The organism is Amorphus suaedae (assembly GCF_053629675.1).
This window is the reverse complement of record NZ_JBRJIT010000001.1, coordinates 682,421-795,028: the sequence shown is the minus strand read 5'-3', so window position 1 is coordinate 795,028 and position 112,608 is coordinate 682,421. Positions and strand designations below refer to the sequence as shown.

General features: G+C 69.7%; 103 protein-coding genes, 1 tRNA gene and 1 pseudogene (2 of these 105 only partly in view). 56 read left to right on the top strand and 49 right to left on the bottom strand.

Annotated features, from left to right (window positions below; genetic code table 11):
- From AB7M35_RS03535 to AB7M35_RS03525, 3 genes are all read left to right on the top strand, one after another.
- Positions 1–211 carry the end of a GlxA family transcriptional regulator gene (locus AB7M35_RS03535; protein ID WP_453960595.1) on the top strand. 758 nt of this gene lie to the left of the window's left edge, so only the last 211 of its 969 coding nucleotides appear in the window; the start codon falls outside the window, past its left edge; the stop codon is at positions 209–211.
- A 392-nt stretch (positions 212–603) separates the two neighbouring features.
- Positions 604–990, top strand: a complete 387-nt coding sequence (locus tag AB7M35_RS03530) for a hypothetical protein (protein ID WP_453957322.1) — start codon at positions 604–606, stop codon at positions 988–990.
- Positions 991–1,001: 11 nt separating this feature from the next.
- Positions 1,002–3,062 (top strand): outer membrane protein assembly factor BamB family protein, encoded by a 2,061-nt coding sequence (locus AB7M35_RS03525; protein WP_453957320.1) that lies wholly within the window; start codon positions 1,002–1,004, stop codon positions 3,060–3,062.
- Positions 3,063–3,143: 81 nt separating this feature from the next.
- Here AB7M35_RS03525 and AB7M35_RS03520 read toward each other — a convergent pair whose 3' ends face one another.
- Positions 3,144–3,500 carry a nuclear transport factor 2 family protein gene (locus AB7M35_RS03520; protein ID WP_453957318.1) on the bottom strand — a complete coding sequence of 119 codons (357 nt, stop codon included), beginning with the start codon at positions 3,498–3,500 and terminating at the stop codon, positions 3,144–3,146.
- 120 nt (positions 3,501–3,620) lie between these two features.
- Here AB7M35_RS03520 and AB7M35_RS03515 point away from each other — a divergent pair, with 120 nt between their 5' ends.
- Together AB7M35_RS03515 and AB7M35_RS03510 are read left to right on the top strand one after the other, a co-directional pair.
- Positions 3,621–4,451, top strand: a complete 831-nt coding sequence (locus tag AB7M35_RS03515) for an MmyB family transcriptional regulator (RefSeq protein ID WP_453957316.1) — start codon at positions 3,621–3,623, stop codon at positions 4,449–4,451.
- Positions 4,448–4,762 carry a putative quinol monooxygenase gene (locus tag AB7M35_RS03510; RefSeq protein WP_453957314.1) on the top strand — a complete coding sequence of 105 codons (315 nt, stop codon included), beginning with the start codon at positions 4,448–4,450 and terminating at the stop codon, positions 4,760–4,762. The genes AB7M35_RS03515 and AB7M35_RS03510 overlap by 4 nt, the downstream gene beginning before the upstream one ends.
- 35 nt (positions 4,763–4,797) lie before the next feature.
- Here AB7M35_RS03510 and AB7M35_RS03505 read toward each other — a convergent pair whose 3' ends face one another.
- On the bottom strand, positions 4,798–5,481 hold the full coding sequence (locus AB7M35_RS03505; RefSeq protein WP_453957312.1) for a L,D-transpeptidase: 684 nt from the start codon (positions 5,479–5,481) through the stop codon (positions 4,798–4,800).
- A gap of 102 nt (positions 5,482–5,583) precedes the next feature.
- Here AB7M35_RS03505 and AB7M35_RS03500 point away from each other — a divergent pair, with 102 nt between their 5' ends.
- On the top strand, positions 5,584–6,483 hold the full coding sequence (locus tag AB7M35_RS03500) for a LysR family transcriptional regulator (RefSeq protein ID WP_453957310.1): 900 nt from the start codon (positions 5,584–5,586) through the stop codon (positions 6,481–6,483).
- A 48-nt stretch (positions 6,484–6,531) separates the two neighbouring features.
- Here the strand turns inward: AB7M35_RS03500 and AB7M35_RS03495 are convergent, their stop codons facing one another.
- From AB7M35_RS03495 to hemB, 7 genes are all read right to left on the bottom strand, one after another.
- Positions 6,532–6,885 carry a cupin domain-containing protein gene (locus AB7M35_RS03495; protein ID WP_453957308.1) on the bottom strand — a complete coding sequence of 118 codons (354 nt, stop codon included), beginning with the start codon at positions 6,883–6,885 and terminating at the stop codon, positions 6,532–6,534.
- Positions 6,886–6,992: 107 nt separating this feature from the next.
- Positions 6,993–7,247 (bottom strand): hypothetical protein, encoded by a 255-nt coding sequence (locus AB7M35_RS03490; RefSeq protein WP_453957306.1) that lies wholly within the window; start codon positions 7,245–7,247, stop codon positions 6,993–6,995.
- 178 nt (positions 7,248–7,425) lie between these two features.
- Entirely contained in the window at positions 7,426–8,166 is a 741-nt protein-coding gene (locus AB7M35_RS03485) for an arginyltransferase (RefSeq protein WP_453957304.1), read from the bottom strand.
- A 142-nt stretch (positions 8,167–8,308) separates the two neighbouring features.
- Positions 8,309–10,135, bottom strand: a complete 1,827-nt coding sequence (locus AB7M35_RS03480) for an SLC13 family permease (RefSeq protein WP_453957302.1) — start codon at positions 10,133–10,135, stop codon at positions 8,309–8,311.
- Between the two features lie 287 nt (positions 10,136–10,422).
- Positions 10,423–10,938, bottom strand: a complete 516-nt coding sequence (locus tag AB7M35_RS03475; protein WP_453957300.1) for an RDD family protein — start codon at positions 10,936–10,938, stop codon at positions 10,423–10,425.
- 77 nt (positions 10,939–11,015) lie between these two features.
- Positions 11,016–12,287: a threonine ammonia-lyase gene (locus tag AB7M35_RS03470; protein WP_453957298.1), complete on the bottom strand. Its 1,272-nt coding sequence runs from the start codon at positions 12,285–12,287 to the stop codon at positions 11,016–11,018.
- 58 nt (positions 12,288–12,345) lie between these two features.
- Positions 12,346–13,383 carry a porphobilinogen synthase gene (hemB, locus tag AB7M35_RS03465; RefSeq protein WP_453957296.1) on the bottom strand — a complete coding sequence of 346 codons (1,038 nt, stop codon included), beginning with the start codon at positions 13,381–13,383 and terminating at the stop codon, positions 12,346–12,348.
- 200 nt (positions 13,384–13,583) lie between these two features.
- Here hemB and AB7M35_RS03460 point away from each other — a divergent pair, with 200 nt between their 5' ends.
- The 3 genes from AB7M35_RS03460 (at position 13,584) to mmsB (ending at position 16,133) form a co-directional block, all read left to right on the top strand.
- On the top strand, positions 13,584–14,624 hold the full coding sequence (locus AB7M35_RS03460) for an enoyl-CoA hydratase/isomerase family protein (RefSeq protein WP_453957294.1): 1,041 nt from the start codon (positions 13,584–13,586) through the stop codon (positions 14,622–14,624).
- A 63-nt stretch (positions 14,625–14,687) separates the two neighbouring features.
- On the top strand, positions 14,688–15,101 hold the full coding sequence (locus tag AB7M35_RS03455; protein ID WP_453957292.1) for a DUF6163 family protein: 414 nt from the start codon (positions 14,688–14,690) through the stop codon (positions 15,099–15,101).
- A 129-nt stretch (positions 15,102–15,230) separates the two neighbouring features.
- Entirely contained in the window at positions 15,231–16,133 is a 903-nt protein-coding gene (gene mmsB, locus AB7M35_RS03450) for a 3-hydroxyisobutyrate dehydrogenase (protein ID WP_453957290.1), read from the top strand.
- A gap of 101 nt (positions 16,134–16,234) precedes the next feature.
- On the opposite strand, the gene AB7M35_RS03445 is transcribed toward mmsB, so the two are convergent.
- Together AB7M35_RS03445 and AB7M35_RS03440 are read right to left on the bottom strand one after the other, a co-directional pair.
- Positions 16,235–16,837, bottom strand: coding sequence for a CAP domain-containing protein (locus AB7M35_RS03445; protein WP_453957288.1), 603 nt, complete (start codon positions 16,835–16,837; stop codon positions 16,235–16,237).
- 16 nt (positions 16,838–16,853) lie between these two features.
- Positions 16,854–17,612 carry a LysM peptidoglycan-binding domain-containing protein gene (locus AB7M35_RS03440; RefSeq protein ID WP_453957286.1) on the bottom strand — a complete coding sequence of 253 codons (759 nt, stop codon included), beginning with the start codon at positions 17,610–17,612 and terminating at the stop codon, positions 16,854–16,856.
- Positions 17,613–17,837: 225 nt separating this feature from the next.
- Here AB7M35_RS03440 and AB7M35_RS03435 point away from each other — a divergent pair, with 225 nt between their 5' ends.
- Positions 17,838–18,347 (top strand): MarR family winged helix-turn-helix transcriptional regulator, encoded by a 510-nt coding sequence (locus AB7M35_RS03435; RefSeq protein ID WP_453957284.1) that lies wholly within the window; start codon positions 17,838–17,840, stop codon positions 18,345–18,347.
- 83 nt (positions 18,348–18,430) lie between these two features.
- On the opposite strand, the gene AB7M35_RS03430 is transcribed toward AB7M35_RS03435, so the two are convergent.
- Positions 18,431–19,231: a DUF1295 domain-containing protein gene (locus AB7M35_RS03430; protein WP_453957282.1), complete on the bottom strand. Its 801-nt coding sequence runs from the start codon at positions 19,229–19,231 to the stop codon at positions 18,431–18,433.
- 228 nt (positions 19,232–19,459) lie between these two features.
- Between AB7M35_RS03430 and AB7M35_RS03425 the strand changes: the two genes are divergently transcribed.
- The 10 genes from AB7M35_RS03425 to AB7M35_RS03380 all read left to right on the top strand — a co-directional run bounded on the left by AB7M35_RS03425 (position 19,460) and on the right by AB7M35_RS03380 (position 30,605).
- Positions 19,460–20,713, top strand: a complete 1,254-nt coding sequence (locus AB7M35_RS03425) for a L,D-transpeptidase family protein (protein ID WP_453960593.1) — start codon at positions 19,460–19,462, stop codon at positions 20,711–20,713.
- A 398-nt stretch (positions 20,714–21,111) separates the two neighbouring features.
- Positions 21,112–22,431 carry a serine hydroxymethyltransferase gene (gene glyA / locus AB7M35_RS03420; RefSeq protein WP_453957280.1) on the top strand — a complete coding sequence of 440 codons (1,320 nt, stop codon included), beginning with the start codon at positions 21,112–21,114 and terminating at the stop codon, positions 22,429–22,431.
- 6 nt (positions 22,432–22,437) lie between these two features.
- Complete coding sequence (nrdR, locus tag AB7M35_RS03415) at positions 22,438–22,917, top strand: transcriptional regulator NrdR (protein ID WP_453957278.1); 480 nt, start codon at positions 22,438–22,440, stop codon at positions 22,915–22,917.
- 56 nt (positions 22,918–22,973) lie between these two features.
- On the top strand, positions 22,974–24,065 hold the full coding sequence (gene ribD / locus AB7M35_RS03410; protein ID WP_453960591.1) for a bifunctional diaminohydroxyphosphoribosylaminopyrimidine deaminase/5-amino-6-(5-phosphoribosylamino)uracil reductase RibD: 1,092 nt from the start codon (positions 22,974–22,976) through the stop codon (positions 24,063–24,065).
- A gap of 44 nt (positions 24,066–24,109) precedes the next feature.
- Entirely contained in the window at positions 24,110–24,736 is a 627-nt protein-coding gene (locus tag AB7M35_RS03405; protein ID WP_453957276.1) for a riboflavin synthase, read from the top strand.
- Between the two features lie 181 nt (positions 24,737–24,917).
- A complete protein-coding gene (gene ribH, locus AB7M35_RS03400; RefSeq protein WP_453957274.1) occupies positions 24,918–25,370 on the top strand; it encodes a 6,7-dimethyl-8-ribityllumazine synthase in 453 nt (150 codons plus the stop codon).
- A gap of 8 nt (positions 25,371–25,378) precedes the next feature.
- A complete protein-coding gene (gene nusB, locus AB7M35_RS03395; protein WP_453957272.1) occupies positions 25,379–25,891 on the top strand; it encodes a transcription antitermination factor NusB in 513 nt (170 codons plus the stop codon).
- Positions 25,888–26,886 (top strand): thiamine-phosphate kinase, encoded by a 999-nt coding sequence (gene thiL, locus AB7M35_RS03390; protein WP_453957270.1) that lies wholly within the window; start codon positions 25,888–25,890, stop codon positions 26,884–26,886. The genes nusB and thiL overlap by 4 nt, the downstream gene beginning before the upstream one ends.
- A gap of 224 nt (positions 26,887–27,110) precedes the next feature.
- Positions 27,111–28,322 (top strand): MFS transporter, encoded by a 1,212-nt coding sequence (locus tag AB7M35_RS03385; RefSeq protein ID WP_453957268.1) that lies wholly within the window; start codon positions 27,111–27,113, stop codon positions 28,320–28,322.
- Between the two features lie 153 nt (positions 28,323–28,475).
- Positions 28,476–30,605 (top strand): sodium-translocating pyrophosphatase, encoded by a 2,130-nt coding sequence (locus AB7M35_RS03380; RefSeq protein WP_453957265.1) that lies wholly within the window; start codon positions 28,476–28,478, stop codon positions 30,603–30,605.
- A 174-nt stretch (positions 30,606–30,779) separates the two neighbouring features.
- Here the strand turns inward: AB7M35_RS03380 and AB7M35_RS03375 are convergent, their stop codons facing one another.
- Positions 30,780–31,280 (bottom strand): outer membrane protein assembly factor BamE, encoded by a 501-nt coding sequence (locus tag AB7M35_RS03375; protein WP_453960588.1) that lies wholly within the window; start codon positions 31,278–31,280, stop codon positions 30,780–30,782.
- Between the two features lie 43 nt (positions 31,281–31,323).
- Here AB7M35_RS03375 and AB7M35_RS03370 point away from each other — a divergent pair, with 43 nt between their 5' ends.
- From AB7M35_RS03370 to AB7M35_RS03345, 6 genes and pseudogenes are all read left to right on the top strand, one after another.
- The gene (locus tag AB7M35_RS03370; protein WP_453957263.1) at positions 31,324–31,875 is read left to right on the top strand and encodes a ubiquinol-cytochrome C chaperone family protein; all 552 of its coding nucleotides are present in this window, start codon (positions 31,324–31,326) and stop codon (positions 31,873–31,875) included.
- Positions 31,872–32,411: a YceD family protein gene (locus tag AB7M35_RS03365; RefSeq protein ID WP_453957261.1), complete on the top strand. Its 540-nt coding sequence runs from the start codon at positions 31,872–31,874 to the stop codon at positions 32,409–32,411. The genes AB7M35_RS03370 and AB7M35_RS03365 overlap by 4 nt, the downstream gene beginning before the upstream one ends.
- A gap of 385 nt (positions 32,412–32,796) precedes the next feature.
- Positions 32,797–33,864, top strand: a complete 1,068-nt coding sequence (gene plsX / locus AB7M35_RS03360; protein WP_453957259.1) for a phosphate acyltransferase PlsX — start codon at positions 32,797–32,799, stop codon at positions 33,862–33,864.
- Positions 33,861–34,838 carry a beta-ketoacyl-ACP synthase III gene (locus AB7M35_RS03355; protein WP_453957257.1) on the top strand — a complete coding sequence of 326 codons (978 nt, stop codon included), beginning with the start codon at positions 33,861–33,863 and terminating at the stop codon, positions 34,836–34,838. Before plsX ends, AB7M35_RS03355 begins: the two co-directional genes overlap by 4 nt.
- Positions 34,839–34,983: 145 nt before the next feature.
- Positions 34,984–35,301, top strand: a complete 318-nt coding sequence (locus AB7M35_RS03350) for an integration host factor subunit alpha (RefSeq protein ID WP_453957255.1) — start codon at positions 34,984–34,986, stop codon at positions 35,299–35,301.
- Positions 35,302–35,314: 13 nt separating this feature from the next.
- Positions 35,315–35,594 (top strand): annotated as a pseudogene (locus tag AB7M35_RS03345) (MerR family transcriptional regulator); the annotation flags it as partial.
- A gap of 999 nt (positions 35,595–36,593) precedes the next feature.
- On the opposite strand, the gene AB7M35_RS03340 reads toward AB7M35_RS03345, so the two are convergent.
- Positions 36,594–37,943 carry an O-antigen ligase family protein gene (locus AB7M35_RS03340; RefSeq protein WP_453957253.1) on the bottom strand — a complete coding sequence of 450 codons (1,350 nt, stop codon included), beginning with the start codon at positions 37,941–37,943 and terminating at the stop codon, positions 36,594–36,596.
- Positions 37,944–38,201: 258 nt separating this feature from the next.
- Positions 38,202–38,278: transfer RNA gene (locus AB7M35_RS03335), tRNA-Pro, on the bottom strand.
- 176 nt (positions 38,279–38,454) lie between these two features.
- Between AB7M35_RS03335 and AB7M35_RS03330 the strand changes: the two genes are divergently transcribed.
- Positions 38,455–39,822 (top strand): hypothetical protein, encoded by a 1,368-nt coding sequence (locus AB7M35_RS03330; protein WP_453957251.1) that lies wholly within the window; start codon positions 38,455–38,457, stop codon positions 39,820–39,822.
- Positions 39,823–39,866: 44 nt separating this feature from the next.
- Here AB7M35_RS03330 and AB7M35_RS03325 read toward each other — a convergent pair whose 3' ends face one another.
- The gene (locus AB7M35_RS03325) at positions 39,867–40,082 is read right to left on the bottom strand and encodes a DUF2842 domain-containing protein (protein ID WP_453957249.1); all 216 of its coding nucleotides are present in this window, start codon (positions 40,080–40,082) and stop codon (positions 39,867–39,869) included.
- A 216-nt stretch (positions 40,083–40,298) separates the two neighbouring features.
- Between AB7M35_RS03325 and AB7M35_RS03320 the strand changes: the two genes are divergently transcribed.
- Entirely contained in the window at positions 40,299–41,375 is a 1,077-nt protein-coding gene (locus tag AB7M35_RS03320; RefSeq protein ID WP_453957247.1) for a COX15/CtaA family protein, read from the top strand.
- A gap of 113 nt (positions 41,376–41,488) precedes the next feature.
- On the opposite strand, the gene AB7M35_RS03315 is transcribed toward AB7M35_RS03320, so the two are convergent.
- Positions 41,489–42,772: an O-acetylhomoserine aminocarboxypropyltransferase gene (locus tag AB7M35_RS03315; protein ID WP_453957245.1), complete on the bottom strand. Its 1,284-nt coding sequence runs from the start codon at positions 42,770–42,772 to the stop codon at positions 41,489–41,491.
- A 331-nt stretch (positions 42,773–43,103) separates the two neighbouring features.
- On the opposite strand from AB7M35_RS03315, the gene AB7M35_RS03310 reads away from it, so the two are divergent.
- On the top strand, positions 43,104–44,324 hold the full coding sequence (locus AB7M35_RS03310) for a glycerophosphodiester phosphodiesterase family protein (protein ID WP_453957242.1): 1,221 nt from the start codon (positions 43,104–43,106) through the stop codon (positions 44,322–44,324).
- Between the two features lie 153 nt (positions 44,325–44,477).
- Here the strand turns inward: AB7M35_RS03310 and AB7M35_RS03305 are convergent, their stop codons facing one another.
- Positions 44,478–45,002 carry a CoA-binding protein gene (locus AB7M35_RS03305; RefSeq protein WP_453960586.1) on the bottom strand — a complete coding sequence of 175 codons (525 nt, stop codon included), beginning with the start codon at positions 45,000–45,002 and terminating at the stop codon, positions 44,478–44,480.
- Positions 45,003–45,040: 38 nt separating this feature from the next.
- Positions 45,041–45,874, bottom strand: a complete 834-nt coding sequence (locus tag AB7M35_RS03300) for an enoyl-CoA hydratase (protein WP_453957240.1) — start codon at positions 45,872–45,874, stop codon at positions 45,041–45,043.
- Positions 45,875–46,100: 226 nt separating this feature from the next.
- Between AB7M35_RS03300 and AB7M35_RS03295 the strand changes: the two genes are divergently transcribed.
- The 3 genes from AB7M35_RS03295 (at position 46,101) to rpsI (ending at position 47,721) form a co-directional block, all read left to right on the top strand.
- Entirely contained in the window at positions 46,101–46,523 is a 423-nt protein-coding gene (locus tag AB7M35_RS03295; RefSeq protein ID WP_453957238.1) for a PaaI family thioesterase, read from the top strand.
- A 242-nt stretch (positions 46,524–46,765) separates the two neighbouring features.
- Positions 46,766–47,230 carry a 50S ribosomal protein L13 gene (gene rplM, locus AB7M35_RS03290; RefSeq protein ID WP_453957236.1) on the top strand — a complete coding sequence of 155 codons (465 nt, stop codon included), beginning with the start codon at positions 46,766–46,768 and terminating at the stop codon, positions 47,228–47,230.
- Positions 47,230–47,721: a 30S ribosomal protein S9 gene (rpsI, locus tag AB7M35_RS03285; RefSeq protein ID WP_453957234.1), complete on the top strand. Its 492-nt coding sequence runs from the start codon at positions 47,230–47,232 to the stop codon at positions 47,719–47,721. Before rplM ends, rpsI begins: the two co-directional genes overlap by 1 nt.
- Before the next feature lie 260 nt (positions 47,722–47,981).
- Here the strand turns inward: rpsI and AB7M35_RS03280 are convergent, their stop codons facing one another.
- Positions 47,982–49,595: an APC family permease gene (locus AB7M35_RS03280; RefSeq protein WP_453957232.1), complete on the bottom strand. Its 1,614-nt coding sequence runs from the start codon at positions 49,593–49,595 to the stop codon at positions 47,982–47,984.
- Between the two features lie 224 nt (positions 49,596–49,819).
- Between AB7M35_RS03280 and speB the strand changes: the two genes are divergently transcribed.
- Positions 49,820–50,797 (top strand): agmatinase, encoded by a 978-nt coding sequence (gene speB / locus AB7M35_RS03275; RefSeq protein WP_453957230.1) that lies wholly within the window; start codon positions 49,820–49,822, stop codon positions 50,795–50,797.
- 131 nt (positions 50,798–50,928) lie between these two features.
- Positions 50,929–51,981 (top strand): N-acetyl-gamma-glutamyl-phosphate reductase, encoded by a 1,053-nt coding sequence (gene argC, locus AB7M35_RS03270; RefSeq protein ID WP_453957228.1) that lies wholly within the window; start codon positions 50,929–50,931, stop codon positions 51,979–51,981.
- A gap of 56 nt (positions 51,982–52,037) precedes the next feature.
- Here the strand turns inward: argC and AB7M35_RS03265 are convergent, their stop codons facing one another.
- Both AB7M35_RS03265 and phaC read right to left on the bottom strand, forming a co-directional pair.
- Positions 52,038–52,547 carry a DUF2165 family protein gene (locus AB7M35_RS03265; protein WP_453957226.1) on the bottom strand — a complete coding sequence of 170 codons (510 nt, stop codon included), beginning with the start codon at positions 52,545–52,547 and terminating at the stop codon, positions 52,038–52,040.
- A 349-nt stretch (positions 52,548–52,896) separates the two neighbouring features.
- Positions 52,897–54,705: a class I poly(R)-hydroxyalkanoic acid synthase gene (phaC, locus tag AB7M35_RS03260; RefSeq protein WP_453957224.1), complete on the bottom strand. Its 1,809-nt coding sequence runs from the start codon at positions 54,703–54,705 to the stop codon at positions 52,897–52,899.
- 188 nt (positions 54,706–54,893) lie between these two features.
- On the opposite strand from phaC, the gene AB7M35_RS03255 reads away from it, so the two are divergent.
- The 9 genes from AB7M35_RS03255 to AB7M35_RS03215 all read left to right on the top strand — a co-directional run bounded on the left by AB7M35_RS03255 (position 54,894) and on the right by AB7M35_RS03215 (position 65,750).
- On the top strand, positions 54,894–55,193 hold the full coding sequence (locus AB7M35_RS03255) for a hypothetical protein (protein WP_453957222.1): 300 nt from the start codon (positions 54,894–54,896) through the stop codon (positions 55,191–55,193).
- 177 nt (positions 55,194–55,370) lie between these two features.
- On the top strand, positions 55,371–56,591 hold the full coding sequence (locus tag AB7M35_RS03250; RefSeq protein WP_453957220.1) for an LL-diaminopimelate aminotransferase: 1,221 nt from the start codon (positions 55,371–55,373) through the stop codon (positions 56,589–56,591).
- A 22-nt stretch (positions 56,592–56,613) separates the two neighbouring features.
- Entirely contained in the window at positions 56,614–57,981 is a 1,368-nt protein-coding gene (locus AB7M35_RS03245; RefSeq protein WP_453957219.1) for a homoserine dehydrogenase, read from the top strand.
- Positions 57,971–58,975 carry a class II fructose-bisphosphatase gene (gene glpX, locus AB7M35_RS03240; RefSeq protein WP_453957217.1) on the top strand — a complete coding sequence of 335 codons (1,005 nt, stop codon included), beginning with the start codon at positions 57,971–57,973 and terminating at the stop codon, positions 58,973–58,975. Before AB7M35_RS03245 ends, glpX begins: the two co-directional genes overlap by 11 nt.
- 31 nt (positions 58,976–59,006) lie before the next feature.
- The gene (recJ, locus tag AB7M35_RS03235; RefSeq protein WP_453957214.1) at positions 59,007–60,827 is read left to right on the top strand and encodes a single-stranded-DNA-specific exonuclease RecJ; all 1,821 of its coding nucleotides are present in this window, start codon (positions 59,007–59,009) and stop codon (positions 60,825–60,827) included.
- 224 nt (positions 60,828–61,051) lie between these two features.
- Complete coding sequence (locus AB7M35_RS03230; RefSeq protein ID WP_453957211.1) at positions 61,052–62,257, top strand: ABC transporter substrate-binding protein; 1,206 nt, start codon at positions 61,052–61,054, stop codon at positions 62,255–62,257.
- A gap of 99 nt (positions 62,258–62,356) precedes the next feature.
- Positions 62,357–64,246 (top strand): ABC transporter permease, encoded by a 1,890-nt coding sequence (locus tag AB7M35_RS03225; protein ID WP_453957209.1) that lies wholly within the window; start codon positions 62,357–62,359, stop codon positions 64,244–64,246.
- Positions 64,243–65,010 carry an ABC transporter ATP-binding protein gene (locus AB7M35_RS03220; protein WP_453957207.1) on the top strand — a complete coding sequence of 256 codons (768 nt, stop codon included), beginning with the start codon at positions 64,243–64,245 and terminating at the stop codon, positions 65,008–65,010. Before AB7M35_RS03225 ends, AB7M35_RS03220 begins: the two co-directional genes overlap by 4 nt.
- The gene (locus tag AB7M35_RS03215; RefSeq protein ID WP_453957205.1) at positions 65,007–65,750 is read left to right on the top strand and encodes an ABC transporter ATP-binding protein; all 744 of its coding nucleotides are present in this window, start codon (positions 65,007–65,009) and stop codon (positions 65,748–65,750) included. The genes AB7M35_RS03220 and AB7M35_RS03215 overlap by 4 nt, the downstream gene beginning before the upstream one ends.
- A gap of 15 nt (positions 65,751–65,765) precedes the next feature.
- On the opposite strand, the gene AB7M35_RS03210 is transcribed toward AB7M35_RS03215, so the two are convergent.
- The 8 genes from AB7M35_RS03210 to AB7M35_RS03175 form a co-directional block, all read right to left on the bottom strand.
- A complete protein-coding gene (locus AB7M35_RS03210; RefSeq protein ID WP_453957203.1) occupies positions 65,766–68,072 on the bottom strand; it encodes a xanthine dehydrogenase family protein molybdopterin-binding subunit in 2,307 nt (768 codons plus the stop codon).
- The gene (locus AB7M35_RS03205) at positions 68,072–68,554 is read right to left on the bottom strand and encodes a (2Fe-2S)-binding protein (protein WP_453957201.1); all 483 of its coding nucleotides are present in this window, start codon (positions 68,552–68,554) and stop codon (positions 68,072–68,074) included. The genes AB7M35_RS03210 and AB7M35_RS03205 overlap by 1 nt, the downstream gene beginning before the upstream one ends.
- Positions 68,551–69,408, bottom strand: a complete 858-nt coding sequence (locus tag AB7M35_RS03200; protein WP_453957200.1) for an FAD binding domain-containing protein — start codon at positions 69,406–69,408, stop codon at positions 68,551–68,553. The genes AB7M35_RS03205 and AB7M35_RS03200 overlap by 4 nt, the downstream gene beginning before the upstream one ends.
- Positions 69,409–69,593: 185 nt before the next feature.
- Positions 69,594–69,818 carry a formate dehydrogenase subunit delta gene (locus tag AB7M35_RS03195; protein WP_453957199.1) on the bottom strand — a complete coding sequence of 75 codons (225 nt, stop codon included), beginning with the start codon at positions 69,816–69,818 and terminating at the stop codon, positions 69,594–69,596.
- Between the two features lie 43 nt (positions 69,819–69,861).
- Positions 69,862–70,680, bottom strand: a complete 819-nt coding sequence (gene fdhD, locus AB7M35_RS03190) for a formate dehydrogenase accessory sulfurtransferase FdhD (protein ID WP_453957197.1) — start codon at positions 70,678–70,680, stop codon at positions 69,862–69,864.
- A 2-nt stretch (positions 70,681–70,682) separates the two neighbouring features.
- The gene (gene fdhF / locus AB7M35_RS03185) at positions 70,683–73,520 is read right to left on the bottom strand and encodes a formate dehydrogenase subunit alpha (RefSeq protein ID WP_453957194.1); all 2,838 of its coding nucleotides are present in this window, start codon (positions 73,518–73,520) and stop codon (positions 70,683–70,685) included.
- Between the two features lie 31 nt (positions 73,521–73,551).
- Positions 73,552–75,111 carry a formate dehydrogenase beta subunit gene (locus tag AB7M35_RS03180; protein WP_453957191.1) on the bottom strand — a complete coding sequence of 520 codons (1,560 nt, stop codon included), beginning with the start codon at positions 75,109–75,111 and terminating at the stop codon, positions 73,552–73,554.
- Positions 75,112–75,115: 4 nt separating this feature from the next.
- Positions 75,116–75,664, bottom strand: coding sequence for a formate dehydrogenase subunit gamma (locus AB7M35_RS03175; protein WP_453957190.1), 549 nt, complete (start codon positions 75,662–75,664; stop codon positions 75,116–75,118).
- A 292-nt stretch (positions 75,665–75,956) separates the two neighbouring features.
- On the opposite strand from AB7M35_RS03175, the gene AB7M35_RS03170 reads away from it, so the two are divergent.
- Both AB7M35_RS03170 and AB7M35_RS03165 read left to right on the top strand, forming a co-directional pair.
- A complete protein-coding gene (locus AB7M35_RS03170) occupies positions 75,957–77,192 on the top strand; it encodes a GGDEF domain-containing protein (RefSeq protein WP_453957189.1) in 1,236 nt (411 codons plus the stop codon).
- Between the two features lie 327 nt (positions 77,193–77,519).
- Positions 77,520–79,283 carry an OFA family MFS transporter gene (locus AB7M35_RS03165; RefSeq protein WP_453957187.1) on the top strand — a complete coding sequence of 588 codons (1,764 nt, stop codon included), beginning with the start codon at positions 77,520–77,522 and terminating at the stop codon, positions 79,281–79,283.
- A gap of 153 nt (positions 79,284–79,436) precedes the next feature.
- Here the strand turns inward: AB7M35_RS03165 and AB7M35_RS03160 are convergent, their stop codons facing one another.
- From AB7M35_RS03160 to ribA, 3 genes are all read right to left on the bottom strand, one after another.
- On the bottom strand, positions 79,437–80,378 hold the full coding sequence (locus tag AB7M35_RS03160; RefSeq protein ID WP_453957185.1) for a LysR family transcriptional regulator: 942 nt from the start codon (positions 80,376–80,378) through the stop codon (positions 79,437–79,439).
- A 188-nt stretch (positions 80,379–80,566) separates the two neighbouring features.
- The gene (locus tag AB7M35_RS03155) at positions 80,567–81,112 is read right to left on the bottom strand and encodes a cytochrome b (RefSeq protein ID WP_453957184.1); all 546 of its coding nucleotides are present in this window, start codon (positions 81,110–81,112) and stop codon (positions 80,567–80,569) included.
- Positions 81,113–81,219: 107 nt separating this feature from the next.
- Positions 81,220–82,326 (bottom strand): GTP cyclohydrolase II RibA, encoded by a 1,107-nt coding sequence (gene ribA, locus AB7M35_RS03150; RefSeq protein WP_453957182.1) that lies wholly within the window; start codon positions 82,324–82,326, stop codon positions 81,220–81,222.
- 137 nt (positions 82,327–82,463) lie between these two features.
- Here ribA and AB7M35_RS03145 point away from each other — a divergent pair, with 137 nt between their 5' ends.
- Positions 82,464–83,231, top strand: coding sequence for a RibD family protein (locus AB7M35_RS03145; protein ID WP_453957180.1), 768 nt, complete (start codon positions 82,464–82,466; stop codon positions 83,229–83,231).
- Positions 83,232–83,287: 56 nt separating this feature from the next.
- On the opposite strand, the gene AB7M35_RS03140 is transcribed toward AB7M35_RS03145, so the two are convergent.
- From AB7M35_RS03140 to AB7M35_RS03125, 4 genes are all read right to left on the bottom strand, one after another.
- A complete protein-coding gene (locus AB7M35_RS03140) occupies positions 83,288–84,076 on the bottom strand; it encodes a methyltransferase domain-containing protein (protein ID WP_453957177.1) in 789 nt (262 codons plus the stop codon).
- Positions 84,073–85,125, bottom strand: a complete 1,053-nt coding sequence (locus AB7M35_RS03135) for a glycosyltransferase family 4 protein (protein ID WP_453957175.1) — start codon at positions 85,123–85,125, stop codon at positions 84,073–84,075. Before AB7M35_RS03135 ends, AB7M35_RS03140 begins: the two co-directional genes overlap by 4 nt.
- The gene (locus tag AB7M35_RS03130) at positions 85,122–85,526 is read right to left on the bottom strand and encodes a 6-pyruvoyl trahydropterin synthase family protein (protein ID WP_453957173.1); all 405 of its coding nucleotides are present in this window, start codon (positions 85,524–85,526) and stop codon (positions 85,122–85,124) included. Before AB7M35_RS03130 ends, AB7M35_RS03135 begins: the two co-directional genes overlap by 4 nt.
- Positions 85,527–85,630: 104 nt before the next feature.
- Positions 85,631–86,638, bottom strand: a complete 1,008-nt coding sequence (locus tag AB7M35_RS03125) for a zinc-dependent alcohol dehydrogenase (protein WP_453957171.1) — start codon at positions 86,636–86,638, stop codon at positions 85,631–85,633.
- A 248-nt stretch (positions 86,639–86,886) separates the two neighbouring features.
- On the opposite strand from AB7M35_RS03125, the gene mdoH reads away from it, so the two are divergent.
- The 4 genes from mdoH to AB7M35_RS03105 all read left to right on the top strand — a co-directional run bounded on the left by mdoH (position 86,887) and on the right by AB7M35_RS03105 (position 92,726).
- Positions 86,887–88,728, top strand: a complete 1,842-nt coding sequence (gene mdoH / locus AB7M35_RS03120; RefSeq protein ID WP_453957170.1) for a glucans biosynthesis glucosyltransferase MdoH — start codon at positions 86,887–86,889, stop codon at positions 88,726–88,728.
- 165 nt (positions 88,729–88,893) lie between these two features.
- Positions 88,894–89,763 carry an alpha/beta hydrolase family esterase gene (locus AB7M35_RS03115; RefSeq protein ID WP_453957168.1) on the top strand — a complete coding sequence of 290 codons (870 nt, stop codon included), beginning with the start codon at positions 88,894–88,896 and terminating at the stop codon, positions 89,761–89,763.
- A gap of 72 nt (positions 89,764–89,835) precedes the next feature.
- Complete coding sequence (locus AB7M35_RS03110; RefSeq protein WP_453957167.1) at positions 89,836–91,119, top strand: CaiB/BaiF CoA transferase family protein; 1,284 nt, start codon at positions 89,836–89,838, stop codon at positions 91,117–91,119.
- Positions 91,116–92,726, top strand: coding sequence for a thiamine pyrophosphate-binding protein (locus AB7M35_RS03105; RefSeq protein ID WP_453957165.1), 1,611 nt, complete (start codon positions 91,116–91,118; stop codon positions 92,724–92,726). The genes AB7M35_RS03110 and AB7M35_RS03105 overlap by 4 nt, the downstream gene beginning before the upstream one ends.
- A gap of 27 nt (positions 92,727–92,753) precedes the next feature.
- On the opposite strand, the gene AB7M35_RS03100 is transcribed toward AB7M35_RS03105, so the two are convergent.
- From AB7M35_RS03100 to AB7M35_RS03075, 6 genes are all read right to left on the bottom strand, one after another.
- The gene (locus AB7M35_RS03100) at positions 92,754–93,938 is read right to left on the bottom strand and encodes an acetate/propionate family kinase (protein WP_453957163.1); all 1,185 of its coding nucleotides are present in this window, start codon (positions 93,936–93,938) and stop codon (positions 92,754–92,756) included.
- Positions 93,939–93,953: 15 nt separating this feature from the next.
- Positions 93,954–94,916, bottom strand: a complete 963-nt coding sequence (locus tag AB7M35_RS03095; protein ID WP_453957162.1) for a bifunctional enoyl-CoA hydratase/phosphate acetyltransferase — start codon at positions 94,914–94,916, stop codon at positions 93,954–93,956.
- Positions 94,917–95,180: 264 nt separating this feature from the next.
- Positions 95,181–95,963, bottom strand: a complete 783-nt coding sequence (locus AB7M35_RS03090; protein ID WP_453957161.1) for an HpcH/HpaI aldolase family protein — start codon at positions 95,961–95,963, stop codon at positions 95,181–95,183.
- Between the two features lie 137 nt (positions 95,964–96,100).
- A complete protein-coding gene (locus AB7M35_RS03085) occupies positions 96,101–97,264 on the bottom strand; it encodes an alpha-hydroxy acid oxidase (protein WP_453960584.1) in 1,164 nt (387 codons plus the stop codon).
- Between the two features lie 8 nt (positions 97,265–97,272).
- Positions 97,273–98,166, bottom strand: coding sequence for an NAD(P)-dependent oxidoreductase (locus tag AB7M35_RS03080; protein WP_453957160.1), 894 nt, complete (start codon positions 98,164–98,166; stop codon positions 97,273–97,275).
- 80 nt (positions 98,167–98,246) lie between these two features.
- Positions 98,247–99,356 carry a GGDEF domain-containing protein gene (locus tag AB7M35_RS03075; RefSeq protein ID WP_453957159.1) on the bottom strand — a complete coding sequence of 370 codons (1,110 nt, stop codon included), beginning with the start codon at positions 99,354–99,356 and terminating at the stop codon, positions 98,247–98,249.
- 513 nt (positions 99,357–99,869) lie between these two features.
- On the opposite strand from AB7M35_RS03075, the gene AB7M35_RS03070 reads away from it, so the two are divergent.
- Together AB7M35_RS03070 and AB7M35_RS03065 are read left to right on the top strand one after the other, a co-directional pair.
- On the top strand, positions 99,870–101,060 hold the full coding sequence (locus tag AB7M35_RS03070) for an acyltransferase family protein (RefSeq protein WP_453957158.1): 1,191 nt from the start codon (positions 99,870–99,872) through the stop codon (positions 101,058–101,060).
- 58 nt (positions 101,061–101,118) lie between these two features.
- Positions 101,119–101,433: a hypothetical protein gene (locus AB7M35_RS03065; RefSeq protein WP_453957156.1), complete on the top strand. Its 315-nt coding sequence runs from the start codon at positions 101,119–101,121 to the stop codon at positions 101,431–101,433.
- 73 nt (positions 101,434–101,506) lie between these two features.
- Here AB7M35_RS03065 and AB7M35_RS03060 read toward each other — a convergent pair whose 3' ends face one another.
- From AB7M35_RS03060 to AB7M35_RS03040, 5 genes are all read right to left on the bottom strand, one after another.
- On the bottom strand, positions 101,507–102,262 hold the full coding sequence (locus AB7M35_RS03060; protein ID WP_453957154.1) for an ABC transporter ATP-binding protein: 756 nt from the start codon (positions 102,260–102,262) through the stop codon (positions 101,507–101,509).
- Positions 102,259–103,032 (bottom strand): ABC transporter ATP-binding protein, encoded by a 774-nt coding sequence (locus tag AB7M35_RS03055; RefSeq protein ID WP_453957152.1) that lies wholly within the window; start codon positions 103,030–103,032, stop codon positions 102,259–102,261. The genes AB7M35_RS03060 and AB7M35_RS03055 overlap by 4 nt, the downstream gene beginning before the upstream one ends.
- On the bottom strand, positions 103,029–104,186 hold the full coding sequence (locus AB7M35_RS03050) for a branched-chain amino acid ABC transporter permease (protein ID WP_453957150.1): 1,158 nt from the start codon (positions 104,184–104,186) through the stop codon (positions 103,029–103,031). Before AB7M35_RS03050 ends, AB7M35_RS03055 begins: the two co-directional genes overlap by 4 nt.
- Position 104,187: 1 nt before the next feature.
- Positions 104,188–105,216, bottom strand: coding sequence for a branched-chain amino acid ABC transporter permease (locus AB7M35_RS03045; protein ID WP_453957149.1), 1,029 nt, complete (start codon positions 105,214–105,216; stop codon positions 104,188–104,190).
- 87 nt (positions 105,217–105,303) lie between these two features.
- On the bottom strand, positions 105,304–106,704 hold the full coding sequence (locus AB7M35_RS03040; RefSeq protein ID WP_453957148.1) for a substrate-binding protein: 1,401 nt from the start codon (positions 106,702–106,704) through the stop codon (positions 105,304–105,306).
- Between the two features lie 208 nt (positions 106,705–106,912).
- On the opposite strand from AB7M35_RS03040, the gene AB7M35_RS03035 reads away from it, so the two are divergent.
- The 4 genes from AB7M35_RS03035 to AB7M35_RS03020 are packed head-to-tail and all read left to right on the top strand — an operon-like array spanning position 106,913 to position 111,961.
- Entirely contained in the window at positions 106,913–108,541 is a 1,629-nt protein-coding gene (locus AB7M35_RS03035) for a helix-turn-helix domain-containing protein (RefSeq protein ID WP_453957146.1), read from the top strand.
- Positions 108,531–108,950 carry a response regulator transcription factor gene (locus AB7M35_RS03030; RefSeq protein WP_453957144.1) on the top strand — a complete coding sequence of 140 codons (420 nt, stop codon included), beginning with the start codon at positions 108,531–108,533 and terminating at the stop codon, positions 108,948–108,950. The genes AB7M35_RS03035 and AB7M35_RS03030 overlap by 11 nt, the downstream gene beginning before the upstream one ends.
- Positions 108,947–109,201, top strand: a complete 255-nt coding sequence (locus AB7M35_RS03025; protein WP_453957143.1) for a hypothetical protein — start codon at positions 108,947–108,949, stop codon at positions 109,199–109,201. The genes AB7M35_RS03030 and AB7M35_RS03025 overlap by 4 nt, the downstream gene beginning before the upstream one ends.
- 3 nt (positions 109,202–109,204) lie before the next feature.
- Positions 109,205–111,961, top strand: coding sequence for a sodium:solute symporter family transporter (locus tag AB7M35_RS03020; protein ID WP_453957141.1), 2,757 nt, complete (start codon positions 109,205–109,207; stop codon positions 111,959–111,961).
- Positions 111,962–111,964: 3 nt separating this feature from the next.
- Here AB7M35_RS03020 and gph read toward each other — a convergent pair whose 3' ends face one another.
- Positions 111,965–112,608 carry the 3' portion of a phosphoglycolate phosphatase gene (gene gph, locus AB7M35_RS03015; RefSeq protein WP_453957139.1) on the bottom strand. Its footprint extends 37 nt past the window's final position, so 644 of the gene's 681 nt are visible here — the last part of the coding sequence; the start codon falls outside the window, past its right edge; its stop codon occupies positions 111,965–111,967.

The following is a 112,608-nucleotide window of genomic DNA, read 5'->3' as shown; positions in this document are numbered from 1 at the left end:
GGCGACCGGGCGGACGCCGGCGCGGGCCATCGAGGAGCTGCGGCTGGAAAGCGCCCGCCAGCACCTGGAGCAGGGCGGCAACGTCGCCCGGGTGGCGGCGCGCTGCGGCTTCGGCGCCGAGGAGACCATGCGGCGGGCCTTTCAGCGCCGCCACGGCGTCAGCCCTCAGGCCTATCGCGAGCGCTTCCAGTCGACCGAGCTCGCAGGCTGAGGCAGCCCGGCTGGAACGTTCGGGCCAATTGCCGCGCTGGTCGGAAGAACGGCCGCGCGTGGTTGATGGGGACGGACGACGGGAGTTAGGTCTTGGAGGGCAGGGACGGATGCCTGCCCGGGACCGGACCCGATGCCGTGGATCGAAGCGCGCTCCCGCGCGTTGACGAAACGGGTCGGGGTTCCCCACTGCCGGGATGGCCGGTCCGATACTGCGAGAATGTATCGGGCGGTGCTGTTAGGCTGGCGCATGGCCGGCCGACACGACCGCCTGCCGCAGGCGCGTCCGTCGTGCCCCGCCTCCGGGGTGCGGGCCGGCTCGCGCGGCGTCCGTGACGACCGCCGGCCACGGGTCGGCCGAACGAATCAATCACCGTCGGGGAGACGAACTCCATGTCCATTTCGAGCGAAAAAGCCGGTGCCAACGGGGCCTGGCTGCTGTGTCTCGCAGCCCTCGTCGCGCTGACCGTCTCGGTGATCAACGCCTTCAACAAGGGCAACGGCATCGCCTTCACGGCGGGCTCCTACCTGGTGGTCATCACCAGCGCGCTGCTGGTGGTCGGCGCGGTCGCGCTGATCTGGAGCACCAGCCTGCCGCGCGCCGCGGCGGTGGTGTTCGCTATCCTCGTCCTTCTGGACATTCTCGGGACCGGCTTCGCGGCGTGGCTCCTGGAGGCCTACGTGCTCTTCGGGGCCATCGTGGTCGCGGGCATCGCCTGGCTGATCTACCTCGTGTTCGATCCCGCCCGCGAGCGGTACGTCTACCGCGCCGTCCGATAGGAGCCTGAGCCATGACCTCCAAGTTCGCGTCTCTGGCGCTCTCGACCGCACTCGCCCTGTCGCTGGCCGGGTTGCCCGCCCACGCCCAGCAGAGCGACCCCGCCGCCCAGCCGTCCGCCGCGCCCGATGCGGCCCCCTCCGACACCGGTACGACCACGATGCCGGCCGGGCAGGGGGCGACCGTCGAGACGGGTCCCGCGGCAGCCTCCGCGCCGAAGAAGTCCGGCCCCGACGCCTGGATGGAGACGCCTGACACCTGGGCGACCTTCAACGGCGACCTGAAGGCGCAGAAATATTCCCCCGCCAGCGAGATCACGCCGGACAACGTCGGCAAGCTGGAGAAGCTCTGGGAATACCACACCGGCGACGTGTCGGACGGCTCCGGCGACGTGCCGACGAGCGTCTGGTCGGCGACGCCGCTGTTCGTCAACGACACGCTTTACCTGGGTACCCCCTTCTACCGGATCGTGGCGCTGGAGCCCGATACCGGCCGGGAGAAGTGGACCTACGATTCCCATGCGGTTCTCGAGGCGCTGACCCAGCCGGCGATGAAGAACCGCGGCGTCGCCTACTGGCAGGAAGACGAGCCGAAGGACGGCGAGGCCTGCCAGAAGATCGTCTACATCGGCACGATGGACGCCAAGCTGCACGGCGTCGACGCCGACACGGGCGAGCCCTGCGCCGCCTTCGGCAAGGACGGCGTCGTCGACGTGAACCAGTGGAACACGGTCAACGCCAGCTGGCCGCTGTCGCTGCTGCAGCCGCCGACCGTCTATCACGACACGCTGTTCCTGGGCTGGGCCGGCAAGGACTGGAGCGACAGCGCGGCGCCTCCCGGCACCGTGTTCGCGCTCGACGCGCGCACCGGCGCGCTGAAGTGGATGTTCCACGCGCTGCCCAACGAGGTGATCTCCCGCACCGGCACGTCCAACGTGTGGGCGTCCATGTCCATCGATCCGGAGCGCGGGCTGCTGTACCTCCCGGTGTCGTCGCCGAGCCCCAACTACTACGGCGGCGACCGGCTGGAGGAGCTGCCGCTGGCCACCTCGGTGACGGCGCTCGACACCGAGACCGGCAAGGTGGTGTGGAGCCGCCAGCTCATCCATCACGACATCTGGGACTACGACACGGTCGCCCCGCCGACGCTGGTCGACATCGAGAAGGACGGCGCGACCATTCCGGCGCTGGTCCAGACCTCCAAGCAGGGCTTCATCTACGTCCTCAACCGGGAGACGGGCGAGCCGATCTATCCGATCGAGGAGCGGCCGGTCCCGGCGTCCGATATCGAGGGCGAGCAGGCCGCGCCCACCCAGCCGTTCGTCGACAAGCCGGCGCCGGTGGTGGACGAGGACTGGCCGGGCGTGTTCTGGCTCGCCGACGCGGTGAGCTTCGGCGAGTGCTCGGCGCGCGCCAAAAAATACCGCTGGGAGGGCCGCTTCACGCCGCCCAGCCTGGAAGGCACCATCGCCTATCCGCCGACGACGGGCGGCGCCCAGTGGGGCGGCGGCGCCGTCGATCCGCGCACCGGCATCTACATCGTCAACGCCAACAGCGTGGTGCAGATCTACACGCTGATCCCGCGCGACGATTTCAAGGAGAAGGAGCAGCAGGGCGAGGTTGCCGGCTTCTACAAGCAGGGCGAGGTGCCCTACGGCTTCAAGCTGGAGACCTTCGTCAACTGGGCCGGCATGCCGTGCTGGAACCCGCCCTACGGGACCATCCAGGCCTACGACCTGAAGACCGGCGAGCGCCTGTGGCGCCGGCCGTTCGGAAAGGTCCAGCGCTACGGCTTCTACATGCCGGACTCCTGGGGGTCGGTCACCATCGGCGGTCCGGTGATCACCGAGACGGGCGTGGTGTTCATCGGCGCCTCGATGGACTCGCGCGTCCGCGCCCTCGACCTGAAGACGGGCGACGAGCTGTGGAGCGCGCTCGTCGACGCGCCCGCCGTCTCGCTGCCGGCGGTCTACACCTACAAGGGCCGCCAGTACGTGACCTTCGCCGTCGGCGGCAACACGATCCTGTCGCCGAACGTCAGCGACCAGGTGGTGACGTTCGCCCTGCCGAAGTAGGCGGGCCGCGCGTCCCTTCCACCTGATCGGGAAGGCTCAAGGAGCCCCGCGTCCGGCCGCCGGACGCGGGGCTTCGCCGTTTCAGGCCGCGTCGAGGAAGCCGGTCACGGAGGCGATCCGGCCGTCGGCATCGAGGCGGACGATGTCGGTCCCACCGACGACCGGGCTGGCGTCCGGGCCGACCAGCGTCCACGAGAAGCGGACGACGTCGCCGTGACCGTCCGGCGTGCCCTGGAGGCGGAAGCTGTGGCCGGGGAAGCGCTCCCGCGCGCCGGTGATCATCGTGGCGATGCCGTCGTGGCCGCAGCCCTTCATCATCGGGTCGATGTAGTCGGCATCCTCCGCCCAGCGATCGCGGATGAGCGCGTGGCGGCGGCTTCCGTCGGCCTCGTTCCAGGTGGCGAGGTAGGCGTCGGCAATGGCGTTGGGATCGTGCATGGGGCTCTCCATCGGTTCGCCGGCAGGTCCGGCAGGGCGCACCGTGGCGCGACCGGCGCGCGGCTTCCATTACCTCGGAGGTCATGGCCACCCCGACCGGCGTCGGCCATGATCGGCGCCATGAGACCGGACACCGAAGCCCACACCGTCACCCCCAGCGAAGCCCCGACCACGGCCGGCGACATGCTGCGCGCCTGGCGCCGCCGCCGGCGCCTGAGCCAGCTCGACCTGGCGCTCGGGGCGGAGATCTCGACGCGGCACCTGTCCTTCGTGGAGACGGGGCGGGCGGCACCGAGCCGGCAGGTGCTGCTGCGGCTGGCGGAGGAGCTGGCGCTGCCGCTGCGCGGCCGCAACGCGCTGCTGGTGGCGGCCGGGTTCGCGCCCGTCCATCCGGAGCGGCCGCTCGACGCCCCCGACATGACGCCGGCCCGCGAGGCGGTGGAGCGCATCCTGCAGGCGCACGAGCCGTATCCGGCGCTGGCGATCGACCGGCGCTGGACGCTGGTCGCGGCGAACCGCGCGGTGACGCCGCTCCTCGTCGGCGTCGATCCGGACCTGCTCAGGGCGCCAGCCAACGTGCTGCGGCTGAGCCTGCACCCGGCCGGGCTGGCGCCGCGGATCGAAAACCTTGGGGAATGGCGGGCCCACCTGCTGCACCGGCTGGGCCGGCAGGTCGACGAGACGGCCGATCCGGTGCTGACGGACCTGCTCGCCGAGCTGTCGGCCTATCCGTCGCGGGCCGCCACGGGCCCGGTCGCCGCGTCGTCGGCCATCGCCGTGCCGCTGCGGCTGCGCGGACCCGACGGCGGCCTGCTGTCGTTCCTGTCGACGACGACGGTGTTCGGCACGCCGACGGACGTGACGCTGGAGGAGATCGCGCTGGAGTGTCTGTTCCCGGCCGACGAGGCGACGCGGCGGGCGCTGCAGCAGGGCGCGGAGGGGCGGCGATGAGCGTGACCTATGCGATCCGCTTCACCGTGCGGCCGGCAGAGCGCGAGCGGTTCGCGCACCTGCTCGGCGGCGTGCTCGACGCCATGCGCCACGAGGCGACGTTCGTCGACGCGATGCTGCACGACAATCCCGAGGACCCGTGCGACGTGCTTCTGGTGGAAACCTGGGAGGACCACGACGACGTGGTCAGCGTGCAGCTCGGCCGGGACTACCGGGAGGCGTGGCACGCGGCGCTGCCGGAGCTGCTGGAGCGTCCGCGCGAGGTGTCGGTCTGGACGCGCACCCGGTCGGACCGCCGGCCGGGGGCGTAGCGGCGGCCGGGATGCCGGCCGCCGGGTCGCTTCGATCAGACCGCGCTGGCGGCTTCCGGGGCCGACGGCAGCACGATGACCTTGGTGCCGACGGGCACGCGGCCGAACAGGTCGATGATGTCCTGGTTGAACAGGCGCACGCAGCCCGACGAGACCTTGGTGCCGATGGTGCTCGGCTGGGTGGTGCCGTGCAGGCGGTAGAGGGTGTCCTGGCCGTCCCGGTAGAGGTAGAGGGCGCGGGGGCCCAGCGGGTTGTCCGGGCCGCCGTCCATGCCCTCGGAAACGGGGCCGTAGCGCTCGGGCTCGCGGGCGATCATGTCCTTGGTGGGCGTCCAGCGCGGCCATTCGGCCTTGCGGCCGATATAGGCCTCGCCCTGGAAGTTGAACGCCTCGGTCTTGCCGACGCCGACGCCGTAACGCATCGCCTTGCCGCCCTCGCGGACGAGGTAGAGGAAGCGCATGCCCGGATCGACGACGATGGTGCCGGGGCGCTCGTAGGTCGGGTAGTCGACCTCCTGGCGCAGCAGGCGCGGGTCGACCTTGGAGATGTCGACCCCGGGGATCGGCCACGGCTCCGTCGTCACCGGCCCGTACATCGCGACGTAGTAGGGATCGGGCACATAGGCGTTTGTGGCCGTCATGGCCGGCTGGCGCTGCGTGACGCAGCCACCGACGGCGAGAGCGAGACCGACGAGAACAGATCGTCTGCTGAGCGACATCATTCATCCAATATTCGAGTGGGGCACGACGGGGATCATGCCCAGGTGAACGGAATTAGGCTATGGTTATGACCGCATGGAACTCATAACCGGATGGCATGGATGGATCTGAAGACCCTTCGCGCGTTCGTGCGCACGGTGGAGCGTGGTTCCCTGACGGCTGCCGCCAGTGATCTCGCCATATCGCAACCAGCGGTAACAAAACATGTACGGAAGCTCGAGACGTACGTGAACGCGCGCCTTCTCGAGCGCACCTCGCGTTCGGTCCGGCCGACAGCGTCCGGACTGGCGCTGTACGAGGCCGGCCGGGATGCGCTGGCGCAACTCGATGCGGCGCTGGAAGGCGTGCGCAGAGAAATGGGCGAAATCGAGGGCACATTGCGCCTCTTTGCGCCATCGTGTGTCGGGGCGCGGCAATTTCACCGGAGTGTGTTGGCATTTCAACACGATCACCCGAAGGTGAGCGTCGATCTCGTGCTCGACAACCGCGAGGTCGACCTGGTCTTCGAGAACTTCGACCTGGCCCTGCGCTATGGCCGCCCGGCGGGCCAGGACACCATCGTGCGGCGGATCGGGGTGGTGCGGCGCATCCTGGTCGCGGCGCCCGACTATCTCGCCCGGGAGGGCGCGATCCGGACCCTGGCCGACCTGGCGACCCGTCCGCTGGTGGCGACGACGTCGATCCTGAAATCCGGAGACGTGCTGCAGATCACCGGCGAGGGGACAAGCGTGGACCTTCCGGTCTGCCCGAGCCTCAGGACCAACAACGCCGACGTGCTGGTGAACAGCCTAGTGGCCGGGCGGGGCCCCGGGCCGGTCCAGTCCATCCTGGTCGAGGCCGAACTGAAGAGCGGTGCGCTGGTGCGGATCCTGCCGGACTACGAGGTGGAGCCGGCCGACCTGTTCCTCGCCTATCCGTCGTCACGCTACATGCGGCCGGTGGTGCGCGCCTTTATCGACCACCTGGTGCCGAACCTGCAGGCCGTCGAGGGAATCGCCTGACGCTCGGCCGCGGCAGCCGCGCCCGGCGGGGCCGCCGGAGCAAAGGGGTCAGATGCGGATCTTCTCGACTGCGGTCGCCGGGTCGCCGGTGTTGGGCGTGCCGGCCGGCTCGATGAGCATGAGCTCGACCTCCTCCTCGGCCACTGGGCGGTGCTCCACCCCCTTCGGCACCACGTAGAGGTCGCCGGGGCCGAGCTCGACCGACCCGTCACGAAGCTCGATGCGCAGGTGGCCCTTCAGGACGTGAAAGAAGTCGTCGGTGTCGGGATGGGAGTGCCAGACGAAGGCGCCCTTGAGCTTCACCACCATCACGTCGTGGCCGTTGAACGAGGCGACGATGCGCGGCTTCCAGTGCTCGGAGAAGGTGGCGAGCTTGTCGGCGAGACGGACGGCTTCGGGCATGTCGGGTCCTCCAGGGTGGGGCTGTCGGTCGACCCTCGCAGGGCCGCGCCGCCCGGTCTTGAACGATCCTGCCCCCTGATCCCTGGCCCGGCCGGGGACGGTCCGGCCTAGCGGTCGATCCGGAGCTTGCCGGAGCGCGCGGCCTCGACCAACTCCTCGTGCTCGCGCTTCCGGCGCGCCTGGGCGATCACGATGATGGCGTGCAGCGACGGGATCAGCAGCAGGAAGGCGAACGTGAACAGGGTCAGCAGCGACAGCACGATGACCAGCACGATGAGGATCAGGTTGAACAGCGCCGAGAACACCTTGCCTTCCAGGAGGAGGGCGAGCGGCGGCAGGAAGAAGGCGAGTACGTAGATCATGGTCGTCGGCCTCCGCGGGCAAAGTCGCTTTGCTCCGCATCCGGCGGGACATGCCCGGTCGGAACGTCGCTCGATGGAAATCTGTCGGTCCGGCCGGCGGCCGCGCACCGATCACTCGGCGGCGCGCTCCGGCGGGTCCACGACGCGGGCGTCGAGGCTCCAACAAGATAGGATGCGTCTAGACGCGCTGCCACCCCTGAGGACCCAGGTGTTCCTGGGGCTGGAAGCGGACCTTGTAGTCCATCTTCGGCGAGCCTTCGACCCAGTAGCCGAGATAGACGTAGGGCAGGCCGCGCTCGCGGGCGCGCCGCACATGGTCGAGGATCATGTAGGTGCCGAGGCTGCGGCGGGTCTCGGCCGGGTCGTAGAAGGAATAGACCATCGACAGGCCGTCGGAGAGGACGTCGGTGAGCGCGGTCGCCACCAGCGGCCCGCCGCGGCCGGTGATGGCGGTGTCGGGGCCGGGCTTGCGGTATTCCACCAGCGTCGTCTCGACATGGGTGTCCTCCACCATCATGGCGTAGTCGAGCACCGACATCTCCGCCATGCCGCCGGTCGCGTGGCGCGAATCGAGGTAGTCGCGGAACAGCGCGTACTGCTCCGACGACGGCGCCGACGGGATCTCCTCGGCGACGAGGTCGCGCGAGGCCGCCAGGATCCGCCGGAACGAGCGCGTCCAGTCGAAGCCGTCGACGCAGACGCGCACCGAGACGCACGACTTGCAGCCCTCGCAGGCCGGCCGATAGGCGATGTTCTGCGACCGGCGGAAGCCGCCCTGGGTCAGGATGTCGTTCAGCGCCGACGCGCGATCCCCGACCAGGTGGGTGAACACCTTCCGTTCGAGGCGCCCCTCCAGATAGGGGCAGGGCGCGGCCGCGGTCAGGTAGAACTGCGGATTGTCGCTGTATTGCCGCGTCATTGCGTTTCAGTCCGGTCCTTGTTCTCCGCTGGCGGCGGACGGGAGGCGGGGCACCGCTCCCAGGCTCGCCGGTCAAGCTTGCCCGAACCCTGTCGCCCGGCGGAGGGTCAATCCGCTTCGTGTATCCGACTCGGACCGTTCCTCACAAACCGTAGTACCAAGGCGCTGCCAGCGAAAACGTCAGCCACAAGATAAGCACCAGTGGCGTTCCCGCGACAACAAAATCCCGAAACCGGTAGTGGCCGGGGCCCATCACCAGGAGATTCGTCTGGTAGGCGACGGGTGTGGCGAAAGAACAGTTGGACGCCAGGATGACCGTCACCACGAACGGTTCGGCGGGCAGGCCGAGCCGCGCCGCCACGCCGATGGCGATCGGGGTGAACAGCACGGCGGCCGCGTTGTTGGTGACGAAGTTGGTGGCAACCGCGATCACCGCGAACAGCGCGGACAGGATGAGCGCCGGCGAGCTGCCGTCCATGGCCGAGAGCACGGCGTTGGCGACGGCGGTCGCCCCGCCGGTGGCCTCCAGCGCGGTGGCGGAGGCGATCGCCGAGGCCACCAGCATGACGATGCGCCCGTCGACCACGCGCCCGGCCTGACGGATGTTGAGGCAGCCGAACACCAGCATGGCGAGCGCCCCGCAGAGCGCCGCGGCGACGATGGGCACCAGCTCGAATGCGCTGACCGCCACCATTGCGGCGAAGATCAGGAAGGCGCGCGGCGCCTTCGCCCGCTGATGGACGTCGCTGGCGGTCCAGTCGACCAGCAGCACGTCGTGGTTGGCGCGCAGGCGCTTGATGCGGTCGCGGGCGCCGGCGAACAGGAGGACGTCGCCGGCCTCCATGCGGATCTCGGTCATCGGCGTGCGCGGCATCCGGCTGCGGCGCTGGATGCCGAGGACCACGCACCCGGTGTCGCTGCGAAAGCCCGCCTGGGCGGTGGTGCGCCCGATCAGCCGCGAGCCGGGCGCGACGATCGCCTCGGCGAGCGTGACCACGCCCTCGATGCGCGGACCGCCGGCGTCGCCGGGTGGGCTGGCGGCGTCCGACATGATGGACCGGTGCTGGGAGAGCGTGCGCTCCAGCGCCGCCCGCGTCGCCGCGACGATGACCAGGTCGCCGGGCTGGAGCGTGACGTCCTCGAACGGCGGCAGGATGGCGCGTTCGCCGCGCTGGACGAGGCGGACGGTCATCTCGGCGAGCTGCGGGAACAGGCCGGCGACCGCCTCGGCGCCGACGAGCGGATGGCCGTCGCGGATCTGGATCTCGGCGATGAACTGCTTGCCGGCGCTGCTGCGCACCTCGTCGGCCATCGACTGCCGGGGCGTCAGGATGCGCGGCATCACCACCAGCACGTAGACCGCGCCGACCGCCACCAGGATCAGCGCGATCGGTGTGAAGGAGAAGAACGACAGGTCGGCGACGCCGGCCCGGCGGGCGACGTCGACGGCGAGCAGGTTGGTCGACGAGCCGATGACGGTGGTCATGCCGCCGAGGATGGTGATGAACGACAGCGGCATCAGCAGGCGCGAGCCGGGCCGGTTCACCGCCGCGCCGAGGGCGACGATGACCGGCAGAAACATCACCACCACCGGCGTGTTGTTCATGAAGGCGCTGAGCCCGCCGATGGCCAGAAAGACGCCGGCGAGCGCCACCGCGCCGTAGCGGCGCACCACGGTGACCATCATGGCGGCGGGGCGGTCGAGAGCATCGGTGTGGTAGAGGCCCTGGCCGACCACCAGCAGCGCCAGGATGGTGATCAGGCCGGGATTGGAAAAACCGGCGACGAGGTCGCCCGCCGTGAGCGACCGGGCGCCCGAGGGAAGGCCGGCGATGGGAAACATCGCGAGATAGGCGACGATGACGCCGAGGCTGATCGCCTCGATGGAGAAGCGCTCCGTCGCGTAGAGCACGACGGACACGGCGATGACGCCGAATGTCAGCCACATGGACAGGTCGGGCAGGGACATCATCGCGCGATCCGGACCGTGGGGCAGCCGCGGGCGCGGCCATGTTCCGGACGTCGGTCCGGCCGGTCGCAACCGGCCGGCCAGCGGCTCCGGAGTCAAATGCTCCCGCAAGCTTGCAGGCGTTCCGGGACCCGGTCGAGTCCGGGGGGAAACCTGCAGCCGGCGGGAGCACGGGTGGAGCCGTCAGAGTGCGCGAGAGCGGGCGCCGCCGGAAGCAATCCGGTTCTCAATCGCGGCGCGGAAAGAGCAAACGCGTTCGGGGCGCCCGGGGGCGGCGCCGGGCCGGATCAGGCCGGGGAGGCGGAGAGCTCCGTCTCGAGCTGACGGAGTGCCGCGGAATCCACCATCACCGTGCCGAGCACCATGTCGTGCAGCAGGCGCTTGCGGTCGGAGAAGAAGGCGACCAGCAGCACCAGCGGCGTGAGGAAGCTCACCGACGCGTAGAACAGCACGGCGTGGATGGCGGCCAGCAGCGGATAGACCTTGCCGCCGTGGAACAGCCGGAGCTCGATGCCCATGGCCCGCATGCCGGGCGTCGCCGAGTTGGAGCCGCCGAGGCTGAAGGCGATGTAGATGAGCGCGACGGCGGGCCACAGGATCGCGAACAGGATCCAGGCGAGGCCGAAGGTGATGATGCCGAGCAGCAGCACCGCCAGCGAGGCGGCGAACATCAGCACGGTGATCAGCACGCAGTCCATCATGAAGGCCACCGAGCGCCGCATCCGAAGCCCCGAATAGAGCTGCGGGTAGGCGAGGGGGTCGAACAGCGGGTGGTCCTCGGTGTAATCGGCCGCGGCGGTCATCAGGCAGTCTCCTCAAACGTCGATCTGTCGCAGATGGTGTGCGCGCCCGCCGATGTCAAAAGGCGGAAAGCCGCCGCTCAGAAATGGGATTCGGCGGCGTCGACGCGCTGGACGGTCAGTCCGAGCGACTCGATGCCGGCGACGATCTCGGCCGCGTGGGCGGCGTCGCGGGTCTCGATGGTGAAGTCCACCGAGGTGCCCTTCGCCGGGATGTTGAGGAACAGCCGGTGGTGCGACACCTCCAGGATGTTGCCGCCCAGCCGGCCGATGGCGGCGGCGATCTCGCCCAGCACGCCAGGCCGGTCGTGGATGACGACGCGGATCGCGACGATGCGCTCGCCGCGCGCCAGCTCCCGCACCATGATGGAGGCGAGGATGCGCGCATCGATGTTGCCGCCGCACAGCACGAGGCCGACCTTGCGGCCGGCAAAGCGCTCCGGCGCCATCATCACGGCGGCGAGGCCGGCCGCGCCGGCGCCCTCGGCCATCGTCTTCTGGAAGGTCAGGTAGGCGTTCACCGCCCGCTCGATGGACGGCTCGTCGACGAGGATGATGTCGTCGACCAGCTCGCGGACGATGGAGAGGGTGAGGTCGCCGACGTTCTTGACGGCGATGCCCTCGGCCAGCGTGTTGCCGCCGCAGGCCACCGTCTCGCCGCGCAGCGCGCCCCACATGGACGGGTAGAGCGCCGTTTCGGTGCCGACGATGGTGATGTCGGGCTTCAGCGCCTTGGCGGCAATCGCGATGCCGGAGATGAGGCCGCCGCCACCGATCGGCACGACGATGGTGTCGAGGTCCGGCTCGTCCTCCAGCATCTCCAGCGCGATGGTGCCCTGGCCGCGGATGACGTCGGGATCGTTGTAGGGATGGATGAGGGTGAGGTTCTGCTCGGCCTGGAGGCGCTCGCACTCGAGCTGGGATTCCGCCAGCGTCTCGCCCTTCAGCACCACCCGCGCGCCCCGCGACTGGGTCGACTGGACCTTCACGAAGGGGGTCGGCTCCGGCATGACGATGGTGGCGGAAATGCCGAGGCGGCTGGCGTGGTGGGCCACCGACTGGGCGTGGTTGCCGGCCGACATGGCGATGACGCCGTTGCGGCGCTCCTCCTCGCTGAGCTGCAGCATGCGCACCAGCGCGCCGCGGTCCTTGAAGGAGTTGGTGACCTGCATGTTCTCGTACTTGACGAGAATGTCGGTGCCGACGACCTGGGAGAGCTTCGGCGCAGCGAGGAAGGGCGTGCGGACCACCTCGCCGGCGATCAGCCGGGCGGCGTCGCGAATGCCTTCCAGGTCCGGCGCGGTGCGGGACGGCTTGGCGCTGGCGCTCACGGTCATGTCGGCATCCCCCATCCCGTTTGATCCGGCCGTCCGCCGTCGGCGGGCCGCCGCAGTCAGCCGCCCAGGCGTCTCAAGGACGGGCCTGCTTCAGCCGCTCGGCGACGCGGACGGCGAAGTAGGTGAGCACCCCGTCGGCGCCGGCGCGCTTGAACGCCTGCAGGCTTTCCATCATCACCCGGTCGCCGTCGAGCCAGCCGTTGCGGGCCGCCCCTTCGAGCATCGCATACTCGCCCGACACCTGGTAGGCGAAGGTCGGCACCTGGAAGGTGTCCTTCACCCGGCAGATGATGTCGAGATAGGGCATGCCCGGCTTGACCATGATCATGTCGGCCGCCTCGGCGAGATCCAGCTCGACCTCGCGCAACGCCTCGGCCGCGTTGCCGGGGTCCATCTGGTAGGTCCGCTTGTCGCCCTTCAGCGCCGTGTTGGAGCCGATGGCGTCGCGGAACGGCCCGTAGAACGCCGAGGCGTACTTGGCCGCGTAGGACATGATCTGCACGTGGGCGAAGCCGGCCGCGTCGAGGGTCGAGCGGATGGCGCCGACCCGGCCGTCCATCATGTCCGACGGCGCGATGACGTCGGCGCCGGCCTGGGCCTGGACGAGCGCCTGGGCGCAGAGCTGCGCCACCGAGGCGTCGTTGACGATCTCGTCGCCGGACATGAGCCCGTCGTGGCCATGGCTGGTGTAGGGGTCGAGCGCCACGTCGGTGACGATGCCGATCTCCGGCACCGCGTCCTTGATGGCCCGCACGGTGCGGCAGACGAGGTTGTCGCCGTTGAGCGCCTCGCTGCCTTCCGGATCGCGCAGCGCGCTGTCGGTGTAGGGGAACAGGGCGATCGCCGGGATGCCGAGCTTCGCCGCCTTCTCCACGTCGCGCACGACGTGGTCGATGGTCAGCCGGTCGACGCCGGGCATGGTGGCCACCGCCTCGCGGCGGTCGGTCCCGTCGATGACGAAGAGCGGCCAGATCAGGTCGTCGACGGTGACGGTGGTCTCGCGCACCAGCCGGCGGGTCCAGTCGTTCTGGCGCAGGCGGCGCAAACGCCGTCCCTGCAGGATGTCGCGCATGTCCGCCGATGTTCCCGGTGCGGGGCGGTCGATCTTCATCACGGGGCCTCGGGCGTTGATGTCGTTGGGAGGCGACACCCACGCGGGGCGGCGCCGTCCGGTGCGCCTTATTAGGCCCGTTCGGCGCGCGGGTCCAAGGGGTTGGCCGCGACGCAATGTTGCGCTTTGCCAGCGACGGTCGATTCACGGTAGGGAAGAAACAGGGGCGCGGCGCGCGCGAGCAACGAATTCGGGGCAGGATGAGCGACGAAGTCGTCTTCGAGAGGCACGGGCACACCGGGCTGGTGATCCTCAATCGACCCAAGGCCCTGAACGCGCTGACCCACGAGATGGTGCGCGCGATGTATGCCACCCTCAACGAGTGGGCGAACGATCCGCTGCTGCGCCAGGTGATCGTGACGGCGGCGGGCGACCGCGCCTTCTGCGCCGGCGGCGACATCCGCTACATCTGGGGCACGGGCCGCGAGCGCCACGCCGAGGCGGTCTCCTTCTTCCGCGACGAATACCGCCTGAACGTCCTCATCAAGCGCTTTCCCAAGCCGTACATCGCGCTCATCGACGGGATCTGCATGGGCGGCGGCGTCGGCGTGTCGGTGCACGGTTCGCACCGGGTCGCCACCGAGCGCACCGTCTTCGCCATGCCGGAAACCGGCATCGGCTTCTTTCCCGACGTGGGCGGCTCCTACATCCTCTCGCGGATGCCGGCCCACAGCGGCATGTACGCCGGCCTGACGGCGGCGCGGCTCGGCCAGGCGGACTGCCTGTGGGCGGGGCTCGCCACCCATGCGGTCGAGTCCGCCTCCCTCGGCGGCATCAAGGAGCGGCTGCTGGCCGGCGCCGAGCTGGAGAAGACGCTGGCCGAGGCGAGCGTCGCGCTGGAGCTGTCGCCGCTGCAGGAGCTGGAGAGCGAGATTGCCCACTTCTTCGCCAAGCCCAGCCTGGAGGAGATCCTGACCGCGCTGGCCGGCGCCGACGCGGGCATGTCGTGGGCCCGCGAGACGCTGCGGACGCTGCGCGAGCGCGCGCCGAGCTCGCTGGCGATCACCTTCAACGAGATCCGGCTGGCGCGCGACCTGTCGTTCGAGGAGTGCATGGCGATGGAATACCGGATCGTCTCGCGGATCCTCCAGCACGACGACTTCTACGAGGGCGTGCGGGCGGTGCTGGTCGACAAGGACGGGGCGCCGAAGTGGCGGCCGGAGCGGGTCGAGGACCTTGATCCTGCCGTGATTGCCGAGCACTTCGAGCCGCTCGGCACGGCGGAGCTGCGGTTTGACTGACGGCGGCGCGGTCCCGCCCCGCCCGACGGCCCGCGGGGCCGACAACCAGGTGCGTGACGGCGAATGATCGATATCGAGGGCCTCAGGGTCGAGACGGCCAAGTTCAGCTGGCGCACCGCCATGACCTGGTACATGCGCGCGCTGGGCATCGCCTGGATCGCCACCGGCATCGCCGACTGGGCACGCATCATCGGCATGCTGCAGGTGCGCGGCGTCTGGTTCTGGGACCTGCAGGTGGAGCTGCAGATCGCGGTGGTCTATTTCGCCGTGCTGAGCCTGGTTGCCGGCGTCGGCATGTGGCTGACGGTGTCGTGGGGCACGGTGCTGTGGATCCTCGCCGCCACCAGCCAGGTGCTCTGCCACACGGTGCTGACCGACCTGTTCGGATCCGGGATGCTGGTGATCGGCGCCAACGTGCTGACGGTGCTGGTCTATGTCGGGCTGGCGGTGCTGGTGGAGCGGGAGGAGCCGCGCTGAGGCGCGGGCGCGCGCCTGAAGGGGCGCGGCGAACCGGTTGATCTGACAGGCATTTCAGAAAAAGAAGGCGGCGCGGGACCGGCCCGGTGCCGCCAGACCAGCGAGACACTCGGCGAGGAGACCCTACTCATGGCGCGGATCGGCTTCATCGGACTTGGCAACATGGGTGGCCCGATGGCCGCCAACCTCCTGAAGGCGGGCCACACCGTCTCCGGCATCGACCTGGACGAGGGCGCGCTCGCCCGCTTCGCCGAGGCGGGCGGCCGCCGGGCGGCGTCGATCGTCGAGGTGGCGGGCGAGGCGGACGCCATCATCACCATGCTGCCGGCCGGCCACCACGTCCGATCGATCTATCTCGGCGACGAGGGCGTCGTCGCCCAGGCGCGGCCGGACACGATCCTCATCGACTGCTCGACCATCGACGTGGAGACGGCGCGGGTGGTCGCCGACCGGGCGGAGCAGGCGGGCATCGCCATGGTCGACGCGCCGGTGTCGGGCGGGGTGGGCGGCGCCGAGGCCGGCACGCTGACGTTCATGGTCGGCGGCAGCACGGAGGCGTTCGAGGCGGCCAAGCCGTACCTCGAGGTGATGGGCAAGACGGTGGTGCACGCCGGCGGCGCCGGCAACGGGCAGGCCGCCAAGATCTGCAACAACATGGTGCTGGGGATCTCGATGATCGCCGTGTCGGAAGCCTTCAACCTGGCCGACAGGCTGGGCCTCGATCGCCAGGCGCTGTTCGACATCTCCTCCAAGGCATCCGGCCAGTGCTGGTCGCTGACCACATACTGCCCGGTGCCGGGCCCGGTGCCGACCTCGCCGGCCAACCGCGACTACAAGGCGGGTTTCACCGGCGCGATGATGCTGAAGGACCTGAACCTCGCCCAGGAAGCGGCGCGCACGACCGGGACGGCGACGCCGCTCGGCGCCGGGGCCCAGCAGCTCTACACGCTGTTCGCGGCCGACGGGCAGGCCGACCGGGACTTCTCGGCGATCATCGAATATCTGCGCGGCGGCAAGGCCGACGCGGAGTAGGGCGCCGCCGGAACCTGGGCGCGGAGCCCGCGGCGGCGGGGGGCGAAGTCCCGACCCCAACCCCTTGATCCGAGACGGTTTATGCCCGGCGGGCCCGGTCCCTACTTCTCCGGTCCCTGGTGCAGGATGAAGCCGCCGGCGCGCCGCACGTCCTCCTCGGTGACGGGCCCGTAGAACTCCTCCACCGCGTAGTGCTTGCCCCGGTCGGTCTCGGCGAGGCCGAAGCCGTAGAGCGTCACGTCGGACTTGAAGATGTGCTTGCGGTGCTCGGGGCTGCCCATCCACTGCTCGTGGAGCTGGCGCACCGCGGCCTTGTCGGCCGGCGTCGCGCACTTGTAACAGCGAGCGATGTTCTCGGCGAAATGGCCGTACAGCGAGCCGCCGGCGCGCTTGTAGCGGTCCGGCGGCTCTCCGCCGGTCGGCGAGACGTGGGAATAGTAGTTGCGCCGCCGCATGTCGTCGGCGTGGGCCTGGGCCGCGGCGCTCAGCTTGGCGTCGAGGACCAGCGGGTGCAGGCCGGCCTTCGCCCGCTCCTGGTTGACCAGCGACAGGCTGTAGACGCGCAGCGTCTCGATGTTGCTGCTGGCGGCGCTGGCACCACCCGAGCCCGAGGCGCATGCCGCGACGACGCCCGCGACGGCGAACGACGCGAGCAGGCGCACCAGCACGCGCAGGCGCCGGGGGCGGAGCGGATCCGTGATCATCAGCGGGACCGCGCGATCACTTGCCGTCCACCGTCACCGGATCGGACGTGAGCCGCACGCGGCTGGTCTCCACCACGAACACCAGCGAGCTGCCGGCCTCGGCGCCGGCGGGCATCGCGACGGTGGTGTCCAGGGTGCCGTCGGCGGCGGTGGTGACGGTGTCGATCACCACCGGCTCGGTCTCGGGCGCACCGGCGCCGATCTCCACCTCGACGCCGCCGGGCAGGCCGCTGGCGGTGATGGTGATATCGGCGCCGGGGCTCGCCGAGGCGGGGGTCACGGTAAGGTCGGGGCCGGGGGCGTTGGGGGCCTCGACGCCGGGGATGCCGACGCGGGAGCCGGCATTGCGCAGGCTGGCGTCGAGTTCCGGATGATCCTTCAGGTACTCGGAGACCGACTGGCCGGCCTTGTCGGCGGCGTCGCGGATTTCCTCGCTGGCGCGGCCGCTGAAGTCGCGGAGCTTGTCGCCGGCCTGCTGGGCAGCGCCCTGGAGCTCGTCGCCGGCGCTCTGCAGCGCGCCCTTGGCGCGGTCGGCCCATCCGCCGCCGAGCGGGCCGGGCAGCGACACCTCGGTGCCGGGCAGGACGCTGCCGGGAACGAGCGAGGGGTTGGCGTCGGTGATCTCGTCGACGGTCACGTCGCAGCGCGCCGCCACATCGCTCAGCGTCTCGCCCTGCATCACGACGGTCTCCGAGCCGCAGTCGGCGGCGAACGCCGGCACGGCCGGGGCGACGAGGCAGGCCGCGAGGCCGCAGGTGAGGAGGGTGTGTTTCATCGGGGCAGCTCCTGACGGATGCGTCTTTCTGACGGATGGATACGCGAGTCGAACGGCGCGGCAAGCCCGGAGTTCCTGAAGCGGAGCGTGGCCTTATTGCCACAGATCGGCGATTCACCTCCGATTCATCTTATCCCTTAAGGAGGCCTTAGCGCGGCCAGCCGAGGGTTGGCCCTGTTGCACGCACCCGACCCAAGACGGCGCGGCACGACAGGAGGCTCAAACATGACGATGCAATTCGGAGCGCCGGCGCGCCCGGCGGCCCTTTCCGCCGAAGACCTGAAGCCGGTCTTTCTCGACGCCGTCAAGCTGGTGGAGCGCGTTCACCGCCGCTTCCTCGACGTCGTGAAGGACGAGTTCGACCGCCTCGGCCGCACGGACGTCTCGAACGTCCAGGCGGTGCTGATCTATTATATCGGCGACAGCGCGGTGACGGCGAGCGAACTGAAGACGCGCGGCTACTATCTCGGCTCCAACGTCTCCTACAACGTGAAGAAGCTCGTCGAGCAGGACCTGGTCCGCCAGGAACGCTCCGACAGCGACAAGCGCACCGTGCGGCTGACGCTGACGGAAGAGGGGCAGGAGATCGCCGGCATCGTGGAGGCGCTGTTCGACCGCCACATCCACACGATGACCGCCATCAGCGCCATCGAGCCGTCCGACTTCCAGGCGATGACCACCGCCCTGCAGCGTCTCGACCGCTTCTGGCAGGACCAGATCCTCTATCGCATGTAGCGCCTCACGGCCCGGATCCACGCGGTCCGGGCGCAAAGCCCGCCAGCGGGCGGGAGCGGCCGCGTGCGCGGCCGCCGCCTTTCTCATCCCTCGCGCGCAGTCGCCGGCGGCCAGGGCACGAACGCGCTGGTGCGCGCCTTGTAGGCGGCGAAGCCGGCGCGCGTGTCGGCCACGTGGTCCTCGGTCAGCCTGAGCGAGACCACCACGACCACGACGGTGAGCACCGCCGGGCCGAGGAAGGCCCAGAGGCTGCCGGAGAGCGCGAAGGCGACCAGCGCCAGCCCCCACCAGAGCAGGGCCTCGCCGAAATAGTTCGGATGCCGGCTCCACGCCCAAAGCCCGGTCTGGAGCACGGTCCCGGCGTTGGCGGGGGCCGCCCGGTGCGCGGCGAGCTGTGCGTCGGCGACCGCCTCGATCAGCAGTCCGATGCAGAATAGGCCAAAGCCGATCGCGGCGAGCGGCACGTCCGGTGCCGCCCGGGCGGCGGTGAGGGCGACGATGACCGGCGTGGCGATCAGCCACTGCAGCACCGCCTGCAGCAGAAAGATCGAAAACAGGCTCTTCCACCAGAACGTCGGGCCGCCCTGGTCGCGGAAGCGGCGGTAGCGCCCGTCCTCGGCCCGGGCCCGCCGGTGCCGCCGCACGACGTAGTGGGTGAGGCGGATGGCCCAGACGACGATCGCGACGACGAACAGCACCTGGAGGGTGCCGAGCGGCGGTGCCATCAGGGCCGTAGCGGCGGCGATGACCACGAAACCCGCAGCCCAGTAGTAATCGATGACGCTGGCATCCTTCAGGGTGACATGAATTCGCCACATCAGCGTGAACATCACCGCCGCAATCAGAAAGGTCGTCAGCAGAATCGTTCCATGGGATGCGGGCATCAAACCTCCGTGTTCCAGTGAGCTGCGACAGCGCTGAATTGCGGTTTTCACCAGGTTGCGAGGTCCCCGGGGCAAGGTTTCCCGTGGTCTGTGATCGTTGTTTGTTAATCCTCCGCGTGTTAACCCAAATGACCATTTCATCTGGGTGCGTGGGCTGAGTTTCTTGGAGAACTGACAATGACCGTACGTGCGGTTCGGACGCCTGGATCAGCCGCCTGTCGCGTGGCGATGCGGATTGTCGTCGGCATGGCCGTGGCGGGATCGGCGATGCTCGCCGGGCTGTCGCCGCAACCGGCACTGGCGCAGGGCGGATCCGCCCTGCAGGCCCTGCAGGACTACAAGTCCCGCGCCGAGTGGGCCGATCGCTTCGACGCGACGCTGCCGGCGGTGAACTCCGTGAAGTCGTCCGCCCCGACGCTGTCGCCGGAAACGGCCACCTACATCGAGCAGGCGATCCAGCGCTACAACATGATCGTCTCCCAGGGCGGATGGCCGATGGTGCCTCCCGGAGAGCCGACGCTGCGCCTGGGCGTGAAGAATCAGAACGTGCAGGTGCTGCGCCAGCGCCTGATGATCTCGGGCGATCTCAGCCAGACCGCCGGCTCCCCCCAGACCTTCGATTCCTACGTCGACGCCGCCGTGCGCCGCTTCCAGCTGCGCCATGGCCTCAACCCCGACGGCGTCGTCGACCAGAACACGCTGGCCGCGCTGAACGTTCCGGCCCAGGCACGCCTGCGCCAGCTCGAGACGAACCTGGTCCGCGTGCGCTCCATGTCGGGCGACCTCGGCTCCCGCTACGTGATGGTCAACATCCCGGCGGCCGAGATCGAGGCGGTCGAGAACGGCCGCGTCCGTTCGCGCCACACGGCCGTGGTGGGCAAGATCGACCGGCCGTCGCCGGTGCTCTCCAGCAAGATCTACGAGCTGAACTTCGGCCCCTACTGGACGGTGCCGGTCTCCATCATCAAGAAGGACCTGATCCCGAAGATGAAGGAAGACCCGGAGTATCTGACCCGCAACAAGATCAAGATCTATCGCTGGGGCAACACCGAGCAGGAGCTGCAGCCGACCGAGATCGACTGGAACACCGACGAGGCGGCCCAGTACATGTTCCGGCAGGAGCCGGGCGAGGGGAACTCCCTCGGGACGGTGAAGATCAACTTCCACAACACCCACCAGGTGTACATGCACGACACGCCGGCGAAGAACCTGTTCGGTCAGGACTTCCGGTTCCACTCGTCGGGCTGCGTGCGGGTGCAGAACGTCCGCGAGCTGATCACCTGGCTGCTGGAGGGCAACGGCTGGACCCGCGCCCAGGTGGACGAGACGATCCGCTCCGGCGAGCGGCTGGACGTGGCGCTGAAGGTGCAGACCCCGGTCTTCTTCAGCTACATCACCGCCTGGTCGACCTCCGACGGTGTGGTGCACTTCCGCCCGGACATCTACGACCGCGACGGCGCCGAGGGCCTGGCCCTGCGCTGAGACCGTTCCGACGGGCTCACATCGCCGACCAAAACGATGCGGCACCCTCCGGGGTGCCGTTTCGCGTTCCGGGGAGGGCGGTCCCTCCCGTGCGGCTTCCGGTCACGCCCGCCGGTCACGCCCGCGGCAGGCTTTCGGCGCTTTCCGGGGCGGGGCGTGCTGTTGCAATGCATCGTCGCCGACACTATCGTCCGCCGCGAGCGCGAGCGTGTCGCATCCGGGACCGCGGCCCTTGCCGGCCGGCTTCGAATCTCCGGCACCTCGCGATTGAAAAGGTCCCCAATCCGTCGACAAGGGCATCCGCCCTGGTCAGTTAGGGCGAGCGCCCGGAGCCGGCCAACCGGCCGGTTTTCGATTTTCCAGGCGCCATCCAGGTCCTCGACTCGGAAGATGAGAACATGACGACAAGCAGCTCTCCGTCCGCCGCCTTCGACATTCGCGAAGAAGGGTTCTTCACCGCCCCGCTCTCCGAGTCGGACCCGGAAATCTTCGGCTCCATCGAGAAGGAACTCGGTCGCCAGCGGCACGAGATCGAGCTGATCGCCTCCGAGAACATCGTCTCGCGGGCCGTGCTGCAGGCGCAGGGCTCGATCCTGACCAACAAGTACGCCGAGGGCTATCCGGGCCGCCGCTACTACGGCGGCTGCCAGTACGTCGACATCGCCGAGAACCTCGCCATCGAGCGGCTGACGCGCCTGTTCGACTGCCAGTTCGCCAACGTGCAGCCGAACTCCGGCAGCCAGGCCAACCAGGCGGTCCTGCTGGCGCTTGCCAGCCCCGGCGACACCGTGCTGGGCATGAGCCTCGACGCTGGCGGACATCTCACCCACGGCGCGCGACCGAACCTGTCGGGCAAGTGGTTCAACGCGATCCAGTACGGCGTCGGCCACAACTCCGGCCTGATCGACTACGACCAGGTCGAGGCGATGGCGCGCGAGCACAAGCCGAAGATCATCATCGCCGGCGGCTCGGCCTATTCGCGCACCATCGACTTCGAGCGGTTCCGCGCGGTGGCCGACGAGGTCGGCGCCTACCTGATGGTCGACATGGCGCACTTCGCGGGCCTGGTCGCGGGCGGCGTCGTGCCGAGCCCGCTGCCGCACGCCCACGTGGTCACCTCCACGACCCACAAGACGCTGCGCGGCCCGCGCGGCGGCATCGTGCTGACCAACGACGCCGAGATCGCCAAGAAGATCAACTCGGCCGTGTTCCCCGGCCTGCAGGGGGGACCGCTGATGCACGTCATCGCCGGCAAGGCGGTGGCCTTCGGCGAGGCGCTGCAGCCGTCGTTCAAGCTCTACGCGCGCTCGGTGGTCGACAACGCCAAGATCCTCGCCGAGACGCTGCGCGAGAACGGCTTCGACATCGTCTCCGGCGGCACCGACACCCACCTGATGCTGGTGGACCTGCGGCCGAAGGGCATCACCGGCAAAGCGGCGGAAGCGGCACTCGAGCGCGCCGGCATCACCTGCAACAAGAACGGCGTGCCGAACGATCCGGAGAAGCCGACGATCACCTCCGGCATCCGCCTGGGCACGCCGGCGGCGACGTCGCGCGGCTTCGGCACGGCGGAGTTCCGCGAGGTCGGCCTGCTGATCACCGAGGTGGTCGATGGGCTGGTCGCCGCTGGCGGCGACGAGAACGGCGCGGTCGAGGCCGAGGTCAACAAGCGGGTCCGGGCGCTCACCGATCGCTTCCCGATCTATCAGGGTCTCTGAGCCCCGATGCGGTGCCCGTATTGCGGCGGCGGTGAAACGCAGGTCAAGGACTCCCGGTCGACGGAAGACGACACCGCCATAAGGCGGCGTCGGGTCTGTCTGACCTGCGGCGGGCGTTTCACCACGTTCGAGCGGGTGCAGCTGCGCGAGCTGTCGGTGATCAAGCGGTCGGGCCGGCGCGTGCCGTTCGACCGCGACAAGCTAATGCGCTCGGTGCAGGTGGCGATGCGCAAGCGGCCGACGCCGCCCGAGCAGGTCGAGCAGATGGTCTCGGGCATCGTCCGCCAGCTGGAGAGCTCCGGCGAGAGCGAGATCACCGCCGAGGAGATCGGCAACCTGGTGATGACGGCGCTGAAGATGGTCGACGACGTCGCCTACGTGCGGTTCGCGTCGGTCTACAAGGACTTCCGCGAGGCCCGCGACTTCGAGGCGTTCATCGGCGAGCTCGCGCAGCCCGACGACGACCCCCTTCCTCAGGATCAGTGACGGCGCAGGTGGCTGGTGTGAGTGCCGACCGGCAGGCAGATCTCGATCGCCGGTTCATGGCCGCCGCGCTGGCCGTCGGTCGCCGCAACGCCGGGCAGACCTGGCCGAACCCGGCGGTCGGCACGGTCATCGTGCGCGACGACGGCGGCACACCCGTGGTGATCGCCCGCGGCTGGACGGCCGTCGGCGGACGGCCGCACGCCGAGGTGCGCGCGCTCGCCGATGCCGGCGAGGCGGCCCGCGGCGCGACCTGTTACGTCAGCCTCGAGCCGTGCGCCCACTACGGCCGAACCGGCCCGTGCTCCAACGCCCTCATCAACGCCGGCGTCGGCCGCGTGGTCAGCGCGCTGGAGGACCCGAACCCGCTGGTCTTCGGGCGCGGCCTGGCGCGCATCGAGGCGGCCGGCATCTCGGTCACCTCCGGCGTCATGACCGCCGAGGCGGCGCGCGATCACGCCGGCCACATCCGCCGCATGGTCGACGGCCGCCCGCACGTCCGCCTGAAGCTCGCGATCTCCGCCGACGGGGCGATCGGCCGCGACGGGGCGGGGCAGGTGGCAGTCTCCGGCGCCGAGGCGAAGGCGCGCACCTACGCGCTGCGGGCCGAGACCGACGCGGTGCTGATCGGCATCGGCACCGCGCTCGCCGACGATCCGCTGCTCACCTGCCGGCTGCCGGGCCTGGAGGACCGCTCGCCGGTGCGCGTCGTGCTCGACGCGGCGGCACGGCTGCCGCTCGCGAGCAAGCTGGTGCGCACCGCCTTCGAGGCGCCGCTGTGGGTGGTGGTCGGGCCCGACGCGCCGCGCGACCGGGTGACCGCGCTGGCGGAGGCCGGGGCGACCATCGTCTCGCGGCTGATCCGCCCGGGCGGCCGGCTCGACATCCACGACGTCCTGAGAGGCCTCGCCGACCGCGGGCTCACCACCGTCCTCCTGGAGGGCGGGGCGCGGGTCGCGCGCTCGTTCGTCGAGGCGGACCTGGTCGACGAGGCGATCCTCTACCGCGCGCCAACGGTGATCGGGGCGGGGGGCGTGGCGGCGCTCGGCGGGATCGAGCCCGACACGGTGTTCACCGCGCCGGCCTTCCGCGTTCTCGACGACGGACTGGTGGGAGCCGACCGCGTTACCCATTTCTGGCGGGCCGGCTAGGCCACGGCCCGGCGACAGCAGACCCAACGACGAGGCACGACGCGATGTTCACCGGGATTGTCACCGACGTGGGGCGGGTGGCAGACGTCACGCGCGCAGAGGCGGGGATCAGCGCCGCCATCGAGAGCCGCTATCCGGCCGACGGGATCGCCATCGGCGCGTCGATCGCCTGCTCGGGCGTCTGCCTGACGGTGGTCGCCCGCATGCCGACCAACACCGGCGGGTCACACTTCGCCGTCGACATCTCGCCCGAGACGCTGGATCGTTCGACGCTCGGCCGCTGGACGACCGGCACGCGGATCAACCTGGAGCGGTCGCTGACGCTTGGCGACGAACTGGGCGGCCACATCGTCACGGGTCACATCGACGGGGTCGCGGAGCTTCTGGAGCGAACGGAAGAGGGCGAGATGGCGCGCTTCGCGTTCCGCGCGCCGCCGGCGCTGTCGCGCTTCATCGCCGAGAAGGGCTCGGTCGCCCTCGACGGGACATCCCTCACGGTCAACGCGGTGGCGGGGGACGTCTTCACCGTGATGCTGATTCCCCACACCCTGACGGTGACGACGTGGGGCGATGCCAAGCCCGGTGATGCCATCAACCTCGAGGTGGACATGATGGCGCGCTACGTCGCGCGGCTGCAGGAAGCCTCGGCGCCGGCACAAACGCAGGGCTGATCCGCAGGCGACGACTGGACAATGACAGCGCCGCATGGTTCGTCTCTGCACTCGAATTGATCAGGGTGCCCCGTCTGCAACCAGCGGCGGTCGCCCGGCAGCAAATGACGTTTCAAACCGCCTCCGTGGCGCGAGGATTGCCTCGCCAGCCGGCGGGGCGGCTCAAGTGGCACAGTGACCGATGACCCAGACCGCACCCCATGCCCTCATCATCGAGGCACGGTTCTACGACGACCTCGCCGACGCGCTGTTCGACGGCGCCCGCAAGGTGTTCGACGCCCGCGGCGTCACCTATGAGCGCATCCAGGTTCCCGGCGTGCTGGAAATCCCGTCGGCGCTGTCGATGGCACTGACGGCGGCCGAGGAAGGGCGCATCGACTTCGACCTGGTGGTCGCCATCGGCTGCGTCATCCGCGGCGAGACCGGGCACTACGACATCGTCGCCGGCGAGGCCAACCGCGCCGTGATGGGCCTGGTGATCGAGACCGGCGTGCCGTTCGGCAACGGCATCCTGACCGTGGAGAACGGCGAGCAGGCCTGGGAGCGGGCGCACGTGGAGCGCCGCAACAAGGGCGGCAGTGCCGCCGAGGCGGCGCTGGCGATGTACGAGCTGGCTGCCCGGTTCGGAGGATGATCGAGACGATGGCCGATCCCGCTCAACCCGACGCCAAACCCGAACGGCCGGCGAACCAGCGCGGCGTCGCGCGGCTGGCCGCCGTGCAGGCGCTCTACCAGCTCGAAATCACCCGCGCGCCGGTCGCCGACGTGATCGCCGAGTTCGAACTCTTCCGCCTCAAGCAGGAGATCGAGGGCGCCGACTGGCGCGACATCGACCTCTCCTGGTTCCGGGGCATCGTCTCCGGCGTGGTCACCGACCAGCGCGAGATCGATCCGCGGGTGAACGAGGCGCTGGCCGCCGACTGGCCGCTGAAGCGCGTCGACGCGACGCTGCGCGCGATGCTGCGCTGTGGCGTCTACGAGCTGCTGCGCCGCGCCGACGTGCCGGCGCGCGTCGTCATCACCGAGTATGTCGAGGTCGCCAAGGCGTTCTTCGACGGCGACGAGCCGCGCATGGTCAACGGCGTGCTCGACCGCATCGGCCGCGAGATCCGTCCGTCCGAAATGTCCGGATCGCCACGGCCGCCCAAAACATGAGCGACGCGGAGCGCCCGGGCGAGTTCGAGCTCATCGAGCGCTATCTGGCGCCGCTGGCGACCGATGCCGGCGCCGCCGGCCTGAAGGACGACGCGGCGATCGTCCATCCGAAGAGCCGCACCGACATCGTCCTCACCAAGGACGCGCTCGCCGCCGGCATCCATTTCTTCGCCGACGATCCGCCCGGCGCGATCGCCTCCAAGGCGCTCAGGGTCAACCTGTCGGACCTCGCCGCCAAGGGCGCCGAGCCGTTCGGCTACCTGATGGCGCTGGCGCTGCCGGACGACTGGACGGAGGAGTGGCTCGAGGGCTTCGTCGGCGGTCTTGCCGCCGACCAGGCGCGCTACGGGGTGACGCTGCTCGGCGGCGACACCCTGAAGGCGTCGGGCGGCCTCACCGTGTCGATCACGGCGCTCGGCCGGCTGCCGGAGGGCGCCATCGTGCGCCGCTCCGGCGCGATGCCCGGCGACCGCATCTTCGTCACCGGTACCATCGGCGATTCGGCGCTCGGTCTGGCGCTCCGAAAGGAACCGGCCAGGGCGGATGGGTGGCGGCTTTCGCAGGAAGCGCGGACCCACCTGGTGACGCGCTATCTGACGCCGGAGCCCCGGACCGCCGCCGCACAGGCCGTGCGGCGCTACGCCCACGCCGCCATGGACATTTCCGACGGGCTCGTCGGCGACATGCAGCGCATGGCCAAGGCATCGGGCGTCGCGGTGCGCCTCGAGGCGCCGCAGATCCCGCTGTCGTCCGCCGTGGCGACGGCGGTCGCCGCCGACCCAGCCGCATTCGAGCTGGCGATCTGCGGGGGCGACGACTACGAGATCGTCGCCGCGGTGCCGCCGGACCTGGTGGGGGCCTATCTGGTCGAGCTGCGCGACGCGGGGCTGGCCGTGACGGAGATTGGCTCGGTGGAGGAAGGCGAGGGCGTCCGCGTCCTCGGGCGGGACGGTTCGCCGCTCGCATTCGGCGCCGGATCCTTCCATCACTTCTGAGGGGTGCCGAACGTCCGGACCGGATGCGATCTGGATGAACGAGGGCCTTCAAGGCCCTGAGAGCAAAGCGCTTTCCTGACGTGCAATCCGGCTGCCCGAGCGTGCGAGCCCGGAGCCGGAGGCGTTCGGCGCTTGCCCCCGAGCGGGCCGCCGCCGCATTGTGAGGCTCGATTCCGCCTGAGAAGGCGAGCCGGATCGTCCCTCCAGGCATCGATCGAGTTCCCATGACCAGTGCGTCCACCCCCCTGATCGACGACGGGCTCGCGCGCCGCAACGCGCGGCTGCTGGCGGCCGCCCAGGCGATCGGCGGCTCGATGACCTCGATCACCATCGCGACCGGCGGTCTGGCGGGCTTCTATCTCCTCGGGGACGACAAGTCGCTCTCGACCCTGCCGATCACCACGATGGTGCTGGGAACCGCGTGCGGAACGGTGCCGGCGGCGCTGCTGATGCGCTGGATCGGCCGCCGCGGCGGCTTCCTGGTGGGCTCCGCCATCGGCGCGACCGGCGGGCTGTCGGCCTGCCTCGCCGTGCTGTCGGGACATTTCCTGCTGTTCTGCCTGGCGACCTGGGTGACCGGCTTCTCGGCCGCGTTCGTCCAGCAGTACCGCTTCGCCGCCGCCGACACCGCCAGCGTCTCCTTCCGACCGAAGGCGATCTCCTGGGTGCTGGCGGGCGGGGTGCTCGCCGGCGTCATCGGCCCGCAGTCGATCATCCTCACCCGCGACCTGTTCTCGCCGATCCAGTTCGCCGGCGCCTTTGCGGCCCAGGCGGTGCTCTGCGTGCTGGCGATGGGGGTCCTGGTCTTCGTGTTGGTGCCCCGGCAGCCGCGCGCCCAGGGGAAGGGCGGCGGCCGGCCGCTGCTGACGATCCTGCGCGAGCCCAGAATCGCCATCGCGATCCTGTGCGCGGTGGCCTCCTTCGCGCTGATGAGCCTGGTCATGACGGCGGCGCCGCTGGCCATGGTCCAGTGCGGGCTGAGCCAGAACGATGCGGCGCTGGGCATCCAGTGGCACGTGATCGCCATGTTCGGCCCGAGCTTCTTCACCGGCTCGCTGGTCGCCCGCTTCGGCCGCGAGACGATCACCGCGATTGGCCTGTCGCTGCTGCTGGCGGCCGGCATCGTCGCGCTGATGGGCATCTCGGTGGCCCACTTCTGGGTGGCGCTGATCCTGCTGGGCCTCGGGTGGAACTTCGGCTTCATCGGCGCGACGTCGATGCTCACCGACGCCCAGCGCCCCGAGGAGCGGGCGCGCGTCCAGGCCGCCAACGACTTCTGCGTCTTCGGCGTGGTGGCGATGGCCTCGTTCTCCTCCGGCAAGATCCTGAACTTCGCCGGGTGGGAGATGGTCAACTGGGCGCTGTTCCCCGCCGTTGGCCTGACCATCGCGGCGCTCGGGTGGCTGATCCTGACCGGGCGCCACCGCGCGGTCTAGAAACGCATCACCGAGCGGTTGTGCTCTTGACGGCTTTCACCGCGACCGGCACCAATAAGCCGCTCCCGCCGCCGTTCCGGCGTGCCAAAACCAAAACAAAACAAAACGTCTGCGCCGCCAAGGGGGGCTGGCTGCGCGTCAGGGAGAAGCGGAATGGTTGGTGTTCTGATCGTAATTCTGTGCGGGTTGCTATCGGTGCTCTACGGCATCTGGGCGATCCGTTCGGTTATGTCGGCCGATGCCGGCAACCCACGGATGCAAGAAATTGCCGGCGCAATCCAGGAAGGGGCGCAGGCCTATCTCACCCGCCAGTACACCACCATCGCCATCGTCGGCGTCGTCATCTTCATCATCGTCGCCCTCCTGCTGGGCATCACCGTGGCCATCGGCTTCGCCATCGGCGCGATCCTGTCGGCGGCGGCCGGCTTCATCGGCATGCTGGTCTCGGTCCGCGCCAACGTGCGCGTCGCCCAGGCCTCCAGCCGCAGCCTCGCCGCGGCGCTCGACATCGCCTTCAAGTCGGGCGCGGTCACCGGCATGCTGGTGGCCGGCCTCGCGCTGCTCGGCGTGGCCGTCTACTACCTGATCCTCACCGCCGGCCTCGGCTATGCCAACGGCGACCGGGTGGTGATCGACGCGCTCGTCGCCCTCGGCTTCGGCGCCTCGCTGATCTCGATCTTCGCCCGTCTGGGCGGCGGCATCTTCACCAAGGGCGCGGACGTCGGCGGCGATCTCGTCGGCAAGGTCGAGGCGGGCATTCCCGAGGACGACCCGCGCAACCCGGCCACCATCGCCGACAACGTCGGCGACAACGTCGGCGACTGCGCCGGCATGGCGGCCGACCTGTTCGAGACCTACGCGGTGACCGTGGTGGCCACCATGGTGCTGGCCGCGATCTTCTTCGCCGGCACCGATACGCTCGCCGGCGCCACGCTCTATCCGCTGGCGATCGGCGGCGCCTGCGTGGTGACCTCGATCATCGGCACCTTCTTCGTGAAGCTCGGCGTCAAGCAGTCGATCATGGGCGCCCTCTACCGGGGCTTCATCACCACCGCCGTGCTGTCGCTCATCGTGCTGCTGCCGGTGACGTGGCTGGTCTTCGGCAGCCTGACCACGCCGATGACGACCGCGGGCGGGCTCGCCTACACGCCGCTGGCGCTCTACCTCTGCGGCGCCACCGGGCTGGCCGTCACCGGCCTGATCGTCTGGATCACGGAGTACTACACGGGCACGGGCTTCCGGCCGGTGCGCTCGATCGCGGCCGCGTCGCAGACCGGCCACGGCACCAACGTGATCCAGGGGCTCGCGATCTCGCTGGAGGCCACCGCGCTTCCGTCGCTGGTGATCATCGCCGGCATCATCGTCACCAACTCGCTGGCCGGGCTGTTCGGCATCGCCATCGCGGTGACCACGATGCTGGCGCTGGCGGGCATGGTCGTGGCGCTCGACGCGTTCGGTCCGGTGACCGACAACGCCGGCGGCATCGCCGAGATGGCGGACCTGCCGGCCGAGGTGCGCGTCACCACCGACGCGCTCGACGCCGTCGGCAACACCACCAAGGCGGTCACCAAGGGCTACGCGATCGGCTCCGCCGGCCTCGGCGCGCTGGTGCTGTTCGCCGCCTACAACCAGGACCTCCAGTACTTCATCGCCAACTCCGACCAGTACCCGTACTTCGCAGACATCGGTCCCGGCCAGCTCGACTTCTCGCTGGTCAATCCGTACGTCGTCGTCGGGCTGTTCTTCGGCGGCCTGCTGCCGTTCCTGTTCTCCGGCATTGCCATGACCGCCGTCGGGCGGGCCGCGGCCGCCGTCGTCCAGGAGGTGCGCCGGCAGTTCAAGGAGAACCCGGGCATCATGGAAGGCACGGTGCGCCCGGACTACGGGCGGGCGGTCGACATGCTGACCAAGGCGGCGATCAAGGAGATGATCGTGCCGTCGCTGCTGCCGGTGCTGTCGCCGATCGTCGTCTACTTCCTGGTGCTGGCGATCGCCGGCAAGGCCAACGCCTTCGCGGCGGTCGGCGCGATGCTCCTCGGCGTGATCGTCACGGGCCTGTTCGTCGCGATCTCGATGACCGCCGGCGGCGGCGCCTGGGACAACGCCAAGAAGTACATCGAGGACGGCCACTACGGCGGCAAGGGCTCGGAGGCCCACAAGGCGGCCGTGACCGGCGACACCGTCGGCGATCCCTACAAGGACACCGCCGGACCGGCGGTGAACCCGATGATCAAGATCACCAACATCGTGGCGCTGCTGCTGCTGGCGGTGCTCGCCCACTGACACCCGCCGCGGCTTCCCCCGAGGGGAGCCGCGTCCGGCCCGACGAGGGCCAAAAAGCAAAAACGCCCGCGTCCAGCCAGGACGCGGGCGTTTTCGTTGGGGAAGGGGCAGGGGCGATTCGCCGGCCGGTCCCGGTGTTTCGAAGGCGAGCCGGCGTCCGGTTCGCGCGGGGAGCTACAGCGACGGCTGCAGCACGCCCTTGAGCACCTGCGAGACGAAGCCGAGGTCCTCGCCCGTGGTCGGGGTCTTGCGGGCGATGAAGTCGAACACCTTGCCGTCCTTCAGGCCGTACTCGGCGATCTCGCGCACCCGCCCGTCGCTGTCGAAATAGACGGCGAGGATGCGCCGGTCGATGGTGCGGGGATTGAGGAAGCGCACCGGTTGCAACTCGGTCTGCGAGATGTAGTAGAACACCTCGTTGTTGGTGACGCCCGTCGTCGACGGCGTGCCGAGGGCGAGCTCCACCTGCTCGCGGCTTGCGCCGACGGGCGCCTGCTGCAATTGCTCCTGGGTGATCTTCTGGCCGTGAACGAACGTTTCGGACGTGCCGCAGCCGGACAGGCCTACGACGAGAAGAAGCGCCGCCAGACCTGCCTTGGTAACGGGCAGCGCCTGGAACGCGGAATGGGTGGCTCGGGAACGGGCTTTGGATGAGGTGCGCAAGGTCGGGTCCATCAGGGCCGGAGAAGCGCCGGAAACATCGGCACGTGTACGGAACATGGTTTTCGGATTTTTCAATCGTCGCAAGAGTGTTGACGTCGGGCCGCTGTATCTGTCGATCGTGGCGCAGGCGCGGCAGGCTGTCTTTTATCGCGACTTGGCCGTGCCGGATACCATCGATGGTCGTTTTGAGATGGTGGTCATGCATCTCGTCCTCGTCATCGAACGTCTGAGGGGCGAAGACAAGGCGATATCGGCCGTGGGGCAAGGGGTTTTCGACCTTTTCCTCAAGGACATGGACCGAAACCTGCGCGAGATGGGCGTCGGCGACATGTCCATCGGCAAGCGCATGAAGAAGATCGGCCGCTCGGTCTACGGGCGATTCGACGCGTTCGGGCCGGCGCTGAAGACCGGCGACCGGCCGGCGCTGGCGGCCGCCATCGACCGCAACGTGTTCGCCGGCGACCCGCATCCGGGAGAAGCGAACCGTCTGGCCGCCTACGCGTTGGAAACCGCGGGGCGATTGGCATCGCAGACGACATCCGATATCGAGGCTGGACGGGTGGACTGGCCCGTGCCGGATGACGTGCAACAAGGACAGGACGGATGACGGGAAGCTTTCCGCTCAGCCATCCCATATCGGTCGACGAGGTTCCGCCGGCCGGTGTGACGGTGAAGTTCAGCGCCGACGAGAGCGAACGCGCGGCGCTGGCCGAGGTCTACGACATCTCCGCGGTGAACGCGCTGGAGGCGGTGCTGACCGTGAAGCCCTGGCGACGCGACGGGCTGTCGGTGCACGGCACGGTGGTCGCCTCCGTCACCCAGCCCTGCGTCGTCACCCTGGAGCCGCTGGTGCAGCAGGTGGAGGAGGAGATCGATCTCCACTTCCAGCCTTCGATGCGCATCCGCAGCCAGGGCAAGGAAATCTCCATCGACCCGACCGGCGAGGATCCGCCCGACGTCTTCGACGGCGATTCGCTCGACCTCGGCGCCATCGCCGCCGAGCACGTCGCGCTCGGCATCGACCTTTATCCGCGCGCGCCCGGCGCCAGCTTCGACCTGGAGGTCGAGGAGGAGGAGGAAGAGGAGGCGGAGCCGTCTCCCTTCGCCGTTCTGGAGCAGCTGAAACGCGGTCGCGACGAATGACGCGCCCTCCCTCCCGAGGGCAGAATGTGGTTGTACGGAAAGTCGAAAAGGGTATTGTCCTGCGGCCACTCGGGACGGCATCAATCGACCGCCGCGACACATTCGGCCGGCCTTCGGCCTGCACGAAAAAGACGGCATCCGAGACGTCGGGCAGAGCGTTGTCCGTCCAGCCAGGAGCGAGGAGCGTGGCGATGCGGGCGATCACCATCGACGGGCCCAATGGACTGCCGCCGGCGCCCACCCGGGCCGCCGCGCCGGACGACGCGGGGCGCCTTCGGCTCCGCACGCGCGCCCCGGCTGCGATCCGGCCACCGTTTCCGGCCACACCTTCCATCGACGGGGTCATCCGTCGTGCATGAACACAGACCCTAGGTCCAACAAGGCAATGGCGAAAACCGTCTCGCTCTCGCTCGATGCCATGGGCGGCGACGGGGGCCCCGAAGTGGTGCTTCCCGGAGCCGAAATCGCGCTGACGCGATGCCCGGAGATCCGCTACCAGATCTTCGGCGACCTCCCGCGCCTCGAGCCCATCATGGCCAAGCTGCCCCGCCTTGCCGAGGCGAGCACCCTGCATCACTGCGAGGTGTCCGTCAGCATGGACGACAAGCCCAGCCAGGCGCTGCGCCAGGGCCGCTGGAAGTCGAGCATGTGGAAGGCGCTCGAGGCCGCCAAGAGCGGGGCCGCGGGCGCCGTCGTGTCGGCCGGCAACACCGGCGCGCTGATGGCGATGGCGAAGTTCTGCCTGCGCCCGATGCCGCACATCCAGCGCCCGGCCATCGCGGCGATCTGGCCGACGATCCGCGGCGAGTCCATCGTGCTTGACGTCGGCGCCACCATCGGCGCCGACGCCCAGCAGCTCATCGACTACTCCATCCTGGGCGGCGCCATGTCGCGCGCCGTGTTCGGCATCGAGCGTCCGACGGTGGGCCTGCTCAACGTCGGCGTGGAGGAGGTGAAGGGGCTGGAGGAGATCAAGGCCGCCGGCCGGATGCTGCGCGAGGCCGATCTCGCCTCCATCGACTATTTCGGCTTCGTCGAGGGCGACGACCTCGGCAAGGGCACCGTCGACGTGGTGGTGACCGAGGGCTTCTCCGGCAACATCGCGCTGAAGACCGCCGAAGGCACCGCCCGTCAGATCTCGGAATATCTGCGCAGCGCCATGAGCCGCACCATCCAGGCGCAGCTCGGCTACCTGCTCGCCAAGCCGGCGTTCGAGCGGCTGAAGGAAAAGATGGACCCGCGCAAGGTCAACGGCGGCGTCTTCCTGGGCCTCAACGGCCTGGTAATCAAGAGCCACGGCGGCACCGATGCGGAAGGCTTCGCCGCCGCCGTCGAACTCGCCTACGACATGGTCAGGAACGAACTGATGCATCACATCGCTACGGATCTCGCGGCTTACCACGCGTCCGGCGAGGCCGTGCTGGCGGACCGCGGGAAGGAGGCCGCTACGTGAGTTGTACCCGCTCGGTGGTGCTGGGGTGCGGGAGCGCGCTGCCTGACCGTGTGCTGACCAATGCTGACCTCGCGGTCATGGTCGACACCTCCGACGAATGGATCCTGCAGCGGACGGGCATCCGGGAACGGCGGATCGCCGCTCCCGACGAGACGACCGTGGACCTCGGACTGCGCGCCGCCCAGCGCGCGCTCGCCGAGGCCGGCGTCGCGCCGGACACGATCGACCTGATCATTCTCGCCACCGCCACGCCCGACAACACCTTTCCCGCGTCCTCCGTCACCGTCCAGGAGCGCCTGGGCATCACCACCGGGATGGCGTTCGACCTCCAGGCGGTCTGCTCGGGCTTCGTGTTCGCGCTGACCACGGCGGATGCCTACCTGAAGAACGGGCTGGCCCGGCGCGCGCTGGTGATCGGCGCGGAGACCTTCTCGCGCATCCTCGACTGGGAGGACCGGACCACCTGCGTGCTGTTCGGCGACGGCGCTGGCGCGGTGGTGCTGGAAGCGGCGACGGGCGACGGGACGGTCGCGGACCGCGGCGTGCTCGCCAGCAAGCTGCGCTCGGACGGACGCCACAAGGACAAGCTCTACGTCGACGGCGGGCCGTCCTCGACCCAGACCGTCGGACACCTGCGGATGCAGGGCCGGGAGGTGTTCAAGCACGCCGTGGCGATGATCACCGACGTCATCGAGTCGGTCTTCGAGCAGACGGGAACCACCGCCGACGACATCGACTGGTTCGTGCCGCACCAGGCCAACAAGCGCATCATCGACGCCTCGGCCCGCAAGCTCGGCATCCCCGAGGAAAAGGTCGTCTCGACGGTCGACCGGCACGGCAACACGTCGGCCGCCTCGATCCCGCTCGCCCTCGACGTCGCCGTCAAGGACGGCCGCATCAAGCGGGGCGATCTGGTGCTGCTGGAGGCGATGGGCGGCGGGTTTACCTGGGGCGCCGTGCTGGTCCGCTGGTGAGCGCGTAACATAAACGTCGCAACGGCGGTTTCTGGTCCCTGCCATGGACTTGCGCGGTTGACCATGGTTGCGCAGCGCAATACCTTGCCGGTTGTCTGTCGGGTGCCCTGTCGCACGCCGACCAATCCAGTTCGGCGAGGAGGCCATGGCGGGACGGACCGTTACGCGGGCGGACCTGTGTGAGGCTGTCTACCAGAAGGTCGGTCTCTCGCGTACAGAGTCCGCCGATCTGGTGGAAATGGTCATCCACGAAATCGCCGAGACCCTGGTCAACGGGGACCCAGTAAAGCTGTCGTCGTTCGGGACGTTCGCCATTCGGGAGAAGGGTGAACGCGTCGGCCGGAATCCGAAGACCGGTGAGGAAGTGCCGATCGCGCCCCGGCGTGTCATGGTCTTCAAGCCGTCGAACGTCTTGAAAAAGAAGATCAACGACTCGTTGGGCGCCGGGGTGCAGGCGAAATAAGAGCGATCAACCGATGGCGGAGCCTGTGAGCGCCGGTAGCGATCAAAAGGGACCCGAGGCCTATCGGACGATCAGCGAGGTCGCGGGCGACCTCGACCTGCCGCAGCACGTCCTACGCTTCTGGGAAACCCGGTTCGGACAGATCAAGCCGATGAAGCGCGCCGGCGGGCGCCGCTTCTACCGGCCGCAGGATGTCGAGCTGCTGCGCGGCATCCGCCATCTCCTGTATTCCGAAGGCCTGACCATCCGTGGCGTCCAGAAGGTGCTGCGCGAGCAGGGCCCGAAGCACGTCGCCGCGATCGGTCGCGGCGAGGCCGACGCCAACACGCCCGTCGAGGCGCCGCCGCCGAAACTGAAGCCGGCCCGCTTCCGCGAGACGGCGGACGAGGCGCAGGCGTTCTTCCCGTTTTCCGAAGCCTCCGCCGACCGCGGGCCAGAGCCGCCCGAGCGGGAACCCCGCCAGGCCACCCTCAGGGTCAGCGACGACGACTTCGATGACGACGATTTCCAGCCGGCCGCCTACGCGAAACGGCCCCGCAAGGATCCCCCGATGACGTCCGCCCCGAGCGATCCTGCGCCGTCGCCGTCTCAGGCTCCGTCACGGTCTCCGTCCCCATCTCCCGCGGCGGCTCCGTCACCGGCTCCCGCCGCGCCGCGCCGGGCCGATACGCCGCAGGTCAGGCCGCCGGAACCGCGCCTGCGCCCGAGCGAGGAGCCCGCCCGCTTCGAGGCGGACCGGGACGCCCTGGACGAGCCGCTGCCCAAGGGCATCCTGCCAGAGGACGAAATGCCGACCCCCGAGCCCGAGGCGCACCATTCCGGCTTCCGCTTCCTCGATCGCCTGAAGCGCGAACCGCACCAGCCGACGGCCAGCAAGGGCGACAGCACGCTGTCGCGCGAGGACGTGCGGGATCTGCAGGCGGCGCTGTTCGAGCTTCTCGAGTGCAAGCGGCTTCTCGACCGCACGCGCTAGAGCCCGCGCCCTCTGGGCCGGACGAGGATCGACCTTCAAGTCATTGGGAACGAGTGGTCTTCTGGCGGGCGAAAGCGCCCGGCGGGCGGCCGCATCGCGTCCTGTGCGACCCGGCTGTCGGCCGTGGTCCGCGCAAAAAAAAAGACGGCGAAGCCCCCAGCCGCACCGTCCAAGTTGCACGGACCCGCGGACAAGCGTCGTTCGCAGGTCCGAGCGGACGGATGAGAGGATCGCACCGGCAGGTGACGGGGGCATGACGGTGCCGGCGGACCCGGGCCGTTCCCGGGCAGGCGGACAACCGATTAGACCGCGACGTGCGCTAACGCAGGAAGGGCGACCGCGTGGCCGACGCCATCGACGGCGGCCGCTGCCGGGCGCGGGTGAGCGTGGCGCTCCAGTCGAAGACCAGCACCGACAGCAGAAGCAGGATCGTGCCGGGGGCTGAGGCCGGGAAGAACAGACTGCTTTCCAGGGTGTTGAGCAGCAGGATGCCGATGATCAGGCAGGCGACGCCGTAGACCGGCGCGATCCGGCCGAGGTCGCCCGGCGTCAGCCGGAAGATGCGCCTCAAGGCGGCGAACAGCGCCACGAGGTAGACCAGCACCAGGGCGATCCCGAGCATCCCGAGCTGGATCGCGATGTCCAGATAGCCGTTGTGGGACTGGTTGTAGCGCAGCATCAGCCAGTAGTTCCCCGACCACCAGCCGGCCTTGTTCAGCAGCGGATGCGCGGCGTCGGGGACGCTCCAGTGGGCGCCGAACCCGTCGCCCAGGAACGGCGACTGGTTGATGTAGTCGACGGCGGCGCGCCAGAGGTCGGTGCGGCCGGTGAAGCTGGCGTCGCCGCTGCCGGCCTCGATCCAGGTGTCGAGCGACCAGTCGAGCGCGCCGCTCAGCACGAACGCCAGAGCGAGGCCGGCCGCGAGCAGCGCCATGATCAGCGCGGCCGGGCCGCGGCCGGACCGCAGCAGCACCAGCGTCGGCAGGATGGCGAACCAGGTGATCGCGAAGCCGCCGATGCTGTTCTTCGACTGGGTCAGCAGGAGAAACACGATGCCGGCGGCGACCAGGCCGGCGATCGCCAGCCGCGTCAGCGTCGATCGGGCGACGAAGAACTGCGGGCCGATGAAGGCCAGCGCGATGAACGCGAAGCTGCCGGCCATGTTCTTGTGGAGATGAAGCGCCGCCAGCCCGATCGGCGTCCAGCTCTGGCCCGGAACCACCGCGGTCGCGACGAGATCGGCCACGAGCGCCAGGGCGGCGGTGACGGCGCAGACGGCCAGCAGGCGCGACGCCGGCCGCACCCATACGGTCACGCCGAGGATGATCACCAGATAGATCCAGTAGACGACGGACCGGCGGATGGTGAGGTGAGGGAAGCGCGACCAGAGCACGGACACGGACATCAGGCCGACGACCAGGAGAATCGGCCAGCACGTCTTCGCCAGCCGCAGCGCCTCCTTCGGCCGGGCGGCGCACAGGAGCAGGCCGGCCGCGAACATCGCGAGCAGGATGAGGCGCCGCCTGGCATCGCCGTCGGCCACCCCGGCGCTGCCCGCCTCCAGCCGCACGAACGGATAGATGCCGACCAGCTCGTAGACGAGCAGGGCCACGAGCAGCAGGGTGGCGACCCAGGTCATCAGCACGTCGAGGCGCTGCGAGGCGCGCATCCGGGGCGATGGCGCCGGACCCGAGCCGGCGGAAATCATCCGCGTCTGCGAGGACGCGCGGCCGGCGGGCGGGGGCTTCAGGAACGGGGAGGGGCCGGTGGCAGGGCGCGTTCGCATCGGCCCGGGGCCCTTGATGAACGTGACGACGACGGCGCCGAAGGTAGTCGATCGCCGCTGGCCCGCCAACAGCGGCGTGGCCGCCGCGCAATCCAGGAAGGGACCGATGCGGACTTGGCAGACGGAAGATGGTGGGGGGAGTGGTCGGAGCGGCGGGACTCGAACCCACGACCTCCTGCGCCCCATGCAGGCGCGCTACCAGGCTGCGCTACGCTCCGACGGTGCTCGCTAGGTATCCGTTTGATGCCGCGGGTTCAAGCGACAAACGGCGCGGAGCGGGTCGTGTCCCGATAATTCGGCAAAATCGGCCGTTCGGTCGGATGTGGACGACCCTGTTAACGGACGCCTTACGGTTGGTGAGCGACGATGCGTGTGTGGAGGACATCACGTAGCCATGCGCCGCCCGTCAGAAACCATCGACATCGCACCCAACGACGTGCACCGCCCGACGGCGGGGTTCCTGCGACGCTTGCCGTCGCTGGGCCTGACTGTGCTCGGCATTGCCGCGGTGTTCGCGACGGCGACGGCGCTGACCTCTCCCACCGAACATCGCGCCGAGATCGGCCTGTGGATCGCCCCCGGCGCCCCGGCAAGCCTCGATGCGCTGGCGATCGCCCCGCTCGCCCAGTCGGCCGCGCTCAAGGAAGCGACGCTGACCGAGCTCGGCCGCCACCACCGGGAAGACCGGCTGCGCGCGGCGCTGCCCGCGCTGTCGCCGGCCGATCCGTTCGCCCGCTTCGGCGCGCTCATCGCGCCGCCGGCCCGCTCCTCCGACGAGCGCCTGATCGCCGGTCTGTCGCGCCGCCTTGCGGTCGACGCCACCAGCCGCACGACGCTGGTCGTCTCCGTCACGGCCCGGGACGCCACCATCGCGGCCGATGCCGCCGGCGCCTTCGCCAACGACCTTTCCAACCGCCTCGAAGCCGCCCTCGGCGCCAATTCGCCGGTCCGCGTGACCAGCCGGACGGTCGAGACCGTGTCGCGCTTCGATCCCGCGACGCTGGGCATCGCCGGCGTGTTCATGTTCGGCGTCGCCGCCTCCGCCGCCTTCAGCCGGAAGGGGCGGGGCAGCCTGAAGGTTCGCGCCCCGATGATGCCGGTGACCGCGTCGCTGCCGTCGGCCGGGGCGGAATGGATCGTTACCCGGCGCGCCACCGACCGCGACCGCTTCCCGCGCCGCATCGGCAGCAATCTTCACGACGAGGCTCTGTCGACCGCCGTCTGGCAGGCGCTGGCCTCCCGCCAGGAGGCGCCGAAGCGGCTGGTCGTCACCGGCACCCGCGCCGGCCGCCAGCATCTCGCCAGCAACCTCGCCGCCGAGGTCGCCCGCTCCGGCGGGCGCGCGCTCATTCTCGACCTCGCCAACGATCTCGCCGCATCGGCGGACACGATCCGCGCCGGCTTCCGCGATTTCGCCGCCGGCTCGGTGTCCTGCGACGCGGCGATCGTGCGCAACGCCTCCTCCGGCGTGCACTTCATGGCCAAGGGATTTGCCGCCGAGGGCGCCGACGAGCCGATGGCCGGCCACGAGGCGATCGCGGCGCTCGAGGCCGCCTACGACCTGCTGATCATCCTCGCCGACGAGACCAGCGACACCGATCCGCTCGAGGCGACCGCCTACGAGGGGGCCGTGGCCCTGCTGGTCGCGCACCGGGCCGATTCGCGCATCTGGCCGCGCCTCGACCGGCTGACCGCCTGCGGCATCGCCGACGCGCTGCTCTGCCCGCTCGACCCCGGCACCTCGTCCGTCGACCTCGTCTGATCCCCGAAAGAAAGTGAGCCGGCGCCGCGGCGTTGCCGCGGGCGCTACTGCACGTCCGGGTCCGGCCGCGCCATCCAGCGAATCAGCAGGCCGGCGGGGATGACCCAGACCAGCCCGGCGATGCCGTAGAAGATCGTCTGCACCAGCGTGGACGCGCTGGAGACGAAGGTCGCGCCCATCAGCATGGCGAACAGGGCGTAGACGACCACGAAGATCGCCATCACGGTCGTTCCGATCAGCTTGCGGATGTTCTGGCTCATGATCGGTCCTGCGCGTCCTGCGTGAGAGTGGGGCCCGCCGGGGCGGGCATCGTCGTGGGTTACATCGCGCGTTCCGGACGCGCCGCCTCTGCGTCCGGTGGACGCAGCCGGCCGGGATCGTTGCGGTCATCGGGCCCGAGTGTTCTATATCCCCGATCAGTTTCCACGGCGAGTTGGCGGCCAATGTCCGAAAGCAGCCTACCTTCCGAGCAGCCGATGCGGGCAGCGCCCGCGATCCGCGCCTGGCTCCTCTGCGTGGCGGCGCTGATCGTCCTGATGATCGTCGTGGGCGGCGCGACCCGGCTCACCAATTCCGGCCTCTCGATCACCGAGTGGAAGCCGATCCACGGGCTGATCCCGCCGCTCAGCCAGGCCCAGTGGCAGGAGGAGTTCGCCAAGTACCAGACGATCCCCGAGTACCAGCTCATCAACAAGGGCATGAGCCTCGACGCGTTCAAGGGGATCTTCTGGTGGGAGTGGGCCCACCGCTTCCTCGGCCGGTTCATCGGCGTGGCGTTCTTCCTGCCGATGGTGTGGTTCTGGGCGCGCGGGCAGGTGCCCGGCTGGCTCAAGCCGCGCCTCGTGGGCCTGCTCTGCCTCGGCGGCCTGCAGGGAGCGGTCGGCTGGTGGATGGTGGCCTCGGGCCTCGTCGACCGGGTCGACGTCAGCCAGTACCGGCTGGCGATCCACCTGACGCTTGCCTGCATCATCCTGGCGGCCATCGTGTGGACCGCCGAAAGCATGCGGATCCGGGTCGCCGCGCGGCTGGACCCGCTGCCGGGCGGGTTGCGGGCGACGGCGCGCACCGGCCTCGGGCTGGTGCTGCTGCAGATCTTCCTGGGCGGGCTGGTCGCCGGCCTCGACGCCGGCATGGTCTACAACACCTGGCCGCTGATGGACGGCGCGCTGATCCCGTCCGGGCTGCTGTTCCAGGATCCCTGGTGGATCAACGCGTTCGAGAACACGCTGACGGTCCAGTTCGACCACCGGCTGGTGGCCTACGTCCTGCTGGCCTTCGCGGTCTTCCAGTGGTGGCTGGCGCGCCGGCTCGCGCCGGAGTCCAACGCGGCGCGCCGGGCCGGGATCTTCGCCGCCCTGGTGGTGTTCCAGGCGCTGCTCGGCATCACCACGCTGCTGGCGGTGGTGCCGCTGGAGCTCGGGCTGGCCCACCAGTTCATCGCCGCGGTGGTGCTGTGGGCGGCCGTCGTCCACGCCCGCTGGACCACGGCGGAGACGGGCGCCGCCGCGGCGTCGGGCCTAACCGCGGAAAGCGAAGTCCCCTCGCGGGCTTAACGCCGCCCGCCAAGCCTCTGCATCGACAAAAGAAAACCCCGGACGGCGATTGCCGTCCGGGGTCTGGATGACGTCTCGGGTCGCGGGGCCCGACGGGCGCCGCGCCGGCTTCGTCAGTGCGACAGCGCCTGATCGAGGTCGGCGATGATGTCGTTCACGTCCTCGATGCCGATCGACAGGCGCACCACGTCCGGTCCCGAGCCGGCGGCGACCTTCTGCTCGTCGGTGAGCTGGCGATGCGTGGTCGACGCGGGGTGGATGATCAGCGAGCGCGTGTCGCCGATGTTGGCGAGGTGCGAGAACAGCTTCACGTTCGAGACGAGCCCGATACCGGCCTCGTAGCCGCCCTTCAGGCCGAAGGTGAACACCGCGCCGGCGCCCTTCGGGCAGTAGCGATTCGCCATCTCGTGGTACTTGTCGCCCGGCAGCCCCGGATAGCTCACCCATTCCACCGCCGGATGGCTGTCGAGGAATTCGGCGACCTTCTGGGCGTTGTCGGAGTGGCGCTGCATGCGCAGCGGCAGCGTCTCGATGCCGGTCAGGATCAGGAAGGCGTTGAACGGCGACAGGGCCGGCCCGAGGTCGCGCAGGCCGAGGACGCGGCAGGCGATCGCGAAGGCGAAGTTGCCGAACGTCTCGTGCAGCACCATGCCCTGGTACTCCGGGCGCGGCTCCGACAGCATCGGATAGCGGCCGTCGCGGGACCAGTCGAAGGTGCCGCCGTCGACGATCAGTCCGCCGATCGAGTTGCCGTGGCCGCCGAGGAACTTGGTCGCCGAATGCACGATGATGTCGGCGCCGTGCTCGAACGGCCGGATCAGGTAGGGGGTGGCCATCGTGTTGTCGACGATGAGCGGCACGCCGGCCCGGCGCGCGATGTCGGCGATCGCGGCGATGTCGACGACGACGCCGCCGGGGTTGGCGATCGATTCGATGAAGATCGCCTTGGTCTTCGGTGTGATGGCCGCTTCGAACGACGCCACGTCGTCGGGATCGGCCCACACGACGTTCCAGCCGAAGTTCTTGTAGGAGTGGGTGAACTGGTTGATCGAGCCACCGTAGAGCTTGCGCGACGCGACGAACTCGTCGCCCGGCTGCATCAGGGCGTGGAAGACCAGCATCTGGGCGGCGTGGCCCGAGGCGACGCCGAGGCCCGCCGTGCCGCCTTCCAGCGCCGCGATGCGCTCTTCCAGGACGGCGACCGTCGGGTTGGTGATGCGGCTGTAGATGTTGCCGAAGGCCTGCAGGCCGAACAGCGACGCGGCGTGGTCGACGTCGTCGAAGACGAACGAGGTCGTCTGATAGATCGGCGTCGCGCGGGCGCCGGTGGTCGGATCGGGCTGGGCGCCGGCGTGGATGGCGAGCGTCGAGAAGCCAGGCTCGTGGGCGTCGGTCATGTGTTCTTTCCCCCCTGCGTGATTGGTGGCGACGAACGGCCGCGTTCAGGGAGGCGGCCGACAGCATGGGATGTTGTCGCCCATGCCCGGCGCCGGGTCAAAGGCGATTGTCGCCGCGAGGCCCGCTGACGGGGGCACGGCGTTGCCGCGCGGACGGGGGCGGAGGGAACGGCGTTTCGGTCGCCGGATGGCCTGTTCGGCGGGCGTCCCGGCCCGCGGGCGGGGCGTGGCCGGCCGCCGGTTGCAATCGAAACTTCACAAAACCGTCCGGTGCGTGTCGCCATCGCACGCGATAGTGTCCGCGAGGATCCTGTTCAACCGGAGACAAGCCATGATGAAACTCGGACTAGCTGCGATTGCAGTCGCCCTTGCGCTCGCGCCCACGCTGGCCCCGGCCCAGACCGCCGGCGAGACGCCGCTCACCTACGGGGTTCGGCCGTTCTACCTGATCGACAAGCTGCCCGACGGTGCGCTCAAGGAGAAGCTCGCGGCCTGTTCGATGCAGACGCCGACGCGGACCACGTTCAGCATCGGCCATCGCGGTGCGCCGCTGCAGTTTCCCGAGCACTCCGTGCAGTCGAACCTCGCCGCCGCGCGCATGGGCGCTGGCGTCCTGGAGTGCGACGTCGCCTTCACCAAGGACGAGGAGCTGGTCTGCCGCCACGCGCAGAACGACCTGCACACCACCACCAACATCCTGGTGACCGACCTCGCCGAGAAGTGCACCACGCCGTTCTCGGCCGCCGCCGGTGACACGAAGGCGTCGGCCGAGTGCCGGACCTCCGACATCACGCTCGCCGAGTTCGAGACGCTGAAGCCGAAGATGGACGCGTCGGACGCGACGGCGACCACGGCCGAGGACTACCAGGGCGGCGTGCCGTCCTTCCGCACCACCGAATACGCCGACGGGGCGGAGCTGCTGACCCACAAGGAGTCCATCGAGCTCTTCAAGAGCCTCGGCGCGAAGTTCACGCCCGAGCTGAAGGACCCGGCGGTGGAGATGCCGTTCAACGGCTTCACCATGGACGACTACGCCCAGAAGCTGATCGACGAGTACAAGGCGGCGGGCATCCCGGCCTCCGACGTGTTCCCGCAGTCCTTCAATCTCGAGGTGATCAAGTACTGGGTCGCCAACGAGCCGGAATTCGGCGCGCAGGCGGTCTACCTGGTCGAGCCGGCGGATGACTGGGACGGCGCCGACCCGTCGACCTGGGAACACAGCCCGGCCGACATCGCCGACCTCGGCGTGAAGTATCTGGCCCCGTCCTTCAACATGCTGCTGGACGTCGATGCCGACGGCAAGATCGTCGCCTCCGACTATGCGAAGGCCGCGAAGGACGCCGGGCTGAAGCTGATCACCTGGTCGCTGGAGCGTTCGGGCCCGCTGGCCACCGGCGGCGGCTGGTACTTCAACTCCATCACCGACGCGATCGACTCCGACGCCGACTACTACGTCGTGCTCGACGCGCTGGCCCAGGATGTCGGCGTGGTCGGCGTGTTCTCCGACTGGCCGGCGACGGTCACCTACTACGCCAACTGCTTCGGCCTCTGATCGGCCCGACGGGTCTGGACATGAAGGAGGGCGGCCCCGGCGGGCCGCCCTTTTTCGTGGGCGGGGGGCCGAGCTGACCGAACCGAACCGAACCTGGATCGGACCGGAAGCCATCCCCGATCGATCGGTGCGTGGAGCCGGCCGGATGAGAGCCTAGTCGTCCTCGCCGAGCCCGAGATGCTGGACACCCTGCATGAGCGCCGGCCGCCGCGAGGAAATCTGCCGCGAATTGACGCCGCTCCACGAGATTTCACCGGACAGCCGCGCGTACTCGATCTTCGGACAGCGGTTCATCACGACGGTGATGCCGGCGGCTTCCGCCTTGGCGGCGGCGTCGTCGTGGCGGATGCCGAGCTGCATCCAGATGACGCTCGGCCGCCGGGGCAGCGCGAGGATCTCGTCGACGACGGCAGGGACGGCGTCCGAGCGGCGGAAGATGTCCACCATGTCGATCGGCTCGGTGACCGCATCGAGCGACTGGTAGACGGTCTGGTCGAGGATCTTCTGGCCGGCCTTGCCGGGGTTGATGGGAAACACCCGATAGCCCTTCGCCAGCAGGTACTTCTGGACGAGGAAGGACGGCCGGATGGGATTGTCGCTGGCGCCGACGACCGCGATCGTCGAGACCGATTGCAGGACCGCCCGGATGTAGCCGTTGGGATAGCGGTCGTGGTTCACGTGCGGCGGGTGGTCAGGGGTCTGATCCATCGTTGCCTTCAGCGTCCTTCCCAGACGGGATCGCGCTTGTCGACGAACGCGGTCAATCCCTCCTGACCGTCGTGGGTGAGGAGATTGTCGACCATCACGGTCGAGCAATGGGCATAGGCGTCCTTCAGGCCCTTCTCGATCTGGGCGTAGTAGGCCTCCTTGCCAATCTTCAGGACGAGCGGCGACTTGGTCGCGACCCTGGCCGCGAGCGCCATGGTCTCCTCCGTCAGCCGCTCCTCCGGCACCACGTGGTTGACCAGCCCGATGCGCTCGGCGCGCTCGGCGGAGATGAGGTCGCCGGTGATCAGCATTTCCAGCGCCGCCTTGCGGTCGACCACCCGCGACAGCGGCACCATGGGGGTCGAGCAGAACAGGCCGAAGGTGACGCCGGTGGTGCCGAAGCGCGCGCCCTCGGCCGCAACCGCCATGTCGCAGGCCGCGACGAGCTGGCAGCCGGCCGCGGCGGCGACGGTGCGCACCTCGGCGATGATCGGGCGCGGGTTGCGCGCGATCCCGTACATCAGCTCGGAGCACTGGTCGAAGAGCGCCTGGAAATAGGCGCGTCCGCCGTCGGCGTCGCCGTAGCGCGCCGTCATGGCCTTGAGGTCGTGGCCGGCGGAGAAGGCCGGGCCGTCGCCGGCGATCACGACGCAGCGGATGCCGTCGTCCTCGGCCGCCCGCTTGAGGGCCGCGTCGAGGCTGGTCATCATGTCGATGGTCAGGAGGTTGCGGCGCCGGACGTCGCTCAGGGTCAGCCGGCGGACGTGCCCTTCGGTTTCCTCGCGGACGAGCGCGTCGCCGGTCGCGAGACCCGCCTCACTCGCCTGTGGGTGCGCACTCATGACTTCCGCTCCCTGTTCGCGGACTCGGGCGTCGGGCCGGCTTCCTCCAGCGACCCGCGCCACCGCTTTGCCCGACGGTGCCCCGGAACCGCGATCGTTGCAATATGGTGCCGACCACGTGCAGGTGAGGGGCCTCGGCAGGGGGCGGAGGGGATCCCGTCTCGCCGCGGTTGCGCGCGCGGCCGGGTTCGCCCAGAAAGTCGCCGGGATCGAACAGGAGAGACGGATGAAGACGGCCGGCGAGATCGCTGACTTCCTGGCGCGGGAATTCCCGGCGGTGTTCGGACCCGACCGTGGCTGCACCGTCGACCTCGCCGAGGACGGGCGCGCGATCTGCAGGCTGGTGCCGACTCGCGACCACCTGCGGCCCGGCGACATCGTCTCGGGCCCGACGATGATGATGCTGGCCGACGCGACCGCCTACGTCGCGCTGCTCTCCATCTATCCGCGCGCCATCCATGCGGTCACCACCAACCTCACCATCAACTTCCTGAGGTCGATGAAGGCCACCGATCCGATCGTGGCGGAGTGCACGGTGATCAAGTCCGGAAAGCGGCTTGCGGTGATCACCTGCGAGATGCGCAGCGAGCTGACGAGCGAGCCGGCGGCGCACGTGGTGATGACCTACTCGCTGCCGCCGGCATCCTGATCGGCGGTATCATGATACCAACAATGCAAGCTTATGTTTTTAAGGCATGTTTTGGTGCACGTGTGGCTTGACGGGCGCGCGGAACCGGCCTATGTCAGCGCCCACTCGCACGAAACCTCTGTCGACCCGACGGTGGGCGCTCGCGCCTTCCGCCCCGACGGGTTTTCGCCGACGAGACAGGTTTCAGATCAATCCGTGTTCGGCCGATCCTGACACGAGGTCGATCCAGGAAGGGTAATGCAATGAAAACTCCCTCGGTCAAACCGGCCGAAGTCGTCAAGGGCTGGATCGTGATCGATGCCGCCGACCTCGTGGTCGGCCGCCTCGCTTCCATCGTGGCCAACCGGCTTCGCGGCAAGCACAAGGCGATCTACACGCCTCACGTCGACTGCGGCGACAACGTCATCATCGTCAACGCCGAGAAGGTGCGTCTGACGGGCCGCAAGTACGAGCAGAAGAAGTACTACTGGCACACCGGCTATCCGGGCGGCATCAAGGAGCGCACCGCGCGTGCGACCATCGAGGGCCGGTTCCCGGAGCGCGTCGTCGAGGCGGCCGTCCGCCGGATGATCCCGCGCGGCCCGCTCGGTCGCCAGCAGTTCAAGAACCTGCACGTCTATGCCGGTCCCGACCATCCCCACGAGGCCCAGAAGCCCGAGGTGCTGGACGTTGCCGCGATGAACACCAAGAACCACAGGGAAGCGTAATGTCCGATCAGCTTCAGTCTCTCGAAGAGCTCGGATCGGCCCTCGGCGGCGAAGACGCCGCGGCTGAGATCCAGCACCCGGTTCACGTCCAGAAGCTCGACGCCCATGGCCGCGCCTACGCGACCGGCAAGCGCAAGGACGCGGTCGCCCGCGTCTGGCTGCGTCCGGGCACCGGCAAGATCGTCATCAACAAGAAGGACTTCACGGCGTACTTCGCCCGTCCGGTCCTTCAGATGGTGCTGCGTCAGCCGATCGTCGCCGCCGACCGCGACGGCCAGTTCGACGTCGTCGCGACGGTGTCGGGCGGCGGTCTCTCCGGCCAGGCCGGTGCCGTCCGTCACGGCATCTCCAAGGCGCTGACCTACTACGAGCCGGAACTGCGCGGCGTGCTCAAGCGCGGCGGCTTCCTGACCCGCGACTCGCGCGTCGTCGAGCGCAAGAAGTACGGCCGGGCCAAGGCTCGCCGGAGCTTCCAGTTCTCCAAGCGCTGAGTTCAGCCTTTCGCCTCCGCGGTTCGCCGCGCAGGCAACGCCTCTGCAAGCCGCTCGGACCTTCCGGTCCGGGCGGTTTTTGTTTGTGTGGAGGGTGGTGGAGCTGGCGGCCGGGCGAGGGGCAGTCCGGGGCAGCGGCCCCGAGGCGCACGACGACCGACGCCCGACGCCTGTTCACGCCGGCCCGAGGGCCGGCGTCCGGTTCGCGGACCCGGAACGGCCGGGCAGGGCGCGCGGCGTGCGCGCCATCGGCGCTGTGCTCAGGTCTTGATGTCGTCCGCGTCGTACTCGGCGCGCTCGAAGATCCGTTCCTCTTCCATGTAGCGGTCGAACTTGTCCTGGCTGAGCTTGCAGGAGAGCGCGTGCCGGAACGACCCGATCGCCAGGATGATGATGAGCAGCTGGTCCCATCCGAAGGGGATGATCCCCAGGCCATTGCCGAAATGGCCGAGCAGCGAGATGACCGCGATGCCGATCAGGTAGGGCACCAGCCACATGGCCTCGCGCAGATCCAGATCCATCTTGGTCTCGCGGGAGACACCCCAGCGCCCCACGGCGAACCAGATGAAGCCGGCGAGCAGCGCCAGCCCGAGCCGCCAGATCGTGTCCCAGCCGCTCCAGTAGACCACCAGCGTGGCGACCACGAAGGCGGCGCCGGCCGTCAGCGTGACGGCGGGGACCTTGAACGAGCGGGCATGGTTGGGCAGCAGCGAGCGCAGCGCCACCACAGCGATCGGCCCGACGATGAAGGACAGGACGATCGCCGCGCCGTTGAGGGCGATGATCTCGCTGAACGGCATGATGATGAAGAACAGCGAGGAGACGACGAAGTTGAGGAGCAGCGCCCGCAGCGGCACGCCGCGGTTGGAGATCTCCAGGAACAGCCGCGGGAACATGCCGTTCTGGGCCAGCGCCAGCGCCAGACGTCCGTTGGAGCCGGAGGAGACGAGGCCGGCCGCGAACGTCGACGTCACAGCGCCGACGTTGAGCAGGCTGACCAGCCACAGCATGCCGATCGCCGAGGCGATCGCGGCCATCGGGCCGAGCTCGTGGCCGAGCGACAGCTTGCTCCAGCCGCCGGCCAGCTCGCCCGGCTGCACGGCGCCGATGAAGGCGGTCTGCAGCAGGGTGTAGAGCACGAAGGCGATGGCGACGGCGAGGATCAGCGCGGCCGGGATGGTGAACTTGGGGTTCTTCGCCTCGCCGGCCATGTCGATGGCGTGGCGGAAGCCGATGAAGGCGAAGATGACGCCGCCGCTGGAGACCGCCGCGAGGATGCCCTGCAGGCCGTAGGGCGCGAACCCGCCGGTGGCGACGTCGGTGAAGTTTCCGCGGTCGAAGATGGTGACCATGATCATGCCGGCCAGGATCAGCGGGATGCCGAGCTTGGCCCAGGTGAGGGTGGAGTTCAGGTAGGCGAAGAACTTCACGCCGATGGCGTTGATGATGGTGAAGACCAGGAGCAGCGCGGTGCAGATGGCGACGCCCCAGACCGAGAGGTCCTGGTTTGCGCCGACGTAGAGCCAGCTGGCGTGGGGGGCGAGGTAGTGCATCATCGCCTCGACCTCTATCGGGGCGGTGGTGTTGTAGCCGACCCAGGCGGACCAGCCCATGGCGATGGAGACGACGTTGCCGTGGCTGAACTGCGGGACGCGCGCGATGCCGCCGGGGACCGGCAGCATGGCGGAGATCTCGGCGAAGGTGATGGCCAGGAGCAGCATGGCGATGGCGCCGATGCCCCAGGAGATCAGCGACGCCGGACCCGCGTACTGGCTTGCCTGGAGGGGCGCGAACAGCCAGCCCGATCCGATCATGCCGCTGATCGCGACGAAGGTGAGACCGATCAGGCCGATCTCGCGCTTCATGTGATGCATGCCATCCCCCCGCGTGTGGACCGGCCTTCATGGATGCCGGCACTGAACACTGAAAGCCCCTGCGGCGACCGTACGCGGATTCCGGGACGCCGTCAGGGTTGCAACGGCCTCAATCGCCAGAAAAAGCACGGCCGGCGCAGCGCTCCGGTTGCATGGCGTTGTCGATCCCGGGCAAAGCCGCTACATGGAGCGCGTTATTCGCTCGATGGCGCAGAGACCTTCAGATGGCCGATCCTTCGCTGCCGCGGCCGACCGACAACGCCTTCCTCGGCACGTCGGTCTACGGCGGTTCCCATGAGGCGACGTACGCCGGCGTGACGTCGTTCATGCGGCGGCGGCTGACGCGCGACCTCGACGGGGTGGACCTGGTGGTCTGGGGCATCCCGTTCGACGGCGCCGTGTCGAACCGGCCGGGGGCGCGTTTCGGGCCGCAGGCGGTGCGGCGCGCCTCGGCGATCTTCGACGGCGACCCGCAGTATCCGTTCAAGGCCGATCCGTTCGAGACGCTGGCGGTCGTCGACTACGGCGACTGCGCGCTGGATTTCGGCTTCCACACGGAAGTGCCCCAGCAGATCGAGACCCAGGCGGGCGCTATCCTCGACCGGGGCTGCCATCTGTTCTCCATCGGCGGCGACCATTTCGTCACGCTGCCGCTGCTCAGGGCGCACGCGGCGCGGCACGGGCCGCTCGGGCTGGTGCAGTTCGACGCCCACCAGGACACCTGGCCCGACAAGGAAGGCCGCATCGACCACGGCAGCTTCGTCGCGCGGGCCGTCCGGGAGGGGATCGTCGATCCGGCCCGGTCGATCCAGGTCGGCATCCGCACCCATGCGCCGGAGACGTGCGGCATCGAGATCATCGACGGCGACGAGGTCGCCCGGCTCGGGTGCGCGGCGGTGACCGAGCGGATCCTGGCGCGGGTCGGCGTCGGCGCCGCCTACATGACCTTCGACATCGACTGCCTGGATCCGGCGTTCGCGCCCGGCACCGGCACCCCGGTGGCCGGCGGTCTGTCGAGCCGGGAGGCGCTGCTGATCCTGCGCGGGATCGGCTCGCTCGACTTCGTCGGCGGCGACGTGGTGGAGGTCGCGCCGCCGTACGACCACTCCGACATCACGGCGATCGCGGCGGCAACGGTTGCGATGTCCTACGTCGGGCTTTACGCCGAGCGACGACGACACGAGGGTGCGCCGGCCGCCTGAGGTCCGTTCGCGCCATCGGCTCTCCCGGCGGGGGAGCTTTTCGGCGGCTGCGCACCCGCTCCAGCCATTCTCGTCCCGACATTCCCTTTCCGGCGCCCGCGCGCGGGCGCACTGCCTCAAGGAGGCCACCCATGTCCAAGTCCATCAACGTCGCCATCCTCGGCGCCTCCGGCTACACCGGTTCCGAACTCGTCCGGCTGCTGCTGCGGCATCCCGACTTCCGCATCGCCGCGCTGTCGGCGGACAGCAAGGCCGGCCGCTCCATGGCCGAGGTGTTCCCCCAGTTCGCCGGCGTGGCGCTGCCGCAGCTACAGAAGATCGAGGAGATCGACCTCGACGCCATCGACGCGGTGTTCGCCGCGCTGCCGCACGGCACCACCCAGTCGGTGATCGCCGACGTGCTGTCGCGGAAGCCTGGCCTGAAGATCGTCGACCTGTCGGCCGATTTCCGGCTCGCCGATCTCGACGCCTACGCGGAATGGTACGGCCATCCGCATAAGGCGCCGGAGCTGCAGACCGAAGCCGTCTACGGCCTCGTCGAGGTGCACCGGGAGGCCATCCGCGGCGCCCGGCTGGTGGCCAACCCCGGCTGCTACACCACCACTGCCGAGCTGCCGATCATCGCGCTTCTCGAGGCCGGCGCCATCGATCCGGACGAGATCGTCATCGACGCGAAGACCGGCATGACCGGCGCCGGGCGGGCGGCGAAGGAGGGCATGCTGTTCTCCGAGGTGTCGGAAGGCATCCACGCCTACGGCGTCGGCAAGCACCGGCACATGGCGGAGCTCGACCAGGAGTTCTCGGCCGCCGCCGGGCGGGAGGTGAAGGCCACCTTCACGCCGCACCTGGCGCCGATGAACCGGGGCATCTACGCGACCATCTACGTCCGCGCGGAAGGCAGCATCGATGCCGCCGGCCTGCACGAGATCCTGAGCCGGCGCTATGCCGACGAGGCGTTCGTCACGGTGCTTCCGTTCGGGGAGGTGCCGCAGTCGCGGCACGTGCGCGGGTCGAACATGGTGCAGCTCGGCGTGGTCGCCGACCGGCGGCCCGGCCGGGCCATCGTGATCTCGACCCTCGACAACCTCGTCAAGGGCGCCTCCGGCCAGGCGGTCCAGAACATGAACCTGATCCTCGGCCTGCCGGAGACCACCGGGCTCGAGCAGATCGCGCTGTTCCCGTAAGGGCGCAGGGACCATCCGACGACGACGGCCGGGAGGGGCGGGACCTCTCCCGGCGGTCAGAGGTGCTGGGCGCGCTCGCCGTCGTTGTCGACGAGCACGTAGATGCCGGCGACCAGGACGGTGATGTAGAAGCGGAACGCCGCCTCCTGACCGTTCCAAATCTCCGACTGCCACATGGCGAACCACTCGCCGCCGATCGCCATGAACCCCACGAACCAGGTGAGGAAGCCGAGCGTCACGCCGACGGCGGTGAACGACTTGGCGCGCTGGAAGGCGGCCTTGGACGCGGTGACCGAGCGCGCCATCATCACGGTTGCCACGACGAAGGCGAGGCAGGTGAGGCCTTCGGCCAGGATGATCAGCGCGTAGGCCGTGCGCTGGGCCTCCTCGCTGCGGATGGCCCGCCATTTCACGGTCGAGTCGGGAAGGATCGTGTCCATGGCGAGCACGTGGTGCATGAACATCCAGTTGCTGCCGTAATCGGTCAGGTTTCCGAACGTGACGAGAAACGCGAACACCGCGAGCCCCGCCGTCAGAACCACCTTGGAAATCCTCAGCAGTATCATCCCGCCACTCCAATCCTTCCGCTCGACGGGCCCGGGGTCCTGCGCGTCTCCGGGCTGGCTGCGCAGTCCAGCATGACGTGTCCGCGGCAACTGCGATCTGCGTCACGCGGGCGCGCATTGCATGGATCATGCCTGCCGCAACGATGCTCCAGACCGGGCCCGGTGATCAACGCCCGCGTGACGGGCGGCGCGGAAGCGGAGCGGGGCGAGACCCCGCGCCGGCCACCGTCCGGGATGTCTCAGCAGGGCGGATCGGCGCAGCATGGCGGACCGCCCGGGGCAGGCGCGTCAAGCTGAAAAGTCTGCGCCAAGTGACTGATGGAAAAGCCGTATCGCTCGTGGAGGCGCGTCAGTAACGCACCTTCACGAAGCGGCCGGGAGCGTCCTCGATCGGGTTGAAGGCGTCGCCGCCCGGCTTGCGGGCCGGCACCTCGTCGCCGATGGCGTGATCATCCATCCACGCCACCCAGTCGGTCCACCAGGAGCCGGGGTGCTCGGTCGCCTTCTCGACCCAGCTCTCGAAGTCGCCTTCGACCGGCGGGCCCGCCCAGTACTGGTACTTGTTCTTCGCCGGCGGGTTCACCACCCCGGCGATGTGGCCCGATCCCGCCAGCGTGTAGCGCACGTCGCCGCCGAAGTGGCGCGAGCCCTCGTAGACCGAGCGGGCAGGGGCGATGTGGTCTTCCCGGGTGGCGAGATTGTAGACGGGGATCTTCACGTCGCCGAGGCTGACCGGGACGCCGCCGATGGAGAGCTCGCCCTTGGTCAGCCGGTTCTCCAGATAGAACTGGCGCAGGTAGAACGAGTGGTTGGCCGCCGGCATGCGGGTGGAATCGGAGTTCCAGTAGAGCAGGTCGAACGGGAACGGCTCCTGGCCCTTGATGTAGTTGTTGACCACGTACGGCCAGATCAGGTCGTTGGAGCGCAGCATGTTGAAGGCCGAGGCCATGCGCTCGCCCTCCAGGTAGCCCTTTTCCCGCATCCGCTCCTCGAGCGCCTGCAGCCGCTCCGGATCGACGAACACCTTCAGGTCGCCGGCGTGGGTGAAGTCCACCTGGGTGGCGAGAAAGGTCACCGTATCGGCGCGGGTGTCGCCGGTCGCCGCCATGTAGGCGAGGGTGACGCCGGTCAGCGTGCCGCCGACGCAGTAGCCGATGACGTCGATCTTGTCCTCGCCGGTGGCCTTCTGGACGAGGTCGAAGGTCTCCAGGATCCCCTCGCGCATGTAGTCCTCGAAGGTCTTCTCGGCGAGCTTCTCGTCCGGATTGACCCAGGAGACCACGAACACCGTGTAGCCTTGGTCGACCATGTACTTGATGAAGGATTTTTCCGGCGTCAGGTCGAGGATGTAGAACTTGTTGATCCACGGCGGCACGATGACGATCGGCTTGCGCTTCACCGTCTCCGTGGTGGGGTCGTACTGGATCAGCTGGCGGATGTCGTTTTCCGCGATCACCTTGCCCGGCGTGGTGGCCAGCGAGGTGCCGACGTCGAATCCCTCCAGCGTCGTCTGGCGGATGCGCAGCGTTCCGCCGCCGCGCTCGATGTCCTCGGCCAGCATCTTCATGCCGCGCACCAGGTTCTCGCCGTTGGAGGTGGCGGTGGCGCGCAGCAGCTCCGGGTTGGTCAGGATGAAGTTGGAGGGCGACAGCGCGTTGGCGAGCTGCCGCATGTAGAACTCCGCCTTGTGGCGGGTGTGCTCGTCGATGTCCTCGGCCTCGTCGACGAGGTTCTCCGCCCAGCGGCTGGTGACCAGATAGAGCTGCTTCAGGAAGTCGAAGAAGTTGTTCTCCGACCATTCCGGGTCCTTGAAGCGCTTGTCGCGCGGATCGGGGGCGGCGGCCGGCTCCGCTTCCTCGCCGGCCATGCGCTTCAGGGTCGAGTTCCAGACCGCCATGTAGCCGGTCCACAGGCGATTCTGGGCGTCCATGGCGCGCGTCGGGTCGGACAGCCAGTACTGGCCCACGTGCGACAGCGTCTTGACCCAGTCGTTGATCTCGTCCCCATAGTCGGCCTTGACCGTGCCCTTCTCGATCGGCTCGAGATAGGCGGCGAGCGCCTTGCCGCCCTGTTCCAGGACGCGCGCGAGGTTCTCCGCGAAGGTCTCGGGATTGTTGACGATGTACTGCAGGATCGGGTCGGGTCGTTTATCGTCCATAGGGCGTATCTTCCCCGGCGTGTCTGAATGGGCCATTCATGGATAGGCTTCGGGTGTGGCCCGGGCGTGACGTGCAGCCCACGAATCGAACGGATCGCGCCGACGCCGTCCTTTCGCCCCGCTTGGTCGAAATCCTACGCCAGATCATGACGGTCTGTACAACTTGAGGCGAGTGCAAAGCCTGCGCAATGGTGAGCAAATTTCCCAACGTTCCGTTCCATGTGTCGGCCGTCCTGGCCGGCACGCTTCTTCTGTCGACGCTCGCCGGCTGCTCCAGCCAGCCGGGCGCGCCGCTGATCGGCGCCAAGACCACGCCGCCGGTGCCGCATGCCACCACCGGGACCGCGGTCCTCAAGAACGGCTATCCGAATCCGCTGGTCGATCCGGTGACGGTGGAAGGGACGCCGCTGACCGCCGCCGAGCAGGTGCAGCTGCAGACCGACCTGGAGGCCGAGCGTGAGGCGGCCAAGGCACGCGCCAACTTCTGAGGCGGGGCCCGGCTGCGCCGGGCTTCCGGGCCCGGATCGCTGTCCGAAATAATTCGCGCGGCCGGCCCGTACGAAGGGGATGCAGAGGCAAGCTTTGCCGACTATGGTGCGCGCCCCATGAACCGTTAACCATCCCGTGCTAATGTAGGCTATTCACACCGGGTCAGGGTCATTCCGATGACGAACGATTTTCACAAGATTCGACGTTTGCCGCCCTACGTGTTCGAGCAGGTCAACCGGCTCAAGGCCGCCGCTCGCGCCGAGGGCGCCGACATCGTCGATCTCGGAATGGGCAACCCCGACCTGCCGACCCCCCAGTTCATCATCGACAAGCTCGTCGAGACCGTCGCGCGGCCGCGCACCAACCGCTACTCCGCCTCCAAGGGCATCGGCGGGCTGCGTCGCGCCCAGGCGAGCTACTATGCGCGCCGGTTCGGCGTCCGGCTCGATCCGGACACCCAGGTCGTCGCCACGCTCGGCTCGAAGGAAGGCTTCGCCAACATGGCGCAGGCGATCACCGCGCCGGGCGACGTGGTGCTGACGCCGAACCCGAGCTACCCGATCCATGCGTTCGGCTTCCTGATGGCCGGCGGCGTGATCCGCTCCGTGCCGGCGGAGCCGGGGCCGGAGTTCTTCCACGCGCTGGAGCGCGCGGTGATCCATTCGATTCCCAAGCCGATCGCGGTGATCCTCTGCTACCCGTCGAACCCGACGGCCTGCATCGCCTCGCTCGATTTCTACAAGGACGTGATCGCGTTCGCGCGGAAGCACGAGATCTTCGTGCTCTCCGATCTCGCCTACTCGGAGATCTATTTCGACACGCCGCCGCCGCCCTCGGTGCTGCAGGTGCCGGGCGCGATCGACGTGGCCGTCGAGTTCACCTCGATGTCCAAGACCTATTCGATGCCCGGCTGGCGCATGGGATTCGCGGTCGGCAACGAGCGGCTGATCAGCGCGCTGGCGCGGGTGAAGTCCTACCTCGACTACGGCGCGTTCACGCCGATCCAGGTGGCCGCCGCGGCGGCGCTCAACGGCGGCGACGAGCCGATCGAGGAAGTGCGCGCGATCTATCGCAAGCGCCGCGACGCCCTGGTCGACAGCTTCGGCCGGGCCGGCTGGGACATTCCGCCGCCGGCGGCGTCGATGTTCGCCTGGGCGCCGGTGCCGGAACCGTTCCGCGAGCTGGGCAGCCTCGGCTTCGCCAAGCTGCTGCTGGAGAAGGCCGACCTGGCCGTCGCGCCGGGCGTCGGATTCGGCGAAAACGGCGACGGCTACGTGCGCATCGCGCTCGTCGAGAACGAGCAGCGCATCCGCCAGGCGTCCCGGAACGTACGTCGCTTCCTTGAAACCGCTGGGGAAACGTTGCACAACGTCATCCCAATCGGCATGCACCGATAAGTTTCCCAGCACTCGGGCTTTCATGGAACCAGTTTTGAAAGTCGGCGTCGCCGGCCTCGGTACGGTCGGAACGTCGGTCCTGCGCCTGTTGGAACGACGCCGCGACGAGCTCAAGGCCGCGTGCGGGCGTTCCATCGAGGTCGTTGCTGTCTGCGCGCGCGACCGCACGAAGGACCGTGGCGTCGATCTGTCCAATGTCGTCTGGTACGACGATCCCGTCGCGCTCGCGCGCGACGAGGAGATCGACGTGTTCGTCGAGCTGATGGGCGGCGAGGACGATCCGGCCGACGCGTCGGTTCGCGCGGCGCTCAACGAGAAGCGCGCGGTGGTCACCGCCAACAAGGCGCTGCTTGCCCGCCACGGCACCGAACTCGCGCGGCTGGCCGAGGCGAACGCCGTCTCGCTGTCGTTCGAGGCCGCGGTCGCCGGCGGCATTCCGGTGGTGAAGACCATGCGCGAGGCGCTGCTCGCCAACCGCATCGACCGCGTCTACGGCATCCTCAACGGCACCTGCAATTATATCCTCACGCGCATGGAGCGCGACGGGCTCGACTTCGAGGCCTGCCTTCGCGAGGCGCAGCGGCTGGGTTATGCGGAGGCCGATCCGACCTTCGACATCGACGGCTTCGACGCAGCCCACAAGCTGGCGATCCTGACCAGCCTGGCGTTCGGCACCGAGATCGACGGCGAGGCGGTCTATGTCGAGGGCATCCGCAACATCGAGACGGCCGACCTGAAGGCCGCCGACGAGCTGGGCTTCCGCATCAAGCTCCTCGGCGTGGCGCTGCGTACCGACGACGGCATCGAGTGCCGCGTGCATCCGACGATGGTTCCGAAATCGTCGGCGATCGCCCGCATCGACGGCGTGCTGAACGCGGTCGCCATCGACGGCGACGCGCTGGGCGAGATCATCCTGGTCGGTCCCGGCGCCGGCGGCGACGCCACCGCGTCGGCGGTGATCGCCGATCTCGCCGACGTGGCGCGCGGCTACGTCGTGCCGGCGATGGGCCGCGCGGCGCACAAGCTCGAGCCGTATCCGCGCGCCCGCATGCGCCGCCATGCCGGCAGCTACTACATCCGCCTTTCCGTCGCCGACCGGCCGGGCGCCTTCGCGGCGATCGCCGGGCGGATGGCGGAGAAGGGCATTTCGCTGCAGTCCATCGTCCAGCGGCGTCAGCCGGCCGGCGAGAACGGACGCCAGGAAGACGGGGAGCCGCTGGTTCAGCCGGTTTTCCTGGTCACGCACCAGACGACCGAGGAAGACGTGCGGGAGGCCCTTGCGGCCATCGCCGACGACTCGGTAATTGCATCCGAGCCGCAGGTCATACGGATCGAGCGTCTAGACGACACCACGCCCTCGGCGCGACGGGAGAAAAACAATGGCTGCTGAGAAAACCGGTCTTCACCATGGCGAGGCCGTTCTCGACCGTGTTCTGACCCTTGAAGTCGTGCGCGTGACCGAACGTGCCGCCGTCGCCGCCGCCAAGCTGCGGGGCCACGGCGACGAGAAGGCCGCCGACCAGGCCGCCGTCGACGCGATGCGCCGCGAGCTCAACCACCTCGCCATCGACGGCACCGTCGTCATCGGCGAGGGCGAGCGCGACGAGGCGCCGATGCTCTACATCGGCGAAGAGGTCGGCACCAAGAACGGCCCGAAGGTCGACATCGCCCTCGATCCGCTCGAAGGCACCACCATCTGCGCCAAGAACCTGCCGAACTCGCTGGCCGTGCTGGCGCTGGCGGAGGGCGGCAGCCTGCTCAACGCGCCGGACGTCTACATGGAGAAGATCGCCGTCGGTCCGGGCTATCCGGAAGGCCTCGTCGATCTCGACATTCCGCCGGCGGAAATGATGGCGAAGGTCGCCAAGGCCAAGGGCTGCTCGGTCTACGAAGTGACCGCCTGCATCCTCGACCGCCCGCGCCACGCCAAGCTGATCGAGGAAGTGCGGGCCACCGGCGCCGCCATCCGCCTGATCGGCGACGGCGACATCGCCGGCGTGATCCACACGACGAACCCGGAAGATACGGGCATCGACATCTACATGGGCATCGGCGGCGCGCCGGAGGGCGTGCTGGCGGCGGCCGCGCTGCGCTGCATCGGCGGCCAGATGCAGGGCCGTCTCGTCACCAACAAGGACGAGCAGCGCGAGCGGGCCGCGCGGATGGGCGTGACGGACTTCAACAAGAAGTACTCGATGGAGGAGATGGCCTCCGGCGACGTCTACTTCTCCGCCACCGGCGTCACCGACGGCAACCTGCTGCAGGGCGTGCGCTTCGGCCGCAACACCATCACCACCCACACGGTGGTGATGCGCTCGTCCACCAAGACGGTCCGCTGGATCAAGGCCGAGCACGCCAACTTCGAGAAGTTCAAGCTCGATTGACCGAATCGGCCCGGTTTGCGATTCGAAGAGGATGGCAAACGGGACCGGACTGAACGAGGGAAGCGGCGTCGCCGGAGCGGTTGCGCCGCTTCTTGGCGTCCGCACCTCCGCGACCGGGCGGTTCTGGCAGGCCCGTCTCGATCCGCTGCAGGAAAACGAGGCGAGGGCGATCTCCCAGCGCCACGGCCTGCCGGAGATCATCGGCCGCGTGCTGGCGGGGCGGGGCGTCGACAGCGACGGCACCGAGGCCTTCCTCGACCCCAGCCTGAAGGCGCTGCTTCCCGATCCTTCGACGCTCACCGACTGCGAGGCTGCCGCCGAGCGCATCGCCGACGCGATCGCGCGGGGTGAGCGCGTCACCGTGTTCGCCGACTACGACGTGGACGGCGCGACCTCGGCGGCGCTCGTCGTGCGCGCGCTGCGGGCTTTCGGGACCGAAGCGGCGATCTACGTGCCGGACCGGGTCACCGAGGGCTACGGCCCGTCCGTCGATGCCATCCGGCGGATCGGCCAGACCACCGACCTGCTGATCGCCGTCGACTGCGGCAGCGCCGCCCACGAACCGCTGGAGGAGGCGCGCCGCGCCGGCATGGAGGTGGTGGTCATCGATCACCATCCGGTTGGCGAGACGCTGGCGCCGGCCCATGCGATCGTCAATCCGAACCGCCAGGACGATCTCTCCGGCCAGGGCATCCTGGCCGCCGTGGGGGTGACCTTCGTCGTGCTGGTCGCGCTCAACCGGGCGGTCCGGCGACGCGGCGGCGCGGCGGCGGCACGATGCCCGGACCTGCTCGGGCTGCTCGACCTGGTGGCGCTCGGAACCGTCTGCGACGTGGTCCCGCTGTCGGGCCTCAACCGCGCCTTCGTGGTGAAGGGGCTGAAGCTGATGCGCAGCCGGGTCAATCCCGGCCTGAAGGCGCTCTGCGACCACGCGCGGCTGTCGGCGCCGCCCTCGACCTATCATCTGGGCTTCGTCCTGGGCCCCCGCATCAACGCCGGCGGGCGCATCGGCGAGGCGGGCCTGGGCGCGCGCCTGCTGACCACCGACGACGCGGAGACCTCGGCCGGCATCGCCGCCGAACTCGACCGCCTCAACCGCGAGCGCCAGAGCCTCGAGACCACCGCCCTCAAGGAGGCGGAGGCGATGCTGCTGCCGCTGGAGATCGAGGGGAGGCTGCCGCCGGTGCTGGTCGTGGCCGCCCCCGGCTGGCACATCGGCGTCGTCGGGCTCGTTGCCTCGCGCCTCAAGGAACGCTACCGGCGCCCGGCCCTTGCCGTCGCCTTCGACGTCGACGGCAAGGGCGTCGGCTCGGCGCGCTCGGTGCCGGGCGTGGACCTCGGCGCGGCGATCCGCGCGGCGGTCGAGGAGGGGCTGCTGCTCAAGGGCGGCGGGCATGCCATGGCGGCGGGTTTCACCGTCGCCTCCGACCGTCTCGATGCGCTGACGGAGTTTCTCGGTGCCCGCCTGGCCGACGACGTGGTCGGCGCGCAGGCCCTCGATGGGCTGTCCATCGACGGCGTGCTGGTGCCGCGCGGCGCGAACGAGGGCCTGGTGGAGCTGCTGGAGCGGGCAGGCCCGTTCGGCGCGCGCCATCCCGAGCCGCTGTTCGCCTTCGCCAACCTGCTGGTCGACACGGTCAACGAGGTGGGCGACATCCATTACCGGGTCGGGCTGAAGGCCGAGGATGGCGCCAAGCTCGACGCCATGGCGTTTCGTGCACGGGGCACGGCGATCGGCGACCGGCTGCTTGCCGCGCGCGGCGGCCCGGTGCACGTGGCGGGCGGGCTGATGCTCGATACGTTCCGCGGCGTGCCGAAGGTGCGGCTCCGGCTCACCGACGTTTCAGCCTGAGGCGACGGGCGCGCTTTGGGCAATGCTGGGTTGCCGCGGGCGCTCTTGCGCCTGCGCGCCTGCGGGGGGATGCTTCGGCCCGACACGCGGCGCGACGGGCGGGCTGCACGAACGACGAATTCCGGCGACAACTGGCTCGGGGCGCATGGTCCGTCCGATCGGACGGCGGACCGCGGTCGGCAGGCCGAAGGTCCGCACGGGACCCGGCAAGGGAGAGGGATGGGATGAACGGACGGATCGGAAAGCTGGCGGCGGCGGCGCTGCTCGCGGCGGGCCTGGGGACGGGCACGGCGCTGGCGCAGGACACGATCAAGATCGGCGAGCTGAACAGCTACAAGGCGATCCCCGCCTTCCTGGAGCCCTACCAGAAGGGCATGGAGCTGGCGGTCGCCGAGGTCAACGCGGCCGGCGGCGTGCTCGGCAAGAAGCTCGAGGTCGTGACCCGCGACGACGGCGCCAATCCGGGCGACGCCGTCCGCGCGGCGGAGGAACTGACCACCCGCGAGGGCGTGCAGGTCCTGGCCGGCACCTTCCTGTCGAACATCGGGCTCGCCGTCTCCGAGTACGCCAAGCAGCGCAAGGTGTTCTTTCTCGCCTCCGAGCCGCTGACCGACAAGCTGACCTGGGAGAACGGCAACAAGTACACCTTCCGCCTCCGCCCCTCGACCTACATGCAGGTCGCCATGTTGATGGATGCGGTGGAGGACTCCGGCGCCAAGCGCTGGGCGCTGGTCTATCCGAACTACGAGTACGGCACGTCCGCCGCCGAGACGTTCAAGGCGCTGCTGAAGGAGCGGGTGCCCGACGCGGTCGTCGTCACCGAACAGGCGCCGCCGCTGCGCGGCATCGATGCCGGCGCGGTTGTCCAGGCGATCGCCGACAGCCAGCCGGAGGGCATCTTCAACGCGCTGTTCGCCGGCGATCTCTCCCAGTTCGTCCGCGAGGGCCAGACGCGCGGCCTGTTCGACGAGATGCCGGTCGTGAGCCTGCTCACCGGCGAGCCGGAATATCTCGACCCGCTCGGCGCCGACACGCCGACGGGATGGGTGGTCACCGGCTACCCGTGGTACGGCATAGCCACGCCCGAGCACGACGCGTTTCTCACCGCCTATAAGGACCGCTTCGACACCTATCCGCGCCTTGGCTCGGTGGTCGGCTACGCCACCATAAAGTCGATCGCCGCGGGAATCGAGAAGGCCGGGTCGACCGACACCGACGCGCTCGTCGCCGCGTTCGAAGGGCTTCAGGTGGTGACCCCGTTCGGCGAGATCACCTACCGGGCGAGCGACCACCAGTCGACCATGGGCGCCTATGTCGGCAATCTCGACCTCGTCGACGGAACCGGCCAGATGGTCGATTTCACCTACGTCGCGGGCGACGCGGTCCTGCCGAGCCCGGAAGAGGCGGCGGCCCGGCGGCCGGCCGACTAGACGTGCCGCGCCACCACACGGATAGCTGGGCCGACTGAACCAGAGCCATCAACGGGATCAAATGGTTACAGGCGGGTCTTCAGTGTCCGGCAGGGGCGGATGAGCCTCGAAGCGCTCCTGTTCCAGGGCCTGAACGGGCTTGCCCAGGCCTCGACCCTGTTCCTGGTCGCGGCCGGGCTGTCGCTCGTCTTCGGCGTCACCCGTATCGTCAATCTCGCCCACGGCTCGTTCTACATGCTCGGCCTCTACGGGGCCTGGACGCTCGCCACGACGGTGGGCGGGGCGGTCGGCTTCTGGGGCGGACTGGTCGTCGCCACCCTCGGGGTCGGGCTGCTCGGCGCGGCGATCGAGGTGAGCGTCCTGCGCCGCCTCTACCGGGCGCCCGAGCTCTTCCAGCTCCTGTCGACGTTCGCCGTGCTTCTGGTGCTCAACGACCTGGCGCTCTGGCTCTGGGGGCCGGAGGACCTGCTGGGCCCGCGCGCGCCGGGGCTCGGCGGTGCGGTTACCATCCTCGACCGGCGCTTTCCGAGCTACGACCTCTTCCTGATCTGCGTCGGGCCGGTGGTGCTGGCGATCCTGCACCTGGTGGTCGCCCGCAGCCGGTTCGGCCGGCTGATCCGGGCCGCGACCGAGGACCGCGAGATGGTCGGCGCCCTCGGGGTGAACCAGGCGCTGCTGTTCACCGCCGTGTTCGCGCTGGCCGCGGCGCTGGCCGGCCTCGGCGGCGCGCTGCAGCTGCCGCGGCAGCCGGCGACGCTCACCCTCGACCTCGACGTGATCGCCACCGCCTTCGTGGTGACGGTGGTCGGCGGCATGGGGTCGCTCCCGGGCGCCTTCCTGGCGGCGATCCTGATTGCCGAGATCAAGGCGCTCTGCATCGGCCTGGGGCAGGTGACGCTGTTCGGGCTGACGGTGAACGCCTCGAAGTTCACGCTGGTCGCCGAGTTCGTCTTCATGGCCGCGGTGCTGGTGGTCCGGCCCTACGGCCTGCTCGGCCGTCCGCCGGCGCAGGTGCGCGAAGGCGGCGAGCCGGAAGCGCCGCTGCGCCCGAGCGCGTGGCGGATGAAGGGGGCAGCGGCGATCGCCGTCGTGCTTCTGGCGGCGCTGCCGCTCGCGACCGCCGGCTCGCCCTACACGCTGGTCATCGCCACGGACATCCTGATCGCGGTGCTGTTCGCCGCCAGCCTGCATTTCATCATGGGGCCGGCGGGCCTGCATTCGTTCGGCCACGCGGCCTATTTCGGGCTCGGCGCCTATGCCTCCGCCATTGCCGTGACACGGCTCGGCCTGCCCATGGGCCCGGCAATGCTGCTGGCGCCCGTCGCGGGCGGGCTCGGGGCGGCGCTGTTCGGCTGGTTCTGCGTGCGGCTGTCGGGCGTCTACCTCGCCATGCTGACGCTCGCCTTCGCCCAGATCGTCTGGTCGATCCTCTACCAGTGGGAGGCCATCACCGGCGGCTCCAACGGCATCTTCGGCGCCTGGCCGCAGGCGCCGTTCGACAGCCGCGCCGGCTTCTACCTGCTGGCGCTGGCGGTAACGGTGGCGGGCGTGCTCGCGCTCCGCGTCCTCTTGTTCTCGCCGTTCGGCTACGCCATGCGGGCGGGTCGCGATTCGGCCCTCCGGGCGGAGGCGATCGGCATCGGCGTGTTCCGCGTCCACTGGCTGGCGTTCATCGTCGCCGGGGCGGCTGCCGGACTGGCGGGGGCGCTGTTCGCGTTCGCCAAGGGCTCGGTGTCGCCGGACATCGCCTCGATCGGCAAGTCCGTCGACGGTCTCGCCATGGTGCTCCTCGGCGGCGTCCAGTCGGCGATGGGGCCGATCGTCGGCGCCACGGTGTTCACCTGGCTCTCCGACACCGTTGCGCGCACCACCAGCTACTGGCGGGCGGCGCTGGGCGGGATCATCCTGTTGATCGTGCTGGTGCAGCCGGGCGGCATCATGGGTGGCGTCGGCGCGCTCGGCCGCCTGGTGCGGAGGGGTGCGCGATGACGGTCCTGGAGGTGCGCTCGCTGACCAGGCACTTCGGCGGCGTGGCTGCCGTCGACGATGTGGATTTCCGCGTCGGGCGCGGCGAGGTTGTCGCGATGATCGGCCCGAACGGTGCCGGCAAGTCGACCTGCTTCAACCTCATCAACGGCCAGCTCGCGCCGGACCGGGGCGACGTCCTCTACGAGGGCGCCTCGGTGGTCGGCCTCGGGCCGCGCCGGCTGTTCCGGATGGGGATTTCCCGCACCTTCCAGATCGCCGCCGTGTTCCCGACCATGACCGTGGTGGAGAACGTCCAGATGGCGCTGCTGTCGGCGCGCGGCGAGATCTTCCGCTTCCTGCGCGGCGTGCCGGGGAGGGAGCGCGCGCCGGCGCTGGCGCTCCTGGACCGGGTGGGGCTGGCCGAACTCGCCGACGAGGCCGCCCGCAGCCTGGCCTACGGCGACGTGAAGCGGCTGGAACTCGCCGTGGCGCTCGCCAACCGGCCCCTGCTGCTGCTGATGGACGAGCCGACCGCCGGGATGGCGCCGAAGGAGCGCGCCGACCTGGTGGCGCTGACGCGCCGGATCGTCGACGAGGAGGGCGCCTCGGTGCTGTTCACCGAACATTCGATGGACGTGGTGTTCGCCTTCGCCGACCGGATCCTGGTGCTGGCCGGTGGCCGCCTCATTGCCGATGGCCCGCCCGACGCCGTACGCGCCGATCCGCTGGTGCAGGCGCACTATCTCGGCACGGCGGCCGACGAAGACGCGGGGGCGCCGTCATGACCGGTGCGGGGGGCACCGAGCCGGTGCTGTCCGTCGGGGGCCTGTCGGCCTGGTACGGCGCGGCGCGGATCCTGTTCGACGTGGACCTCCAGGTGGGGCGCGGCGAGGTCGTCGCGGTGATGGGGCGCAACGGCGCCGGCAAGTCGACCACGCTGAAGGCGATCATGGGGCTCGCGGAGCGGGCGGCGGGGGATGTCCGCTTCTTCGGATCGCCAATCCTGGGGCAGTCGGCGTACCGGATCGCGCGATTGGGCATCGGCTACGTGCCGGAGGACCGGCGCATCTTCACCGGCCTGACGCTGGAGGAGAACCTCGACATCGGCCGGCATCCGCCGCGCGCCTGGCCGGACGGCACGCCCGCCCCGAGCTGGACGCCGGAGCGGCTGTTCGACCTGTTTCCCAATTTGGGCCGCATGCCGGGCCGTCCCGGCGGCCAGATGTCGGGCGGCGAGCAGCAGATGCTGTCGGTCGCGCGCACCCTGATGGGCAACCCGCTGCTCTTGCTGCTGGACGAACCGTCGGAAGGCGTCGCGCCGATGATCGTGCGCGAAATGGCCCGCACGGTCCGGGACATGAAGGCGCAGGGGCTGTCGATCCTGCTGTCGGAGCAGAACCTGGCGTTCGCCTCGGAGGTCGCCGACCGGGTCTACGTGCTGGAAAAGGGCAGCGTCCAGGTCACCGGCACCATGGCCGAGCTTGCCGCCGACGCCGACGCGCAGGCGCGTTATCTGGGCGTCTGAGCCGCCGCGGCGCCGTCAGCCAAGGCCGCGCAGGATCGCCCGGAGGCGCGACGGCGTGACGGGAAGCCGGGTCACCGCGCCGGGCATGCCGATGGCGTCGTCGATGGCGGCGGCGATGGCCGCCCCGGCACCGCCGGTCCCCAGCTCGCCGACGCCCTTGATGCCGAGCGGCGTCAGCGGCGAGGGCGCGTCGTCGGTGATCAGGAACTCGATGTCGGGGATCCGGTCGGCTGTGGGCAGCGCGTAGTCGGTGAGGGTGACCGACAGCGGTTCGCCGGTGGCGGAAAACAGGAACTCCTCCGACAGCGCGCCGCCGATCCCCTGGGCCGCTCCGCCACCGAGCTGCCCCTCGATGAGCTTCGGGTTCACCGGATTGCCGACGTCGGCCGCCACCAGGTAGCGCTCGACGGTGACGGCGCCGGTCGCTTCTTCCACCCGGACCACCGCGACGTGCAGCGCGTAGGGGAACGTCGGTCCGTCGAGGGAGACCCACGCCTCGGCGGAGAGGCCGGCGCTGTCGGTGGAGTGGGGCACGTCGAGCATCGGCGCGCGGTCCGGGCGGAGCGCGCGGGCGACGGCGCCGAGCGGCAGGCCGGGCGCGCCGGCGTGCTCGATGGAGCGGACCTCGCCATCCTCCAGCATCAGCCGGTCGGCCGAGACGCCGATCATCGCGGCGGCGGCGGCCAGCACCTTCTCGCGCACCTTTTCGGCCGCCTGCTGCGCCGCCGTGCCGGTCATCACGGTGGCGCGCGATCCGTGCGCGCCCTGTCCGAAGCCGATGGCGTCGGTGCGCCCGTGCACGACGCGGACGTTGGTGTAGGGGATCGCCAGGATGTCGGAGACGATCTGCGCCACCGCCGTCTCGACGCCCTGGCCGAGGTCGGCGGCGCCGGTGATCACCTCGACGGCGCCGGTCTCGTCGACGGTGATCCGTGCCCCGTCGCCGCTGCCGCCGCCGGCCCGGTCGACGCAGAACGCCATGCCCAGCCCGACCCGCTCGCCCTTGGCGCGGCGGTTGGCGATGCGCTTGCGCAGGCGGGCGAGGCCGATCGTCTCGGCGGTGCGCTGGAGAAGCTTCGGATAGTCGCCGGAATCGTAGACGACCGGCTGCCCGGCGATGGAGACGCCGCGCGCCGCGGGCATCTCCTGCCGCGTCAGCAGGTTGCGCTGGCGCACCTCGGCCGGATCGAGGCCGAGCCGGTCGGCGACCGCGTCCACCAGCCGCTCGCGTACGAAGGCGCTCTCGTAGCGCCCGCCCGCCCGGTAGGTGCCGACCGGGGTCTTGTGGGTCAGCCGCACGTCGCCCAGCGCGCGGAAGGCATCGAGCCGGTAGGGCCCCGGCAGCATGGCGGCGGTCAGCTGCGCCGTCAGGAGGCCGTCGGGGCGCAGATAGGCGCCCTGGTCGAGCATGAAGGTGACGTCCATTGCGACCAGCCGGCCGTCGTCCTGGGCGGCGATGCGGGCGATGTGGCGCTGGCCGCGCGCGTGGGCGGCGGCGATCATGTGCTCGCTGCGGTCCTCGATCCAGGCGACGGGCCGGCCGAGGCGCAGCGCCGCCAGGCAGACCAAGACGTCCTCCGGACCGATTTCGCCGCGCACGCCGAAACCGCCGCCGACGTGGCTCTCGATCAGCGCCACGCGGGACGCCGGGCGGCCGATCTGGGCGGCCAGCATGTCGCGGTCGATGTGGGGGAAGCGGGCGGCGCCGAACACGTCGAGCATGTCGCGGGCGCCGTCCCAGCGGGCGACGAGGCCGCGCGGCTCCAGCGGGACCGCCGAATGGCGGCCGATCTCCAGCTCCAGCTCGACCACCAGGTCGGCGGCGGCGAAGGCGCCGTCCACGTCGCCGAACCGCTGCTCGACCACGGCGGCGGTGGCGCGGTCGCTGCTGCCGCCGAAGGTGCTGGTGGCCGGATCGACCGAGGCGTCGAGCAGGTCGGCGCGGAAATCGACCCGGTCGGCGGCGTCCTCGGCGGTCGCCGCGTCCTCGGCGAACACCACGGCGACCGGCTCGCCGACATAGCGCACCACGTCGCTCGCCAGGATCGGCTGGCGGTACGGGGCGAGCGCGTCGCTGCCGTCGCGGCGGTAGCCGATGGGCGGCAGGTCGCCGAGATCGGCCCAGCTCCACGCCGCCACGACGCCCGGCAGCGCGAGCGCCTCCGACACGTCGACGCTGGTGATGCGGGCGTGCGGGAAGGGCGACCGCACCACCCGCATCGACAGCTGGTCGCCCATGTCGATGGCGCCGACGAACCAGCCGCGGCCGGCGACCAGCGGGCTTGCTTCGAGGCGGGGGAGGGAGCGTCCGAGGTGCCGCATCAGGTCGACCGCCGGCCGGTCTTGGCCGCCTTGCGCACGGCGCGGCGGATGGGGCCGTAGCCGGTGCAGCGGCAGAGGTTGGCCGACAGCACCGCGTCGATGGCCTCGTCCTCGATGAACGGGTCGTTTTCCAGCGCGGCGGTGGCGAGCATCAGGAAGCCCGGCGTGCAGTAGCCGCACTGCACGGCGTCCTCGTCGATGAAGGCCTGCTGCAGCGCGCTGAGCTTGCCGTCCTTCGCAAGACCTTCGACGGTGCGCACCTCGGCGCCGTCGAGCTGGGCGGCGAACATCAGGCACGCCCGCACCGGTTCGCCGTCGATGATGACGGTGCAGGTGCCGCAGACGCCCTGGTCGCAGCCGACGGTGGTGCCGGTGAGGCGCAGATCGAGGCGCAGCATGTCCGCCACCGTGCGGCGGGGCTCGACCGTCACGGCGGTGTCGGAGCCGTTGAGGCGGAAGCGGACGGTCCGGGGCGCGGTCATCGGGTCGACCCCTGCAGCGCGCGCAGCACCATCTCGCCCACCAGTTCCCGGCGATGAAGGGCGTCGACGATCGGATCGTCGATGGGCTCCACCACCTCCGCCGCCAGCGCCGCGGCCTGCTCGAACCGCACCTTGCTCGGGGCCGCGCCCTCGAGCGCCGCCTCGACCTCGGAGAGCCGGCGCGGGACCCCCTCGACGCCGCCGACGGCCACGCGGACGCGGGTCATCCGGCCGCCCTTGAGCTCGTGCAGGGTCAGCGCGAGCACGGTGGCGAAATCGCCGGTGCGGCGGCTGAATTCGGCGAAGCCCCAGCGCGCGGTCGCGGGCAGGGCGGGGATGGTCACCGCCGTCAGCATCTCGTCCTCGCGCGCGGCGGTCATCTGCATGCTCTGGAAGAACTCCGCGGCCGGCACCGAGCGCGGGCCGTCGGCGGTGCTCTCCAGCGTCAGGTTCGCTTCCAGCGCCAGCACAGCCAGGCACCACTCCGAGGCGGGGTCGCCGAACGCGACGCTGCCGCAGAAGGTGCCGCGGCTGCGCACCGGCCAGGTGCCGATGTGCTCGGCCAGATGCGCGAGCAGCTCGCTCAGCGGCGTGCGCGAGGTTGAGCGGCGCAGGTCCTCGTGGCGGACCAGCGGACCGATCTCCAGCCGGTTCTCCTCCTCGGAGAGCCGCGGCGCGTCGGCAAGGCGGTTGATGTCGACGATGACGCCCGGCTGGGCGAGGCGGAACGCCATGGCTGGCACCAGGCTCTGGCCGCCGGCGAGAATGCGCGCGTCGCCGCCAGCCTGCGAGAGTAACCCGAGCGCCTCGTCGATCGTCCTGGGAGCGTGGTAGTCGAAGGCAGCCGGCTTCAATTGCAACCGTATCCGGTCAGAGGCGGTCATCGCTCACCGGGACCGTGCGAATCGCACGGCCGCGGCGCGCCTCCGATTGTGGCGCTGCGGGCCGGCATGGCAATGCGCAAACCGCCCGGGCGCCTTTGGCCGCGTCTATCGATTGCCGCCAGGGGGGCCACCGCATCCGGTGGACCGCGCCGCGATCAGGACTGGGCGGGCATCTTCAGGAGGGCGGAGGCTTCCACGACCAGCGGGTCGAGCTCCGCAGCGCCGCCGTTCACGTGGTCGAGGAGGCCGCGCCGCATCCGCGGATCCCAGAATTTCTGGATGTGATCGGCGATCCCCGCCACCGCCTCGTCGTGGCCATAGGCGGAGAAATAGTCGGCCATCTGGTTGGCCATGCGGATGAGTTCCGCCGAATCCATCATGTGCCCTTTCGTCTTGCCGGTGGCTGGTGCGGTGGATCCAGGGTCAGTCGATCAGCACGACGGCGCCGTCGGGACCCGCCGCCGCGAGCTTGATGCCCGCCTGGCGGGCGCAGTCGAGGGCGAGCGTCGTCGGTGCCGACACCGATGCCACCAGCGGCGCGCCGGCGACCGCCGCCTTCAGCACCATCTCGAAGCTGGCCCGGCTCGACAGCACGATGAAGCCGTCGACGGGCAGTCCGCCGGAACGCGCGAGCGACCCGATCAGCTTGTCGAGCGCGTTGTGGCGGCCGACGTCCTCGCGCGCCGCGCGGATCGTGCCGTCGGGGGCCGCCAGCGCCGCGGCGTGCACCGAGTGGTTCACGCGGTTGAGCGGCTGGTGTCCAGAAAGCTGTGCAAAAGCCGTGGCGATCGCCTCGGGCGCCACCGGCGGCCGGGCCGGGACGGGCTTCGGCGCCCGCACCGCGTCGCCGAGCGCGGTCACGCCGCACACGCCGCAGCCGGAGCGGCCTGCGAGGCCGCGCCCGCGCTCGATGCCGCCGGCAAGGGCCGCCTCGGCGATCGTCAGGTTCGCGACGAGCCCGTCCGCCTCCTGGGACAGATCCACGGTCTCGATCGCGCCGGCGGCGTCGACGATGGCCTCGGTGAGCGCGAAGCCGACCGCGAAGTCCTGAAGGTCCGACGGGGTCACCATCATCACCGCGTGCGGTGCGCCGTTGATCCGGATCTCCAGCGGGATCTCCTCGGCGAGCGCCCACACGCCTTCGGTGGGCGCCGCGTCAGGATGCCAGACGCGGGTCCGCACCCGCGGCGCGGGCGCCGATCCGCCGGGAATGGCGGCGAGGGGACGCGCCGGGTCCGCCATGATCACTCCGCCGCTTCGATCACGGTGCGTTCCGACCGCTGGCGGTCGTACTCGAGCTGCCAGTCGGACGGCTGGTTGGAGAGCGTCACCTGCACCGCCGTGACCTTGTATTCCGGGCAGTTGGTGGCCCAGTCGGAGTTCTCCGTGGTGACCACGTTGGCGCCGCTCACCGGGTGATGGAAGGTCGTGTAGACAACGCCCTGCGGCATCCGCTCGGTGATCCGCGCCCGCAGCGTCGTCGCGCCCTTGCGCGAGGCGAGGGATATCATCCCGCCGTCCTCGATGCCGCGCACGTCGGCGTCGTGCGGATGGATCTCCAGCACGTCCTCCGGATGCCAGACCGAGTTCTCCGTGCGGCGCGTCTGGGCGCCGACATTGTACTGGGACAGGATGCGCCCGGTGGTCAGGATCAGCGGGAAGAAGCGGTTGGTCCGCTCGTCGGTCGGCACGAACTTCGTCAATGAGAACTGTCCCTTGCCGCGCGAGAACCCGCCCACGTGCATGGTCGGTGTGCCGTCGGGGGCGGCGTCGTTGCAGGGCCACTGCAGCGAGCCCAGGCGGTCGAGCTTGTCGAACGAGACGCCCGCGAACGTCGGCGTCATGGCGGCGATCTCGTCCATGATCTCGGCGCCGGAGGTGTAGCTCATGGGATAGCCCATGGCGTCGGCGAGCCGGCAGATGACCTCCCATTCCTGCAGGCCGGTCTTCGAGGCCATCACCGGGCGCACGCGGTTGATGCGGCGTTCGGCGTTGGTGAAGGTGCCGTCCTTCTCCAGGAACGAGGTGCCGGGCAGGAACACGTGGGCGTAGGAGGCGGTCTCGTTCAGGAACAGGTCCTGCACGACGACGCATTCCATCGCCTCCAGGCCGGCGGTCACGTGCTGGGTGTCGGGATCCGACTGGGCGATGTCCTCGCCCTGGACGAGCAGCCCCATGAAGGTGCCGTCGACGGCGGCGGACAGCATGTTGGGGATGCGCAGGCCCGGCTCGTCGTCGAGCGGCACGCCCCAGCGCTCCTCGAAGAGCTGGCGCACGGCGGTCTCGCCCACGTGCCGGTAGCCCGGGAACTCGTGCGGGAACGAGCCCATGTCGCACGAGCCCTGGACGTTGTTCTGGCCGCGCAGCGGGTTCACGCCGACGCCCTCGCGCCCGAGATTGCCCGTCGCCATGGCGAGGTTGGCCATGGCCATGACCATGGTCGAGCCCTGGCTGTGCTCGGTGACGCCGAGGCCGTAGTAGATCGCGCCGTTGCCGCCGGTGGCGAACAGCCGGGCGGCGGCCCGGATCTCGTCGGCGGGCACGCCGGTCTTCTCGGCCATCGCTTCCGGGCTGTTCTCGGGCTGGGAGATGAAATCCTCCCAGCGGGCGAACGACACCGGATCGCAGCGCTCCTCGACGAAGGCGCGGTCGACCAGCCCCTCGGTCACGATCACGTGGCCGAGCGCGTTCATGATGGCGACGTTGGTGCCCGGCTGCAGCTGCAGATGGTGGGCCGCCTTGATGTGGGGCGAGCGGACCAGATCGATCCGGCGCGGATCGACGACGATCAGCTTCGCACCCTCGCGCAGCCGCTTCTTCATGCGCGAGGCGAACACCGGGTGCCCGTCGGTCGGGTTCGCGCCGATGAGGAGGACGACGTCGGTCTTCTCCACCGACTTGAAGTCCTGGGTGCCGGCGGAGGTGCCGAACGCCGTCTTCAGGCCGTAGCCGGTCGGCGAGTGGCAGACCCGGGCGCAGGTGTCGACGTTGTTGTTGTGGAAGGCCGCGCGCACCAGCTTCTGGACGACGTAGACTTCCTCGTTGGTGCAGCGCGACGAGGTGACGGCGCCGATGGAGCCGCGGCCGTACTTCGCCTGGATCGCCTTGAAGCGGTCGGTGGCGAATCCGATCGCCTCGTCCCACGACACCGGACGCCACGGATCCTGGATCGTGTCGCGGATCATCGGCGTGGTGATGCGGTCCTTGTGGGTGGCGTAGCCGAAGGCGAAGCGGCCCTTCACGCAGGAGTGGCCCTCGTTGGCGCCGCCGTCCTTGTAGGGGACCATGCGGACCACTTCCTCGCCCTTCAGCTCCGCCTTGAACGAGCAGCCGACGCCGCAGTAGGCGCAGGTGGTCAGCACGGTGCGGTTCGGCACGCCGTGGTCGACGACCGACTTCTCCTGCAGCGTCGCCGTCGGGCAGGCCTGCACGCAGGCGCCGCACGACACGCACTCGGAGGACAGGAAGTCGTCGAAGCCGGCGCCGGCCGACACCTTGGAGTCGAAGCCGCGTCCCTCGATGGTCAGCGCGAAGGTGCCCTGGACCTCCTCGCAGGCGCGCACGCAGCGCGAGCAGACGATGCACTTGGACGGGTCGAACTGGAAATAGGGGTTGGAGACGTCCTTCGGCTGGTCGAGATGGTTCTCGCCGGCGTAGCCGTAGCGGACCTCGCGCAGGCCGACGTCGCCCGCCATGTCCTGCAGCTCGCAGTCGCCGTTGGCCGAGCAGGTGAGGCAGTCGAGCGGGTGGTCGGAGATGTAGAGCTCCATCACGCCCTTGCGCAGCGCCTCCAGGCGCGGCGTCTGGGTCTTCACCACCATGCCCTCGGCGACCGGGGTCGTGCACGAGGCAGGGGTGCCGCGGCGGCCCTCGATCTCCACCAGGCACAGGCGGCAGGAGCCGAACGGCTCGACACTGTCGCTGGCGCAGAGCTTGGGGATCGACAGGCCGGCCTCGATGGCGGCGCGCATCACCGAGGTGCCCTCGGGCACGGTGATCTCGTGGCTGTCGACCCGGAGCGTCACCGTCGCCGGCGCCGTCTTCTCCGGGGTGCCGTAGTTCAGTTCCTTCAGGAGTGTCATCGGGTCCTCCCGTTTCCTGTGTCCGCCGGCGTCATTCGGCTGCGGCCTGCGCGGCGGCCCGGTCGAAGTCCTCCGGGAAATACTTGAGCGCGCTCATCACCGGCATCGGCGTCAGTCCGCCCATGGCGCAGAGCGAGGCGTCGGTCATCAGCGTGCACAGGTCCTCGACGATGGCGACGTTGGCGGCGACGTTCTGGCCGGCCATGATCTTCTCCATCGTCTCGCGGCCGCGCACCGCGCCGACGCGGCAGGGCGTGCACTTGCCGCACGATTCGATCGCGCAGAACTCGAAGGCGAAGCGCGCCTGGGCGGCCATGTCGACGGTCTCGTCGAACACGACGAGGCCGCCGTGGCCGACCATGAAGCCGGCCTGCGCGAACGCCTCGTAATCCATCGGCAGGTCCATCCGGTCGGCCGGCACGTAGGCGCCCAGCGGGCCGCCGACCTGCACCGCGCGCACCGGACGTCCGGTCAGCGTGCCGCCGCCGAAGTCCTCGACGAGCTCGCGCAGCGTCACGCCGAAGGCGAGCTCGACCAGGCCGCCGCGGGCGATGTTGCCGGCGAGCTGGAACGGCATGGTGCCGCGCGACTTGCCGACGCCGAACGCCTCGTAGCGCTCGGCGCCGTCGGCGAGGATGGAGGGGACGGCGGCGAAGGTCAGCACGTTGTTGACGACGGTCGGCTGGCCGAACAGGCCCTCGATCGCCGGGATCGGCGGCTTGGCACGGACGATGCCGCGCTTGCCCTCGAGGCTGTCGAGCATCGCCGACTCCTCGCCGCAGATGTAGGCGCCGGCGCCGACGCGCACGTGCAGGTGGAACCGCCGGCCGGAGCCGAGGATGTCGTCGCCGAGCGCACCGTCCTCAAGGCAGGCCGCGATGGCGGTGCGCATGGCGGCGATGGCGTCGGGATATTCCGAGCGGATGTAGACGTAGCCCGTGTCGGCGCCGACGGCGATGCCGGCGATCGTCATGCCCTCGATGAGCAGGAACGGATCGCCCTCCATCAGGATGCGGTCGGCGAAGGTGCCGGAATCGCCTTCGTCGGCGTTGCAGCAGATGTATTTCTGCGCCGCCTCGGTGCCGGCCACGGTGCGCCACTTGATGCCGGTCGGGAAGCCTGCGCCGCCGCGCCCGCGCAGGCCGGAGGCCAGCACCGCCTCGACGATGTCGTCGGAGGAGCGCGCCAGCGCCGCCTCAAGGCCCCTGAAGCCGCCGTGGGCGCGGTAGTCGGCGACGTCGGCCGGATCGATGACGCCGCAGCGCGCGAACGTCACGCGCTCCTGGCGGGCGAAATAGGGCAGCTGCTCGACGGGCCCGAGATGGAGCGGGTGGCCGGCTGCGTCGGGAAAGCCGGCGTCGAACAGCGCCGCCACGTCCTCGGGCGCGACGGGTCCGTAGGCGACGGATCCCGCCGCGGTCCGCACCTCCACCAGCGGCTCCATGAACAGGAGCCCGCGCGTGCCGGTCCGCTTGACGGTCAGCGGGATGCCACGGGCGCGGGCCTCTTCCGCGATGCGCGCGGCGACCGCGTCGGCGCCGACCGAGCGGGCCGCGGCGTCCTTGGGAACGGTGACGACGAGATCGGTCATGGCCTCACTCCGCCGCCTGGGTGGCCGCCGCATCGGCGCGGGCCCCCGCGATGATCCGGTCGACGCGGTCGCGGGTGAGGCGGGCGAGCAGCGTGTTGTCGGCGAGCGCCGCCGGACCCAGCGCGCAGTTGCCCAGGCAGTAGACCGGCTCGACCGTCAGCGCGCCGTCGGCGGTGGTGCCGCCCGGCTCGATGCCGAGCGTCGCGCAGACGTGGTCGAACAGCGCCTCCGCGCCGACGGACTGGCAGGCCTCGGCGCGGCACATCTTCAGCACGTGCCGCCCGGGCGGGGTGGTGTGGAAGTCGTGGTAGAAGCTGATCACCCCGTGCACCTCGGCGCGCGACAGGTTGAGCGCGGCGGCAAGCACGGTGGCGGCCTGGGGCGGCACGTGGCCGAAGTGGGCCTGCACGGCATGCAGGATTTCGATCAGCGCATCCGGACGGTTGCCGTGCGCCTCGCAGAGAACCGCAAGTTCCGTGGAAGTCTCGTCGGTTGGAATACTGGCTTCGACCCTGCCTCCGACAGGGTTACGCCCGTTCGCCGAGCCCAACATGCATTTCCTCCGACCCGCATTCTGGTGGGGCGCTCGTTTTCGCATGGCCAATTGGCAATGCGCACCGCTCCATCCTACCCTCCAAAGTCCCCGATTGTCTGGAAAAGTTCCAATCGATTGTGCGGATCGGATCATAGGGGGTGCCTATCGACGGGCGCCCGCCGCGCGCCGCGCCCGAGGCCTCCGGCGTGGACCGGTCCGGCGTTGCGGGTGAGGCCGCCGGTCAAATATGGATCGGCGCGCCGTTTCGTGCACTATCCCCTTCAAACCGCCTTGGAGAATCGACCCGTCGATGCCTGCTGATCTCGGATATGCGCTTGCTCAGGCAACCGTTTACTACGGGATCATGCTGGCGATGTTCCACTACCGGAAATGGCTCGGTATTGGGACTTTCTTCTGCGCGTTGTGCGCGCTGACCTTCGCCGAAAACTACCTGGCGATCACGGTCTTCGTCGGTCTCGGGCCGATCGTCTACACGCCCGGCTCGGTCATCCTCTTCACCGGCAAGCTTCTGCTGCTGCTGCTCGTCTATATTCGCGAGGACGCGCAGGTGGTGCGTCAGCCGATCTACGGTCTGCTGATCGGCAACTTCGTCATCATCCTGGTGGTGCTACTGGTCAGCCATCAGACGCGGATCGGAACCTCGGCGGCCGGCTTCGCGATCGACATGGTGGCGGAATCGACCTGGCTGTCGGTCTGGGGCACCGTGCTGCTGTTCATCGACTGCGTGGCGCTCGTGCTCCTTTACGAGCGGCTGTGCCGGGTCGCGTGGCTCAGCCTGTTCGCGCGCCTGTGGATCAGCGCGATCGTCGTCCTCGCCTTCGATCAGCTGGCGTTCTTCAGCGCGCTGCACATGTTCTTCGGCGTGCCCTATTCGGCCGGGGCGGGCGGGTTCTTCGGCAAGGTGATCGCGTCGGGCCTCTACAGCTTCGTCCTGTGGGCCTACCTGCGCTATCTGGAAGGCCACCTCGACAAGGCTGATCACCAGAGCCGGCTGAGGGACGTGTTCAGCGTCCTGACCTACCGGCAGCGGTTCGAGGAGATGCGCGAGACGGCGCGCCTCGATCCGCTGACCGGCGCGGAGAACCGCCGGTCGCTGTTCGAGAACGGGATGGCGCTGATCGACAGGTCGGTGGCCCGTGGCGATCCGGTCAGCCTCTTCATGATCGACATCGACAGCTTCAAGAAGATCAACGACGTCCACGGCCATTCGGCCGGCGACCGGGTGCTGAACCAGTTCGTTTCGCTGATGCACCAGACGATCCGCGACACCGATCCGATCTATCGGTACGGCGGCGACGAATTCGTCGTCATCGCGCCGGGGGCGGACCGGCTGCCGGCCGACCGGCTCGCCCAGGCGATCCGCGAGGCGGCCGCCGGCCTCCAGGTCGGTGACGTCGACGGAGAGTTCTCCGTCAGCATCGGCGTCGCCACGAGCCCCGGCGACGGCGCCACCCTCGGCGATCTCATCGAGACGGCCGACCGCTCGATGTACGCGACCCGCCACGGCCGGCCGTCGCACGGGTAGGGCGGCGGTCGCCACCGCGCCGATCGCACCTTCCGGACCCGCAAAAAATCTGCACCCTAGAAATGTGCCTTTCTGTCGCGCCAATCCTTGGTTGATAGACGGTGGCGATGACGAGATAGAAATTTTCTATTTTGCGGACCGCTAAGCTCGGCGTTCGATAGCGCTCATCGCTGTCGCACAAGAATTGCCCCCCATTCTCGTGACGAGCAACACCTCAAAGACTGAACACGCGGCGTTCCGTGCGGCCAGCGGAGGACAGAAGAAAGAATAAGGCTCGTGCACGCGGCCTCTCGGCTGGCCGTCGCGCGATCGGGAGGATGTATTTACATGGCCATACCGCGATTTCTCTTGAAAGAGGCGATCGTTGCGCCGGAAGGCTTCAGCCGCTGGTGGGTGCCGCCGGCATCGATCGCCATCCACCTGTGCATCGGCTCGGTCTACGCCTGGAGCATCTTCAATCCGGCGCTGATCCGCGAGTTCGGCGTCGTCGCCCCGGCGCCCGCCGACTGGTCGCTCAGTTCCGTCGTGTGGATCTTCTCGGTCGCCATCGTCTTCCTCGGCCTGTGCGCGGCGCTCGCCGGCAAGTGGCTGGAGGAGGTCGGCCCGCGCTGCGTGGGCGTCACCGCCGCCTTCTGCTGGGGCGGTGGTTTCGTCGTCGGATCGCTGGGCATCGTCACCCACCAGCTGTGGCTCGTCTATCTCGGCTACGGCGTGATCGGCGGCTGCGGCCTCGGCCTCGGCTACGTCTCGCCGGTCTCCACGCTGATCCGCTGGTTCCCGGACCGGCGCGGCATGGCGACGGGCATGGCCATCATGGGCTTCGGCGGCGGCGCGATGATCGGCGCACCGCTGATCGACTGGCTCCTCCACCTCTACTACGTCGCGCCGACCTACCTCGGCCCGATTGCCGACGTCGACCTGACCACCCAGGGCGGCGCCCAGTTCGCGACCGTCGCCGGCAGCCTCAGGGAGGTCGTCGTCGTCACCGCGGCGGAGGTGCCGCGCATGATCGTGCCCGGTCCGGAGGGCGTCTACGTCGTCGGCACCGGCAACACCGGCGCGGCGATGACGTTCCTGACCCTCGGCATCGGCTACTTCGTGGTGATGATGATCGCGTCCTTCATCTACCGCGTGCCCCGCGCCGGCTGGAAGCCGGTCGGCTGGACGCCGCCGAGCGAGGCGGAAAGCGGCCGGCGGATGATCACCTCCGGCAACGTCCACATCGACCAGGCGCTGAAGACCCCGCAGTTCTGGCTGCTGTGGATCATGCTGTGCTTCAACGTGACCGCCGGCATCGGCGTGATCGGCGTCGCCAAGACGATGATGACGGAGATCTTCGGGACGACGCTGCCCGGCCTCGTCGACGGGGCCTTCGCCGCGACCTACGTGCTGATGATCTCGGTGTTCAACATGGTGGGCCGCTTCTTCTGGGCCAGCACGTCCGACTTCATCGGGCGCAAGAACACCTATCACTGCTTCTTCGTGCTCGGGACGATCCTCTATCTGTCGATCCCGTTCACGGCGCAGGCGGTGAGCGCCAGCCCGGCGGTCATCTGGCTGGTGGTCTTCTACGCGGCCACGATGATCATCTTCACCATGTACGGCGGCGGCTTCGCCACCATCCCGGCCTATCTGGCGGACGTGTTCGGCACCATGTTCGTCGGCGGCATCCACGGGCGGCTGCTCACCGCCTGGAGCACCGCCGGCGTGCTGGGGCCGTTCGCGATCACCTATCTGCGGCAGATGTCGATCGGCAACGCCATCGACGACCTGGCGTCGAAGGTCGATCCACAGGCGTTCCAGCAGAAGTTCGGCGCCGGCCTCGACCAGCTCGACCAGCTCGTCGCGGCGAAGACGGTGACCGTCGGGCGGCTGATGGAGATCGCGCCGGCGGGCACCATCGATCCGACGCCCAGCCTCTACAACACGACCATGTACTGCATGGCCGCGCTGCTGGTGATCGCGTTCTTCGCCAACCTGTTCCTGAAGCCGGTGAAGCCGCACCACTTCATGGAGACGGAGCCGGAACGCGAGAAGGAACGCTACCAGGCCGACGCCGCGATCGTCGGGCGGCAGGCGCCGGCCGAATAGGCGCCCGCCCACTCGCCTGACCCGCCACCAAGACGGCGCCCGCGACCCTCGCGGGCGCCGTTTCGCGTCGGGGCGGTCTCTTCTCGTCAGAGCGTCATCTGATGGAGGCCTCGGCCGAAGCGGTGGCGATCGCCGGGCTGGGGCGTCGGGCGATCAGGCCGTGCGCGAGCGGCCGGGAACGGCCAGCGCGCCGACGAAGTCCGCCTTGCTGAACTCGTCGGCCCGGAGCGCCGCCCGGTAGACGGCATCGACCAGTGGCGAGAGCGGGTCGCGGTCCGGCACCACCAGCCCGACCGCGTGGTCGACGTGGGGCTTCTCCAGGGCGATCGCGGTGATGCCGTCGAGATGGCCGAACGCCTCCAGCGACAGTTCCGGCAGGACGGCGGCGAGCTGGCCGTCGCGGACGTGCGTCACCATGGCGATGATGGAATTCGTCTCGATCCTGGCGGTGGGGCTCACGCCTGCCTCCACGAAGGCGGCGTTGACGATGCGCCGGTTCTGCATGTCGGGTGTCAGCAGCGCCAGCGGGTAGGCGGCCGCCTCCGCCCAAGTGACCACCTTGCGTCCGGCGAGCGGATGATCGAGCGGCGTGATCAGGCGGAACCGCTCCCGGTAGAGCGTCGCCATGCGCACCTGGGCGATCGGCTCGTTGTCGAGATAGGTGATGCCGGCGTCGAGCTGGAAATTGTCGAGGCCCTGGCGGATCTCCTCCGACGACATCGACAGGATGGTGAAGGCGATGCCGGGGAATTCCTCGCCGATCTGACGGGTCAGGAGCACGACACGGGGCAGGGCGGACGGGATCACCCCGATGGTGACCTGGCCGCTCAGGTGGCCCTTCATCCGGCCGAGGTCCTGCTGCATCGCCTCCCAGTCCTCGAGGATCGAGGTGGCGCGCTTGACGATCTGTTCGCCTTCCGGCGTCAGGCCGTGGAACCGGTGTCCGCGCTTGACGATGGGAATGCCGAACTCTTCCTCGAGCTGGCGGATGCGGCCGGAGAGCGTGGGCTGGGTGATCCCGCAGATCGCGGCCGCGCGGGTGAAGTGCTTTTCGCGCGCCAGCACCACCAGATAGTTCAGTTGCCGAATGTCCACGGCCAGTCCTTCTTCCGTTCCTCCCAGACGGCCGCTGCCGGTCTGAACCAGCGCCGGGTTACGGCTTGTGTGCCCGATTGTCGAACCGTCTTGTGGCAGGATCGCGGAAACGCCCGGCGGGGTCTACCCGTGCGTTCAGTTTCGACGGGGACACGTAAAGGTTTCTCTTGCCGGGCCGTTCGCCTGCCTCAGCCGGTGGTCATGCGGGAGAAGATGCCGTCGCGGCGAATGAGGCCATGATAGAGCGCCGCCCCGACATGAGCGGCGACGACGGCGATCATCGTGAACCCGACCAGCACGTGCACGGTGGAGAGGCGGTCGTACAGCGCCTCGTTCTTTGCGATGACCGGCGGCAGGTCGACGATCCAGAAGAACGTCACCGAGCCGCCGTAGGCCGATTTCGTCACGTAGCCGAGCAGCGGATTGACGATGAGAATGGCGTAGAGGAGCGCGTGGTTGGCCTCGGCCGCGAAGCGCTGCCATCCAGGCATGTCCGCGGGATATCCCGGCGACGGCCGGGTGAGGCGCAGGGCGATGCGCCAGATCGCCAGCGGCAGCACGCAGACGCCCAGCGACCAGTGGAGAACATAGAGCGCATTCATCCAGGCGCCCGGCGGCACGTTGTTCATGGCGATGCCGGCGGTCAGCAGCAGGATCACGGCAACCGCGGTGATCCAGTGCAGGCACCGTTGCAGCACCGTGTAGCCCGGGGCCGGAAGCTGCCCATCCAACATGCCGTCGCGTCCCCTCCAGCCCCTGGCCGCGCGGCGCTCGCCGGCGTCAGCCAGGAAATCCTGTCCCGCGCCCGTGTCGGGACGCACCGATTCTGAGGATCGTGTGCCTATTTGGCGATGGCCGCAACCTGATCGAGCATATGTCCTGCCCGCTGTGCCTTGGTTTCAAGGTAGCGCCGGTTCTCGTCGTTGACCGGCGCCAGCACCGGGATCCGTCCGCCGACCTCCAGCCCCGCCGCGCGCAGCGCGTCGATCTTGGTCGGGTTGTTGGTGAGGAGCACGATCTTGTGCCAGCCGAGCTCGGTGATCATCCGCCCGGCGGCCGCGTAGTCGCGCTCGTCCTCGTGGTAGCCGAGGGCGGTGTTGGCATCGACGGTGTCGAGACCCAGGTCCTGCAGGTTGTAGGCGCGGAGCTTGTTGGCGAGGCCGAGCCCGCGACCCTCCTGATCGAGGTAGATGATGCAGCCACCGCCGAGCTGGTCGATGCGCTCGATGGCGAGCCGCAGCTGATCGCCGCAGTCGCAGCGCCGCGATCCGAAGATGTCACCGGTCGCGCAGGCCGAATGCACCCTGACCCGCAGCGGCTGCTTGGGGTCCGGCGTGCCGACGATCACGGCCACCGCGGTGCCGCCCATCATGTCCCGGAACACCACCACCCGGCTGTCGATGTCGCCGCGCAGCGGCACGGGAGCCTCGGCCACCCTCTGCAGGGTGCGCGCCACCTGGGCGCGGTAGTCCAGCGCGATGTCTGCGTCGACCCGGCAGACGCCCTCGTGGGCGCCGTCACGGGCGGTCACCCACACCAGGGCCGGCAGGATCTCGGCGCATTTCGCGATCTCCAGCGCGGCGCGCCCGGCGGGTCCCGCCTCCGCCGTCGTGTGACCGACGGTGACCTCGTAGCCGGCGGCGAGCGTCAGCAGGCTCTCGGGGGAGGTGTCGGTCGCCACCGAGACCAGCGTGGCGGGATAGGCGGTCAGCCCGATGGCGCTGGCGCGGCGGTCGGTGATCAGCAGCGACGTTTCGCCGTCGGCGAACCGCTCCTTGAAGAGGTCGAGCTTGGCCTGGTCCAGCCCGTCGATCGCCAGCACGGCCACCGTGGCGCCGTCGCCCTGGATCAGCACCGGGCGACCGGCGCGCAGCTCCGCACACGCCCGGTGGATCTCGACCAGTCCGGGATTTCCGAACGAAGCGGCGCCGGTGTCGGTTGCTGGCATCGTCGTGACATCTTCCTCGCGTCCCTCGCGAACGGGCGAGGCAATGGACGGATGGCCGAGGCGCTGATGCTGTGTCAATACGGTGCTCCTTCGGGCTTCCGAACCGAGGCTGCAGACATGCCACTTTCGAGGACGTCGTGACGCGCGAGCAAGCAGCAGGTACCGAACCGGACGACGAGTGGCGCGCCATGCTGCGCGTGGCCCGCGAGGGCGGGCCTGTTCCGCCGATTTGGGACGCGCTTTATGGACCCATCCTTAACGCCCGTCACGAAAAGTCGTTTCTCGTCGCGCAGTTGGGGCAGTCTCTCGACGGACGCATCGCCACGTCGACCGGCCGGTCCCGTTACATAAACGGCCGGGACTGTCTCGTTCACCTGCATAGACTGCGCGCCCTTGTCGATATCGTGATCGTCGGTGTCGGCACCGTGATCGCGGACGATCCGCAGCTCACGGTCCGGCTGGTGGAAGGCCCGGACCCGGTCTGTGCCGTCGTCGATCCGAACGGCCGGATGCCAGCATCCGCCCGTCTCCTCTCTGATACGCAAAAGACGGTCGTCCTGATCACTCGCGACACCACAAAAATTGAAATGCCGGCTCACGTACAGGTGGTTCGTCTGCCGGCGGATGCAAATGGCCAGCTGGATCCTGCACTTATCCGGCGCGCGCTACACGGGGACGGCTATCGCCGGATCCTGCTGGAAGGCGGCGCGACGACGGTTTCCTCGTTCCTGCACGCCGACTGCGTCGACCGGCTGCATCTGCTGGTCGCCCCGATGATCATCGGGGCGGGGCAGGTGGGCATCAGCCTGCCCGCCACCGACCGGCTGGAGGACGTGCGCCGGCCGGTGACGACGGTGCACACCCTCGGCCCCGAGGTCGTCTTCGACTGCGATTTCCGCGGCTGAACCGGGCCGATCGAAGCGACCGCTCGATCAGGCAAGCGCCTCCGGCCAGCGGCCCCTCAGGGGCGGGCCAGGAGGTCCATGTGGCCGACGCGGATCGTCAGCTCGCCCGCCTCGATGGCCTCGAGCCGGGCCTTCTGCCAGTGGTCGATGTCGGAGGGCGACACCAGGCCCACCTCCCGCACCGCCTCGATCCAGCCGGTGACCAGCGCCGCCTGGAGCGGCTGCTCGTCGGGTTCCAGCACCCAGTCGGAGCGGCCGCTGTCGATGCTGAAGCCGGCTTCCCGGAGTTGCTCCAGCGCCACCCGCGGCGCATCGGGCCCGAGGGCTGGGCCGAAGCCCTTGTCCAGATGCTGGTGCTGGTTGACCGCATGGGTGATCGCGGCGTCCAGCGGATCCGACGGCGACATGACCACCGTGCCGTCGTAGGTGAGGGCCGCGTAGATCGGCAGCTGCCGTTCCGACATCACCTCCACCAGCCGCTTCATCCAGGCCTCCGACACGAGGTCGAGCAGCGCCGAGCAGGTGACCAGGTCGACGGGCGTCTCCAGCGTCGCGTGGAGGTCGACGTCGATGTCGAGGATCCGCGTCTCGACCTGCGCCTCGGGCAGCGTCTTCGCGGCCTTCTTGAGAAGCTTCTTGTCGGCGTCGACCAGCCGCCAGAACGTGCCTTCTGGCAGGTGATGGTCGAGGGCCCGCACGGTCGACCCCGTGCCGGCGCCGAGGTCGACGATGGCCGGTGCCCGCTTGCCCACGAACATCGTCGCCAGTTGCCCGACGAGGACGCGGTTGCGCGCCCTGTGATCGGCGGGTTCGCGCAGGCGGAGCCAGTCGCTGGAAAAACTCATCGTCGCAGGTCCTCGAGCACCTGGTTGATCGTGCCGGCACAGTCGCGCCAGGTCGGCAGGCTGTGCGATGCGGTCTCCGCGCCGGCGCGGAGCCTCTGCCAGAGATCCCGGTCCTCCAGCACGCGCCGCAGCGCATCGGCAAGCGCCGCCGGGTCGTCGGGCGCCACCTTGAGCGCCGCATCGGCCGGAACGGTGTCGGCGAGCGCGCCGGCATCGGTCGAGACGATCGGCAGACCGTAGGCCAGCGCTTCGGCCGCGACCATCCCGTAGCCTTCATAGCGCGACGCGATGACGAACAGATGCGCCGATCGGTAGGCGTGCGCCAGCGCCGCGTCGTCCACCTGGCCGCGCAGGCGCACCCGGTCGGCCAGTCCCGCCTCGGCGATGGCCCGGGCAAGGTCCGCCGCCGTTGCCGGATCGCGGCCGGGATCGCCGATGATCTCCGCGTTCCAGGCGAGCGGCCGGATCTGCGCCAGCGCCTCCACCAGCACGTCGTAGCCCTTGCGCCGCACCAGCGCGCCGACGGCGAGCAGGGTCGGGGTCGGCGCCTCCGCGCGCCGGAAGGCGGCCGGCCGGTCGACGCCGGGCTCGGCGACGGTGATGCGCGCCGCCGCCACGTCCAGCTCCGCGCTGAGGGTGCGGGCGGTGGCGTGGCTGGTGACGATCACGTGGCGGCAGGCGGCGAGCGCGCGGCGTTCGCTGGCGAGCAGCGCGCCGCGCCGCTCCGCGTCGAGCCCGGTCTCCAGCCCCAGCGGATGGTGGACGAGCGCCACGACCGGCACGCGTGCGGCGAGGGTGGCCGCCTCGGCGGGCAGGATGCCGAGCGCCAGGCCGTCGATCAGGGTCGGGGTGCCGTCGGGGATCGCGCCGAGCGCGCGGCGGACGTACTCGTCATCGATCGCGACGGGATCGGGGAAGCCGCCGCCGAGCCCGACGATGGCCACGTCGCGGCCCATGTCGCGCAGTCCGGCGATGACGCGGCGGTCGTAGGCGTAACCGCCGGTGGCGGTGTCGAGGTCTCCGGGTATCGCGAACGCGATCCCGGTCATGAGTGGATCGACGCCTCGTACCAGGCGCGCGCCACATGGGATTCGGAGATCGTCACGCGGATGGCCGAGAGCTCCTCGGCCGGCCGCCCGAGCCCGCCGGCGAGGACGGCCTCCTTCATGCGGTCGAAGATGTGGCGGGTGAGGAACTCGGTGGTGGTGTTGAGGCCCTTGAACTCCGGCACCTCGTCGAGATTCTTGTAGGTGAGGGGCGCCAGCGTCTCCTTCAGCGCCTCCAGCGCCCGGCCGATGTCGACGACGATGCCGTTCGCATCGAGGCGCTCGGCCAGGAACGCCACGTCGACGACGAACGTGGCGCCGTGGAGCGCCTGCGCCGGGCCGAACACGTCGCCCTTGAACGAGTGGGCGATCATGATGTGGTCGCGGACTTCGACGGCGTGCATGGGCGGTTCCTTCAGGGCCTGGGCGGCGATGGGGTGCGGGTCAGCGGCCTGATCTCAGGCGGCGTGATCGAAGCGAAGGCGCGTGGCGCGATCCGGAGCATCCGTCACCCCTCGCTCGCGTCCCGCGCCGGATAGTGAACGACCGGGCAGCGGAAGCCGCCGCCGATGGCCAGCATGCCGGACAGGCGCGCCGGCAGGTCGGTGAAGGCGATCGGCGTGTCGAGCAGTTCGTCGAGAACGGGATCGCAAAGGAGCTCCAGCGCCTTGGCGAGCCGGCGCGCATGGCTCCAGCGCACGCGGCGGCCCGGCGAAACCGATCCCACCTGGCTCGACTGGAGGGTCAGCCGGCGGCTGTGGAAGGCGCCGCCCAGGGAGGCCAGCACCGGCTTGGTGCCGTACCACGACAGCTCCACGAGCTTCGCCTCGACGCCGCACAGGCGCACGGCGGTGTCGAAGCCGGTACCGGAGGCGCTGGTGTGGAAGACGATGTCGCGGTCGCCCTCGGCATCGCGCGGCAGCGCGAACGAGGCGCCGAAGCGCTCGGCGATCGCGTGGCGGTCCGGGTCGGCGTCCAGCACGGTGACCTCGGTTCCCGGCGTCCGCACCGCGAGGCGCGCCACCAGCAGGCCGAGCACGCCGCCGCCCACCACGGTGACCCTGTCGCCGGGGCCCAGGCCGGAGTCCCACACGGCGTTGAGCGCCGTCTCCATGTTGGCGGCGAGCACCGCGCGGTCCGTCGGCAGGTCGTCGGGAAGCGCGGCGACCGCGTCGGCTGGCACGTCGTAGTGCGTCTGGTGCGGATGCAGCGCGAAGACGCGGCGACCGAGCAGGGCGTCCGGCCCGGCCTCCACGAGGCCCACCGAGGCGTAGCCGTATTTCACCGGTCCCGGAAAATCGCCCGCCTGGAACGGCGCGCGCATCCGCTCGTACTCGCTCTCCGGCACGTCGCCCAGGAAGACCAGGCGCTCGGTGCCGCGGCTGATGCCGCTCGCCAGCGCGCGGACGCGCACGGCGCCCGGCGGCAATCCAGCGAGCTCCTCGGTGCGTATCTCCGCTTCGGCGGATCCGCTGTACCAGAGCGCGCTTGCGGTGGTGGGTGTGTCGCCTGTCATACGGCCCGGTCGGTGAGAGAGGTATCGGTCGGGCGATGCCTACCCCAGACCGGAGCCGGGGTCGAGCGTCGGGTCGGTCCGCCGCGAAATGGGAAAGTGCCGACATCGCAGGAAGTTGATGGACTTTGACGCCCGTCCGTCTTCATTTACTCCGAAAGTGGGGTTTGAAGGGCTGTGCACTGCACCAGAACTCCTCCGGTTGTGGTTTCCGTCTCCCGTGGTTCTGCGGATCTTATCGAGGCTGTCGAATGAGTGTATCGCCCGTGGCCGCGCCGCTTCGCCATGATGTCGAGGTGAGCCGGTCGATCAGGCTGCGCCGCTGGGCCATGGGGTCGGCGGTCGTGCTGACCGTCGCGCTGCTGCTCGTGCTGATGGTGGTCACGCTGTCGCCCGGCGGGATCGAGGCGGCGGACGTGGTGATGATCGCGCTGTTCGCGGTGACGCTGCCCTACACGGCCGTCGGCTTCTGGAACGCGACCATCGGCCTCATCCTGATGCGGTTCACGAAGAACCCGATGGCGATCGCCTGTCCGGCGGTCGCCGCCGACGATCCGGCCATGCCGATCACCGACCGCACCGCGCTACTCGTCTGCATCCGCAACGAGGAGGTGGATCTGGTGATCCGCAATCTCGAGGCCACCATCGCCGGGCTGGTCGGCAGCGGCACCGCCGATCGCTTCGACATCTTCGTGCTGAGCGATTCCAGCTGGCTCGACATCATCACCGCCGAAGAGCGCGCGATCGCCGACCTGTCGGCGCGCTACGGCGAGAAGATCTCCGTAACCTACCGTCGCAGAACGGAAAACACCGCCTACAAGTCGGGCAATATCCGCGACTTCTGCGAGCGCTGGGGCGCCGGCTACGCCTATGCGATCGTGCTCGATGCCGACAGCTTCATGGCGACCGACGCGATCCACCGGCTGGTGCGCGTGATGCAGGCGAACCCGCGCATCGGCATCCTCCAGAGCCTCGTGGTCGGGCTTCCCTCCACCAGCTTCTTCGCCCGGCTGTTCCAGTTCGGCATGCGGCTCGGCATGCGCTCCCACACCCTCGGCGCCGCCTGGTGGCAGGCCGATTGCGGCCCGTACTGGGGCCACAACGCGATCATCCGGCTCAAGCCGTTCATGGAAAGCTGCGATCTGCCGGTGCTGCCGGGCCGCCCGCCGCTGGGCGGCTGGATCCTCAGCCACGACCAGGTCGAGGCGGCGTTCATGCGCCGCGCCGGCTACGAGGTGCGGGTGATCGCGGAGGAGTCCGGCAGCTTCGAGGAAAATCCGCCGACGCTGCCGGAGTTCGTCCGCCGCGACCTGCGCTGGTGCCAGGGCAACATGCAGTACGGCCAGCTGATCGGCCTCCCGGGGCTCGCCTTCCTCAGCCGGGTGCAGCTGGTGCTGGCGATGCTGATGTTCCTCGGCTCCGCCGCATGGATCGGCCTGATGCTGGTCACCGCGCTTCGGGTGACGCTCGCCGCCACGCCGACCCAGATCTTCCGGCCGGACACCGGCGTGGCGCTGTTCGTCACCATCATGGCGATGGTCTTCGCGCCGAAGGCGGCGACCGTCCTCGACGTTCTGTCGCGCTCCTCGGCGCGTCGCTCGTTCGGCGGGGCCGGGCGCTTCCTGGTCAGCCTGGTGGGCGAGATCGTGTTCTTCATGCTGCTCGCGCCGGTGGCGGCCCTGTCGCACACGCTGTTCCTCGCCGGCCTGCCGTTCGGCGCGACGATCGGCTGGAATTCCCAGCGCCGGAGCGGCCACGACGTCTCGTTCGCCCTCGCGCTCCGCCGTTTCTGGCCGCAGACCCTCGTCGGCATCGCCGGGGTGGCGGCCTTTGCCGGCGTCTCCGCGACCGCGCTCTACGCGTCGCTTCCCCTCGTCGCCGGGCTGACGCTCGCCGTGCCGATCGCGGTGCTGACGGCCGCCGCCGCGCCGGGGCGGCTGTCCATGCGGCTCGGCCTCTGGAGCATCCCCGAGGAGGCGCTCCGGCCCGCGGCGCTCGCGCCGTTGCGGCTCGCGGCCCTTGCGCCGCATCCGGTGGACGAGCCGGTCGAGGAACACCCGGCGGTCGTGCTGTCCGAGGCCGCGAACGGCTAGTTTCGCCTCCGAACGTCGCGCCAGGTGACCGCCTCGGTCCGGCGGTCCATCCTGCCGGCGTCACGGGGAAGTGATGGCGCGCCGTGCGGGCGGATGCCGGCCCGTGCGCGACGGATCGCGCGGGCGCGCTACAACCGGCACGTTGGCACGAGCGAGGAGCACCCGATGACGCGGAGACGCAGCAATCTTCCGGCCGGACCGATCTGGTTCTCCGTGCTGGCCGTCGTCGGCGCGCTGCTGGCTTCGGGCGCGGCGATCGCCCGCGACGACTGCGGCCAGACCTCCGCCTGCAGCGTCGAGGGCGGCGAGTACCGCATCCACGCGCCCGCCGGCTGGGACGGCACGACGCCGCTGCCCGCGCTCTTCTATTTCCACGGCTGGCAGGGAACGGCCGACAGCGTGATGGAAAACGACGGCATCATGAAAGCCGCCGACGCGCTGGGCGTGCTGCTGGTGGTGCCGAACGGGCAGGGCAAGACCTGGTCGTTCCCCGGTTCTCCGGAGCGCCACCGCGACGAGATCGCCTTCGTGTCCCATGTGCTGGACGACGTCGAGGCGCGCTACCCGATCCAAGCCGGGCGCACGGTCGCCACGGGCTTCTCCATGGGCGCCTCGATGACGTGGTTCGTCGCCTGCTCGCTCGGCGAACGCTTCGCCGGCTTCGTGCCGGTCGCCGGCGCCTACTGGAACCCGATCCCCACCGACTGCCCGTCGCCGGTGCCCAACCTGATCCAGATCCATGGCACCAGCGACGATGTGGTGCCGATGGCGGGTCGCGCCATCGGAGAAAGCTCCCGCCAGTCGGACGTCAACGCGAGCCTGAAGACCTGGCGCGACCGGGCCGGCTGCGAGGCGACGCCTGAACCGGTGGAGATGGGCGAACTCGCCTGCCTGCGCTGGCGCGGCTGCGGCGGCAAGCTCCTGGAGCTCTGCACCCATCCGGGCGGGCACATGATCAAGCCGGAGTGGGTGGTCGACGGGTATCGTACCCTCATGCGCCATCTCGACGGCTCCGGCGACAGCCCGCGCGGCTGAGGCCGGGGCTTGCTTGTGCGCGGACGGGCGGTATGCGATGGCGGGTGACCGTCATCCTTTCGGGGGAACTTCATGACATCGACCGGCTCGGCTGCCGCCGACCCTTCCGCCTTCTCGTCGATCGGTCCGCTGGCGGATCTGAAGGTCGTCGACCTGACCCGCATTCTCGCCGGCCCGTCGGCCGCCCAGATGCTGGGCGACCTCGGCGCCGACGTCGTCAAGATCGAGCGGCCGGGCAAGGGCGACGACACCCGCGGCTGGGGCCCGCCTTTCGTCAAGGACGCTGCGGGCAATGACACCCGCGAGAGCGCCTATTTCCTCTGCGCCAACCGCAACAAGCGCTCGGTGGCGGTCGACCTCGCCTCGCCGGAGGGGCAGGAGATCATCCACCGGCTGGTCGCCGACGCCGACATCGTGCTGGAGAATTTCAAGGCCGGCCATCTGGCCCGCTACCGGCTGGACTATGCGAGCCTGGCGGCGATCAACCCCGGGATCGTCTACTGCTCGATCACGGGGTTCGGCCAGACCGGCCCGTACTCCGCCTTCGCCGGCTACGATTTCATGGTGCAGGGCATGGGCGGCATCATGAGCGTTACCGGCTTCCCGGACGAGGAAGGCGGCCGGCCGACCAAGATCGGCGTCGGCATCGCCGACCTGATGTGCGGCCAGTACGCGGTGACCGGGATCCTGTCGGCCATCCACGCCCGCCAGCACACCGGGCGCGGCCAGCACATCGACATGGCGCTGTTCGATTCCCAGATCGCCTGGCTCGCCAACCAGGGCCTGTCCTACCTGACCACCGGCGAGGTGCCGGGCCGGCTCGGCAACGCCCACCCGACCATCGTGCCCTACGAGACCTTCGAGGCCTCCGACGGCGAGTTCATCATCGCCTGCGGCAACGACGGCCAGTTCCGCAAGCTGATGCAGATCGCCGATCACGAGGAGCTCGCCGACGATCCGCGCTTCCGCACCAACCAGGACCGGATCGCCAACCGGGCCGAGCTGATCCCGCTGCTCAACGCCTACACCCGCAAGCGGCCGGCCGAGACGTGGATCAGCGCGCTGGAACAGGCCGGCGTGCCGTGCGGCCCGATCAACACCCTCGACAAGGTGTTCGCCAACCCGCAGGCCGTGCATCGCGGTGCGCGCATCACCATGCCCCATGCCGCAGCCGGCAGCGGCACCGTCGATCTCATCGGCAACCCCATCAAGATGAGCGACACGCCGGTGAGCTACCGCCACGCCCCGCCGCGCGTCGGCGAGCACACCCGGGAGGTTCTGATGGACGAGCTGGGCCTGTCGGAGGAGGAGTTCGCCCGGCTGACGGCGGCCGGCGTCGTGGGGGCGCTGTCATGAGCGGCACCGGCGCCGACCTGATCGCCGGCAAGCTCGCGGCCGCCGGCTGCCGGATGGCCTACGGCATTCCCGGCGGCGAGGTGCTGGCGCTGGTCGATGCGCTCGACCGCGCCGGCATCCGCTTCGTCCTCACCAAGCACGAGACGCCGGCCGGCTTCCTCGCCGAGGGCGGCTGGCACGCGACGGGCGCCCCCGGCATCCTGGTGGCGACGCTCGGGCCGGGGCTCGCCAACGCGGTGAACGCCATCGCGAATGCCCATCAGGACCGGGTGCCGTTGATCGTTCTCACCGGCTGCGTCGATGCCGCCGATGCCGATACCTACACCCACCAGGTGTTCGACCACCGGGCGCTGCTGGCGCCGATCGTCAAGGCGAGCTTCCGGGCGACGCCGGGCAGCCTCGACCGGATGATGGACAAGGTGCTGACGGCGCTGTGGGACGGCCAGCCGGGCCCCGTCCACATCGACGTGCCGATCGGCGTCGCTGAGGGCGCCACGGCGGAGACCGCCGGGCCGGTGCCGGCCCATCCAGCGCCGGCCATGCCTGCGCCCGGCGGCGACCTCGACCTCGCGCGCGGCTGGCTCGCCGGCAGCCACGCGCCCATCGCCATAGCCGGCGTCGACGCGGTCAACGAGGACGCGGGCGCGGCGATCGCCGACTTCTGCACGCGCCACGGCGTGCCGCTGATCACCACCTACAAGGGCAAGGGGCTGATCGACGAGGACCATCCGCTGGCGCTCGGCGGCGCCGGCCTGTCGCCGCGGGCCGACGCGGAGCTGAAGCCGCTCCTGGCCCAGGCGGACCTGATCCTGCTCCTCGGCTACGACCCCATCGAGATGCGCATCGGCTGGCGCGACCCGTGGCCGGAGGGCGCGCGCGTCATCGAGATCGCCGCCGCCACCCGCACCCACGGCATGCACGCCGCCCCGGTGATGCTGAAGGGCGCCGTCGCCCCGACGCTCGCCGTCCTCTCCGACGGCATCGCGCCGCGCAAGACGTGGCCCGACGGCGCGCCCGCCAGGGTCCGCCGGACGCTCGCCGGCATGTTCGCCGCGCCGGACGACTGGGGGCCGGGCCAGGTGTTCGCCACGGTGCGCGCCGGGCTGGCGAAGGAGGCGGTGATCACCGCCGATTCCGGCGCCCACCGCATCCTGCTCAGCCAGATGTGGACGGCCCATCATCCGCGCACCGTGCTGCAGTCGTCGGCGCTGTGCACCATGGGCTGCGCGGTGCCGCTGGCGGCCGGCTACAAGCTCCAGCATCCGAACGCCCCGGTGGTGGCCTTCGTCGGCGACGCCGGGCTGGAAATGAACCTCGGCGAGCTCGCCACCATCCGCGATCTCGGCCTGGCGCTGGTGATCGTGGTGCTGGTCGACGAGAGCCTGGCGCTCATCGAGCTGAAGCAGCGCGCCCAGCAGCGCCCGTCGGTGGGGGTGGATTTCGGCGGCACCGACTTCCCGGCCGTCGCCGAGGCGCTCGGCGGCCACGGCGTCTGGATCGACGATGCCGATACGCTGGCGACCGAGCTGGAAGCGGCGCTGGGGCGGGACGGCTTCACCGTGCTCGCCGCCCGCATCGGCCGCCACGCCTACGACGGAACGTTCTGAGCGGGACCGCAGCAAACCGCGGCTGCGTCAGGCCGGCTCGCCCTCCAGGATCGCGGCGGTCTGGCGTGCGATCATCGCCTCCTCGTCGGTGGGGATGACGTAGACCTTCACCGGCGAGGCGTCGGTGGAGATCGTCAGGGCGTTCTCGGCGTTGCGCGCGTCGTCGATGGCGATGCCCAGCCAGTCCTCGTCGTGCAGGATCCGCTGGCGGATCGAGGCGGCATGCTCGCCGATCCCGCCGGTCATCACCACCGCGTCGAGGCCGCGCAGCACGGCCGCCATGGCCCCCAGCTCGCGGCGCACGCGGAACACGAAATAGTCGATGGCGCCGGCGGCCTCGGGCGCGTCGCTGGCCAGCAGATCCCGCACGTCGTTGGAAATCCCCGACAGGCCCTTGAGCCCCGATTCGCTGTAGAGAAGCCGCGTAAGCGCTTCCAGCGACATGCCTTTCTCAGTCATCAGATAGAGGAGGACGCCGGGGTCGATCTGCCCGCAGCGGGTGCCCATCGGCAGGCCGTCGAGGGCGGTGAACCCCATCGTGGAGGCCACCGACACGCCGTGCCGGATGGCGCACATGGAGGCGCCGTTGCCGAGGTGGGCGACGACCAGCCGGTTGTCGGCCTCCACGAGACCGAGCTCGCGGGTGCGCGCCACGATGTACTCGTAGGAGAGGCCGTGGAAGCCGTAGCGCCGCACGCCTTCGTCGTAGAAGCGGCGGGGCAGCGCGAAGGTGTCGTTCACCCACGGGTGCCTGCGGTGGAAGCTGGTGTCGAAGCAGGCGACCTGCACGGCGCCGGGGAAGGCGGCGCGGGCGGCGGCGACCCCCGACAGGTTGTGGGGCTGGTGCAGCGGCGCCAGCGCACACAGCCGTTCCAGCCGCGCCAGGATCGCGTCGTCGAGCCGCACCGATGCCTCGAAGTCCGGGCCGCCGTGCACGATCCGGTGGCCGACGGCGACCACCGTCTCGTCCGGCCGGTGCCGGCGCAGCATCGCCAGGATTTCCGCCAGCGCGGCGCCGTGATCGGCGGGGCCGTCGCCGGGCGCGTAGACCGTGTCGGCGATGCGGCGGTCGCCTTCCGACGCCACCAGGCGCGGATGCGTGCCCAGCCCGTCGACCTGGCCCCTCAGCAGTTCGGCGGCGCCGGCCGCGTCGAACAGCGCGAACTTGATCGACGACGAGCCGGCGTTGATGGTCAGGATCAGGTCGCTCACGGGCGGGCCCTCGGGTCAGTCGGACGTGGCGTGGGTCTTCAGCCAGTGATCGTAGAGGAGGGCGAGGGCGGCAGAGGCCACCCGCGCCCGGTCGTCGTCGGCCCGGCTGGTCAGCATGATCGGCACGCTGGCGCCCATCACCAGCCCGGCCGATTCCGCGCCGCCCAGGAAGGTCAGGCCCTTCAGCAGGATGTTGCCGGCCTCGATCGACGGCACGACGAGGATCTCGGCCTTGCCGGCCACCGGCGAATGGATGCCCTTGCTGCGCGCGGCCTGCTCGTCGATGGCGTTGTCCATGGCGAATGGGCCGTCGACGAGCCCGCCGCGGATCTGGCCGCGGTCGGCCATCTTGGCGAGGATCGCCGCGTCGACACTCGACGGGATCGCCTCGTTGACGGTCTCGACCGCCGACAGGATCGCCACCTTCGGCTGGTCGATCCCCAGCGCGATCGCCAGATCGATGCCGTTCTGGACGATGTCGGCCTTGGTCGCGAGGTCGGGCGCGATGTTGATGGCGGCGTCGGTGATCAGCAGCGGGGCCGGGTGGCGCGGCAGGTCCAGCACGAAGATGTGGGAGAGGCGGCGCCCGGTCCTGAGGCCGCCGTCGCGGGCGACCACCGGGTGCAGGAACACGTCGGTGTGCAGGTGCCCCTTCATCAGGCAGCGGGCGCGGTGGGCGTGGACCAGCGCCACGGCCGTTGCCGCGGCGGTCGCGTCGTCCTCGGCCTCGACGATCTCGATGCCTTCCAGGCTGCGGCCGATCTTGCCGGCGGCGGCCTCGATGGCGCGCCGGGGGCCGACGAGGATCGGCACGATCAGCGCCCGGTCGGCCGCCTCCAGCGCCCCGGCCAGCGAGACGTCGTCGCAGGGGCAGACGACGGCGGTCGGCACCGGGTCGACGGTGGCGGCGCGGCCCTCGAAGATCTCGAAGTGGATGTGCTCGCCCGGCGTCCGTTTGGCGGCTGCGGTCCCGGTCATGCAGGTCTCCTCGATCGCGTGGGCGGGCGGTTCCGGGGTCGCTCCAGGGCCTTCGTTCAGATCGAGGCGACCTCAACGGGGCGGAAAGGCTCTAGCCCGGTCCGGTGACGATTGTGCAACGCGCACGGCGCCGGCGCATCCCCGTCGAATCGCAAGCGGCCGCGGGAGCCGTGCCGGCGGCCGCATAGACGCCGAAACGGCGCCGGGACGGTTTGCGATCGATCAATCCCCGGACGGCGGACCGTCCGGGGGCGTCGCGCATTCTCAGCCGGCGAGGCCGGCGTCCTTGCGGACCTGCGCGCCGAGCGCCCGGCCGCCCTTGGCGAGCAGGCCGAGATCGGTGCCGCAGGCCACGAACCGCATTCCGGTCTTCAGCCAGTGCACGGACTGGGCCACGTCGCCGATCAGGATGCCGGCCGGCTTGCCCGCCTCGCGCACCGCCTTGCAGCCGCGCTCGATGGCGGCCGTCACGTCCGGATGCCCCGGCTTGCCGATCAGCCCCATGTCGGCAGACAGGTCGGCCGGGCCGAAGAACACGCCGGTGACGCCGTCCACCGCGGCGATCTCGGCCACCCGGTCAAGCGCCGACATCGTCTCGATCTGCACCAGGATGGCGATCTCGTCCTCGGCGCGCTCCAGATAGTCGGTCGCCTCGCCGTAGCGGTTGCCGCGGTGGGTGAGGGAGACGCCGCGCACGCCGTGCGGCGGATAGCGGCAGGCGCGGACGGCCGCCTCGGCCTCTTCCGGCGTCTGCACCATCGGGAACAGCAGCGAGAAGCAGCCGAGGTCGAGCAGCCGCTTCACCATCACCGGCTCGTTCCAGGGCGGGCGGACGACCGGCGTCGTCTTGCTGCCGGCGTAGGCCTGGAGCTGCGACAGGACGGTTCCCAGGTCGTTCGGCGAATGCTCCATGTCGATCAGGACCCAGTCGAAGCCCGTCGTCGAGATCACCTCGGCGGCGAGATTGGAGCAGAGCGAGCTCCAGATGCCGACCTGCGGCTCGTCCGCCGTGATGGCCGCCTTGAAACGGTTGGTCTCGATCTTCATTCGGGCATCCCTTGTTCTTGGAAACGTGCTGGTCGCATTCGCCCCGGCCTCCTGGGTCGGAGCGTCGATGGGTGGGAGTGTTAGATCAATTCGCGGCCCGTCGGAAAGCCGGTTGCGCGGGCGCGGGGGATTTTCGGTTACGCCGGCGCGCCGGGCGGGCACAGGCTCCAGGGCGCGACGACCGCGTCCGTCAGGTCGTCGGCCGAGGGAACGCCCAGCAGCGCCAGCGTCCGGGCAAGGTCGTCCTTCACCATGGCGAGCGCCGATCGCAGGCCCTCCGCGCCGCCGGCGGCGATCGACATCAGCGGCAGCCGGCCCATCAGCACGAAGTCCGCCCCGAGCGCCAGCGCCTTGGCCACGTGCTCGCCCGACCGCACGCCGCTGTCCAGCAGCACCGGGAACTCGGGGCCGACGGCGCGGCGGACGGACGGCAGCGCGTCGATGGACGAAATGGTGCTGTTGAGCTGCCGGCCGCCATGGGTCGACACGACGATGCCGTCGGCGCCCGCGTCGCGGGCCCGCACGGCATCCTCGGGGGCGACGATGCCCTTCACCACCAGCTTGCGCGGCCAGCGGTCGCGGATGTGCTTCAGCACGTCCCAGTCCAGGCGGCCGGAGCTCTGGGTCGCCATGAATGCCGCAAGCTGGCCGGCGGTGGCGCCCGGGTCGGCGTAGCGTTCGATGTTCTGGAGGCGGGGGGCGCCGTCGCGCGCCAGCGCCAGGCACCAGGCCGGATGCATTGCCACGTCGGTCGCCAGCCGCAGCGACGGCCGCAGCGGCAGGCCGAGGCCGCTGCGCATGTCGCGCAGGCGCCGGCCGGGCACCGGCACGTCGACGGTGACGAACAGCACCTCGACGCCGAGCGCGTTGGCGCGGTCCATCAGGTCGTCGGCGACGGCTTCGTCCCTGGCCACGTAGAGCTGGAACCACGCATGGCCCTTGCTCTCGGCGGCGGCCGTCTCCAGCACCGTGGTCGCCGCCGTCGACAGGGCATAGGGCATGTCGGCCGCGATCGCGGCCTCCCACAGCATGCGGTCGGCGCCGGGCCAGATCAGGCCGGCCAGCCCGATCGGCGCGATGCCGAACGGAACGGCGTAGCGGCGCCCGAACAGCGTCTTGCTCACGTCGGTCCGGTCGACGTTGACCAGCGCGCGGGGGACGAAGCGGATCCGGTCGAGGGCGTCGACGGACTCCCGGAGCGCGATCTCGCTGCCTGAACCGCCGTCCAGATAGTCGAAGGCCACCCGGGGGATGCGCCGGCGGGCGGAGCGGCGGAAGTCCTCGTAGCAGGTTGCCAGCATCGCCACCCTCAGGCGTTCGGCTTGTCGAACAGGTCGACGAGGGCGGAGATGTCGTCGTCCAGGCTCATGCCGTCGCGTTCGGCGACGCTCCTGTAGAGATCGATCGTGTGGCTGGAGGTCGGCGTCACGGCCCCGGCCGCGGCCGCTTCCTTCTCGGCCATCAGCAGGTCCTTCAGCATCACGCCGATGCCGCCGAACTTCGGCTCGGTGGTGTGGGTGGCCATGCGCGGCCCGAAGATCTGCAGGGGAATGGAATCGGCGAAGCCGCCCTTCAGCGCGTCGGCCAGATGCGCGACGTCGACGCCGGCGCGGCGGCCGAAGGCGATCGTCTCGGCGATCACCATCATGTTGTTGGCGACGATCATCTGGTTGCACAGCTTGGCGAGCTGGCCCGAGCCGCTGGGTCCGAGGTGAGTCAGGCGGGCGGAGACGCGCTCGATCAGCGGGCGCGCCTTCTCGATGTCCTCGTCGCGCCCGCCGGCCAGCACGATCAGGCTCGCCTTCTCGGCCGCCGGCACGCCGCCGGAGACGGGGGCGTCGATCCAGCCGACGCCGTGGGTGGCGAGCTCGGCCGCGATCTCCCGGGCATCGGCCGGCGCGATCGAGGAGAAATCGACGATCACCTTGCCGGCCTTGTCGGCCGCGTTCACGAACCCGTCCGCGCCGAGCGCGATCTCGCGCACCGCCTTGCCGTCGAGAACGCAGACACCGACGATGTCGGAGCCGTCAAGGACCTCGGCGGGGGTCTGGGCCCGGCGCGCGCCCGCCTCGACCAGGCTGTCGGCCCGGCTCTGGGTCCGGTTCCAGACCGTCAGGGGACCGGCGGCCAGCAGGTGGCGCGACATCGGCACGCCCATGACACCAAGGCCGGCGAAGCCGAAACGGGGGGATGAGGCGGTCATGAGGATCTCCGGCGCACGGGATTCGGCAGGGGACGCCATGGAAGCCGCAAGCTGCTGCGGAGGCAAGCGATGAAGCGCGCTCAGTTCCGCCCCGCCACGGTGGCGGGCTGGGGCGCGGTCTTCGGCGAGAAGGGTTCGCCGGCCTCGGGCGTGTCGACGACGACCGTGTTCCGGCCCCGCGCCTTGGCCTCGTAGAGCGCCCGGTCGGTGCCCAGCAGCAGCTTGGACATCGACCGGTAGCTGCCGGGGTCGGCGCTGACGCTGAGGCTCACCGTGACCGAGATCTGCTGACCTTCGAACATCACCACCTCGCGTTCGGCGCGCGCCCGGATCCGCTCGGCGACGGTGTAGCCGCTGGCGCTGGTGGTGTGCGGCATCAGGAGGCCGAACTCCTCGCCGCCGGTGCGGGCGACCAGGTCCGAGCCGCGGGATTCCTCCAGCATGACCCGGCCGATGTGCTGGATCACCAGATCGCCGGCCGGATGGCCGAAGCTGTCGTTGACGCGCTTGAACTCGTCGATGTCGAGCAGCACGATGATGAAGCTCTGCGAGTACCGCTCCCAGCGCTTCCACTCCTTCGTCAGGTGCGCGTAGAACGACCGCCGGTTGGCGAGCCCGCTGAGTTCGTCGAGGTAGGCGAGCTTGCGCACCCGTTCCTCGGCGCTGATCCTGCGGTGGTGATCGAGCATGATGCTGCCGAGGAACAGGATCCCCAGGATCCGGGCAAGCGCCACCGGAATCGCGGTTTCGATGACGATAGCGCGGGCGACGTCCCAGGGGAGCAGCAGCACTCCGAGCCCCACCGCCGGCGAGGCGAGCGCCGCCATGGCGATGTGGCGGAAGCCCACCCCGCGCGCTCGCGCACGCGCGATGCAGTGGGCTGCGACGCCGATCCCGATGGAAATCGCGATGCCGACGAGCCCGGCCGCCAGGCCCACGCCTCCGCCGGCCAGGCGGCAGGCGCCGGCGACCCCGCCGGCGATGAGGGCGGCCACGGGTCCGCCGAAGACGCCGGCGAGGATGACGATGGACGCCCGGGAATCGACGAGAATGCCGGGCGTCAGTTCCACGGGGGAGAGCATCGACAGGCTGGCGCCGAGGCCGAACAGCAGGCCGAGGCAGACGTCGGCCATCAGCCCGTGCACGCGCGGCAGCAGGAAGCCGTAGGAAACGGCGACCAGCGCAAGCATTCCCGTGTTTTGCAGGAGGGGGATGAAGATGTCGAACACAGGGGTCCCTGGAACGGCTGGGGGGCCTTCTAGGCCGCCAGTCGAGGCAGGTCATGATCGCCGCAGGGGACCTGCGTCGATCTCCCGGGGCGCCTTGGTGTCCCGGGAACGTCCGTCGCGGGCGATACCGGATCCTCCCCCAAGGAGCCGGGTTCGCGTGGATCCGCTGAAGGCCGCATCACAGCATTTGACATGCGGGAAAGACGTCGCAGGCGCAAGCGATCCCTAAATTAAGCAGCGTCTTTTCTACGCGCACAGGTTAGGCGGGCGCGCGCGAGCGTTCTTCGGTTGCGCTTGGGCGGCGCGGGGAGCCCGATTGCGGCGAAAATCCGCACATATCCGGTGCGCGGTGGCCCCGAACCGGTTATGAGCGGCCAGCGGATGGGGGCAGATCACATGCAGCGGTCGCACGATGCGAGCTCGGATGCGCCAGACGGCTCTTCCCGGACGGCCCGGCGGGCGCGGCGGCGCGGCGTGAGGGCCGCCGGCTTCTCGCGGGACGGGGCGATCTACCGCCGCAGCGTGCGCGGCGCCGTCGATCATCCCGACTACATCCCCGGCCTCGACGGACTTCGCGCGCTGTCGGTGATGCTGGTCATCGTCGGCCACGCCGGCTTCCAGAACATCGTTCCCGGCGGCCTCGGCGTCACGATCTTCTTCTTCATCAGCGGGTTCCTGATCACCAACCTTCTGATCAGCGAGGCGGTGCGGGCCGGGCGCAACGACATCGGCCGCTTCTACATCCGCCGCTACCTGCGCCTGACGCCGGAGCTGTACGCCTACATCCTCGTCTGCCTGATCGGCTCGGCGCTGTTCTTCCAGGTCGAGATCGGCCGGTTCGTCGCCGCCGCCTTCTATTTCATGAACTACTACGCCCTGTTCGCCGGCGCGGAGCCTTCGGTGCCGCCGAACCCGTTCGTGCTCGGCCATCTGTGGTCGCTGGCGGTCGAGGAGCACTTCTACCTGGCGTTCCCGCTGCTGTTCTTCGGGCTGTTCCGCCGTCCGGCCGTGTTCGTCGCGGTGCTGGTGGCGATCTGCCTGGCGGCGATCGCGGACCGGGCGATCGCGCACGGCGTCTTCCACAACGCCGACTACGCCGCCTTCGCCTCCGACGCCCGCATCGATTCCATCATCTACGGCTGCCTGCTGGCGCTCGCCATGCGCCATCCGCTCGGCGAGCGGCTGGTGGCGAGCTTCGGCCGCAGCCCGGTGCTCGTCGCCGCGGCGGCCCTGATGGTTGCCTCGCTGCTCTATCGCGGCGAGCTCTTCCGCGACGTCTTCCGCTATTCCGCCCAGGGTATCGCGTTGTTCGTCGGCGTCGCCTGCCTCTACGCCAGCGTGCTCGGGTCCGCCGTGGTGCTGCTGCTGGAGACCGGCATCCCGCGCTTCCTCGGGCGGATCTCGTACGGCATGTACCTGTGGCATTTGCTGCCCAACCATGCCTTCTTCATCTGGCGGGGCGTTTCGCCGACGGAGACCGAGCTGGCGCCGCTGGCCGACAAGCTCGGGGCCGTGGTCGTCTCGACGATTGTCGCCATCGTGATGGGCTATCTTGGCCAGCGGCTCTTGCTGCGGCCGCTCGCCGGACTACGTCATCGGTTCGGGTCCCGCACCGCGGAAGCGTTCGCGGAGGAAGCGAACGGGTCGCGCGCCGCGCACGGTTAGGAAACCCCTGCAGGCCTGCCGGGGCGATTGGGAGGAAGGGTCGATGGGAATGCGGTCATTGCTGATGAGGAACGTCGCCGCCTGCGCCGTCGTGGCGCTGGGCGCCGTGTCGGTCGGGACGATGGAGGCCCGGGCGAACACGCTCTACGACATCACCGAGATCAAGAAGGCGACGCCGTCCTGCGAGGCCAATCCCGGCGCTCCGTGGGTCGGCCGCGTGTCGGGCAGCGTCCAGGACGACATGACCGACGAGATCATCCCGGTGTCGTTCGTCGGCTGCTTCAACAGCCAGCCGGTCTGCGAGGCCTGGAAGGAAAAGACCAGCGGCTTCATCACCGGGCCGATCATCCAGTACAAGTGCGAGCACCGTTGAGCCGCAGGACTTGAGCCGCAGGACGTGAGGGGCAGGGCGCGCTGACGCGGACGTCGGCGCGCCGCCCGTTGCCTCACACCGCCAGGTACTGCTCGCGCAGCTCGGCGTTGTCGAGCACCTCCCGCGACGAGCCGTCGAACACGACCTGGCCCATGTCGAGGATGATCGCCCGGTCGGCCAGATGCAGGGCGGCGATGGCGTTCTGCTCGACGATGATCGTCGTCAGGCCGATCGACTTGATCTGCTCCAGCGTCCGCTCGATCTCCTGGACGATGACAGGCGCCAGCCCCTCGTAGGGCTCGTCGAGCAGGAACAGCTTCACCTCGCGCGCCAGCGCCCGGGCCACCGCCAGCATCTGCTGCTCGCCGCCCGACAGCGTCACGCCCTCCTGGCGCCGGCGCTCGCCGAGCCGCGGGAACAGCTCGAAGATCCGCTCCTTCGACCAGCCGATGGGCGGGGCGATCTGGGCGAGGTCGATGTTCTCCTCCACCGACAGCCCCTGGATGATCCGCCGGTCCTCGGGCACCAGCGCGATGCCCTTGCGCGACGCCTCGTGGGCCCTGAGCTTGTGGACCGGCACGTCGTCGAGCCAGATCTCGCCCTTCTTGAGGTCCGGCGTGCCGACCCGGGCGATCGAGCGCAGGGTGGAGGTCTTGCCGGCGCCGTTGCGGCCGAGGAGGGCGACGATGTCGCCTTTCTTCACCTCGAAAGACACGCCCTGCACGATGTAGCTCTCGCCGTAGTAGGCGTGGATGTCGCGCACCGAGAGGAACGGGGCGCCGACGGCGGTCGGCTCGGCCCGATGGTCGAGGGTGTCGGTCGTGCTCACAGGTGCGCTCCTCCGAGATAGGCTTCCTGCACCTTGGGATTGCCTTTGATGTTTTCGGGCCGGTCCTCGACGATGACGGTCCCCTGGGCCATCACCGTCACGTAGTTGGCCAGCGAGAACACCACGTGCATGTCGTGCTCGATGACCACCATGGTCTGGCCGCGCCGCTCGCTGATGTCCTTCAGGAGGTCGATGGTCCGGTTGGTGTCGTGGCGGGCCATGCCGGCCGTCGGCTCGTCGAGCAGCAGCAGCTTCGGGTCCTGGCTCAGGCACATGGCCAGCTCCAGCCGCCGCTTGTCGCCGCGCGACAGGCTGTTGGCGATGACGTTCGCCTTGTCCGCCAGCGCCACGTCGGCGAGGTTCGACATGGCGTGGTCGCGCACCTCCGCCTCGCCGTCGAGCCGGCTCCACGGGTTCAGCTTGAAGGTGCCGTCGCGGTGGGCCAGCGACGGGATCATCACGTTGTCGAGCAGCGACAGCTCGCCGAAGATCTCCGGCGTCTGGAACACCCGGCTGACGCCGATCTGGTTGATCTCGTAGGGCCGCACGCCGATCAGCGAGCGGCCGTCGAAGGTCACCGTGCCGGAGTCGGGGATCAGCCGGCCGATCAGGCAGTTGAGCAGCGTCGACTTGCCGGCGCCGTTCGGACCGATGATCGCGTGGACGGTTCCCTGCTGCACCGACAGGGTGACGTGGTTGAGCGCCTTGAGGCCGCCGAAGGCCTTGTTGACGTCGTTGACCTCGAGGAGGCCCGTGCTCGCGCCCATCATCGTGCGGCCTGCGGCTGGTCGGCGGCAACGGCCGCGGTTTCCGGGCTGTCGGGTTGCTTGCGGCCGATCCGGACGAGGCGGCGCAGGCCCTCGATGATGCCGCCCGGCAGGAAGATCACCACGATCATGAACATCAGGCCGAGGGTGAGCTGCCAGCCGTCGCCGACGAACAGGCCGGTGACGGAGATCAGCGGTTCGCGCACCGCATCGGGCAGGAACGAGAGCGCCTGCTCCAGGGTGCGGTCGTTGAACGACGAGAAGATGTTCTCGAAGTACTTGATGATCGCGGCGCCGAGCATCGGGCCCATCAGGGTGCCCGCGCCGCCGAGGATCGTCATCAGCACGACCTCGCCGGACGCCGTCCACTGCATGCGTTCCGCGCCCGCCAGCGGGTCGGTGATGCACAAAAGCGCGCCCGCCAGCCCCGCGTACATGCCGGAGATGATGAAGGCGGAGAGCGCATAGGGCCGGGTGTTGAGGCCGGTGTAGCCCATGCGGTTCTGGTTGGTCTTCACCGCCTTCAGCATCAGGCCGAAGGGCGAGCGGAAGATCATCAGCGCCGCCCACGAGACGATGATCAGCAGCACCGCGCAGAAGTAGAAGCCCGCCATGCCGGTCAGGTCCATGCCGAACAGGTTGGCGACCAGCGGGCCGGTCTCGCTGCCGTTGCCGTCGAAGATGCGCGGGTCGCTGCGCAGCACGCGCAGGCCCGTCTCGCCGTTGGTGATAGGCGTCAGCACCGAATAGGCGAGGTTGTAGGACATCTGGGCGAAGGCCAGCGTCAGGATCGAGAAGTAGATGCCCGACCGCCGCAGCGACAGGAAGCCGATCACCAGCGAGAAGAGCGCCGCCGCGATGATCGCCAGGATCACCGCCGGGATCGGGTTCATGCCGAGCAGCTTGAAGCTCCACACGGCGGTGTAGGAGCCGACGCCCAGGAACGCGGCGTGGCCGAACGAGAGGTAGCCGGTCAGCCCGAACAGGATGTTGAAGCCCGTCGCGAAGATCCCGAAGATCGCGAACTTCTGCATCAGGTCGGGGTAGGCGGCGCCGATCGGCCCGAGCCAGAACGGCATCGTCAGGATGGCGACGGTGAAGATCGCCATGAGGACCAGGTCGCTGGTCAGCGAGTCTCTGTCGAAGAATGCCAGCATGTCAGCCCTCCATCACGCCTTTGCGGCCCATCAGACCGCGCGGCCGGACCAGGAGGATCACGACGGCCACGAGATAGATGATGATCTGGTCGATGCCCGGGAAAATGGACTTGATCTCGTTCATGGAGGCGAACGACTGCAGGATGCCCAGCAGGAAGCCGGCGAGAACCGCCCCGCTGAGCGATCCCATGCCGCCGACGACCACGACGACGAAGGACAGGACGAGGAAGTCCATGCCCATGTGATAGTCGGGTGGCAGGATCGGCGTGTACATCACGCCGGCAATTCCGGCGACGACGGCGGCGATGCCGAACATGATGGTGAAGCGCTTGCCGATGTCGATGCCCAGGATGCCCACGGTCTCGCGGTCGGCCATGCCGGCCCGCACCACCATGCCGAAGGTGGTGAACTGCAGGAAGGCGAACACCGCGCCGATCACCACCAGCGAGAACGCCAGGTAGACCAGCCGCCACCAGGGATAGGAGATGGCGTTCGGCGGAAAGCCGAGCGCGACGCCGATGTCGGCCGATCCGGACACCAGGTCCGGCGCCGGGATCGGGATCGGGTTGGCGCCGAACCAGACCTTGATGATCTCCTGGATGACGATCGCCAGTCCGAACGTCACGAGGATCTGCTCGGCGTGCGGGCGGCGGTAGAAATGCTTGATGAGGCCGCGTTCCATCACGATGCCGACCACCAGCATGATCGGGATGGCGATCAGGATGGAGAGCGGGACCGCGTAGTTCAGCAGCATCTGGCCCGTGTCGCCCAGCAGCGCCTCGATGTACGGCGCGCGGATCTCCATGGGCGTGCCCCATGGCGTCAGCTTCGTCGGATCCAGGGTGACGACGTCGAGGTTCAGGAGCTGGTAGATGCCCACCGCGCAGAACGCGCCCAGCATGAACAGCGCGCCATGCGCGAAGTTCACGACACCGAGGGTTCCGAAAATGAGGGTGAGGCCGAGGGCGATGAGGGCGTAGGCCCCGCCCTTGTCCAGCCCGTTGAGAACTTGCAGGAGAATCTGGTCCATCGCGATGGTCTTCTTCCAATCCGCGAACGCAAGACGGGCGACGGCCGGACCCGAGGACCGGCCGTCTGGCTTCGCTAGGCGGTTAGCCTAGGCGCCGCTGTTGCACTGACCGAGGTCTCCGCCGGCGAACATCTCGTTGTCGGGCTCGTACCAGACCTGCTTGGCCGGCACTTCTTCGACCACCTCGAGGAGGTCGTACTGGTTGGTCGGGTTTTCCGTACCCTTCACGACCAGGACCGGCTTGAAGCACTGATGGTCGGCGGCGCGGTAGAGCGTCTGACCGTTGCCCATGCCGTCGAACAGGAAGCCCTTGTTGGCCGGCGAGTCGATGCCGGGCAGCGAGTCGCTGCCCTCCAGCGCGGCCACGATGGCGCAGGGGTTGAAGGTACCCGCGCGCTCGGCCGCATCGGCGTAGAGCAGGGCCTGCACGTAGCAGGTCTGGGCGGCCTGCGACGGCGGCTGGCCGTACTTCTGGCCGAACGACTTGACGAAGGCCTGGGTGCCCGCGTCCTTCAGCTTCCAGTCCCAGTTGGCGGAGCCGAGGATGCCCTTCACCGCCTCGCCGGCACCCTGAGCCATCAGCTCGGAGTAGAGCGGCACGACGATCTCGAAGTTCTTGCCGTTGACCTGCTTGTCCTTCAGGCCGAACTGCACCGCCTGGGTGAGCGAGTTCACCATGTCCTTGCCGTAGTGGTTCAGGACCAGGACGTCGGCGCCCGAGTTCAGCACCGGGGTGATGTACTGGGAGAAGTCGCCGGCGCCGAGCGGCGTGCGGACGGCGGCAACGGTTTCCCAGCCCATGGCCTCGGTGGCGGCCTTCATCGACTGCTCCTGGGTCCAGCCCCAGGTGTAGTCGGCGGTCAGGTGGTAGGCCTTGCGGTCGGTGCCGTATTCCTTCTCGAGCACCGGCGCCAGCGCGGCGGCCGACATGTAGGCGTTGAAGAAGTGGCGGAAGCCGTTGGCCCGCTTGTCCTTGCCGGTGGTGTCGTTGGAGTGGGTGAGGCCGGCCATGAAGATGATGCCGGTCTCCTGGCAGAGCGACTGCACCGCCACCGCCACGCCCGACGACGAGCCGCCGGTGATCATGATGGCGCCGTCCTTCTCGATCATCCGCTTGGCGGATGCGCGGGCGGCGTCGGACTTGGTCTGGGTGTCGCCGGTGACGAACTCGACCTTCTTGCCGAGGATGCCGTTCCCCTTGAGCGCGGTCGGCTTCATCGTGTTCAGCATGCCGCCGTCGCCCTCGCCGTTGAGGTGCTCCACGGCGAGCTGGTAGGCGCGCAGCTCGTCGGCGCCCTCATCGGCGTACGGGCCGGTCTGTGGCACGTTGAAGCCGAGGGTAACCGTCGATCCGGTGGGGGCGTTCAGGTAATCCGCGGCCGTCGCGCGCCGAATGAACAGGTGCGGGGCAACCAGCGCGGTACCGCCAAGCACGGCGCCACCTTTGAGGATCGTCCTGCGGGACGTCCCGGTCTTCAGAATGCTCATCATTTCCTCCCGGAGCTTGTCGGAGCGGGCTGCAGGTGTGGATCCCTGCTTCTGCCCATAGAGATGGCTACGACAAGCTCCCCACAACCGGCAATGGCGAAGCGGGGGGCTTGCAAAGTTCTGTAAATTCCGGTCGCATGGCCACCATTGGCTGTTAAGAAATTTACAGAGCTCACAAGAGTCACCGCAGCCGGCCTGGGAGGGTTGAATGGTTCGTGTCCCCATCGGACAACGTATACGCGAGCGGCGCCGGCGCGCCGGAATGGCCCAGGCGGCACTCGCCAAGGTGGTCGACATCTCGCCCGCCTATCTGAGCCTCATCGAGCACGACAAGCGCTACATCGGCGGCAAGCTGTTGCGGCGGATCGCCGACGCGCTGGAGCTCGAGCTCGACTACCTGACGGCCGATCAGGACAGCCGACTGGTGGAATCGCTGATGGAGCTGTCGGCGGCGAGCGGGCTGGAAGGCCTCGACGCGGAAAGCGCCGCCAGCCTTGTCGGGCGCTACCCGGAATGGGCCCGCGCCTTCATCAAGCTGCACGGCAATCTGCGCGACGCCACCGAGACCGCGCTCGCCCTGTCGGAGCGCCTCAGCCGCGATCCGGAGCTGATGACGCTCAGCCACATGATGCTGACCCAGATCACCTCGGTGCGCTCGTTCTCCGAGATCCTCGCCGAGCACGACGACCTCGACGCCGCCGAGCGCCGCCGCTTCGCCGGCATCATCGCCAGCGAGAGCGATGCGCTCACCTCCAGCGCCCGCGCGGTGATCGACACGCTCGAGCACTCCGGCGACGCGTTCCGCCCGGCGTCGCCGTCCCGCGAGGTCGACGACTTCATCATCGACAACCGCAACTATTTCGCCCCCATCGAGGCGGCCGCGGCGGTCCTGCGCGACGAGCTCGGCGACGACCGCATCCTGTCGGAAAGCGTGCTGACGGAGCGGCTGTCCGCCCGCCACGGGATCCAGGTGGTGCACGGCCAGCCGCCGTGCGCCAGCGACCCCTCCGGCCGCCGTCTCGTGCTGGCGGAGGGTGCCACCTCGTCGACGGTGCGCTTCCGCCTCGCGCAGCGGCTGTGCCGGATCGAGTTCGGGGAGCTGTTCGAACGCATCGTGGAGACCGCCCGCGTCACCAGCGAGGAGGCCCGCGTGCGGGTGCTCCAGGCGCTCGCCCGCTATGCCGCCGGCGCGCTGCTGCTGCCGTACGAGCTGTATCTGCGCAGCGCCGAGGAACTGCGCTACGACCTGGAGGCGCTCGGCGCGCGCTTCGGCGTCAGCTTCGAGCAGGCCGCCCACCGCCTGGTGACGCTGCGCGAGCCGGGCAACGAGGGCGTGCCCTTCGCCTTCCTGCGCGCCGACCCGGCCGGCAACATCTCCAAGCGCTTCTCGATCCCCGGGCTGCGCATGCCGGAGTTCGGCGGCGCCTGTCCGCGCTGGCCGATCTACACGGCGTTCTCGTCGCCCGACCAGATCGTCAGCCAGCTCGCCGCGATCCCCGGCGGCGCGCGCTATCTCTTCATCGCCCGGCGGGTGACCAAGCCGTCCACCGTGCACGGCCGACCGACGACGGTGTTCAGCGTCATGCTCGGCTGCGACGCCCAGTACGCCGACCGGATCGTCTACGGCGACGCCTACTCGTCCCGCCGCGACAGTGTGCTGTCGCGGGTCGGCTTCGAATGCCGCTCCTGCCGGCGCGAGGACTGCGAGCAGCGCGTCCACCCGCCGATCTTCCGGCAGGCGTCGGCGCGCGGCGCGGACGCGCCGTACGGTCCGCCGGCCCGCGATCCGGCGCCGGTCGAGCGCACCCGCGAGGAGGCCTTCGCCGATGGCCGCTAGCATCCCGCCGGGCGACGGGGAGGGCGCCCGTCCGCTGATCCTGATCGCCGAGGACGAGCCGTTCATCGTGGAATCGCTGACGTTCCTGCTGGAGCGCCAGGGCTACGCGGTGGAAGCGGTGCGCGACGGCGCCGTGGCGCTCGCGCGCCTGTCGTCCGACCCGCCGGACCTGCTCATCCTCGACACCATGATCCCCAGCGAGAACGGCTTCGACGTGCTGCGCCAGCTCCGCCGGATGCCCCACGGCGGCGCCGTGCCGGTGCTGGTGCTCACCGCCAAGGGCCAGGACAGCGACCGCCGCCAGATGATGTCGCTGGGCGCGGACGAGTTCGTCACCAAGCCGTTCTCCAACCAGGACCTGCTGGCGCGGGTCGGGCGGCTGCTCGGCAACGGGGACGCACGCCGATGAGCCGGGGGCCCGCCCGCGATCCGGAGCGCATCGTCGACCTCAAGTGGGCGGTGCCGGTGGCGATGGTGTTCCTGCTGATGCCGCCGATGCTGACCGTGTTCGACAGCCCGGTGCTGATCTTCGGCATTCCGCTGCTCCACCTCTACATGTTCGCCGTCTGGTTCGCCGGCATCCTCGCCACCGCCTTCCTGTCCCACCGCCTCGGCCGCGCGGGAGACGGCCCCGGCGTGCCGCCCCGCGACGGAGGCTGAGCCATGCTCGAGCCGGGCGTCATCGTCGCGGTCGCGGGCCTCTATCTGAGCGGGCTGTTCCTGCTCGCCTTCATCTCCGACCGGCGCGCCGAGCGCGGGGTGAAGGGCATCATCAACTCGCCCGTCGTCTACACCCTGTCGCTGGCCGTCTACTGCACCTCCTGGACCTTTTACGGTGCCGTCGGCTCGGCGGCGCGCAACGGCGTCGAGTTCGCCACCATCTACATCGGCCCCACGTTCGTGTTCGTCGGCTGGTGGCTGTTCCTGCGCAAGCTGGTGCGCATCTCGCGGGCCCAGCAGATCACCTCGATCGCCGACTTCATCTCGGCGCGCTACGGCAAGAGCTCGGCGATTTCCGCGGTGGTCACGCTGATCGCCATCGTCGCCATCGCGCCCTACATCGCGCTGCAGCTGAAGGCCGTCGCCACCAGCTTCGAGGCGATCGCCCGGCCGTCGCCGTTCGTCGACGGCACCACCTCGCCGCCGGGCCTCCTCAGCGACACCGGCTTCTGGGTGGCGGCGTGCATGGCCGTCTTCGTGATCCTGTTCGGCACCCGCAAGATCGGCGCCGACGAGAGCCATCCGGGCGTCGTCGCGGCGATCGCGTTCGAGTCCATGGTCAAGCTGTGCGCGCTGATCGCGGTGGGCGTGCTGGTGGTGGCAGGGTTCGCCGGCGAGGACATCCCCGGCGTGCTGTCGGCCGACTGGACGCCGCGGGTCGCGCACCTGGCGACGCTCGCCGAATCCGACCGCAGCCGCTGGGTGGCGATCAGCTTCCTGTCGGCGGCCGCGATCATCTGCCTGCCGCGCCAGTTCCAGGTCGCCGTGGTGGAGAACCAGGACGAGCGGCACCTGAAGACGGCCGCCTGGCTGTTCCCGCTCTATCTGCTGCTGATCAGCCTGTTCGTCGTGCCGATCGCCATCGCCGGCATGACGCTGCTGCCGGTGGGCTCCAACCCAGACCTCTTCGTGCTCACCGTGCCGCTCGCCGCCGGCTACGAGTGGATCGCCATCCTCGCCTTCATCGGCGGGCTGTCGGCCGGCACCTCGATGGTGATCCTGTCGTCGATCGCGCTGTCGATCATGATCTCCAACCACCTGATCACGCCGCTCCTGCTGCGCACCCGGCTGATCGAGAGTCACGCCCAGGGCGACCTGTCGCGCACCGTGCTGCTGATCCGCCGCGTCAGCATCGTTGCCATCCTCGCGCTGGGCTACCTCTACTACCGCAGCACCGCCGGGCCGAGCGGGCTCGCCTCCATCGGGCTGATCTCGTTCGTCGGCGTCGCCCAGTTCCTGCCGGCGCTGGTGGGCGGCGTGTTCTGGCGGCGGGCGACCCGGGCCGGCGCGCTGTCGGGGCTCGTCATCGGCTTCCTGGTCTGGGCCTACACGCTGCTGATCCCGAGCTTCGGGGCCGGCGGCTGGTCGCTCGGCTGGCTGATCGACGGCGGCATCTTCGGCCTCAGCCTGCTGCACCCGACGGCGCTGCTCGGCCTCGCCGGCTGGGACCCGCTGGTCCATTCGATGTTCTGGAGCCTGACGCTCAACGTCGCCGCCTACGTGTTCGTCTCCATCGGCACCGTCCAGTCGCCGATGGAGCGGCTGCAGAGCGCGCTGTTCGTCGACGTGTTCGCGCGCTCGCCCGCCGCCGAGGAGCCGGTGCTGCCGCGCTCGGCGCGGGCGGAGGACCTCTACCGGCTGAGCGAGCGCATCCTCGGCGCCGAGCGCACCAGCACCGTCTTCGAGGCCCAGGCGGCGCGCCAGGGCAGGGCGGGGCGGCTGCCGCTGCCCGATCCCCAGTTCATCGCCCTGGTGGAGCGCCAGCTCGCCTCGGGCATCGGCGCCTCGTCGGCCGGGCTGATGGTGTCGCGCATCGCCAAGGGCGAGCCCATCGCCGTCGACACCGTGATGGCGCTGCTCGACGAGACCCGCGAGGCGATCCGCTATTCGCGCGAGCTGGAGAACAAGTCCGCCGAGCTGGAGCGCATCGCCGAGCAGCTGCGCGACGCCAACGAGAAGCTCACCCAGCTCGACCGGATGAAGGACGACTTCCTCAGCCGCGTCAGCCACGAGCTGCGCACGCCGATGACCTCGATCCGCTCGTTCGCCGAACTGCTGGTGCAGTCAGATCAGCTCGACGAGGAGCGCGCCCGCCGCTTCGTCACCATCATCGACGAGGAAAGCCGCCGGCTGACCCGGCTGCTGGACGAGATCCTCGACCTCAACCGCATGGAAAGCGGTCAGGTCAACTGGACGATGGTGACCATCGACGCCGCCGTCGTGCTGCAGCAGGCGATGGCGATCATGAGCGGGCTGGCCGAGCGGCGCGGCGTCCGGCTGATGATGGCGCCGCAGACCTGGCCGGCGCTGGTCGACGTCGACGCCGACCGGCTGAAGCAGGTGTTCGTCAACCTGCTGTCCAACGCCATCAAGTTCAACACCTCGCCCGACCCCGAGGTCCGGCTGTCGTTCTCCGTCCTCGACGACCTCGTCGACGTGCGGATCTCCGACAACGGGCCCGGCATTCCGGCCGACGAGCGCGGCCACCTGTTCACCAAGTTCTCGCGCGCCTGGAACGACCGGGCGGGCGACGCCAAGGGCAGCGGGCTGGGGCTGGCGATCTCCATGCAGATCGCCCGGGTGCTCGGCGGCGACATCCGCCTCGTCGCCACCGGCCCGGAGGGCTCGGAGTTCTCCGTCACGCTGCCGCTGTCGCGGCGCCGCCAGGTCGCGCCGCCGTTCGGCGAGGCGGCGAAGTAGGGCTCAGCCCCAGCCGCCGACGAGCCGGTCCACCGCCGCCTCGAACGCGTCGTAGTGGCTGATCACCACGTCGGGGCCGATCTCCGCCATCGGCGTGTCGGTGTAGCCGAAGTCGACGCCGATCACCGGGACGGAGGCCGCCCGCGCGGTGTCCACGTCGGTGCGGGAATCGCCCACCATGATCGCCCGCGCGGCGTCGCCGCCGGCGGCCTCGATCGTGCGCAGCAGGTGCGCCGGGTCGGGCTTGGCCATGCCGTAGGTGTCGGGCCCGGCGATCACCTGGAAGCGGCGGCTGAGGTCCAGCGCGTCGAGCAGCTTGTTGGCCAGCGGCGCGCGCTTGTTGGTGCACACCGCGAACTGCCAGCCGTCGGCCCCGAGCCGGTCGAGTGCCTCCAGCACGCCCGGGAACACGTGGCTCTCGTCGGCGATGTGCTCCACGTAGTAGTCCAGGAACTCGGCGAGCAGCCGGTCCAGCCGCGCATCGTCGGCCGGCTCGGAAATGTCGGTGAGCGCCCGGTGGATCATCGCCCGCGCCCCGTGGCCGATGGCGTTGCGGGCGCGAATCGGGTCGGCGCGGGGCAGGCCCTCGATCGCCAGTACCGTGTTGAGGGCGGCCGTCAGGTCCGGCGCGGTTTCGACGAGGGTGC

Coding starts and splice junctions, on each gene's coding strand:
- AB7M35_RS03530 (WP_453957322.1), top strand. CDS start 604: ATGTCCATTTCGAGCGAAAAAGCCGGTGCCAACGGGGCCTGGCTGCTG.
- AB7M35_RS03525 (WP_453957320.1), top strand. CDS start 1,002: ATGACCTCCAAGTTCGCGTCTCTGGCGCTCTCGACCGCACTCGCCCTG.
- AB7M35_RS03520 (WP_453957318.1), bottom strand. CDS start 3,500: ATGCACGATCCCAACGCCATTGCCGACGCCTACCTCGCCACCTGGAAC.
- AB7M35_RS03515 (WP_453957316.1), top strand. CDS start 3,621: ATGAGACCGGACACCGAAGCCCACACCGTCACCCCCAGCGAAGCCCCG.
- AB7M35_RS03510 (WP_453957314.1), top strand. CDS start 4,448: ATGAGCGTGACCTATGCGATCCGCTTCACCGTGCGGCCGGCAGAGCGC.
- AB7M35_RS03505 (WP_453957312.1), bottom strand. CDS start 5,481: ATGTCGCTCAGCAGACGATCTGTTCTCGTCGGTCTCGCTCTCGCCGTC.
- AB7M35_RS03500 (WP_453957310.1), top strand. CDS start 5,584: ATGGATCTGAAGACCCTTCGCGCGTTCGTGCGCACGGTGGAGCGTGGT.
- AB7M35_RS03495 (WP_453957308.1), bottom strand. CDS start 6,885: ATGCCCGAAGCCGTCCGTCTCGCCGACAAGCTCGCCACCTTCTCCGAG.
- AB7M35_RS03490 (WP_453957306.1), bottom strand. CDS start 7,247: ATGATCTACGTACTCGCCTTCTTCCTGCCGCCGCTCGCCCTCCTCCTG.
- AB7M35_RS03485 (WP_453957304.1), bottom strand. CDS start 8,166: ATGACGCGGCAATACAGCGACAATCCGCAGTTCTACCTGACCGCGGCC.
- AB7M35_RS03480 (WP_453957302.1), bottom strand. CDS start 10,135: ATGTCCCTGCCCGACCTGTCCATGTGGCTGACATTCGGCGTCATCGCC.
- AB7M35_RS03475 (WP_453957300.1), bottom strand. CDS start 10,938: ATGACCGCCGCGGCCGATTACACCGAGGACCACCCGCTGTTCGACCCC.
- AB7M35_RS03470 (WP_453957298.1), bottom strand. CDS start 12,287: ATGGGGGATGCCGACATGACCGTGAGCGCCAGCGCCAAGCCGTCCCGC.
- hemB (WP_453957296.1), bottom strand. CDS start 13,383: ATGAAGATCGACCGCCCCGCACCGGGAACATCGGCGGACATGCGCGAC.
- AB7M35_RS03460 (WP_453957294.1), top strand. CDS start 13,584: ATGAGCGACGAAGTCGTCTTCGAGAGGCACGGGCACACCGGGCTGGTG.
- AB7M35_RS03455 (WP_453957292.1), top strand. CDS start 14,688: ATGATCGATATCGAGGGCCTCAGGGTCGAGACGGCCAAGTTCAGCTGG.
- mmsB (WP_453957290.1), top strand. CDS start 15,231: ATGGCGCGGATCGGCTTCATCGGACTTGGCAACATGGGTGGCCCGATG.
- AB7M35_RS03445 (WP_453957288.1), bottom strand. CDS start 16,837: ATGATCACGGATCCGCTCCGCCCCCGGCGCCTGCGCGTGCTGGTGCGC.
- AB7M35_RS03440 (WP_453957286.1), bottom strand. CDS start 17,612: ATGAAACACACCCTCCTCACCTGCGGCCTCGCGGCCTGCCTCGTCGCC.
- AB7M35_RS03435 (WP_453957284.1), top strand. CDS start 17,838: ATGACGATGCAATTCGGAGCGCCGGCGCGCCCGGCGGCCCTTTCCGCC.
- AB7M35_RS03430 (WP_453957282.1), bottom strand. CDS start 19,231: ATGCCCGCATCCCATGGAACGATTCTGCTGACGACCTTTCTGATTGCG.
- AB7M35_RS03425 (WP_453960593.1), top strand. CDS start 19,460: ATGCGGATTGTCGTCGGCATGGCCGTGGCGGGATCGGCGATGCTCGCC.
- glyA (WP_453957280.1), top strand. CDS start 21,112: ATGACGACAAGCAGCTCTCCGTCCGCCGCCTTCGACATTCGCGAAGAA.
- nrdR (WP_453957278.1), top strand. CDS start 22,438: ATGCGGTGCCCGTATTGCGGCGGCGGTGAAACGCAGGTCAAGGACTCC.
- ribD (WP_453960591.1), top strand. CDS start 22,974: ATGGCCGCCGCGCTGGCCGTCGGTCGCCGCAACGCCGGGCAGACCTGG.
- AB7M35_RS03405 (WP_453957276.1), top strand. CDS start 24,110: ATGTTCACCGGGATTGTCACCGACGTGGGGCGGGTGGCAGACGTCACG.
- ribH (WP_453957274.1), top strand. CDS start 24,918: ATGACCCAGACCGCACCCCATGCCCTCATCATCGAGGCACGGTTCTAC.
- nusB (WP_453957272.1), top strand. CDS start 25,379: ATGGCCGATCCCGCTCAACCCGACGCCAAACCCGAACGGCCGGCGAAC.
- thiL (WP_453957270.1), top strand. CDS start 25,888: ATGAGCGACGCGGAGCGCCCGGGCGAGTTCGAGCTCATCGAGCGCTAT.
- AB7M35_RS03385 (WP_453957268.1), top strand. CDS start 27,111: ATGACCAGTGCGTCCACCCCCCTGATCGACGACGGGCTCGCGCGCCGC.
- AB7M35_RS03380 (WP_453957265.1), top strand. CDS start 28,476: ATGGTTGGTGTTCTGATCGTAATTCTGTGCGGGTTGCTATCGGTGCTC.
- AB7M35_RS03375 (WP_453960588.1), bottom strand. CDS start 31,280: ATGGACCCGACCTTGCGCACCTCATCCAAAGCCCGTTCCCGAGCCACC.
- AB7M35_RS03370 (WP_453957263.1), top strand. CDS start 31,324: ATGGTTTTCGGATTTTTCAATCGTCGCAAGAGTGTTGACGTCGGGCCG.
- AB7M35_RS03365 (WP_453957261.1), top strand. CDS start 31,872: ATGACGGGAAGCTTTCCGCTCAGCCATCCCATATCGGTCGACGAGGTT.
- plsX (WP_453957259.1), top strand. CDS start 32,797: ATGGCGAAAACCGTCTCGCTCTCGCTCGATGCCATGGGCGGCGACGGG.
- AB7M35_RS03350 (WP_453957255.1), top strand. CDS start 34,984: ATGGCGGGACGGACCGTTACGCGGGCGGACCTGTGTGAGGCTGTCTAC.
- AB7M35_RS03340 (WP_453957253.1), bottom strand. CDS start 37,943: ATGCGCGCCTCGCAGCGCCTCGACGTGCTGATGACCTGGGTCGCCACC.
- AB7M35_RS03330 (WP_453957251.1), top strand. CDS start 38,455: ATGCGCCGCCCGTCAGAAACCATCGACATCGCACCCAACGACGTGCAC.
- AB7M35_RS03325 (WP_453957249.1), bottom strand. CDS start 40,082: ATGAGCCAGAACATCCGCAAGCTGATCGGAACGACCGTGATGGCGATC.
- AB7M35_RS03320 (WP_453957247.1), top strand. CDS start 40,299: ATGCGGGCAGCGCCCGCGATCCGCGCCTGGCTCCTCTGCGTGGCGGCG.
- AB7M35_RS03315 (WP_453957245.1), bottom strand. CDS start 42,772: ATGACCGACGCCCACGAGCCTGGCTTCTCGACGCTCGCCATCCACGCC.
- AB7M35_RS03310 (WP_453957242.1), top strand. CDS start 43,104: ATGATGAAACTCGGACTAGCTGCGATTGCAGTCGCCCTTGCGCTCGCG.
- AB7M35_RS03300 (WP_453957240.1), bottom strand. CDS start 45,874: ATGAGTGCGCACCCACAGGCGAGTGAGGCGGGTCTCGCGACCGGCGAC.
- AB7M35_RS03295 (WP_453957238.1), top strand. CDS start 46,101: ATGAAGACGGCCGGCGAGATCGCTGACTTCCTGGCGCGGGAATTCCCG.
- rplM (WP_453957236.1), top strand. CDS start 46,766: ATGAAAACTCCCTCGGTCAAACCGGCCGAAGTCGTCAAGGGCTGGATC.
- rpsI (WP_453957234.1), top strand. CDS start 47,230: ATGTCCGATCAGCTTCAGTCTCTCGAAGAGCTCGGATCGGCCCTCGGC.
- AB7M35_RS03280 (WP_453957232.1), bottom strand. CDS start 49,595: ATGCATCACATGAAGCGCGAGATCGGCCTGATCGGTCTCACCTTCGTC.
- speB (WP_453957230.1), top strand. CDS start 49,820: ATGGCCGATCCTTCGCTGCCGCGGCCGACCGACAACGCCTTCCTCGGC.
- argC (WP_453957228.1), top strand. CDS start 50,929: ATGTCCAAGTCCATCAACGTCGCCATCCTCGGCGCCTCCGGCTACACC.
- AB7M35_RS03265 (WP_453957226.1), bottom strand. CDS start 52,547: ATGATACTGCTGAGGATTTCCAAGGTGGTTCTGACGGCGGGGCTCGCG.
- phaC (WP_453957224.1), bottom strand. CDS start 54,705: ATGGACGATAAACGACCCGACCCGATCCTGCAGTACATCGTCAACAAT.
- AB7M35_RS03255 (WP_453957222.1), top strand. CDS start 54,894: ATGGTGAGCAAATTTCCCAACGTTCCGTTCCATGTGTCGGCCGTCCTG.
- AB7M35_RS03250 (WP_453957220.1), top strand. CDS start 55,371: ATGACGAACGATTTTCACAAGATTCGACGTTTGCCGCCCTACGTGTTC.
- AB7M35_RS03245 (WP_453957219.1), top strand. CDS start 56,614: ATGGAACCAGTTTTGAAAGTCGGCGTCGCCGGCCTCGGTACGGTCGGA.
- glpX (WP_453957217.1), top strand. CDS start 57,971: ATGGCTGCTGAGAAAACCGGTCTTCACCATGGCGAGGCCGTTCTCGAC.
- recJ (WP_453957214.1), top strand. CDS start 59,007: ATGGCAAACGGGACCGGACTGAACGAGGGAAGCGGCGTCGCCGGAGCG.
- AB7M35_RS03230 (WP_453957211.1), top strand. CDS start 61,052: ATGAACGGACGGATCGGAAAGCTGGCGGCGGCGGCGCTGCTCGCGGCG.
- AB7M35_RS03225 (WP_453957209.1), top strand. CDS start 62,357: ATGAGCCTCGAAGCGCTCCTGTTCCAGGGCCTGAACGGGCTTGCCCAG.
- AB7M35_RS03220 (WP_453957207.1), top strand. CDS start 64,243: ATGACGGTCCTGGAGGTGCGCTCGCTGACCAGGCACTTCGGCGGCGTG.
- AB7M35_RS03215 (WP_453957205.1), top strand. CDS start 65,007: ATGACCGGTGCGGGGGGCACCGAGCCGGTGCTGTCCGTCGGGGGCCTG.
- AB7M35_RS03210 (WP_453957203.1), bottom strand. CDS start 68,072: ATGCGGCACCTCGGACGCTCCCTCCCCCGCCTCGAAGCAAGCCCGCTG.
- AB7M35_RS03205 (WP_453957201.1), bottom strand. CDS start 68,554: ATGACCGCGCCCCGGACCGTCCGCTTCCGCCTCAACGGCTCCGACACC.
- AB7M35_RS03195 (WP_453957199.1), bottom strand. CDS start 69,818: ATGATGGATTCGGCGGAACTCATCCGCATGGCCAACCAGATGGCCGAC.
- fdhD (WP_453957197.1), bottom strand. CDS start 70,680: ATGGCGGACCCGGCGCGTCCCCTCGCCGCCATTCCCGGCGGATCGGCG.
- fdhF (WP_453957194.1), bottom strand. CDS start 73,520: ATGACACTCCTGAAGGAACTGAACTACGGCACCCCGGAGAAGACGGCG.
- AB7M35_RS03180 (WP_453957191.1), bottom strand. CDS start 75,111: ATGACCGATCTCGTCGTCACCGTTCCCAAGGACGCCGCGGCCCGCTCG.
- AB7M35_RS03175 (WP_453957190.1), bottom strand. CDS start 75,664: ATGTTGGGCTCGGCGAACGGGCGTAACCCTGTCGGAGGCAGGGTCGAA.
- AB7M35_RS03170 (WP_453957189.1), top strand. CDS start 75,957: ATGCCTGCTGATCTCGGATATGCGCTTGCTCAGGCAACCGTTTACTAC.
- AB7M35_RS03165 (WP_453957187.1), top strand. CDS start 77,520: ATGGCCATACCGCGATTTCTCTTGAAAGAGGCGATCGTTGCGCCGGAA.
- AB7M35_RS03155 (WP_453957184.1), bottom strand. CDS start 81,112: ATGTTGGATGGGCAGCTTCCGGCCCCGGGCTACACGGTGCTGCAACGG.
- ribA (WP_453957182.1), bottom strand. CDS start 82,326: ATGCCAGCAACCGACACCGGCGCCGCTTCGTTCGGAAATCCCGGACTG.
- AB7M35_RS03140 (WP_453957177.1), bottom strand. CDS start 84,076: ATGAGTTTTTCCAGCGACTGGCTCCGCCTGCGCGAACCCGCCGATCAC.
- AB7M35_RS03135 (WP_453957175.1), bottom strand. CDS start 85,125: ATGACCGGGATCGCGTTCGCGATACCCGGAGACCTCGACACCGCCACC.
- AB7M35_RS03130 (WP_453957173.1), bottom strand. CDS start 85,526: ATGCACGCCGTCGAAGTCCGCGACCACATCATGATCGCCCACTCGTTC.
- AB7M35_RS03125 (WP_453957171.1), bottom strand. CDS start 86,638: ATGACAGGCGACACACCCACCACCGCAAGCGCGCTCTGGTACAGCGGA.
- mdoH (WP_453957170.1), top strand. CDS start 86,887: ATGAGTGTATCGCCCGTGGCCGCGCCGCTTCGCCATGATGTCGAGGTG.
- AB7M35_RS03115 (WP_453957168.1), top strand. CDS start 88,894: ATGACGCGGAGACGCAGCAATCTTCCGGCCGGACCGATCTGGTTCTCC.
- AB7M35_RS03110 (WP_453957167.1), top strand. CDS start 89,836: ATGACATCGACCGGCTCGGCTGCCGCCGACCCTTCCGCCTTCTCGTCG.
- AB7M35_RS03105 (WP_453957165.1), top strand. CDS start 91,116: ATGAGCGGCACCGGCGCCGACCTGATCGCCGGCAAGCTCGCGGCCGCC.
- AB7M35_RS03095 (WP_453957162.1), bottom strand. CDS start 94,916: ATGACCGGGACCGCAGCCGCCAAACGGACGCCGGGCGAGCACATCCAC.
- AB7M35_RS03090 (WP_453957161.1), bottom strand. CDS start 95,963: ATGAAGATCGAGACCAACCGTTTCAAGGCGGCCATCACGGCGGACGAG.
- AB7M35_RS03085 (WP_453960584.1), bottom strand. CDS start 97,264: ATGCTGGCAACCTGCTACGAGGACTTCCGCCGCTCCGCCCGCCGGCGC.
- AB7M35_RS03080 (WP_453957160.1), bottom strand. CDS start 98,166: ATGACCGCCTCATCCCCCCGTTTCGGCTTCGCCGGCCTTGGTGTCATG.
- AB7M35_RS03075 (WP_453957159.1), bottom strand. CDS start 99,356: ATGCTTGCGCTGGTCGCCGTTTCCTACGGCTTCCTGCTGCCGCGCGTG.
- AB7M35_RS03055 (WP_453957152.1), bottom strand. CDS start 103,032: ATGATGGGCGCGAGCACGGGCCTCCTCGAGGTCAACGACGTCAACAAG.
- AB7M35_RS03050 (WP_453957150.1), bottom strand. CDS start 104,186: ATGCTGGCATTCTTCGACAGAGACTCGCTGACCAGCGACCTGGTCCTC.
- AB7M35_RS03045 (WP_453957149.1), bottom strand. CDS start 105,216: ATGGACCAGATTCTCCTGCAAGTTCTCAACGGGCTGGACAAGGGCGGG.
- AB7M35_RS03040 (WP_453957148.1), bottom strand. CDS start 106,704: ATGAGCATTCTGAAGACCGGGACGTCCCGCAGGACGATCCTCAAAGGT.
- AB7M35_RS03035 (WP_453957146.1), top strand. CDS start 106,913: ATGGTTCGTGTCCCCATCGGACAACGTATACGCGAGCGGCGCCGGCGC.
- AB7M35_RS03030 (WP_453957144.1), top strand. CDS start 108,531: ATGGCCGCTAGCATCCCGCCGGGCGACGGGGAGGGCGCCCGTCCGCTG.
- AB7M35_RS03025 (WP_453957143.1), top strand. CDS start 108,947: ATGAGCCGGGGGCCCGCCCGCGATCCGGAGCGCATCGTCGACCTCAAG.
- AB7M35_RS03020 (WP_453957141.1), top strand. CDS start 109,205: ATGCTCGAGCCGGGCGTCATCGTCGCGGTCGCGGGCCTCTATCTGAGC.